Here is a 115,343-nt window from a genome sequence, read left to right as displayed (position 1 = left end):
CAATGCCATCGACACCCCCGCCGATGCTCATCCCACGGAGTTGGTGCTGCGCACCAGGTGAGCGGAACTTCGTAGTGGGGGTCGAGTTTCCGTTCACGACCCGGGGATCGACAGAAGTACTGCCAGTCCTGGCGCCGGGTGTCGCTACACGATCGGGCTGGCATCACGTGGCCGGGGGACCCTCGTCCACCCATTCCGGATGCTCGCGCTCCGCCCACTCCCGCGTGACGACGCCCTCCGTCATTCCGCGCATCGCCTCGGTATCGCGCCACGCGTAGGTGATGTGTCCGACCACCAGAAGCCCGAATCCCACTGCGAACCAGTCGTGTACGAAGGTCGCACCGATCCGCCAGTCGAGCGGGCTCCAGTTCTGGAAGTACATCACCGCACCGGTCAACAGCAGCACGAGAATCGATCCGCCGCTGAGGGCGCCGTTCAACTTCTGACCCGCGTTGAACTTGCCCACACCTACCGCTCCGAGACGACGAGCTTTGGAACGCAACCACTCCAGTCGTCGTCGACGAATCGGTTCAGTCGCGTCATGTCCCGTCGGTAGCCCCTCGATACCGCACCGGCAAGCAGCGGAACCGGAAGCAGGAAGCCCGACCACACGTGCACGAATTCGACGATCGGGCGATGACCGACGAGCACCGCGAGTGACCCGATGTACAAGATCGCGGCGGTGATGATGCAGACGATCACCAAGATCCCGACAGCCCAGTGGACGTACCGTTCCACCCGCCCGAATCGGGGGAGCTCAGGCCGTGGGGTCATCGCGACGCCCGTTCGATTCGCCGACGTACGCGTCGATGTCGTATCCGCGCTTCTCCCAGTAGCCCGGCACCACGTTGTCGGTCAGCTCGATCCCGCCGAGCCACTTGATGCTCTTGTAGCCGTACATCGACGCCACGAACAGTCGAACGGGCCCGCCGTGGTCGTGGGTCACCGGACCGTCCAGCATGGTCAGCGCAACCATGACGTCATCCGAACGTGCCTGCTCGAGCGTCAGACTTTCCGTGTAGGTCCCGTCGAACGAGGTGAAGCGAAGCGAGTTCGCCGACGCGGTGGGTCCGACGGCATCGAGAATATCGGCCAATCGCACTCCACTCCAAGCAACTTCGGGTACCCGCCATCCCGTGACGCACTGAAAGTCACGCACCAACGACGTCTGCGGCATAGAACGGAGGTCCTGCAGAGTGAACGTCCGCGGTGAGTCGACGGAACCGCCCACCGTCAGGGAATAGGAGCTTTCGTCCTTGCGCGGCGCGCCCAGCGTCACCGAATAGAACCGAAAATTGTTTCCGACGGGAATCAGCCCGATCAAGCCCGTCGGATCGTGATTGCCTAGTGGGCCGAGCACGGACGCGAGACCGTTCTGCAGTGCCCCGCCGCCCACGATGCCCGCGGCACCCGCTGCCACCAGGCCGAGCACAACTCGGCGGCCGACGGGCCTACCCGGAATCTCTTGCTCGTCGATCGGCATCCCGCCACTGTCCACGCTCGACGCCGAGCGGGCGCTTCCGCCCTGGGTGTCGGGGACCAACTTCACCGATTTCACCTCGAATTGGATAGTCTTCCAACGAAGGCAATGGTTGCCTAACTTGGATGATGGGAAAGTATGCGGATCTTCGGAAAGTCACCGACTCGAACTCCCGCCTCTCGGCGCACACTGACAACGGCCTTCGCCGTGCTCTCCCTGGTGGGTGTGACGGCATTGAGCGGATGCTCTTCTTCCGACAGCGGACCGGCGGAGTCCGACGAGGCCGGCTCGGAAGCGGGCTTCAGCTACGTGGACGGTCGCGGGGAGACAGTCGAACTCGACGCAGTTCCGTCGCGCATCGTGGCCAGCGAACAGGCCGCTGCGGCGCTGATTCCGTTGGGGATCAAGCCGATCGGAATCTGGGGCGGCAGCTCCTTCGAGTCGTCCATCCCCCTTCGTGGCCTCGATCTCGACGGCATCGAGAGCGTGGGACAGGCATACGGCGACATCGACGTCGAACAGGTGGCGGCCCTCGACCCCGATGTGATCATCACCGGCTGGTACGCCGGTGACGCCTACGGCGGCCTCGGTCTGGACACCTCCGACCTCGCCAAGAACCTCGAACAGGTGGCACCGTTCCTCGCGGTCTCCGCGCAGAAGCCCTCGTCCGAGACGCTGAAGGACTACGAGGCTCTCGCCACCGAACTCGGTGCCGACGTCGATACCGAAGAAACCAGAGCGGACCGGGACGCCTACGACTCCGCGGTCGCCGACCTGAAGGACGCGATCGCAGCGAAGCCGGGTCTGACCGCGATGGCCATTTCCCCGTCGGACCAGTACTACGTCGCGATCAACGACGAGTTCCCCGAACTACGCGACTACCAGAACTGGGGCCTGACGCTTCTCGAGTCCGATGTTCCGCGCGCCGCCGACTCGGGATCCTTCACCCCGGTGAGCTGGGAGAACGTCGGTCAGTACCAGCCGAATCTCATTCTGCTGGACACCCGTTCGTACTCGACCCCGTTGGCAGAGCTCGAGGCCGACCGTCCCACCTGGGCTCTGGTGGAAGCGGCCGAGGCGGGCAACATCGCCGATTGGACCACCGACGCGACGAACAACTACGAGAGCTACACCACGCAGATCGTCGACCTGACGGCGGCAATCGAGAAGACGACCGTCTAGATCCACAGGATCGCAGCGTCGCACCCGGACACCCCACCTCGGCAACCTGGAGGTGGGGGTGTTTCAGCGGATGCGGGCCCCGATGTACTCGGCCACGCGCCACCCGAACACGGACCAGTTGTGCGCCTGACCGAGCTGCGCATGTTCTAGGTCGACGGAATGCGCGTCCAGGGTGCCGGTGATTCTGTTCTGCCACTGACGGTCTCGCCGCTGCTGCATCTCGAGTGGAGTTCCACGAGAAGCTCCGATGAGCAACGCGTCGCCCGCATGGCGGCCGATCGTCGGCGGTATCGACAGCGACAGGTGCCGGCCGAGCGTCCGCACCAATCGGTCCTGCACCTCGGGAGCGAAGCTCGACAGCAAGGGATCGCTCTCCATGTGTCGTCGAAAATTGTTCTGCGCCGCCGCGATTCCGTTCTCCGACAACTCGTCCCGATCGAGTGTGTCCGCGCCGGCGACGTCGGCGTAGGAATCGAGCAGTACCAGCGAGGCCACCACCTCGCCCTGCTCGTGCAGCTGCGCGGCGATCGCATGCGCGAGCTGGCCTCCGAAAGACCATCCGAGCAGGTGATACGGACCGTGCGGCCGAACGGCTCGGATCCGCATGACATGGTCCTCGACCAGTGCTTCGATCGACGTCAACTCGATCGCGTCGTCGCCGCCCTGCAAGGCCGGGTCCTGAATGGCGTACACCGATATCGATGGATCGAGATACCGCAGTGCGCCGATATAGGACCAGCTCAGACCGCCGGCCGGCTGCAGGCAGAACACTGCACGATCGCCGGCCTGGCGCAGCACCACCAACGGGGCGAGCATGCTGTCTCCGCCGACGTCGATCACTGCCCGTGCCAGACCCGCCACTGTCGGGTGCGCGTAGATGTCGCGCACGCCGAGATCGAGGTCCACTGTGCGCAGACGCGACGCCAGGCGTACAGCGGCGAGGGAATGTCCACCCGAGGCGAAGAAGTCGTCGTCCCGGCCGATCTCGCCGACACCCAGAACATCCTCGACCGCGGCTGCGATCAGCGCCTCGACGTCGCCGCGCGGACGGTCGACCGCCTCGGTGTTCTCCGACGGCGCTGGCAACGCCGCGACGTCGAGTTTGCCGTTGACCGTCAGCGGGAGGCTGTCCACCACCTGCACCGACGCCGGGAACATGTAGGTCGGAATCAGTTCTCGCAGGCCGACTTTGACCGAGGACGTGTCGATGCTCGATGACGAGTCGTCGACGAGCACGTACGCAGACAGTTCCGCGGCACCGGCCCGCTCGAACACGGTCACCGCAGCGCGCACGATGCCGGGCAGCCGTAACAAGGCGTCCTGTACCTCCCCGGTTTCGACGCGGTGCCCTCTGATCTTCACCTGGTTGTCGGCGCGGCCGTGGTAGGTGATCAATCCGTCCGAATCGCGCGACACCAGGTCGCCGGTTCGATACATGCGGGAGCCGTCGTCGGCGAACGGGTTCGCGACGAATCGTTCTGCGGTCAGCGCGGCGCGTCCGTCGTATCCGCGGGCCAAACCCGCACCGGACAGATACAACTCGCCGATGACGCCGGGTGCAGATTGCCGCAGTGCGGTGTCGAGTACGTGTGCGGTCGTGTTCGAGATGGGCCGCCCCAGCGTCGGCGTCGACCGGTCCTGTACATCGGCACCGAGTGCGTTGATGGTGTATTCGGTGGGGCCGTAGAGGTTGTAACCCCCGGTGCCGGGTGCCTCTCGAAGGTTCGACCACAACCGGTCGCCCACCGCCTCGCCACCGAGCGACACGAACACCAGGCCCGGCGCGGCGTCGTGCTCCGAAGTTATTGCCCGGCAACGTGGACGGTCCAGCAGACCGGCGTCGACCAGATGCTCACCGTAGGTCGGTGTGACGTCGAAGGCGTCGATCCGCTCGGCGTCGAAGTAGTCGAGGAGAAGCGCCGGATCACGGCGCGTCTGCTCGTCGATGACGTGCACGGTATGCCCTTCCAACAGCCAGAACAGCTGCTCCCACGATGCGTCGAACGAAAAGGACGTGGTGTGCGCGATCGCCAGCTGACGATGCCCGGTCCGGGCGACGACGGGTTCGAAGATCTCCGTGCGGTGGTTGACGAACATGTTCGTCAACCCGCCGTAGGGGACTGCGACGCCTTTGGGGCGACCCGTGGATCCCGACGTGTAGATGATGTAGGCAAGCTGGTCGAGACGCCGCGTGCACGTGCCGGTTGTCGACTCCTTCTCACCGGCCTCGACGAGTCGGTAGCGGACATCGTCGGTATCGAGTTCGATGATGGCAGTGGACTGTTGGGCCGTAACGACCGGGAGAGTTGCCGCCAGCGTGCTCGTCGTGAGAACGACATGTGGTCGCGATTCGCGCACGATGTACTCGATGCGGTCCGGGGGCATCTCCGTGTCGACCGGAACATAGGCAGCTCCGGCGGCGAAGACACCGAACAGCGCCTCGACCATCAGTTCGCTACGGGGAAGGAAGAGCATGACTCGCGATTCTCCGACCACGCCCTGCGATCGCAGCAATGCACCGAGGTTCACTGCGCGCACGTGCAGATCGGCGAAACTCCACCGGGCGTTTCCGGCCACCAACGCCAGATCGCTCGGCCGGTCTGCGGCGCGGGCGGCGAACAGATCCCACACCGTGAGTTCGGGTACGGCCACCTCGCGTGCACCCGAGTGTTGCTTCGTCCACGCGAGCTCGCGCGGGGTGAGCAGAGCGATGCGTGCCGCCGCGTCGTCCGGCCTTGTCGTCAGCGCGGCCAACGCAGCTCGATAGGTGTCGGCAACTGCCGCAGCCCGGTCATCGTCGAGCGCGTCCCGTTGGTGCATCATCCGCACCCGCGCCCCGGATTCCACCGGCGCGACCACTACCGTCATTGCGTAATGCGTTGCGTCACTCAGTCTCTGATCGACAACCCGAAGTGCGCCATCAGGTCCCAGACGTTCGTCGGGCGGGACGACCGGAATGTTCTGGAAGACGAACAACGTGTCGAACAATCCACGGTGCCCAGCGCATTCCTCGAGATCGGACAGCGCGAGATACGGATGAGTCAGCAGGGGCCGACGCTCGTCCTGGATACGGGCCAGGTGGTCACGGGCAGTAAGAGTCGGTGCGATCCGGACCCGCAGTGGCACGGTGTTGAACAGCAGACCCAGCAGCTCGTCGATGCCGGGGATTTCGGCCGGACGCCCGGAGACGACAGTGCCGAACACGACGTCGTCCTGGCCGGTGAACTTCTGCAGCGTCAGCGCCCATGCGAGTTCGTAGACGATGCTCACGGTCACACCGGTCTGGGCGGCGAGTTCTTTCACCTCGCGGGTGAGTGCACGGTCGAGGTAGAAGACACTGTCCGCCGAACCGCCCGGATCGACCGCTGCCGCGGTGTGTCGAAGAGCGAGCCGTGTCGGTCCCGGCGTACCGGCGAGCTGCCGTCGCCACATCTGCAGGCCCGCATCACGATCGCGAGTGCGCAGCCACATCATGTAGTCGTCGTACGACGCTCGGTAGGTCGTCTCGACCTGCCCGGGCCGGGTGTACTCGTCCAGAATGGCCCGTAGGAATCGCCAGATCGACCACCCGTCGAGAACGAGATGCTCGATGGTGAACACCATCGCGCTCTCGCCGCCAGGGAGCAGCACCACACCCAGCCGTACCAGTGGCGGCCGCAGCGGGTCGAAGCCCGCGGCGGCCTCACGCTGCTCGAAGCGTGCCATCTCTGCTCGAGCCGAATCGACGTCCAGATGGCGCAGATCCTCTGTTGTCCAGGGCATCCTGACCGTCCTCGGGACGGCGGCAACCGTGCGCTCACCGAGCTGGACGTATCCCGCACCCACCTGCGGGTGTGCCGCGAGTACAGCGTCTGCGGCATCGCGCAGTAGATCGGTATCGAGCGAACCGGACAACCGCATCACGGTCTGCGACACGTAGACGCTCTCACTCTGTCCACCGAGCTGCTGATGGAAGAGGAGGCCGTCCTGCAGCGACGTCGTCGGATAGATCGCTTGGAGCGGCCCGAGGATCGACTCCACGTGACGACGCTCGCGGGTGTCGAGCCCGGCCATGTCGGTACTGCGATCGACTCCGTCGGCAAAGACGTTGTCGATCAGAGGATTCGGACCGGGGTTCGCCGTTCTCATCCTGGTCGCGATGGCCGTCGCTACACGCGCAGCACACAACTCGGCCTCGGAGTCGGTCTCGGTGAGTCCGGCCACCGAACAGACGCACGACCACGAGCCACTGCGGCCTCGAAGGAACCTGATGTCGATTCCAGGCTCCGAGACGCTCTGCCCCGGCTGATACCCCTCGACGGTCGAGACATGGATACGGACGTGCAGATCGGCATCGGGTAGGTCGTCGAACACCCCCGGCGTGTGTTCACTGAGCTGCGCGGCCACCTGAAAGGACGCAGCGTGCTCGGGGTCGGCGTCCGCGCCGAGCGCAGTGCCGGCGTCGAACACGACGGGTAGCCCCCGGCGAAGGGAACCTAGTGTCCTGCAACCGTGTTCGGTACTTCGATCGCGGTCGGATTCGTCGACCCACACCACCATCGACTCGACTCCGAGAACGTCCGTCATCACCTCGTACACCGCCTCGAGGACGGCCGTTCGGGTGGCGGCGGTGTCGGGAAGTCCGGTCGTGGTCAGTGCCGCGGAACTTTCACCGCCGTACCCCACCGGTCGTGGAGCCGGCCCGGCGGCGCGCCGGTCGACCAGGTCCACAGCCGCGTCCACGATGTCAAGCCACGACTCGGCGTGGTCGACGATCGAAAGGTCCTGTGCCAAGTCGTGATCGAGGAGCGCCCACCGCTCGGCGGGAGCCACCGCAACATCGGCCACGGACCGATCACCGGTCAACGCATCGAGGATGGAGGGCCACGATTCCTCGTCGACCACCGTTCCAGTCGAGTCGACCCGCAGGGCGCTGCCGTCGATCCAGGTTGCGCGGACACCCGCAGCATCGATGAATACCACGTCACTGTCGACGATTCGAGATCTCTCGAGGACCTCCGTCGCCGTGAGAGACGTACCGGCGAGCGCGTCGTGACGCAGGTGGAGGCCGATGAGCGCCGCCTGCGCCCGGCGGGCCTGCGGCTCGGACAGGGTGAGCGTGCGTGACCAGCTGCCGGGACTGGTTCGACCGCGTCTCGGCAGGTGACCCGAGGTCGACGACGCTGGTCGGGTGAGCAGTTCGGAGACACGCAGGGTCGGATCTGCTACTACCTGTGCCGCGATCAGCGTCATGTCGTCCAGGATCGTCCGAACAGTGTTGTGCTCGAACAGCTCACGACGGTAGACGATGTCGAGACCCAGCCGGCCCGATTGTCCTCGCGGGCCGATCGCGGCAATCAGATCGAATTTCGCCGACGCGTCGTCCGGTGGCAGGAGTACTCCGGTGACGGGCCCCAGCGACACCGGCTTCGGTGTCGTGTCCACCTCGGCGATCATCACCTGGAACAGCGGATGCACCCCCGGGGTGCGCCGGGGCCGAAGCCAGTCGACGACGTCGTGGAAGGGGGTGGCGCGATGGTCGAAACTGTCGAGAGTCGCGCTTCTCGTCCGGGAGGTCAGGTCGGCCACGGTGGGGTCGCCGGTGAGGTCGGTGGGCAGCACGACGGTGTTGACGTAGAGCCCCACCGCGTCCGTCACCGCGTCCGGTGGCCGCGTATCGACGGCCGTGCCCATAGGGATTCGGTCTCCGCCGCCGTGGGCACGCAGAGCGAGTGCGACGACGATCTGGAGGAAGATCAGCCGACTGATGCGATTGTCGGAGCAGAATTGCTCGATGTCGTCGGCGAGAAACGCCGGCAGGACGGTCTCGATCATCTGACCCGACGTCGACGGTACTTCGCTACGAGCATGATCGAGCGGAAGATCGACGGGCTCCACATACGGTGCAAGTGTTCTTGTCCAGAACTGCTGGGACGCAACCCTATCGGCATCTTTTTCGGCCGCGCAGTCCGCGTAGTCCACCGCGGGCGCTGCCCACACGGGCGTCTGACCCCGCACCCGCGCGGCGTAGGCGATCTCGAGATCGTCGAGCATGATCGGCACCGAACCGCCGTCCGCGGCGATGTGGTGCACCGTGAGGATCAACCGTGAGCGGTCGTACAGGTCGGCGGCGAACGGGATCTCGGCACCGAGGTCGAACGTGCGGGGTCGGTAGGGCTCACCTCGGCGGTCTGATACCTCGACCGCGGCGTCGGGTCTGAGGTGGCGCACTACTGTGCCGCCGTCGTTGACGTACACGGTGCGGAGTGAGGCGTGGCGTGTCGCCACATCCGCCAGTGCATCGGCGAGCACGCCCAGATCCGGATCCGACGTCAGATCCAGATGGATCGGCATGGTGTACGCGTGGCGGTCCGCTTCCATGTGGTCGAGAAACAGCATCCGCTCCTGTGCACTCGACGCCGAACCGCTGCGGGCCTGGGTGTGCGTCATCGGTGTACTCCTGACGTGAGGGTGCCGACAAAATGCTCCGCCACCGTCGCGGCGGTGAGGGTCTCCGAGAGTGCGAGGTGATGGACGGTGAGCTGTGCGGACCAGCCTGCGGTGCCGTTGCCGTCGACGCGGATGTGCAGCAATGGGCCGGTGTCGATGTCGATCGCCTTCGTGCTGGTGTCCGTATTCCCGTCGGTGATGTGCACGACGGTTCCCAGGTCCACTGTGTCGAGGTCTATCTCGAAAGCTCGCCACAGTCGACGGCGGCTGCGGTCGATGCGGGTGCGCAAGGCGGGGAACGATTCCATCAGCGCTGCCGCTGCCGCACGGACTTCTGCGTCGAGGTCGAATGCGGTCGGATCCGTCCGGGCAGGGAGCTCGGCCTGCACCGTGTCGATGTGGTTGTCGATGTCCGCGCCCGACTTCACTGCAGCTTTGGCCAGCGCAGGCAGTGGTACCGGAATGTCGGCGCGGGAAACCGCCTCCTGCGCCGTCGTTTTCGCGGGTCCGTCTTCGAGAGCAGCCTCGGCGAGTGCTGCGACGGTGCGCAGGTCGAAGATGTGCATCTCGGTGATGAGCCAACCGCGTCGGCGTGCCAGGGTGACCGTGCGGATTGCGCTGATGCTGTCGCCGCCGATTCGGAAGAAGTCGTCGTCGAGTGCGATGGCGTCGGCGTCGATCCCCAGCGCCTCGGCGATGGCGGCACGAATGGCGATCTCGCGCTCGGTTGTGGGTGCTGCACCACTCGACGCGGGGTCGCCACGGAATTCGACAGCGGGAAGGGCGTTGCGGTCCAGCTTCCCACTCGACGTCAGAGGAATTCTCTCCAGGGTCGCGATGTGGGCCGGAACCCACGCAGCGGGAAGAGCACGGGCGATCGTGGCGCGAATGTCGCTCTCGTGCAACGTCTTTCCGGACTCGGCGACGACGTACCCGATCAGTCGCGGCCCGGCGGGCGTCATCTGCTGGGCCGCGGCGCTCGACGCGACGCCGGGATGGGCCAGCAGTGCGGCCTCGACCTCGGCCAGCTCGATGCGTTGCCCGGCGAGCTTGATCTGACCGTCGGTGCGGCCGAGGTACTCGATACTGCCGTCGCACCGTTGCCGGGCGCGGTCGCCCGAGTGATAGAGACGGGCCCCGGGCGTCTCGGCACGGGGATCGGCCACGAATCTGCTCGCGGTCAGCGCGGCGTTGTGGTGGTAACCCCGGGCCAGTTGCACTCCGCCGAGGTACAGGTCACCTTCGCTACCGGGGAGCACCTCGGTGAGGTTGTGATCGAGTATGCGGCAGTGGGTGTTCCACACGGGGGTACCGATAGCGACGACTCGCTCTGCGACCGGATCGCGGTCCGACACGTTCTCGGCGGTGACGTCGACGGCGGCTTCGGTGGGCCCGTACAGGTTCAGCAAGGTCGCTCGCGGGAACGTTGCCGCCACCGACTGCGCGTGCTGCGGCGTCAACGGTTCCCCGCTGCACACGATCAGTCGCATGTCTGCCAGGACTGCGTTTCCGGGCTCCGGCTGTGCGGCGGTGAGGAATTCACTGAGCATCGACGGAACGAAGTGAACGACGCTCACCCCATGCGCGGCAATGAGTTCTGCCAGGTGGCGTGGATCTCGGTGGCCCCCGTCCTCGACCACAACGACCGACGTTCCGGTGACGAACGGAAGAAAGATCTCCCAACTCGAGACGTCGAACGACGCCGGGGTCTTCTGCATGAACACGTCGGAGGCGCTGATCTCGTGATGCTCCGCGGCCCAGAGCAAGCGGTTGACGATGGCCGAATGCGATACCGCGACGCCCTTCGGTCGTCCGGTCGAACCGGACGTGTAGAGGACGTACGCCGGATGGTCACCGCGCAGCGGGCGCCGACGCTCCGCGTCGACGACGGGGTGCGTCGGTAGCGCGGCCAGCCGCGCCGTCACCGACGGGTCGGCGAGGTCGATCTGCGGCACGTCCGAGGCCGGAAGGCGTGCAGCGACATCGGCGGTGGTGACGATCGCGGCGGCGCCGGAGTTGTCGAGGAGGTAGCGAATCCGGGCTTCGGGTAGTGCTGGATCGAGAGGCACATAGGCGGCACCGGAGAAGGTCACCGCGAGGAGCGCGACGATCAGCTGGGGTGAGCGCTCGAGTGCGACCGCCACGACGTCCTCGGGGCCATGGCCGGATTCGATGATCAAGCGTGCCAATGCCGCTGCCTCGCCCAGGACGGAGCCGAGAGGCCGACGACCATCTCCGAAGATCAGCGCCGTGCCGTCCACCGGGGTGCCCGTGATGATTTTGTCCAGCGTCAGGTTCGGGTCGATGTCCCGTCGCGCACCGTCGAGTCGTGACAGCGTGGCGCGGTCCTGGGCGTCGAGCAGGTCCAGCGCTCCGACCGGCAGGTCCAGCGATGTCGGCATTCGCTCGAGCACCGACTCGATGCGCCGCATCAGAGCCTCGGCAGCATCGCTGTCGACGACGTCGGATGCGTACTCGACGGTGAGCCCGAGACCCGAGTCGTGTTCCTGCAGAGTGACACTGACGTCGTACTTGGCCGTGCCGGTGTCGATGGGCAGCCGGTCGGTCTCCAGGTCGCCGAGGGCCAGCGCGCCGTCGCCGTCCCGGTGCGGTTGGTGGATCACCATCACCCGCACCGGTGGCTGCTCCCGCAGCGCCGGCACTGCTGCCACGACGTCCTCGTACGGCACCATCGAATGCGCGAGGGCGTGCAGGGTTTCCTCGCGCGCGCGCCCGAACAGCTCTCGTAGCGTGGGGTTTCCGCGTAGATCCGCCCGAAGCAGCACGGTGTTCAGGAAGAAACCCACTTCGTCGTCGTGGCCCGTCCGAGCGGATCGGATCGACATCGGCGACGCGGTGAGGAACTGTTCACCCGATCCGCAGGCCCGCAGTGCGATCGCACTGGCCACCTGAGTGGCCATGTACATGCTCGCTCCGCAGGTACGCGCCGTGGCCCGGAGCTGCGTCGCCACCTCGTCGTCGACGATGCGCCGAATTGTCCGTCCCGGACGCGCACCGGCGTGGCGGGCAGGCCGCCAGCCCGGGAGTTCGAGTATCGGCGGAACAGGAGTCAGATGTGCTCGCCACGCGGCGATCTCGGCGCCGTGGCCGTCCTCCACTGAGGCCCGGTCGGCCGGCGGGGTACCCAGGTCTGCCGGTGGTCGACCGGCGCTGCGTGCGGCATAGGCACGGGAGAGGGTACGCAGCAGTGCCGGCTCGGACCATTCGTCGGTCGCGATGTGATGAACCGCCAGAGCGACTGTTGCGCCGTCCTTCTCGTCGTCATGAGTGAACACGCAGGCGCGCAGCGGAATGGACTCCGCCGGATCGAATTTTGCCCGTAGGAACCGTTCGATCGAATCCCCGACCTCCGACGACAACACGACGTCATGCCGCAGGCGAGGGGACGACCGTCGGTCACTCGGGTCGAGGATCTGCACTGTCAGCGCCCCGTCGTTTTCGACGTACAACGACCGCAGTGACCTATGCCGCGTGGTGACGTCGGCGAGCGCGAGTTCGAGGGCGGGCAGGTCGAGGGGACCGCTGACCCGGAACGCCAGCGGCACCGTGTAGGTCCCTCGGTGTCCGCTGAGCCTGTCCGCCAACCACATTCGACGCTCACCGGCGTTCATCGGCCTGGAGTGCGCATCTGCGTCGATCGTGCTGTTCTCGTCGAGATTTTCGTCGGCTGCGGTGGCGTCGGCGGCATCGATGTATGCCGACAACGAAGCGATGGTCGGGTGATCGAACACTGCCCGCACCGATATCCGTACGTTCAGATCCCGGTTGACCCGGGTGGTGAGGCGCATCGCGGCCAGCGAATCACCGCCGAGTGCGAAGAAGTCGCTGTCGGGTCCCATCGAGTCCAGCAGCGCTTCGGGTCCGGAGTCCCGGGCGAGCAGGGTCGCGATGTGGCCGGCCAACCGCAGCTGGCCGTCGTTCAGCGGGCCCGACGGCGCACCTGCGACATCTGGGACAGGCAGCGCACGGCGATCGACCTTACCGTTGACGGTGGTGGGGAAGCCGTCGAGCACCATCAGGTGCGCAGGGATCATGTGCTGTGGGAGCAACGTGGCCAGATGCGCGAGAACGCTGCGAGAGAGGTTGTTCGCGTTGATATTCGCGTCACCGTCCGGAACCACGTAGCCGCACAGCACCGGTGTTTGCGCTGCATGGACCAGTACGACGGCGGCGCGAACGTGGGGATGCGTGGCTGCGGCAGCTTCGATTTCTTCCAACTCCACGCGCATACCGCGAATCTTGACCTGGTTGTCGGCTCGGCCGAGGAAGTCGAGCGTTCCGCCGTCCGTCCAGCAAGCGCGGTCACCCGTGCGGTAGGCACGTCCGCCGACCTCCACAGCGAATGGATCTGCGACGAACCTCGCGGCTGTCATGTCGGATGCGCCGACGTAGCCGCGACCGAGCAGGTCACCCGCCGCGTAGAGCTCGCCGCCCATGCCCACGGGCAGCGGCCGCAGGCGGTCGTCGAGCACGTACAACCGGCACCCCGGATTGGGCTGTCCTATCGAGGTCGATATTCGCTCGGATTCGGTCCCGTCGTACACCACGTGAGAAACTCCGATGGTCGCCTCGGCGGGCCCGTACCCGTGATAGAGGGTCCCGCTCATGCGAGATCGGAATCGAGCGAACAGTTCCGGGGTGAGAACCTCACCGCCGCACCACACGTGCCGAACTCCTGCCATCGCATCGGTTCCGTCACTCGTTTCGAGAAGCACGTCGAGCATGGAGGCGACGAGATACACGAACGTCACTCGTTCGCGAGATATCAACTCCAACAGGCGTGCCGGGTCTCGATCCTCGCCCGGCCCCGCCACGACCACGGCTCCGCCCGAGCACAGCGGGAGCAGCAGCTCGTTGATCGAAATATCGAACGCCAATGGCGCTTTGAACAGACTCGCGTCACCCGGCCCCACCTTCAGAATGTGCTCGATCTGCCATCTCATCCGGCTCGCGATGGCCTCGTGCCGGATCATGGCCCCTTTCGGTCGACCCGTCGAACCCGAGGTGAAAATGACGTACGCAAGGCCGGCGTCGTGGCGCAGCACGCCGGACGGCGCGCTGCCGGGCCGATTCTCGTGCTCCCACCGGTCGAGGGCCACCGCGATGGACGGCACCCCGGTGTCCCCGTCGGACGCGGAGCTACCCGGTCCGCGCAGGGCCACCACGATGTTCGCGTCTTGAACCACGGCGTTCCTGCGAGCCTGCGGCCACTGCGGGTCGAACGGAACGAATGCGGCTCCCGCGGCGAGGACGGCCATGACGGAGACGACCATCTCGGCCGACCGAGTCATGTCGATGGCCACCCGCGCTTCGGAGCCGACTCCTGCGGCCACGAGCGCGTGCGCGAGTTGATTCGACCGACGCCTCAACTCCGAGTAGGTCAGTCGTGTCGGGCCCGCAACGACGGCGGTCGCGTCGCCCGTCTGCGCCGCCCACGACTCGAACATCTGCACGACGTCCTGGTCTGCGAGGCAGTGACCGGTCTCGTTGACGTCGTCGACGAGCATCTGCAGGTGCTGCGCCGAGGCCAGAGGCAGGGAATCGATCGGCTTGTGCGGTGCGGTGGTCGCAGCGTCCAGAAACACTGCCAACGCGTGCGCATGAGCTCGGATCTCGCTGTCGGAGCTGGCACCTCGTACTTGCACTGCCAGCCACGAAAGCTGGGGGTGCGTACGGTCGATGGTGCCTTCGACGACCAATTCGAGGTCCGTAACTGGACCGAGCCAACAGTGCCGCAGCCGCGCTGGCTCTCCATCGAAAGTCGTGTCACGGTCGGCCACAAGGACATTGACTCCCGGTGCCACGAGGGTGGTGTTGCCGCGGTGTCGCCGCAGCAACTCTGTGATCACCTGCGGTGCCACCGCGGTGTGGGGTTGCATCGTCGTCAGGGTGGAGCCGACGTCGACCAGCACGTCGTCGAGAGTGTTGCCTCGTTCGTGCTCGAGCACGAACGGCACGACGCTCGACGTCATTCCGATCGTCGTATCCCCTGGTGCATGACCGCCTATGGCCAACCGAATGGATTGCCGCCCTGTTTGTCTGGTCGTTGCGGCGTAGGCGCTGAGCAGACCGACGAGAGCGCGACGCGGAGATGTTTTCGATCGCTCGGCCGACGCGAGTACTCGCTCGACGATGTTCTCCGGTAGGTCGACCGATGCGTGGGATACGGACAGCCCCGTGTGTTCGAGCAGGCCCTGATCGTCGGTTAGGCTCTCGACCACTGCATCCCAGTAGTGTCGGTCCTCGCGCGGCGACGCCGCCGCCGGTCGTGAACGGTTCGATCGGTCGCTCCGAATACCGTTGTACGCGTCGGCGACTCGTTCGGTGAGTGCGGTGACCGACAGGCCGTCGATCACGACGTGATGGTAGGCCTGAATCCACCACAGCCGTCCGTCGTCGGCTGCGGCGACGATGTGGTGATGCATCGGCCCGATGTCCGGCGACCCGATCTGCGATCGAGCGTCGGCAACCAGTGCGTCGATGTCGGTCTCCGACCCCGTTGTCGTGCGGGTCGCGACGCGTCCGGGTACCGCGTCGACGAGGTCGAGATCGCCGTCCGACGACGGTGTGATCGCGCGATCGAGCTGCGGAAGTCCGGCGATGGTGTCTCGGAGCGCACTGCGAAAACGGTCGTGGTCGATCGCCCTGGGAAGCTCGAGACGCCAGGCCAACGCGTAGGTGTTCTCCCCGCCGTCGATCTGAGTGGCGGTCCAGACGGCTCTCTGCGCGGGGGTGATTCGCGGTGCGTCGAGCATGGTCATCGGGGTCTCCTTGTCGTGGGCGTGCCTACTCGACATCTGGTGCGCCTGTCCATGCCGACCACAGGCGTGCGTACCGGCCGTCTGCGGTCACGAGGTCGGAGTGGGTGCCGGACTCCACGACTCGTCCGTGCTCGAGTACCACGATCGTGTCGGCGGATGCGGCCTGCGTCAGCCTGTGCGCCACGATGACCGTGGTCCGGCCTTCGGTCGCTGCTGCTGCGGCTTCTTCGAGCATGCGGGCTCCGCTGCTGCCGGCCTCCGCGGTTGCTTCGTCGAGAATTGCGACGGGTGGATCGGACAACACCAGTCTGGCGAGCGCCAGCTGCTGCCCCTGGGCGGCGCTGAGTGGATGGCCGTTCTCCCCGATGCGGGTCTCGAGCCCGTCCGGGAGACCTCGGACCCAGTCGGCGGCGCGGACACGAGTGAGGGCGTCCCACAGATCTGCGTCGGGGGCATCCGGGTCCGCCAGCCGCAGGTCGTCGGCGAGAGGTCCGGCACTGACGTGCACGTCCTGCGACAGAATCGCTATGTGCCGTCGCAGTCGGTCGGCACCCAGCTCCCGTAACGGTATGCCGCCCAACGTGACCGACCCGCTGTCCGGTTCGAGGGAGCCCGCCGCGAGAAGCGCGGCAGTCGTCTTTCCGGCACCGGTCGAACCGACCACCGCCGTCGTCCGCCCCGGGGGAACGGTGATGGTGACCCCGTGCAGAACCTCGCCGCCGGTGGCGTACGCGAACGTGACGTCGGACAACTCCAACGTTGCATCGCGCGGCTCGGCATCGGTACCGTCCGACCGCGTCGGCTCCATGTTCACCACGCCGACCAATCGGTTGAGGCTGGCACCGGCCGACTGGATGTCGTCGAACAGGAACAGCACCGTGCCGAGCGGATTGAACAGGCGGTGGAACATCAATGTTGCCGCGGTGACCGCACCCAGCGTTACGAGATCGCCTCGCACCAAAACGAATCCGGTGGACAAGATGATGGTCAAGCCCACCAGTTCCGCACGGTTCTCCTTACCGACGAAGCGAGTCAGCAGCGTGAACGTCGCGATCGAGAAGTCCCTGGCTCGTTCGGACTCCCGCTCCACCGTTGCAATCGCGTCGTCTTCGCGGCGGTACGCACGCACCGTGCGTGCGCCTTGGATGTTGCTGATCAGCGCTTGGGAGCGATCACCCATCGCGGCGCGTTCGGCCGCGTAGAGAGGGCCGCTGCGCGGTAGATACCACCGAAGTGCACTGACGTACAACGGCAATGCCAGGCAGCCTGCAATCCCGAGACGCCAGTCGATTCCGTACATGGTGACCACCGATACCGCGATCAGCAGTGCAGCGTTCAGTACCGCGGGCAGCACCCCGGCGACGGCGCGCGTCACCTGAGAAACGTCATCGCTGATGCGCGAGAGGACATCTCCGCGTCCAGCGCGTTCGACCGTGCGGGTGGGAAGGGTGAGAACCCGGCCGACCACCAGTTCGCGGAGATCCGCCACCACGCCTTCGCCCAGTTTTGCCACGAGGTATGCCATCGATCCGGCGAACACCCCGTTGACAACCGCTGCGATCATGACCAGAACGATCACGAGCACGATCCGACCGGCCGGCGCGCCGGCGACGACCTCGTCGACAAGGCGTCCGAGAATCAGGATCGGAGCGAGAGCCGAGACAGCGGACACGATGCCGACCAGGGGAGTGACGGCGACGAGGCCGGGCCGGGCCGAGAGTTGTTCACGCAACCACGACCACGACTGCCTTGCGGTGGCGATCGGTAGACGAATGTCGTCGGTCATCGCAGCACCGCCTCGGCGTAGTCGTCGGCCCGTTCGAGGAGCACGGAATGGGTTGCGTCCGCCACGATTCGGCCGTCACGCAGCACCACGACCCGATCGGCGACGGACAGCAGAGCCGGACTGCTGGTGACGATGATCGTCGTCTTCGAGCTCTGCACGTTCGGCCCGTGACGAAGCGCTGCGATACCCCGAGCAACGGCGTGTTCGGTGACCGAATCGACTGCAGTGGTGGGCTCGTGCAACACCAGTACGGGGGGTTCGGCGAACAGCGCGCGGGCCAGAGCGATCCGTTGCCGTTGACCCCCGGACAGATTCGCCCCACGCTCGGTCAGTCGCTGTTCGAGTCCGTCTGCGTGACTGGAGATTATCTGCTCTGCACCCGAAGCGCGGAGTGCTTCGGCGAGCGTGTGGTCCGTATGCCCACGTCCAGCGGTGATGTTGTTCTTCACGGTATCTGCGAACAGGTCCGAGACATGCGGCTCGACGACGATCGCCGCCCGAACCTCGGCGAGCTCGATGTCCCGGGTGGGGGTACCGGCGAGCAGCACATCGCCGGCGATATCAGCGGGTGATACCTGGCCGGACAGGACGGCCACGATCGACTCCGCGTCCTCGGGCGCGTGCGCCAGAATGCCCACGATCTCCCCTGCGGAAATGTCGAGGTCGATCCCCTGCAGTGATCGGTGTGCGACACCGCGAAAACCGAGATCGAGTCGCTGCCCGGTGATGCGCTGGGTGCCGTGGTTCAGGATGCGCCCCGCCCCGAGTACCAGGGCGACGCGATCGGCCGACGCCCGGGCGCGGGCGATGATTGCGGGGGTCGAGGACAGCACACCCAACGGCTCGATGAGGAACTGCGCCAGACCCACGACGGCGATCAATTCGCCCACGGAGATTCGTCCGGTGAGAGCGAAGTAGCCGGCGAGTCCGGCGACGGTCGCCGCGACCACCGCGCTGACACCGGTGGTGATACCCAATTGTGTCGCCAGCGATCGTGCCGTCTGCAGTGCTGCGTCGAGGGCTGTTTTGCTCGCACGCCGATAACGCGTCGCCGCTTCGGTTTCCGCGCCGATACCTTCGATCGACCGATGCCCACTGACGAGGTCGGTGGCCAGTGCAGTCGCCTCGGCCACCGTCCGCTGTTGCTCGGCCGCTCTCCGGGTCACGCGCGGTGCGACCAGCTGAAGCACGGCAACGAAGATCGGCGTACCGACGAAGATCGCCAACCCCAGCGGCACATCGATGACCATCAGCGCGACGGCGGTGGCAACCACCGCTGTCGTTGCCGCAGCGATGCGCGGGAACAGATCCAGGAACCACGCCGACTGTTCGGCATCGGTACTCGAGATGGTCAGTAATTCACCACTGCGCAGAGTTGTATCCAGGCCCCGCGGATCGAGGATGCGACCGGTGACCTCCATCCGGATGCGGTGCGCCTCGTGTTGCAACGCGACATTCAGAAACCGCATACCGAACTGGTAAGCCGTTGTCAGACAGAGAAACAACGCTGCGAGTGCCAGGATGGACCCGACGAACCACGGGACATCGCCCGACGCGATCGCCGAGTCGATGATCCACCCCAAGGTGATCGGAACAGCCGTCTCGGCGAGCTGATGAATACAGATCAGCACCGTTCCGATGCTCACCTTGCGCTTGTTGCGCGTCAGGGTTCGACGAACGATGCGCCCGCCGGTCATGTTCTGACCCATAGCCGCTCTCACGCCGTGGGCGTGAGATAGCCACCGCCGGTCACGAAATAGTCGAGCGCATCGACATCGTCCCCACCTTCTGTGCGCACTCGGTCGATGACAAGTCCGTGGTTGGTACCGCGGTGGGCGTCGGGGCCACAGACGATCACCATGCCCGTGCCTTCCTTGATGAAGATCCGGCCCGGCGTTCCGCCGTAGATGCCGTCCGAGACGTGGGCCCCGATGATGCGGAGGCGTCGGCCTGCGTGGAAGGTGTATGCGTTGGGGTAAGGGTCGGACATCGCACGAACCAGCCTGTCCAGATCCTCGGCCGACCATGTCCAGTCGATGCAGCTGTCCGATTCGTGCCGTTTGTGAAAGAAGGTCCGTTTCGACAGATCCTGCGGCGTCCATGTGGCCGTGCCGTTTTCGATACTGTCCAGTGCTTCCGACAACACCTCGGGGATCAGCTCGATCGTGGCCTGGACGAGCTCGGTGGCAGTGTCGGTCGACCCGATCGGTACTGCCCGCGACGTGATGATGTCGCCGGTGTCGAGTTCACCGTCCATCCGATGTGCAGTGAGCCCCGTCTCGGCGGCACCGCTGATCAACGCCCAGATCACCGGCGAGAATCCGGTGAATGCGGGCAGCAGCGAATCGTGCAGGTTCAGTGTTCCGTGCGGCGGCAGTGCGAAGATTTCCGGAGGCAACCAGGTGCGCCAGTTGTTCGCGACGATGATGTCCGGTGCCCACTGCCGCAGTTGTTCGATCATCGCCTCGTCGGGACGCTTGGCCAGGTGCACCTCGACGCCGTGATTCCGAGCGAGCTCCTCGACGGAATCGGACCAAATGCTTTCGTACGCTTGATCGCTGACGGGATGTGTCACCACCCCGACGACGTCGTGGTGCGACTTCACCAGGGTCTCCAAGGTCTTGTGACCCCATGTCTGGTAACCGAACAGGACTACCCGCATTGGCTCGTCTCCGTGTCTCTACTTCGGCGAATTGGTATGCGCCTCATCATGTAAGCGGCTGTCGAGGGTGCGTTGCGAACTCTGGCAGTTCCCCCGGGCCGATAGTTAGGCTAGCCTAGCATCATCTACATGTCAGGTCGGTGCGCACAGTGGCTCGCACAGTAGGGCTCGCACAGCAGCGGAATCGACGGAAAACTACACGGTGCACGGGCTGTAGCCCGTGCTCGAACAGGATGACGGAGTTCGATGACACGCCAGCTCGAAGACGAAACCAACACTCGCGAAGGCAGTAGCTGCAACTCGATACTCGACGTCGTGGGGATCGGGTACGGACCGTCCAACCTCGGCCTCGCCATCGCGTTGCACGAACACAACTCGACTCATGCAACGGAAATCATGGCTGCGTTCGTCGAGTCCAAACCTCGATTCGGTTGGCACCCGGGGATGCTCATCCCCGGAACCACCATGCAGATTTCCTTCCTCAAAGACCTTGCCTTGCAGCGCAACGCGACCAGCGAGTTCACTTTCCTGAACTACCTACAGGAGATGGGGCGGCTGCATCACTTCGTCAATCATCAGACGTTCTTCCCGACGAGGATCGAATTCCACGACTACCTGGAGTGGGCCGTGAACAAGGTGGACGCCGACGTCCGATACGGCACCGTGGCCACGCGGATCCACGATCAGGGCGACCATTTCAGGATCGACACCGAACGCGACGGTCACCTCTCCACCCTGAACGCCAGAAACATCGTATTGGCAGGCGGGCTGACCGCAAAGCTACCCCCGGGCGTGCAGCCCAGCTCGCGGCAGTTCCACAATCACAACCTGCTGTTCGACCTGCAGGAACTACCGTCGACCGACCACAATCGATTCGTCGTGGTCGGTGCAGGGCAGAGCGCAGCCGAGGTCGCGTCCTACTTGCACAAGGCGTACCCGCGAGCCGAGGTCCACGCCGTGTTCGGCAAGTACGGATACTCCCCGTCCGACGACAGCCCCTATGCCAACCGCATCTTCGACCCCGGCGCAGTCGACGACTACTACAATTCGCCCGTCGCACTGAGGAAGAAGCTTCTCGATTACCACCGCGGCACCAACTACTCGGCCGTCGACCTACCGTTGATCGAGGAGCTGTACTCGATCGAATACGCCGAGCGTGTGAGCAACTCACGACGGCTCTTCGTGCACGGCGCATCAGGAGTCCTGGCCGCCGACGACAGCGACGACGGCGTTCGGGTAACGATCGAACACAGGCCGACCGGGGCAACACAGGAACTCGACGTCGACGCAGTCGTCTACGCCACCGGATTCACCCCCATGGACCTGCCCTCCATTCTCGGGCCGCTACACCGAAACAATCACGGGGACGACGTAAGAGTAGGCCGAGATTACCGATTGCGCACTGCGACAACGACCGCCGGCAGCATCTACCTACAAGGCGGAACAGAGGACACCCATGGCTTGACGTCCTCTCTGCTGTCCAACATCGCCGTTCGATCGGGAGAGATAGTCGACTCCATCGCGCGACGAACCACTCCGCCGACTACCGGAGAGCCCGGGGTCTTTCCTCGCGCACTCAGTTCCAGCTCTCGGGGCAGGTGACGCGTCGAAGTTTCCGCCACAACTGGTCTGGAACTTCGCCCCGAGAAGTCTTACGGTTGGTGCATGGCACTGTCGAAGACAGAACGCGAAGAGTATCTGGCCGAATCGCACATCGCCGCCATGTCGGTGGCAGCCGGACCGGATCGTGGCCCGCTGACGGTCCCGATCTGGTACGACTACACCCCTGGCGGTGAGGCCTGGGTGCTGACCGGTAAGACATCGAAGAAGGCTCGATTGATCAGAGCCGCAGGGCGATTCACCTTGATGATCGAGCAATCCGATCCGACGATTCGCTACGTCAGTGTCGAGGGACCGGTGGCGCGGGAAGAGCCGGGCAGTCCTGAGCTCTTGCGCGCCATGGCAGCGCGCTACCTCCCGCCCGAGAAGGTCGACGGGTATCTCGAGATGGCGAACAGCGAACACGAGGAGAACGTGGTGTTCTACCTGCAACCGGAACATTGGCTGTCGGCAGATCTGGGAGCCATCTGAGCCGCGTCGAGCTCGAAGTTATGGACGGAAATCGCCGGATTTCCATCCATAACTTCGAGTTCGGCCGGGGCGGGGGCTACTTCAGAACGATGTTCACCATGCGACCGGGGATGACGATGATCTTGGTCGGGGCCTTGCCGTCGAGCAGAGCCACGATCTTCTCGTCCGCCAATGCCGTCTTCTCGACGTCGTCCTTCGTCGCATCGGCCGAGACGGTGATGCGACTGCGCACCTTGCCGTTGACCTGAATGGGGTAGTCGACGGTATCGGCAACCAGCCACTTCTTCTCCGCGCGCGGGAAAGGCCCGTGCGCCAACGACTTCTCGTGGCCCAGCTTGCCCCACAGCTCCTCGGACAAGTGCGGAGCCAGGGGAGCGAGCATCAGAATCAGCGGCTCGACGACCCCGCGCGGGGCACCGTCGGGGTAGGCCTTGGTGATGTGGTTGGTCAGCTCGATGAGCTTGGCACCGGCCGTATTGTCGCGCAGCGCAGCGTAATCCGCATGCACACCGTCGATCACCCGGTTGAGTACCCGCAGCGTGTCCTCGGTGGGCTTGGCGTCGGTGACCCGCACCGCGCCGGTCACCTCGTCGAGCACCAGTCGCCAGACGCGCTGGAGGAATCGCTGTGCACCGACGACGTCCTTCGTCGCCCACGGCCGCGAGGTATCCAGTGGGCCCATCGACATTTCGTAGAAGCGCAGAGTGTCGGCACCGTACTTGGCGAAGATCTCGTCGGGGGAGACCGAGTTCTTCAGAGACTTACCCATTTTGCCGTACTCGCGGTTGACGGGCTGATCCTGATAGAAGTAGCCGCCGTCGCGTTCGACCACGTCGGCCGCGGGCACGTAGACCCCGCGCGCATCGGTGAACGCGTAGGCCTGGATGTAGCCCTGGTTGTACAGCCGGCGGTACGGCTCGCTCGAGCTGACGTGACCCAGATCGAAGAGCACCTTGTGCCAGAAGCGTGAGTACAGCAGGTGCAACACCGCATGCTCGACGCCACCCACGTAGAGATCGACGCCGCCCGGATCGTTGGGCCCGTGGATCTCCGGACGCGGTCCGACCCAGTACTTTTCGTTCTCGGGGTCGGTGAAGGCCTCGGAGTTGGTGGGGTCGACGTAACGCAGCTGATACCACGAGCTACCGGCCCACTGCGGCATCACGTTCGTGTCGCGGGTGTAGGTCTGCAGCCCGTCGCCCAGGTCCAGCTCGACGTTGACCCATTCATCGGCCTTGGCCAACGGCGGCGACGGCTCGGAGCCGGCGTCGTCAGGGTCGAAGGACACGGGAGCGTAGTTCTCGATCTCCGGAAGTTCCACCGGCAGAGCAAAATCCGGCAGACCGTGTGGGTTGCCTTCGGAATCCCAGACAATCGGGAACGGTTCGCCCCAGTATCGCTGACGAGCGAACAGCCAATCGCGCAGCTTGTACTGAATGGTGCCGCGGCCCTTGCCTTCTGCTTCCAGGCGCGCGATGACGGCGGCCTTGGCCTCGTCGACCGGTAGACCGTCGAGGAAATCGGAGTTGACCAGCGAACCCTCACCGGTGTACGCGCCCTCGGTGACGTCGCCACCGGAAATGACCTCGCGGACAGGCAGATCGAACGCCGTCGCGAATTCCCAGTCGCGCGCGTCGTGGCCCGGGACGGCCATGATGGCACCGGTGCCGTAACCGGTCAGCACGTAGTCGGCGACGAACACCGGCACCTGCTCGCCGTTGACGGGGTTCTCGGCGTACGCACCGATGAAGACGCCGGTCTTCTCCTTGTTCTCCTGTCGCTCCAGGTCGGACTTCGCAGCAATCGACGCGCGATACGCCGCAACGGCTTCCGCGGGAGTCGCGGTGCCGCCGGTCCACTTGTCGGACACATCCGCCGGCCACTCGGGAGCGATCATCCCGTCGACCAGTTCGTGTTCGGGCGCGAGCACCACATAGGTCGCGCCGAACAGCGTGTCCGGGCGAGTGGTGAAGACCTCGATGCCGGAGAACGAGACCTGCGCACCGCGCGAGCGTCCGATCCAGTTGCGCTGCATGGTCTTGACCTTCTCGGGCCAATCCAGGTGGTCGAGGTCGTCGACCAGTCGATCGGAATACGCGGTGATGCGCATCATCCACTGGCGCAAGTTCTTTCGAAAGACCGGGAAGTTGCCGCGATCGCTACGTCCGTCGGCGGTGACCTCTTCATTGGCCAGCACCGTCCCCAGCCCGGGGCACCAGTTGACCATCGAGTTGGACTCGTACACCAAACGGAAGCCGTCGATCACCTCTCGGCGTTCACCGGTGGTCAGCGAATCCCACGCTCGGCCGTCGTCGAGCACGCGCTCACCCGAGGCGAACGCCACCTCCAGCTCGGAGATCGGCCGCGCCTTGCCCGAGTCCTCGTCGAACCAGGCGTTGAAGATCTGCAGAAAGATCCACTGTGTCCAGTGGTAGAAGTCGACGTCGGTGGTCGAGAAGGTGCGTCGGCGGTCGTGACCCAGCCCCAGACGACGCAGCTGGCGTCGCATGTTCGCGATGTTGTCCTCGGTGGTGCTGCGCGGGTGGGTACCCGTCTGCACGGCGTACTGCTCGGCGGGCAAGCCGAACGCATCGTAGCCCAGTGCGTGCAACACATTGCGTCCCTGCATGCGGTGATACCGCGCGAAGACATCGGTGGCGATGTAGCCGAGGGGGTGGCCGACGTGCAGCCCGCTGCCCGACGGATAGGGGAACATGTCCTGAACGAACAGCTTGTCTTTCGGAACGTCTCCGGCGAGCTCTCCGACCGGGTTGGGCGCGTCGAAGGTGCCCTGCGCCTCCCACAGGTCCTGCCACTGCTCCTCGATGGCCCCGGCAAGTTCGGCTGTGTAGCGGTACTCGGGGGCGGACTCGGGGGATGCGTCAACGGAATCGGTCACGTCGACCAGCCTAAAGTGTGACGCGGCCCGCCTGGTACCAGGACCTCACTGCGCCGTATCCTGGCGAAGTGGTCATCGTCTCGGTTGTGTTGTTCGTGCTCGCCCTCGTCGTCGGCGCAGTTGCTGCGCTGTCGCTGCTGGGGCGGCTCCCGCGCAACCGCTTCGCGGGTGTGCGCACCGCCGATGCCATGCGCGACGACGAGACGTTCGTTCTCGCCAATCGTGTAGCCGGGCCCACCACCGCCGCGTCGGCTGCGGTGCTGGCGCTGGGCGCGGTGGCCGCGGTTGCTCTGAGCGGGGTGTCGGCCGTCGTCGCCGTCGTCGTGGCCCTCGTTGCCGCCCTGTTCATCGCGGCGGCCGGCGGATCCATCGGGGCACGCGCCGCAGCGGCCGTTCCCAAGCCCGCCGAGGCGGACGGATGCGGACACTCGTGCATCTCGTGCAGCCTCAAGGACGCCTGCCAGCCGAGCTGAGCAGATGAAAACCAGAGCGTCACGCACGTTCGACCCCGCCGGAGTGGTCTTCGGCGTCGCCGTTCCCATCGCGGTCGCCGCACTCGGGTTGGTCCTCGCCTACGTGTGGCAGAGCCGACTGCCGGACGAGGTCGCCACACATTTCAGCGGTACCGAGCCGGACGATTTCTCGAATCCGCTCTCCAGTTCCTGGACACTGGCCATCGTCATCGTGCTCGCAGGCGGCGGCTGCAGTGCGGTCGCATCGTTGGCTCGGGTGCTGCTCATCATGCGTCGCACGATGCTGATCATCGGGCTGACCGTCGTCGGCATGATCGGTGTTCTGCAGATCGCGACACTGACGCGAGAGCTGGACCTGGCGTCCGGGCAGAGCGTCACCATCCCCGGCTGGGCAATTGCCGTGGGCACCGTCGTCGGATTCGCCGCCGGATTGTTCGGTGCGTCCACGCTGCGGGACCACCGCGAACGCGTCGACGCCACGTCGCCGCCGCATGGCGATCTCCCGCGTTGCAGTCCCGAGCTACCCCTGGTGGTCTCGGTCGGTGCCAGTCGTGTCGCCGGCATCACCGTCGTCGCGATCTCTCTGGCCGGAGCCGCCCTGACGTGCTACCTGACCAGCTCGCCATGGCCGGTCTTTCTGTTCGTACCACTGACCATCCTGACTCTGTCGCTGCTGCGATTCACGGTGCACATCGACAGCGACGGCCTGTACGTCTCCAGCCTGGGCATGGCGGCGTTCGACTACGACATCGACGAGATCACCGGTGCCTCGGTGCGGACCGTCGACCCGGGTAAGGACTTCGGCGGGTGGGGGCTGCGGGCCAAGGGGCGCGGGAACTACGCCGTGGCAACCGAGTCCGGTCCCGCGGCCTTCGTCACGTTCGCCAACGGGGACCGGCTCACCATCGGATCCGCCCACGCCGAGACGATCGCGGGAACTCTGAACACGTTGACCGCCCGCACGCGCAGTACAACGGTGGATTGAGTCGGCCGAGTGAAGTTGTTGCGGGATACCCTGCTGGATCCCTTCCTGTTGGGCATCTTCGCCGTGGCGGTGCTGGCGAGCCTGTTCCCGGCAACGGGCACGGCCGAGGACGTACTGAGCTGGGTCACCAAGATCGCCATCGCGCTGCTGTTTCTGATCTACGGTGCTCGCCTGTCGCCGCGGGACGCGTGGACCGGTCTGAAGCATTGGCGTCTGCACTCGGTGATCCTCGCGTCGACCTATCTGCTGTTCCCCGCGCTCGGTCTGGCTCTGCGGATCCTCGAACCCGGTTTGATCAGCGACGACCTCTACACCGGCATGCTGTTCCTCTGCCTGGTTCCCTCCACGGTGCAGTCCTCGATCGCCTTCACCTCCATCGCCCGCGGCAACGTCGCCGGGGCCGTGGTGAGCGCGTCGTTCTCCAACATCCTCGGAGTGTTCGTCACACCGCTACTGGTGATCGCCTTGATGACCACTACCGGTTCGGTCCGCATCGACCCCTCCTCGATCGTCGACATCTGCCTGCAACTGCTGCTTCCCTTCGCCGTCGGACAGTTGATCCGGCCCTGGGTGACGGGGTGGCTCACCCGACACAGCGCACCGACGAAGCTCGTCGACCGAGGCTCGATCCTTCTTGTCGTCTTCGCCGCGTTCAGCGCGTCGATGAACCAGAACGTGTGGTCCTCGGTTGCTCTGTGGCGGATCGCCGTTCTCGTCGGAGTGTGCGTGGTGTTGCTCGCCCTCGTGCTGACGATCACCTGGTACACCGGCAAGCTGCTCGGCTTCGCTCTCGAGGACCGACTGGTGCTGCTGTTCTGTGGATCGAAGAAGAGCCTGGCCAGTGGATTGCCCATGGCCGCAGTGCTGTTCATCGGACAACCCGTCGGCCTGATCGTGCTGCCGCTGTTGCTGTTCCACCAGATTCAGCTGATGGTGTGCACGGTGATCGCTCAGCATTTCGCGCGAAGAACGGAACCGAACCCGGTGGGCAGCGTCGCGGAGTAGACGCAGTGGGTACATCGTCGTCGTGAATGGAAGCTCGACCCCTGCTACGAGGTTCCGTGCACGTGCGGCGGAGCCGCTCTCAGTTGCGGTCGACGTCCATCGGATGAGATGCCAGCAGTGCCAGCGGCATCGGCTGACGACGCAATACGTGTGCCCACAGGTCGATGCGAGGCGGGCCGATCACATCGGATGGCAAGGCGGACAACACCATCCAATCCTCGCGGTCGAGTTCGCCTTCGAGTTGACCGAACGTCCAGCCCGAGTAGCCGGCGAACACCCGCACACCCTCGACCAGTGGGCCGATGTCGGCGGGATCGGAATCGAGATCGACCATCACCACTCGGCCGTCGACGCGGCGCAATCCGGGAACACCGTCGATCGACACCCCCGTCCGCAGCGTGGCCAGGCACAGGGCCGAATCGCGTTTGACCGGACCACCGACGTACAGCGCCTGCGGCTTGGCGGCGAGGTCGGACCAGTCGGGAAGAACGTTCTGCACGGCCGTCTCACTGGGACGGTTGATGACGACGCCGAGACTTCCGGCGTCGTTGTGTTCGATGATGTAGATGACGGTGCGACGAAATGTGGGCTCGGTCAGCTCGATCGACGACACCAACAGACTGCCCGGCCGAACATCGCGCAAGGCCGACGCCGTCTGGTCCTCGGGTTCCTCCGCATGCGCTGCCACCTAGCCATTGTGGCACCGCGCACCGCCGGATGTAGCGCAAGCACGGCCGCCAGTCCTTTCTCTTACTCGAGCCCCGCGATCTTCGTCAACAATCCCAATTGATACTCGAACAGATCGTCTCGGCTGGCGAAGGTCGTGGCCCCGTATTGATCGAACACATCGAAGCTGATCGCTCCGAACAGCGCTGCCCACACCATCACTCCCCGGGCCAGCAACTCGTCGGGCAGCTTCGTTTCCATTTCCCGGCGGATCTCCTCGAAGCTGCCGTGCAGTGACGCCGGGGCGGACAACTCGGTCTCGACGCCGGGCGAGCTGCCCTGCCATGCAGTATCGATGATTCGGACCAACGTGGTGATCACGCGCGTGCCCGGCCCGGTCGTCTGCTCCGCGGGGGCGTGGTAGCCGGGGACCGGGCTGCCGAACAGCAGTGCGTAACGCGACGGTTCTCGCAATCCCCACTGCCGCACGCTTCGTCCGAGTGCCAGAAATTTCTCTCTGGGGCCCTCGGCGGCGTCCACTTCTGCGTCGACGATGTCCCCGAGTTCGGTGTAGGCGTCGACGACGAGCAGCGTCAGCAGCTCGTCCCGGCTCGCGACGTATCGATACACCGCAGAGGACACGACTCCGAGGTCTCTCGCCACCGCACGCAGCGACAGGGCGGCCGCGCCGTCTGCAGCCAGATGGTCCCGGCCGATGCGGGTGATGTCTGCCAGCGTCTGCGCGCGGGCTCGGGTGCGGGGGGTGCTCGCCATGCACGTCACTGTAACTGGCGCTCTGCTTAGAGAGCAGTGCTCTTGCTTTTTGGATGGCGGAGGTGCACACTCGTAACAACAGAGAGCACCGCTCTCGTTCACAGAATCGGAGTAGCCAGTGTCAGAACTTCACGTCGTCACCGGAGCCGGGCCAGTCGGCTGGTCCGTCGCCGAACAGCTTGCAGCACTGGGCCATTCGGTTCGCGTGCTCACCCGATCCGGCAGTGGACCCGAGCACCCGATGATCGAGCGACGGTCGGTGGACATCGAATCCGACGACCTGGGTCCGCACCTGGCCGGCGCCACCGCCGTCTACCACTGCGCTCACGTCGCCTACGACAACACGGTCTGGCGGGACAAGCTCGAAGCAATGGAAAAGCGGGTGCTCGACGCGGCCGCCGGCACGATCGTCGCGTTTCCCGAAAGCCTCTACGCCTACGGCCGAATCGACGGACCCATTCGCGAGGATGCACCTCGCACGGCGACATTCCGGAAACTCGGTGTGCGGACCCAGTTGCTGGCGGCCCGTGATCGCCACGCGACCCCGACCGTCAGCGTCGCCGCATCCGACTTCTACGGTCCACGGGTGTTGACCTCGCACATGGGAGATCGGGTGATCGCCAACATCTTCAGCGGTAAGACGATTCGCCTGATCGGTGCCGCCGATCTGCCGCACTCGTTCACTTATGTGCCCGACTTCGCAGCGGCGATGATCGCAGCAGCCGCGAACCCGTCCACATGGAACACCGTTCTGCACGCGCCTACCGCGCCGGCAGTGTCCCAGCGGAAGATGGTCGAAATGTACGCGGCGGCAGCTCGAATGCCGATGCCGAAGGTCGGCTTCGTACCACCCTGGATCATGCGGGCACTCGGTGTGATTCCCGGGCCGATGAAGGAACTGGGAGACACCCTCTACCAGTTCCGCTACCCCTACATCCTCGACTCGAGCCGCAGCGAGCGTGTCCTCGGCCTCGTACCCACGCCTCTCGCCGACGGGACCGCCGCCACGATCGACTGGTGGAAGGCTGCGGTTCCGGCGGTGGTCGGCGGCCACTAGAGTCCCCTCGGTGAACGACGCCTCCTTCCGCACCCGGCTACGGCAGTCCCCGGGAGTCGGCAAGCTCACCACCGTGCGGTTCGCCGGACAGTTCGGCGACGGGCTCTTCCAGGCGGCTTTGAGCGGTGCGATCCTGTTCAATCCCGAGCGCGCGACGAATCCGGCCGAGATCGCAGCCGGATTCGCTGTGCTGCTCGTGCCGTACTCGCTGGTCGGTCCTTTTGCCGGTGCCCTGCTCGATCGCTGGGACCGACGATCGGTCCTGTTGTGGGCCAACGTCGTTCGCATCGTCCTGATCGTCGCGACGGCAATCCTGTTGACTGCGGGCGTATCCGCAACACCGCTGCTGCTGTTGGCGCTGGCCACCGTCGGGCTCAGCAGATTCGTCCTGGCCGGCGCTTCGGCCTCGCTGCCGCACGTGGTTCGGCAGTCGTGGTTGGTTCCGATGAACTCCGTGCTGGCCACCGTCGGGTCCGGTTTCGCGGCAGCCGGTGCCGGTCTCGCCGTTGCCGTCATCGGGGTCGTCGGGGCCGGCGATCTCGGCTCGGGTGTCGCTGTCGGCGTCGCTGCCACCGGCTCGATCGTCGGCGCGGTCGCGGCGGCCCGGTTCGAGCCACGTTCACTCGGACCGGGCGTCGACAGCGGCACGAACGATCCGATGAAAGATGTTGCGGCCGGGCTCAAATCGGGTGCCCTCGCCGTGTGGCGTTCACCCGGCGTCACGGCCGCGATGATCGGTATCGGCGCGCATCGCGTCGTGTTCGGAGTCAACACGCTGATCATGGTGCTGATACTGCGCGAAGAGGCGAACAGCTCCCTTCCCGGCGGGCTCGCGGGCTTCGGTATCGCCGTCGGCGCGACGGCCGCGGGCATGTTCCTCGCCGCGGTCATCACTCCCTTCGTCGTCCCCCGGTTCGGGCGCACCCCCACGATCGCCACGGCCCTGATCCTCGCCATCGCGGCGCAGCTCGGTGCCGTCTCGGGCCTGACGCAGACCAGCGTGTTGATCGGCGCCTTCCTCCTGGGTATCGCCGGTCAGACCGTTAAACTCAGTGGAGACGCGGCCATGCAGATCGAGATCGACGACGCCCATCGCGGACGCGTCTTCGCGTTGCAGGACACCGTGTTCAACATCGCGTTCGTCGGCGCTCTGACCGCTGCGGCATTCGCCGTCGGCCCCGACACCACCGATCTGAGCCAGGACCCCACCGCCCGCATCCTGGTGTTCGCCGGGGCAGGTATCTACGCTCTCGGCCTGGTCGCAGGGGTGCTGAACGTCAGGCGCGCACCGCGCTGACGTGTGCGCTCATCGTGAGCGGAAACCCGTAGTGGGCTACGAAGTTTCGTGCACGTGCGCGGGACGAGCTAGTGCGTGGGCCACCACTCGAGCAGCGCGGCCTCGGCGTCCTCGCGAGAGAGCGGGCCGCGATCGAGCCGCAGTTCTTTCAGGAACTTCCATGCCTTGCCCACGTCGGGTCCGGCGGGGATGTTCAGCAATTCCATGATCGCGTTGCCGTCGAGGTCGGGGCGTACCCGCGCGAGGTCCTCCTGCTCGGCGATACGGGCGATCCGCTCCTCGAGATCGTCGTAGGTGGCTTGTAGGGCAGCCGCACGACGCTTGTTCCTGGTGGTCGAATCGGCTCGAACCAGCTTGTGCAGCTTGGGAAGTAGCTCGCCGGCGTCGGTGGCGTAGCGGCGGACGGCGGAGTCGGTCCACTGGCCTTTACCGTAGCCGTGGAAACGCAGATGCAGAAACACCAGATGCGAGACGTCCTCGATCATTTTCTTCGAATACTTCAAGGCGCGCATCCGCTTTCGCACCATCTTGGCCCCGACCACCTCGTGATGATGGAAGCTCACCCCGCCGCCCGGCTCGTTGCGCTTGGTGTCGGGCTTGCCGATGTCGTGTAGCAATGCGGCCCAACGCAATACGAGATCAGGATCGCCGTCCTCGAGATCGATCGCCTGCTTCAGCACGGTCAGCGAGTGCCAGTACACGTCCTTGTGCTGGTGGTGCTCGTCGATCTCGAGCTTCATGTCGGGCACCTCGGGAATGATCCGCTGCGCCAAGCCCGTTTCGCACATCACGTCGATGCCGTCGATCGGGTGTGCGCCGAGTATCAGTTTGTCCAGTTCCACCTGGATCCGCTCGGCGGTGATGCGGTCGATCTGGTCCGCCATGTCCTCGATGGCCCGGTGCACCCGAGGCATCAGCGTGAATCCCAACTGGGAGACGAAGCGCGCGGCCCGCAGCATCCGCAGGGGATCGTCACCGAACGAGATCTCCGGTGCCGACGGAGTGTCCAGCACACCCTCGAGCAACGCATCCATGCCACCGAGCGGATCGACGAACTCCTGGGCACCGTCGGCTCCGAGGCGGACGGCCATCGCGTTGACCGTGAAATCGCGTCGAACGAGATCCTCGTCGAGGCTGTTGCCGTACTGCACCTCGGGATTACGGGAGACCTGGTCGTACGAATCGGTGCGGTAGGTGGTGATCTCGATCTGCTGGCCCTCCTTGGCCGCACTGATCGTGCCGAACGCGATGCCGGTATCCCACTGATGATCGGCCCAGCCCGTCAGCATCGCCTGAACGTCCTCGGGCCGGGCGTCGGTGGTGAAATCCAGATCGGTGCCGAGGCGGCCGAGCACCGCGTCACGCACCGATCCGCCGACGAGGTACAGCTCGTGCCCGGCGGCCGCGAACAGAGCGCCGAGCGGAGTCAGAACCGGAGCGAGCTCACGCAGGGTCACCGCTGCTGCGGCCAGCAATCTTTCCCGTCGGGCATCGGTCTGCTCGGCGGAAACGGAAGACAGGGACTGATCGGCCACGGTGAAAGAGCCTACTGGCGCAGCGGGAACACGATTGTCTCGGCCGTCGGGCGCGGTGCGGCACGACGGAAGAGTGCGCATGGGCAACTAGTATGGATCGGGTGTCTGCTGCCGAACGATCGAACAGGAGTCGCCGCAACCCGCGGCGGCGTCAGACACGCGCCGACACCGATGCACCCAAACTGCGGACCGTCCGGGAAACCTCGGCAGGGGGCCTGGTGGTCGACGGCCTCGACGGACCGCCCGCCACCCGCTGCGCCGCCCTGATCGGACGCACCGATCGCCGCGGACGCCTGCTCTGGTCCCTGCCCAAGGGACACATCGAGCAAGGCGAAACCGCCGAACAGACGGCGATGCGCGAGGTGGCCGAGGAAACCGGCATTCGCGGTACCGTCCTGGCGTCGCTGGGCAGCATCGACTACTGGTTCGTCACCGAGGGCCGACGCGTCCACAAGACCGTCCATCACTACCTCCTCCGATTCCTCGGTGGCGAACTCTCGGACGAGGACCTCGAGGTCACCGAAGTCGCCTGGGTGCCGCTGAGCGAATTACCGTCCCGACTCGCCTACGCGGACGAACGCAAACTCGCCGCCATCGCCACCCGCCTCATCGAGGACATGAACCGCGACACGAACACCGGGAACTCGAGCGCACCGACCCCCGGCGAGACGTGACCATGCGGGCTCGGAAGGTCACTGCCGCCGCATTGACCTCGTTTCTCCTTGCGGTAGCTCCTGCCATCGGCACCGCGGCCGCGAACCCCGGGCAACTTGCCGGCGCTTCCGCCCAGCCCGCAGACAGCCAGCCCGACACCCCCGCTGGGGTGACCACCAGCGCCGCCCCGGACACCCCGATGACGCAGACCGGTGATCCCTTTCTGACGTTGAGCGTCGAGACCGTCGCCCCGTCGACCATCACCACCAGCAGCGATCCGTTCGTGACCGTCCGGGCGACGGTGAAGAACACCGGAGACCGCCGCGTCGACGACATCGGAGTCCGCATGCAGGCCGCGGACGCGATCGACACCGCGGCAGGGCTACGAACCTCGCTGACCCTCGACCAGGACCGATTCGACCGCGTCGGCGAGTTCGTCACGGTGGCCGAGTCGTTGGAGAAGGACGAGAGCCGGCAGTTCGACCTGTCGATGCAGCTGCGCAGCACCACCGAGCCCTCGCTCGGAATCGAGACGCCGGGCGTCTATCCGCTGCTGCTCAACGTCAACGGCACGCCCGAGTACGGCGGTACCGCGCGACTCGACGACGCACGCTTCCTCCTCCCCGTCGTCGGCCTACCCGGCAATCCCGCCGAGCAGAATCCCGTGGCGCCCGACGCGACGCCGTTGCCACCGAACACCCGAAACCCGGTCGCGATGACGGTGCTGTGGCCACTGGCCGACATTCCGCGCCTCGCCGCCGGATCACCCGGTTCGGTCGACGAGCGAGTGCGACTGATCGACGACGAGCTCGCCGGAGAACTCGCCACGGGCGGGCGACTCGACACCTTGCTCAAGGCCGTAGAGTTCGCGACGCAACCGGGCCTCGATCCCGACGGCAACCTGGCGTCGACCCTGTGCATCGGCATCGACCCCGACCTGCTCGTCACCGTCTCGAACATGACCCGCGGCTACCTCGTCGTCGACGACCCGGCCGATCCCGCCAGCACGACCCGCGAGGGCACCGGAAGTGCCGCTGCTTCCCAGTGGCTCGCCCGCCTGGAGACGATCGCGTCGAGCACCTGCGTGACGGCGATGCCGTTCGCGCAGACCGACCTGGGCGCGGTGGCCGACATCGGCGATCCCTCGCTGATTCGGGGCGCGATCTCCACGCCCGCCGATGTGGTCGACGGGATTCTCGGCATCACCTCGACCCGCGGCTTCACCTGGAGTCCCACCGGCGGCGTCGACGCCGATACCGGCGACGCCCTGCGCTCGGCGGGCACCGGAACCGTGTTGGTGGCCGACAACAGCATCAGCCCTCCCACATCGGCTCCGATGGCGCAGCTGTTCTCGACCGACGCTGCAGCCACCGATTCAGGAGCAACGCTGGCCGCCGCCCAGTACGACGCGGCCACGGCAGCTGCGCTGGCCGGCGTGGGGACCACCCCGTCGACGCCGGCTCTCACTCCCGCCGAGCAGCGCTACGACCTCACCACCGACTCCCGCACAGCGCGCTTGCAGGATGCGCTAGGTGCTCTCAACTTCCACGCTCTCGTCGGCACCGAACGACCGGGCCGCGGCGTCACCGTCGCGCCGCCGCAGTACTGGACGGCAGGGGGCGACGAGCCGTCGGCCATTTTGTCGACGGTCTCCTCGCTGCTGCGCTCCGGGTTGGCGACGCCGCGGCCGCTGTCGGAGCTACTGGCGCAGCCCACTTCGGGGGTTCCGGTAACCAGCGTCGACGCACCGACCGAGCTCGATACCGGCACCATCGATCTGGTCCGATCCCAGAGCGCTCGGATCGAGACCCTGATGCAGTCTCTGGTCGAAGACCCCCAGTCGGCGCTCACCCCACGGCTGTACACCGCCCCGCTCCGGGAGGACTTGCTCCGCGCTTTGTCGACCGCCGGTCGAGCCAGTTCGGCGGACGAACGGGCCGGCACCATGGCCTTCACCCGACTCGCCGCGACCCGAATCGGCATCGACGCCGTCTACGGATCGGTGACCGTGCTGGCCCCGGGCGGTGTGTACACCCTCGCCTCCGAGCAGAGTCCGTTGCTGCTGGTCGCGCGCAACGACCTGCCGATACCGGTCAACGTGCTGCTCCGAGTCGATGCGCCCCCGGAGATGACCGTCAGCGACGTCGGTGTCACCCAGCTGCCGGCCCGCGGATCCCGAACCATCACCGTGCCGGCCGAGGTGGACGACACCCGCAACCTCTCGGTCGATTTCTCCGTCACCACGCTCGACGGCAGCAGGCTCGGAGAGGTCTCGACGGTGTCCGTACGGTCGAACGCGTACGGCCAGGCGCTGGCGATAATTACCGCCTGCGCCGGCGCTCTCCTACTGTTACTTGCAGGTCGACGACTCTGGCATCGATTCCGAGGCCAACCCGACCCGGCCGACGAAGGGTACGAGAGACCATGACAGGAAACGTCCCGTACGACGGGGACCTGCCGAGGTCGCGTATGCCCGCAGCACAGGTCTTCCGGCGTACGACGCCACCGCGGTCCGCGCCCTGGGAGCGGCAGTCGCGACCGGAGCTCCGTTCCTATCCGGCTCCGCCCCCGCTCGACGGGCAACCGGCCGCCGACGACACCGTCACCCAGCTCATCCCGCGGTTCCGCGAGGAGGACTATCCCCAGCCGCCATCGGGAACGGTTCCTCCGACCGACATTCCGCCCGGCGGGTCCGACTCGGCACCCAAGCCCGAGCCCAGGCCGCAGAAGTCGTTGCTGGCCGCGTCGGGATCGATCGCAGTAGCGACCCTGGTCAGCCGCATCACCGGATTCGCCAAGCAAGTAGCCATGACGGCCACCCTCGGTGCCGGTCTGGCCAGTGCGTTCACCGTCTCGACGGTGCTGCCGAACATGATTTCCGAGCTCGTGCTCGGCGCAGTACTCGGCGCGATCGTCGTGCCGGTGCTGGTGAGGGCCGAGCAGGAAGACGCCGACGGCGGGCGTGACTTCGTCCGACGCCTCTTCACCATCGCGGTGGCGCTACTCGGAACAGTGGCTCTCGCAGCAACGATCGCGGCACCGCTGCTGGCGCGAATGCTGCTGGACAACGATCCGAAGGTCAACGAGAACCTGACGATCGCGTTCACCTATCTGGTGTTACCCGCGCTGATGTTCTACGGGCTCTCCGGCCTGCTCACAGCGGTATTGAACACGCGGCAGAACTTCAAGCCCGGGGCCTGGGCACCGGTGTTCAACAATCTGGTCGTGCTCGGCGTCTTCGCGCTGTACCCCTTCGTTCCGGGCGAGATAACGCTGAACACGATCGAGATGAGCAACCCCAAAATCCTCGTTCTCGGACTCGGTGTCACCGTCGGTGTCATCACCCAGGTCGTTGCACTGATTCCTGCGCTGCGCCGCGAACGCATCGATCTGCGCCCGCTGTGGGGATTCGACGATCGTTTGAAGAAGTTCGGAACGATGGCGGCGGCGATCGTGCTCTACGTCGTCATCAGCCAGATCGGTCTGATCGTCGCCACCAGGATCGCGTCGGGCACCGACGATGCGAGCAACGTGATCTACTCGCAGGCCTGGATCGTCCTGCAGCTGCCCTACGGCATCCTCGGTGTCACGGTCCTGACGGCCATCATGCCCAGACTCAGCCGCAACGCCGCCAACGGTGACACCCCGTCGGTCGTCGACGATCTCTCGGTCGCCACCCGCCTGACGATGGTCGCGCTGGTACCGATCGTCGTGTTCCTGACCTTCGCGGGGCCGTGGGTGGGCGAGGCGCTGTACGGATTCGGTCGATTCGCGCCCGTGGCCAGCCGGCTCGGCGAGGCCGTGAGCTGGTCGGCCTTCTCGCTCATCCCGTATGCCCTCGTCCTGATCCACCTGCGCGTCTTCTACGCCCGCGAGAAGGCCTGGACACCCACCTGGATCATCCTCGGCATCACCGCCGTCAAGATCGGCCTGTCGCTGCTCGCCCCGATCGTCGCGTCGGACCCGGATCAGGTGGTGTTGCTCCTGGGTACCGCAACCGGCCTGGGCTACACGGTCGGCGCAATCATCGGCGGATATCTGCTGCACAAGAGCCTGGGCAACCTGCGGATGGCCAACGTCGGCAAGACTATCTGGCTGGTTCTTCTCGCCTCACTCGCCGGCGGCGCAGCCATGCTCGCGATCGACCGGATCCTGGGCCTCGATGCCCTGACGAATGGCTGGTTCGGCAACTTCCTGCGTGTCGCGATCGACGCCGTCACCATGCTCGGCATCACGTTCTCCATCCTCTGGTTCGGCAAGATTCCGGAGGTTCTGGCGGTCACGGTGGCCCTGAGCCGGCTCGTCCGGAGGTTCCGCGGAGGAACGGCATCGCAGGAGGCCGACCTCGCCACTGCAGAAACCGGCGTAATTCCGGTTATTCGATCCGAGCCCACATGGGACACTGCGCGGGATCGGCTCCCGTACCCTGGTCTTCGGCACCCGGGGGCAAACGCTCACGCGGGTCGACCGTTTGCAGAACAACACGGGGCATATTCGCCTGAAGGAGTGACAGTGACCGACGACGATGTTGCTGGGGGGCCGGCACAGTCTCCAGCAAACGAAGCCGACCGAACGAGCGGCGGAGTCGAAGTCGACACCCAGGACCGCACCGAGCCCGTGAAGGCCGAGCCCACGACGTCGGCTGCTTCCAAAGCCGGCACTGCTGCGTCCGCGGAGGCACCTAGCACTGCGGCGGATTCCGACAAGGGCAGCCAAAAGGACAAAGGCCAGCAGAAGGAAAAAGCCCCGCAGAAGGAAAATGCACAGGAGAAGGCTGCGGAGGCGACTTCGACGGAGTCCGGAAACAAAGAGACCGGTGACAAGCCTGCTCCGAAGCCGGCCGATCGAACAGTGTCCATCTCGAAGTCTGCTCTGGCGTCACGCCCAACCGACAAGACGATTTCGATCTCGAAGGCGCAACTACCCGCGTCGAGCCCCGCCGACGACAAGACGACCGAAAAGACCTCGAAGCCCGAATCCGACGCCACCGCGACGGCCCCGGCCGACAAGAAGGTCGCGGCCGGTGCCGGCAAGCCCGTCACCTCCGAAGAGTCCGGCTCCGAAGACAAGCCCGGCTCCACCGATGACTCGGCCTCCGCGCCCGAGCGGACCCTTCGCGGCCCGACGCTCATTCCCGGTGCCTCCGTCGCCGGTGGTCGGTATCGACTGCTGGCCCCCCACGGCGGCGCACGCGGACTCAAGTTCTGGCAGGCCCACGACGTCAAGCTGGATCGCGAGGTGGCGCTGACGTTCGTCGATGCCGACCAGCAGTCCACCGCCTCACCCAACGACCGCACCGAGGGTCCGCAGGCGATCCTCTCGCGCACGCTGCGTCTGGGTCGGATCAATTCCCCCGGCCTCGCGCGCGTGCTCGACGTGGTGCGTGGCAGCTCCGGCGGCATCGTCGTCGCGGAGTGGACGCCCGGCCGGTCGCTACGCGAAATGGCCGACACCGTGCCCGCACCCACCGGTGCGGCCCGCGCGATCAAGGTGCTGGCAGCAGCGGCCGAGGCAGCTCATCGCAGCGGCGGTGCCCTGTCGATCGATCACCCCGATCGCGTGCGCATCAGCTCCAGCGGCAACGCCGTCCTCGCCTTCCCTGCCACTCTCGCCGACGCCGATCCGAGTTCTGACGTCCGTGGTCTCGGTGCCATGCTCTACGCCCTGATCACGGCCAAGTGGCCGTTGTCCGACGCCACCGGCGTATCCGTCGTGTCCGGCGATGCGGCTCCGGCTCGCAGCGTCGGCGGCATGCGACCGGCCGACCGGGACGACAAGGGCGCGCCGCTCGAGCCGAGGCAGGTCCGACCCGACGTGCCGTTCGAGATCTCCGCCGTCGCTGTGCGGGCGCTCGAACAGAACAGTGGTATCCGCACCGCTGCCACCGTGCAGCACGTGCTCGATCAGGCAGCCGTCGTCAACGACAAGACAGACCTGATGCCGGCTCTGCGATTGGGTCAGCGCGCGCCGGGGGCCAGTGGGCACTCGCTCGCCGATCCCGAGGAGATCGCCGCCGAGAAGGCCAAGTCGATGCGAACCAACATCGCCATCGCCGTCCTCGGTGCCCTGACGGTGGTGGTTCTTGCGTTCGCCGGCTTCTGGCTGTTCACCTCGATAGCCGGTGACAGCACGGATACTCCTCTCGACAGCCAGGAATTCGGCCTCACCACTCCGGCGGAGGCACCGCCCGCCGGCGAATCCGACGCACCCCCGGCTCAGACGGGTGGTCCGGTTGCGCTGAACGGAGTCAGTGTCTTCTCGCCCGAGGGTTCGGCAGACAACCCGGGCACGGCCTCCAACACGATCGACAACGACCCCAGTACGGCGTGGACGACCGATTCGTACTTCCAGCAGTTCCCCGCCCTCAAGGACGGCGTCGGCCTGCTCGTCACGATCCCGTCGACGACGCTGCGGAATGCGTGGATCGAGTCGTCGTCCCCGGGAACCGTCGTCGAGATCAGATCCGCACCGAACGACTCGCCGAGCTTGTCCGACACCACCCTCCTCGGTGAAGCGACACTGCAGAACGGACGCACCGACATCGCGCTCGACGGCACCGAGTCCACCGGGAACGTGCTGGTCTGGATCACGACCCTCGGAGAGCAGGGTGGGCGCATTGCCACATCGATCTCCGGGATCGGTTTCGACTCCTAGACCCGACTCTCGGTAGGCAATAAAGGCTCGTTTCGTACTTCACGGTCTTCATGGCCTAGGCTCCCCCCAATGCGTTAACACGGGGGGAGCCGTTTTCGTATGACCGAACGTATCGATTCGGCGCCAGGGGAGCGCACGGATGCGGAACTTCTGGCTGCTCACGCGGCCGGGGAGCCGAACGCATTCGCAACATTGATCAGTCGACATCGCGAGCATCTGTGGCTGACGGCTCGTCGCACGAGCTACACACCCGAGGACGCCTCCGATGCTCTGCAGGAGGCTCTGCTCTCGGCACATCGGACTGCCGGATCGTTTCGTGCCGACGCAGCCGTGCGCAGTTGGTTGCACAAGATCGTCGTCAACGCCTGTCTGGACCGAATTCGTCGAAACAAAGCACGGCCCTCGGTTCCGTTGAACGAGAACGAGAGTCACGAGCTCGCATCGCCGCGGGACCGCATCTCCGAGACGGAAACCACCATTCTGGTTCGGCAGGCTCTGATGACGCTGCCGGCCGATCAGCGCGCAGCCGTCGTCATCGTGGACATGGAGGGATATTCGGTGGCCGACGCAGCCGCGCTACTCGGCGTTCCCACCGGCACCGTCAAGAGTCGATGCGCGCGGGGTCGACTCAAGTTGTCGACACAGCTTGCCTACTTGAAAGATGCAGGGAACCGAATCTAGTCCTCTCGCGTCTATATCGTGTGAGAGAGAAAGTAGATTCGGCGAAGGGAGGCAAGATCGTGTCGTCGAGCACCGACGCCCTACCCGATGCCCCGTACTCACCGGAGCTGCTGGCCGAACTGCACGCCGACGCCCTTCCCGAGGATGTGAGCAGCCGGCTGTGGCCGTTGGTCCGTCGCGACGAGGAGTCGATGCGCATCCTTGCCGGTCTGGACGCGGTATCGGCTCGACTGCGCGAGGTGGGCGAGGATCCCACCGGGACGTTGACGATTCCGGCCGACGTCGTCGAGCGCATCGATCGTACGATCGATTCCGTCGAGCAGTCCGCTCCGCGGTCCAGCGATCCGGTTGTCGTTCCGTTCCGGTCTCGCAGCCGTCACCTCGTTGTCGGAATTGCCGCTGCCGCAGCATTTCTCGCTGTCGGATCGATCGTGTTCGCGACGGTGTGGCGCACCCCGGACGCGTCCGAGTCCGTAGCCGCCGGGCCGTCGTCGCCGGCCCCCGAAGGTTCGCTGGTCCTCGATTCCAACGACCTCGACTCCGGCTTCGCGTTCGGCATCATCGGCAAACGCGATCCCGGTGCGCTGTCGGATCCAGTCGACCTGGCGTCTTGTCTGGCGGCCAATTCCGTCGACTCGACGACGCCCGTACTCGGATCCAGTCAGGTCAGAGTCGACGGCCGAGACGGCACCCTGCTGGTGCTGGCAGGTGCGCAGCCGGGCCGGTTCATCGCCCTTGCCGTAGGACACGAGTGCGGGGGCAACAACCCCGATATCCTGACGCGACGCGATATCGGCTGACACACCTCTACGGCGGGAACAACTGCCTCTAGGGTGGTGTTGACCAGATGTACGTCGACCGGCGCGTGCAATGTGCACCGGCTGTCGGCGGCCAGTACACCCGCACATGATCGGAAGGTCTGCATTGAGTACCCCCAAGGTTCACGATCTCATCATCGTCGGCTCGGGACCGGCTGGTTACACCGCCGGCGTCTACGCCGCCCGCGCAGAGCTGGAACCGATCCTGTTCGAGGGAACCCAGTTCGGTGGTGCGCTCATGACAACCACCGAGGTCGAGAACTTCCCCGGATTCCGCGAGGGCATCATGGGCCCCGATCTGATGGAACAGATGCGCGAGCAGGCGCAGCGATTCGGTGCCGACATTCGCACCGAGGACGTCGAGGAACTCGATCTGACCGGTCCGATCAAGACCGTCTCCGCGGGCGGCGAGACTTACCGAGCCCGCGCCATCATCCTCGCCATGGGAGCAGCAGCGCGGTACCTGTCGATCCCCGGTGAAGAGAAGCTGCTCGGACGCGGCGTCAGCGCCTGCGCCACCTGCGACGGCTTCTTCTTCCGCGACCAGGACATCGCCGTCATCGGCGGCGGCGACTCGGCCATGGAGGAGGCCACCTTCCTCACCCGATTCGCGCGCAGCGTCACGATCGTGCACCGCCGCAGCGAATTCCGTGCATCGCGCATCATGCTCGAGCGGGCCAAGAACAACGACAAGATCCGGTTCCTCACCGACACCAAGGTCCTCGAAGTTCTGGGCGAGACCAGTGTCACCGGGATCGCGCTCGAGCACGCTGTGACCGGGGAGAAGACCACCCTCGACGTCACCGGCATGTTCGTTGCCATCGGCCACGACCCGCGCAACGAGCTGGTCAAGGGCCAGGTCGAGCTCGACGACGCCGGCTACGTCAAGGTCTCGTCGCCCACGTCGGCCACCTCCGTCGAGGGCGTGTTCGCAGCCGGAGACCTCGTCGACCACGTCTACCAGCAGGCGATCACCGCTGCCGGCACGGGATGTACCGCTTCCATCGACGCCGAGCGCTGGCTGGCCGAGCAGGGCGACACTACCAGCAACACGCTCGAGCACGCCGACCAGCCCGTCGACGCCGTCAACGCCTGACCGGCTTCCACTCACACACAGCTTCACTCATCGAGGAGATACACATGTCCGACGACAAGAGCACAGTCACCATCACCGACGCATCGTTTGCCGACGACGTCCTGACCAGCGAAAAGCCCGTCCTCGTCGACTTCTGGGCCACCTGGTGCGGACCGTGCAAGATGGTAGCCCCGGTTCTCGAGGAGATCGCCGCCGAGCACAAGGACAAGCTGACGATCGCCAAGCTCGACATCGATGCCAACCCGCAGGCCGCTCGTGACTTCAAGGTCATGTCGATTCCGACGCTGATCTTGTTCCAGGGCGGCAAGCCGGTCAAGCAGATCGTCGGTGCCAAGGGCAAGGCCGCCCTGCTCAAGGACCTCGAAGGCGTTATCTGACTCACCTGATCACCGTGTGGATTGCAGCGGAAGGCAGTCTTTCTGCGACAATCGTCTGATGTGCCGATGCGTGCCGTCGGCACATCAGCCACATACGGGTGCAGGTGCCGTCAGAACGATCGAGAGGTTTCGTCCAGGATGCAGGAACTCAGTCACGGCGATTCCGGACCCGCCGTAGCCGAGGTCCGCGGCACCCTGTCGGCTCTCGGCTTTCTCCATGAGGCCGTGGTTCCGCCCGGTCCGATGGACGACGGTCACTGGACCGCTCCTGGCTCCGTTTTCGATGGTGCCCTCGGCGGTGCCGTACGTGCATTCCAGCAGCATCGCGGCCTGTTGGTCGACGGCATCGTCGGCCCGGCCACGTATCGCGCTTTGAAAGAAGCCTCGTACCACCTCGGTGCGCGAACCCTCATCTACCAGTTGTCCGCTCCGCTCTACGGAGATGACGTCGCTTCCTTGCAGACGCGCCTGCAGGACCTCGGTTTCTACAGCGAACGCGTCGACGGCTTCTTCGGTCCCAGGACTCATGAGGGCCTGTCCTCGTTCCAACGCGAGATCGGTCTCTCCCCGGACGGAATCTGCGGCCCGGCAACGTTGCGCTCACTCGACCTGCTCGGAACGCGCGTCACCGGCGGATCGCCCCATGCGATGAGCGAGGAAGAACTCGTCCGCAAGTCCGGCCCTCAGCTGACCGGCAAGCGCATCGTGATCGATCCCGACCTCGGCGGTGCCGACACAGGACTCGTCGTCGACAGTGCCTTGGGTCGAGTGTCCGAATCGGAAATTCTGTGGGACCTGGCCAGCCGGCTCGAAGGCCGCATGGCCGCGACCGGAATGGACACGTTCCTCTCACGCGCCCGGGGCACCAATCCCTCCGTGGCCGATCGCGCCGAGACGGCCAACGCGTGGGGTGCCGATCTGATGATCTCCCTCCGGTGCGCATCGAGCACGAGCCCGCTGGCCAACGGAGTCGCCAGTTTCCACTTCGGTAATTCGCACGGCTCCACATCCATGATCGGCCAGGTACTGACCAGCTACGTGCAGCGTGAAATTGTCGCCCGCACACCGCTTCTCGATTGCCGCAGCCACGGACGCACGTGGGATCTGTTGCGCCTGACCAACATGCCGACAATTCAGATCGACGTCGGATACCTCACCAACGAATCCGACGTCGAGGTGCTGAGCGATCCGCGATTCCGCGACATCATCGCCGAGGCAATTCTGATCGCCGTGAAACGTCTGTACCTTCTGGGTCAGGACGATCAGCCGACCGGAACCTTCACGTTCGCCGAATTGCTCGCCGAGGAACTCGCCGCCGCCGATCGTCCCTGATCTCCCGGTCTCACCTCATTCACCGGTCGAGGGTCACCTGGCACCGACGGTCGACTTCTGTTCGATGTCGACGACCGAGATACTCGCTGCGATGAGCAACTGTTCCAACGCAGACTCGACATCCTGCTTCCAGCCGTGATCGCGATCCAGTTCGAGTCGCAGTCTCGGAAATCTGTGGTGAGGCGCAACCACTTCGAAGCCGACCTTTTCGAGGAAGTCGGCTTCGATCATGCACGTCGATGCCGAACATGTCAGCTGTGCAGTCGCGTTCGGAACAACGGGTGCTGCGTCGTCGGCGTTGTGCCGAATACCGAACGCCTCCAGGGCGCGAACACCACGATTGACGAGATCTCCGACAACCGCCTGAATCAGGGTTGCCGAATGCAAGTCGGCATCCTCGGGAGAGTCGATCCGTAATTGCGTCAGTAGAACCGCGTCGTGACTGACGGGCGATGTCGGAAATGTCGTCGCCCGGGGAACTGCACGGGGTGGGCTGTACAGCGCACATCCGATGGTCTTGCCGTCGACGGACAACAGCTGCCCACACGAACCCCACTCGAGCATGATGGTCGACAACCACACCTCGTTCTCGAACTCGAGGTCGACCGAGGAATCTTCCGATGCAGGATCGAGAACCCAGAAGCTGCAGCGCCGCGAATGCGACGGCAAATGTTCGAACGAACCGAGCGTCACTCCGGTCACCATCGCCGACACCGCTTACCTCAGCCTTCGTGCATTCGTTGTGATGCGGAAATTCTCTCTCGGAGCCGATCTGCTCCTCGACAAGAATATGCGATTCGTCAGCGCCACCGTCCGGGCGTCTCACTTTTCCGAATCACAGTGCATCACAGTACTTTTCGTCTCCGACACAGTTCCTCAGGACGGCCGATCGCCGAGCTAGGTCACAGTGACGTTTCTCCCGCGTATGTCTGGTCCTGAAAAAACGCGGCTACTTTTTCTTCTGCGCTTCCATCATCTCGACGATCCTTTCGAGGTCGTCGACCGACCCGAATTCGACCACAATCTTCCCTTTTCGCTTGCCCAGACTCACTGTGACCCGCGTATCGAACGAGTCGGAGAGCCGATCGGCAACATCCTGGAGCCCCGGCATCTGAATCGGTTTGCGCCGGGGTGCCGGTTCCGGGTTCGTTCCGTCTTCCCGATTCGCAAGTGTCACGGCTTCCTCGGTCGCACGGACGGACAGTCCTTCGGCGACGATTCGGGCGGCCAGCGACTCCTGGGCATCGGACCCAGCATCGAGCGACAGCAATGCACGGGCATGTCCAGCGGACAGAACACCTGCCGCCACACGACGCTGAACCGGAATTGGCAGTTTCAACAGTCGAATCATGTTGGTCACCACCGGCCGAGAGCGACCGATTTTCGCCGCCAGTTCCTCGTGGGTGACGTCGAATTCCTCGAGCAGTTGCTGATACGCCGACGCTTCTTCGAGCGGATTGAGCTGAACTCGGTGGATGTTTTCGAGTAACGCATCGCGCAGCATTGCGTCGTCGGCGGTCTCACGAACGATCGCAGGGATCGTGTCGAGGCCGGCTTCCTGGCTGGCACGCCATCGCCGCTCGCCCATGACGAGCTGATATTTGTCGTCGGCGCCAGCGACAGAACCCGATATCAGCCGTACGACGATGGGTTGCATGAGCCCGAACTCGCGAATCGAATGCACCAATTCAGCCAGCGATTCGTCATCGAAGACGTGTCTCGGCTGCTTGGGATTCGCCTCGATGCGGTCCGGGGCAATCTCGCGATAGACCGCACCAACGGGGGAGAGGTCGTCTCCGTTGAGGACTGGCGGTGTCGGTGTCGGTGCCGTGGCGGTCTCGGTCGCGTCGTCGGACGACGAAGTGCGCTTCGACTTGGTGGACGTATCCGGCTTGTCCTTCGCATTACGATCCGCACCGATAATGACGTCCGCTGCGGCATTACCGAGACGCGGTCCGGCATCGGGGCCTGTGGGGATGAGCGAGGCCAGGCCACGGCCCAGACCGCCTTTACGTGCTTGGCTCATCTGATTACTTCTTTCGTGCTTCGTCGATGCCGGCCGATCGCGCGGCAAGTTCCCGTCCGGCGTCCAGGTAGCTCATCGCACCACGTGAACCGGGGTCGTAATCGAGGACCGTCATTCCGTAACCAGGTGCCTCGGATACCTTCACGCTCCTCGGAATGACGGCCCGCAGAACCGCATCACCGAAGTGCTTGCGCACTTCCTCGGCAACCTGATCCGCCAACTTCGTGCGGCCGTCGTACATCGTCAAGATCACCGTGGACACATGCAACTCCGGATTGAGATGGGACTGCACCAACTCGATGTTGCGCAGAAGCTGGCCCACACCTTCCAGGGCGTAGTACTCGCATTGAATCGGAATGAGTACCTCGGTGGCAGCCACGAGTGCGTTGACGGTCAGCAGACCGAGCGATGGCGGGCAGTCGATCAGAATGAAGTCGGCGTCGATGCCGGCGAGCTCCTCGATCGACAGAGCTGTCTTCAGCCGGCCTTCCCGGGCAACCATCGACACGAGCTCGATCTCGGCTCCGGCAAGATCGATGGTCGCTGGAATGCAGAACAATCGCTCGCTGTGCGGACTCTGCTGGACTGCATCCTTGGCGCTGACTTCGCCGATCAGCACCTCGTAGCTCGATGGCACACCGGAGTGATGCTCGACGCCCAGCGCCGTGCTGGCGTTGCCCTGAGGGTCCAGATCCACCACGAGAACCGTCAGACCCTGCAGAGCCAACGCAGCGGCCAAGTTCACCGCGGTTGTGGTTTTACCGACCCCGCCCTTCTGGTTGGCGATCGTCAGCATGCGCCGCTTCGCCGGCTTCGGGAGCGACACCGACCCCGGATGCAGCACCTGACTGGCTCGGTGGGCTGCAGCACCGATCGGAGTGTCATCGGGTGAAATCGCGTTGGTGTATTCGAAGTCCGAGCTTTTCTTCGACCCGGATTCGGACGCGTTGGACGCGTTCTTCTTGGCTGCTGTTTCACGTGAAACAGCGGGATTGGACCCACCCGACATATGTGCTCCTTAGTGCGGCACTGACTGTGTTGAATACGACCGACTGAAACGAGCGTGAGACTCGAAAGCCTCACCACCGAAGGTCAGTGACGACCTGATCTCCGTGGCTGGCGTATCGCTCTTACAACGATGGTCGGAGTGGGGAGAAGACCCACTCCGCACTCCACTACCTCCAGCTTGCCAGCACCCATCCGCGTGAGGGAAGCCCGGTCCCGTTCGATCTCCTCGCCGGCGCTCGATCCCTTCAAAGCCAGCATTCGCCCGTGTTCGTGAACCAGAGGGAGCGACCACTTGGCGAGCTTCTCCAACGGCGCAACTGCCCTCGACGTCACCACATCGGCGCCGCCTGCTTCTTTCTTGACCCCCGGTTGCTCAGCGCGACCGCGGACCACCAATACGTTCAGGTCCAGTTCTTCGATGAACTCGGCGAGATAGACGGTTCGACGCAGCAGGGGTTCGACGAGAGTCACCCGCAAGTCCGGCCGTGCGATGGCCAACGGGATTCCGGGGAGTCCCGCACCGCTACCGATATCCACGACGGCCTCGCCCTCGTCGATCAGTTCGCCTATCGCCGCGCAGTTGAGGATGTGTCGTTCCCAGAGACGTGGAACTTCTCGAGGTCCGATCAGCCCACGTTCGACACCTGCCGTCGCCAGCGAGTCGTGATACCTCTGGGCAAGCTCCAGTCGATCCCCAAAAATCTGCTCAGCGATCGCCATCAACTGGGTGCTATCCGAGCGTTCTTGTTCCACGTGAAACATCTTCCCGTGCTGAGGCGCGGAACGCCAAACGACAATGTTGTAACTACTCATCAGGTCCGCTTCGCGGGTGGCGGCACGCCCATCCGCGTCCGAGTCCGACTTTCAATCTAGGCTGCAGTTCGGTCTGCTGTCGAAAGCAGAGAAGTTGGTCGGCAATACACTTGCGATGTTTCACATGAAACTGCGACGGATCGGTGTATCCGAAACACTCTTGGTGCCAATCCGGATCTCTACCTTCCGGCGTGCTTTCGAGACCCAGTTCTGCCGACTCTGTTCTCCGCATGCCGATCGGGGCTGAAGGCCCGACGACCTCTTCGTCACCCGCCAACTCCGCCTGCGTTGCCCTACCCGCGCCTCACCCACCGCCCAAGTCGCTGGCGCTTACGGCCGATGTTTCACGTGAAACTGCGGTGTGTGCAGGGATCGCTGTGTACATCTACTGATGAGATAGGCGGGCATCTCGACAAGTGCGAGCCCGACGAGATCACCGACAATCAGATCAGTAGGCGAGGCCGTCCAGGGCCCAGTCAACTCGATGACTGGGGTGCCACCGCTCTCAGTCCGTTGCACTCAACTGCCCTCCAGTCGAGATTGTGCGAGAACCAACGAATAGCTACCCGTACTCGAGGCCAATCCGGCACATGACTCATCACGAACTCCCAGTCCCTTTATTTCGCAACCCCGGCTGCGGATGGCTGGGCCCAAACTTAGCCCGATTCGCCGGATGAGCTGAACGCCCAGACCGCCTACCCCCGGGCCGCGGGAACTTCTGTCCGGGCCATCCTGGTGAAGCTACCGGGTCTCGGCAGAAGCGCGCGCGTTCGGCAGGTGCGCGGGTACTCGCTATCGCCAGGGGGGCTATCTGGCTCGCGTATGACAAGAACACTCGCGCGTGCGAGGAGTGGGCGCGCCAATGGCACGGGGCGGGGGAGATGTGCGGTCGAAATCTTCAGCACCCATCGAGGGCCGAAGACGCCGGCGATAGAACAGGACTGCGATAGAACAGAGCGGCGACCGGGTCAGGGGGTTGCCGCGTCGGTCCTACAGTTCGCGGTGGATGCGACGTCATTCCGAGGCGGGTCTGTGCTGTCCGTCCTCGCGATGATCCCCACCCCTTGGATCCGTCATGAGGCATCGGATTCGACACAGCGGATCATGGGCACACATCGCACACAGATAGGCGGCCGACAACGGCGGTGCCTCCGCCCACCCAGCTCCATCGTGGATCGGCACACGATCCTCGCCGCGGGGCCGGCCGTCGTTCGCATGGGTTCGCGGTTCCACAAGGACTTGCGCGATCTAGGTATTCCTCCCGAAGCAAGCCGAAGCGACGACTGATCGCAACCAGACGCGGCCGTGGGTCTCTGGCGAGCTGACCATTTTCACGGGACCACGCAGTCACATTGACGAGTGCGAGTCAACACGCGGCGATCCGTCGTAGCAACACAACTTGGGGATGAGAACGAAATTCAGCATGCACACGCCGTGGTTCTCAATCATCCGACGAAGTCACTGTTTCACGTGAAACACGATTTTTCGACGTTTCGCGACGACGACGTGATGGCCATATTCACCCGTCACAGTGACGAAAGCAGCGCGCATGGCACGATCCGTTTCGCCAGCCATAAAACCGGATTGAAACGAGCGTGGTCGACCCGATCCGGAGAATTACATCCATGATATTCACGGTCGCTCACAGACCGGTTCGGATACAACGATGGCCCCCACCGAAGTGGGGGCCATCGATTCTCGAGCTGACGAGAGTATGGAGCTGTTACGCCTTGACGACCACAACTCGTCGCGACGGCTCCACACCGGTGCTCTCGCTGGCAACACCGTCGATCTTGGCAACCGCGTCGTGCACGATCTTGCGCTCGAACGGAGTCATCGGAGTCAGCTCTTCACGCTCACCCGATGCCAGGACACGGCGCGCTGCGTCGGCACCGAGCTCGCCCAGTTCGCTACGACGCTTGGCTCGCCAGCCCGCCACGTCGAGCATCAGCTTGCTGCGCTCACCGGTGGACTGCTGGACGGCCAGCCGCGTCAATTCTTGAAGCGCATCGAGGACCTCGCCCTTACGGCCCACGAGCTTGGCGAGGTCGTCACCACCGTCGATGCTGACGATGGCTCGATCGCCTTCTACGTCGAGATCGATGTCACCATCGAAGTCGAGAACGTCGAGGAGCTGTTCGAGATAGTCGCCGGCGATCTCGCCTTCCTCGACCAAGTAGTCCTCGTCGTCGTCATCATCATCGTCCGACGCGACCTCGCCGGATGTCTTCTCGTCGACCTCGGGAGTAGCCGACTTCTCGGTCACCGCCTCGTCGACCACCGCCTCGTCGACCACCGCCTCGTCGACCGCACCGATCTGTTCGGTCTCGACCATCACGTCATTCACTCCATCCCCGGGTACCGCACCGACTGCATTATGGACTTCGTCGTTCTGGGCTTCTACGTCCGCCGCCATGTTCGTCCTTCTCTCGACGTGTCGGTCAGCGCCGCTTGCGCTTGTTCGACTTGTTCCGGTTGGCCTGCGGTCTCGGCTTGGCCTGGGCGCTGGCACCAGTGGTTGTGCTCGAGACGTCACTGCCGTCGGTCGTCGCGTCCTCGCCTACCGGTGCCATTTTCGACAGCTTGGGACGCGCACCGGGCTTGGGCTTGGTGGTCGAGACCGGCTTGACACCAGGCTTCGGCGCGTTCTCCGAGCGCTTCTCGACAGCGGCCGCCACCTTCGCGGCCTCTTCCTTGTCGATCTTGCCGAACACGAGGTGCTGCTGCGCGTAGGTCCACGTGTTGTTGCTGACCCAGTAGAGCAGGATGGCGACCGGCAACAGCGCGCCGAACACCAGAACGCCCAACGGGAAGACGTACAACGCCAGCTTGTTCATGATCGCCGACTGCGGGTTCGCGGCTGCGGCGGCGCTCTGCCGTGCCACCGACGCACGTGAGTTCAGGTGCGTCATGATGGCCGCGATGATCATCAGGGGGATGGATACGGCCGCGATGACCCACGTGGACGGAATGGTCGCGTCGGGACCGACGGCGAACGCGTTGAGCTGATCCTGCGGCATGGTGATCCACGCCGAGATGGGAGCTCCGAACAGGCGAGCGTCGAGGAACGACTGCACGTCGGCCACGTTGAACGCGTAGTTCGACAGCTCGCGGTTCTCCTCGGGGGTCAACCCGAGCTGTCCGAAGCCGGTGCCTGTGCGGTTGAACGAACGCAGCACGTGGAACAGACCGATGAACACCGGTGCCTGTGCCAACACCGGTAGGCAACCCATCAAGGGGTTGAAGCCGTGTTCCTTCTGCAGCTTCTGCATCTCGACGGCCATTTTTTGCTTGTCTTTGCCGTACTTCTTCTGCAGAGCCTTGATCTGCGGCTGCAGCTCCTGCATCTGCCGCGTTGTGCGGACCTGCTTCACGAAGGGCTTGTACAGGATCAGCCGGAGGGTGAAGACGAGGAAGACGACGGACAATGCCCAGGCGAAACCGTTGCCGGGATCTTGGAACACAAAGCCGAACACCTTGTGCCACACCCAGAGAATCCAGGCAACCGGGTAGTAAATGAAGTCGAGCACGGCTCTATGTACTCCTCTGTTCTTCCACTCGCAGGAGATCGTGGTGTTTCTCGGTTTCGGTCAGCTCGGTGACGGTTGCGCGCCACCTACCGGTCTCAGGCACCGGGTTCCAACCTCCAGAGTGCCAGGGAGCACATTTGAGGAGGCGAACGACTGCCAACAACGAGCCCTTCATCAACCCGTGTACCTGAAGTGCCTCGATGGCATATTCACTGCAGGTAGGGGAGAAGCGACAGGTAGGAGGTCTCATCGGGGACACGTACGTCCGGTACAACCCGATGAGGTACATGAGCGTTCGAGCAGGAATGGAACGAAGGTTGCCCATGAATGTCATGACGGCGGACCCTTCGGAGCTTCGAGAAGACCGAGCTTCTTCAATCCTGAACGCAGTTGAACCAGTAGATCTGCCGAGGACGAGGTCGCGGCTCCCGGCAATGCCCGGATCACCACGTCGGTGGTCTCGGGGAGCTCACCGGTGACGTCGGTGCAGATATGCCGAAGCCGGCGCGCAACTCGATGACGAGTTACGGCCGGCCCGACTGCCTTGCTGACGATCAATCCGAAGCGTGGTCCATGCACGGTGGATGCAATGTCCTGATCTTCACGCGCAACTGCGTGTACGACCAGGTCCGATCTACCGGTACGGCGTCCTCGACGCATCACCACGGAGAAATCACGTGCGCGGTGCAGCCGATTCGGCTCAGGAAGCATCCCGAGCTCCAAGCTTCGGACGAACGATTATCAGGCTGTGAGTTCTTTGCGGCCCTTGCCGCGACGTGCGGAAACGATTGCACGACCCGCACGGGTACGCATACGAAGACGGAAGCCATGAACGCGCGCGCGGCGGCGATTGTTCGGCTGGAACGTCCGCTTGCCCTTGGCCACGGTCAACACTCCTCGAGATTCGACGACGCCGATCTGTCGGCGCCTGCTGTAAAGGTTCTCAGCGAGTTCGGATGAAGTCGCTAGCCTCCCGAGCGAGAAATCCGAGTGAAGACAGACTGTGAGCAGCCAGCAAGCATCGGCCACCTCGCTATTGGGTGACTGTTCGAGAGTACTGATCGAGTCACTGGTGGTCAAACCAGCGCCGCAGCGATCGACTGGGCCGTTCATGCACAGGCTGCACAGATTTCCACCGCCGAGTCTGTCATCTGCGTCATCGACGGTCGCCCCAACCGGCGCAGTTCGTTCGATCGCACGACAGACACCGACCATCGACGCAGGTCAGACTTCTACGCGTGCGATAGCACGAACCGGGGCGAGCCCTGGGGTCACATCGGTGTCGTTTATCCACACCTGTGGATAATTGTGTGGAAACACAGTTCAGGTGGCATATTCGTACCTTGCGGGGTCCACCGACGGGCCCTGGTCTCAGCCGCGGTGACGCACGATCGACGACGCTATCGGACGCCGACGCCGCGCGGGCTGGAAATGACGCACGAGTTTCACGCGTCGTACCCGTGAGAGACCGATGCTCGACGGCGCGACCGCCGCCGGGATACCGATGCTCGACAACGGAGGGATCGACGTGAACGACGATCCGGATGCGCTCGCGCGTATCTGGCCCGAGGTGGTCGCGGAACTCACTTCCGACCGACACAGTGGACTTCCACTGACCAAGGGCCAGAAGGCCTGGCTCGCGCTGGTCAAACCGTTGACTCTGACCCAGGGGTTCGCCCTGCTGGCCGTACCGTCGACCTTCGCTCAGGAAGCCATCGAACGAGACCTTCGAGAACCGATCCTGGGAGCGCTCGGTCGGCATCTGGGTCAGGGCGTCGAGGGCCTCGGCGTCCGCATCTCCGCTCCCGAGGACGAGAAGCTCGAGTCGGAGAGGTCGGCCTTCCCCGACGCCGTCAGCTCGCCCACTTACCGGCGCCGAGTGCTGACCAGTCGAGACGACGAGCCCTCGGACTCCGAGACCGCCGACTACGAAGAAGTGGACGACGAACGTGAGGCGCTGGCCAGCGTGCAGAACTCGTGGCCGACGTATTTCACCAAACCACCGGAGTCGACGCCTCCCTCGTCGGGCGCGAACAGTCTGAACTCGAAGTACACCTTCGACACGTTCGTCATCGGTGCCTCCAATCGGTTCGCTCACGCCGCAGCGGTGGCCATCGCCGAAGCACCTGCGCGCGCATACAACCCCTTGTTCGTGTGGGGTGCGTCGGGACTGGGGAAAACTCATCTCCTGCACGCGGCCGGTCACTACGCACAGCGCCTGTTCCCGGGCATGCGGGTCAAATACGTCTCCACCGAAGAGTTCACCAACGACTTCATCAACAGTCTTCGTGACGATCGCAAGGTGGCGTTCAAGCGCCGGTACCGCGAGACGGACGTATTGCTCGTCGACGACATCCAGTTCATCGAAGGCAAGGAAGGTATCCAGGAGGAGTTCTTCCACACCTTCAACACCCTGCACAACGCGAACAAGCAGATCGTGGTCTCCTCCGATCGGCCCCCCAAGCAATTGGCGACCCTCGAGGAACGACTTCGTACCCGATTCGAGTGGGGCCTGATCACCGACGTACAGCCACCCGAGCTCGAGACGCGCATTGCGATTCTGAGCAAGAAGGCTCGTATGGACCGCCTGGACGTCCCACACGATGTTCTCGAGCTGATCGCCAGCCGAATCGAACGCAACATCCGCGAGCTCGAAGGTGCCCTCATTCGCGTGACAGCGTTCGCGTCGCTCAACGGGCAGGCCCTCGACCTCACTCTGGCGGAAGTGGTGCTGCGTGATCTGATTCCCGATTCGTCGAGTCTCGAGATCAATGCGGCGACGATCATGGCCGTCACGGCGGAGTACTTCAACACCTCGATCGAGGACCTGTGCGGTCCGGGTAAGGCCAGGGCGCTGGCGATGGCCAGGCAGATCGCCATGTATCTCTGCCGCGAGCTCACCGACCTGTCCTTGCCCAAGATCGGCCAGACGTTCGGCCGTGATCACACGACGGTCATGTACGCGGACAAGAAGATCCGCAAGGAGATGACAGAGCGTCGCAAGGTTTACGACCAGGTCCAGGAACTCACTGCGCGGATCAAGCAACGCTCGAAACGTTAGAGCTCCCCTGTTCGCATGCACGGCCAGACGGCACCGAATCCCATGACGGGTTCGGTGCCGTCGGTGTTCGCCGACCGAAGGTCCGACGACATGGGCGGTCGGATTTTCGGTCGATCTTCGAGGGCTCGACCATTGATTCACACCTGTGGATAACCATGTGGACAACATCGAAGTTCTGGGGATGGAATGTGGGCGCCTGTGCACCGATGTGATTCGTCCACAGGCTGCCGAGCATCCACCGCACATTGGTCCCGAGTTCATCCCCACGACACCACGCGAAGCCACCAGCGGATAGAGGTGTCCGTGCACAGATTGCACAGGACCTATTAATACTTCTGTTCTCTCCTTGAAAGAACTTCTTTGAAAACAGGTGTTGGGGAACGATCCGTTCACAGGCTTCGCAGGATCGACGAATTACTCGATCGCGGCCGATGCCCGAGCTTTCAACTTCGCTGCGGAGGGCATACGGTGTGCTTGCGCTGGATGTGCCAGACTCGTCGTTGCATCGGTTCGAGCCGCAACGATCGAGGTTGCACCGCTCGGCTGTGAAGACGAACGCCACCGAACGAGAGGAAATGCCGAGCGATGGAGCTTGGAAGTTTGAAGTTTCGCGTTGCTCGTGAAGATTTTTCCGATTCCGTGGCGTGGGTGGCTCGTAGCCTGCCGTCCCGGCCTCCGGTTCCCGTTCTCGGTGGCGTCTTGCTGGCCGCCGACGAGCAGGGTCTGACGGTCTCAGGATTCGACTACGAGGTGTCCGCTCAGGTCAAAGTGTCGGCAGAAGTCGCTACGGCCGGCCGAGTTCTGGTGTCGGGCAAGCTACTTGCCGATATCACCAAGTCTCTGCCGAACAAGCCCGTGGACGTCACCGTCGACGGAACCCGAGTCCTGGTCAATTGCGGAAGCGCCAAGTTCTCACTGCCGACGATGCCGGTGGAGGATTACCCGCAGCTGCCGGAGCTGCCGAGCAACACCGGTTCGCTAGCCGGCGACGTGTTCTCCGAAGCAATTGCCCAGGTCGCGATTGCGGCGGGCAAGGACGACACGCTTCCCATGCTCACCGGTATCCGCGTCGAGATCGATGGCACCCACGTCGTTCTCGCTGCCACCGACCGTTTCCGGTTGGCGGTTCGTGAGGTCGATTGGACTCCTGCAGGCACCGACACCACCACCGCGGTACTCATTCCGGCCAAGACGTTGTCGGAGTCGGCCAAGACTCTCGGCGGCAACTCCGGTTCGCCGGTCGAACTAGCTCTGGGTTCGGGATCGTCCATCGGTAGTGACGGTTTGCTCGGTATCGTCAGCGATGGGCGCCGCACCACCACCCGCTTGCTCGATGCGGAGTTCCCCAAGTTCCGTCAGCTTCTGCCCGCCGAGCACACCGCAGTGGCGACGCTGGAGATCGCATCGTTGATCGAGGCCATCAAGCGTGTGGCACTCGTCGCCGAACGCGGTGCGCAGGTGAGGCTGGAGTTCAACTCCGACGGCGTGCTGCTGTCCGCCGGCGGTGACGACGCAGGTCGCGCCGAGGAGGCTCTGCCCGCGGACTTCCAGGGCGAGGCATTGACCATTGCCTTCAACCCGGGATACCTCATCGACGGGTTGTCTTCACTGCACAGCGACAAAGTGACATTCGGCTTCACGACGCCGAGCCGGCCTGCTGTGCTGCGGCCGACGTCGGATGAGGAACTCGTGGCCGACGACGCCGGCAAGTTCGCGGCGCCGCAGTCCGAATACACGTATCTGTTGATGCCGGTCAGGCTGCCGGGCTGATCCTGCCTGGTTACTGTTGAACCTGCGGGAAATCTCCGCACCTGACACAGACAAGGATGCGTCATCATGCAACTGGGCTTGGTCGGTCTCGGAAAAATGGGCTTCAACATGCGCGCGAGGTTGCGCGAGCACGGTCACGAGGTCATCGGTTACGACCCGCGGCCGGAGGTGACCGATACTCCCTCGCTGGCCGGTTTGGCCGAGACGTTGACGGCGCCGAGGGTGGTGTGGGTGATGGTTCCGTCCGGGCAGATCACCCGCGACACCATCACCGGCCTGGCAGAGGTCCTCGAGCCGGGCGATCTGGTGATCGATGGCGGTAACTCACGATTCACCGATGACAAGCCGAACGCAGAGTTGTTGGATGCCAAGGGAATCGGATACATCGACGCCGGTGTCTCCGGTGGTGTCTGGGGTCTGAAGAACGGCTACGGCCTGATGGTCGGCGGCCAGGAAGACCACGTCGCCCGTGCGATGCCGATCTTCGACGCTCTGCGTCCGGAAGGTGAACGGGCAGACGGATTCGTGCACGCCGGGCCGGTCGGTGCCGGTCACTACTCGAAGATGGTGCACAACGGTATCGAGTACGGGTTGATGCAGGCGTACGCCGAGGGTTACGAAATCCTCGAAGCCGAGGAGCTCGTGCAGGATGTGCAGGGTGTGCTTCGGGCGTGGAGCAAAGGCACCGTCGTGCGATCGTGGTTGCTCGATCTGTTGGTCGAGGCGCTCGGTCAGGATCCCGAGTTCAGTGAGATCTCCGGGTACACCGAAGATTCCGGTGAGGGTCGTTGGACCGTCGAGGAAGCCATTCGCCATGCAGTACCCGCTCCGGTGATCTCTGCTGCGTTGTTTGCGAGATTTGCGTCGCGGCAAGAGGATTCGCCTGCCATGAAGGCGGTCTCAGCTCTACGAAATCAATTCGGTGGGCACGCGGTCAAGAAGGCGGACGCCGACGAGACTCTCCGCGCACCGGCGCCGAAACACAACGAGTAAGTGTTCGTTCGCTCTCTGCAGTTACACGATTTCCGGTCCTGGGACGACGTGACGGTCGACCTGGGACCGGGATCGACGGTGTTCGTGGGACCGAACGGGCACGGCAAGACCAACTTGCTCGAGTCGCTCAACTATCTGTCCACACTGTCCTCGCATCGCGTCTCGACGGACTCGCCGATGATCAGGGCGGGTGCTTCCACGGCGTTGGTAGGAAGCGCCGTGGTCAATCGTGGCCGCGAGCTGATCATCGATGTGGAGCTGATCGAGGGCAAGGCCAACAAGGCACGGATGAACCGCTCGCCGTTGAGACGCCCGCGCGAAATTCTGGGCGTGCTTCAGAGTGTTCTGTTCGCTCCCGAAGATCTGTCGCTGGTGCGTGGGGATCCCGGCGAGCGACGACGATACCTGGACGAACTGCTCACCAGTCGGATTCCTCGAATGGCCTCTGTCCGTGCCGATTACGACAAGGTCCTGCGTCAGCGATCCGCGTTGCTCAAGACGGCCGGCGGATCGTTGCGCCGGGGAACGTCCTCGAACGACGGCGCAAGCGCTCTGGCCACGCTCGATGTCTGGGACGGACACCTGGCCGCACACGGCGCACGACTACTGGCTGCCAGAATAGGTCTGGTCCACGAATTGAAGCCGTTCGTGCAACAGGCCTACAGTTCCATCGCCCCGGAATCTCGCTCGGCCGACCTCGCGTATCGCTGTAGTCTCGCCGACGCGCTGCCACCGGAATTCTCCGACGCCGGGCGGGCCCCGGAACCCGACGACGTCGATGTGTTGGAAGCTGCGTTCCTGCACCAACTCTCGGTGATGAGACAACGAGAGATCGAACGCGGCGTGTGCCTGGTCGGTCCACATCGGGACGATCTCGAGTTGATGCTCGGTGATCGACCGACCAAAGGCTTCGCCAGTCACGGTGAATCATGGTCGTACGCATTGTCGTTGAGGCTGGGTTCGTTCGATCTGTTGCGCGAGGACGGCACCGATCCCGTGCTCATGCTCGACGACGTCTTCGCCGAACTCGACCGAAAGAGGCGCGCTGCGCTGGCCACCGTGGCTGCCGGGGCCGAGCAGGTGCTGATCACGGCCGCCGTACCGGAGGACGTTCCACCCGAGCTCGACGCTCGTCGCTACGGAGTGGAGGCGAAACAGAACTCGGAATCCGGTGCAGCGGGACGGATTTCAACCATCACCGATCTGTCTGCCTTGGGGAACGAGGTCTCATGAGTGACGACGCGAATCCACCCGTGTCCGGCGAGCAGCCGGAATTGAAAGGCGTCGATCTTGCGCGTCGCGCTCTCGAGGACGCGCGAGCCGCGGCGAAGGCCAGTGGCAAGTCGGTGGGGCAAGGACGGTCGTCTCCGACTGGTGGCGTCCGTGCGCTTCGGGGGCGTCGACGACGGGGGTGGTCGGGAGCAGGGCCCGACGATCGGGATCCCCAAGCTTTCGGGGCGCTCGCCAATTCCATCGCCTCGAAGCGTGGTTGGTCGGCAAAAGTGTCCGAGGGTGCTGTGCTGGGTAGGTGGGCCAGTGTCGTGGGTGAGGACATTTCGGCGCATGCCGATCCCACCGGTCTCAAGGACGGGGTGCTCAGTATCTCTGCCGAATCGACGGCATGGGCCACGCAGCTTCGTTTGATGCAGTCGCAGATTCTGGCGAAGATCGCTGCCGCGGTGGGCCACGGTGTGGTGACGTCCCTCCGTATCACCGGTCCGACGACCCAGAGCTGGCGCAAAGGAGAACGTCACATCCGCGGCCGAGGCCCTCGCGACACGTACGGTTAGTGATCGGTCCCAAAGTCTCGTTACCATCGGTGCTGGTCCAGGTGATCCTCAACAGATGTTGCATGCAGTGTTGCTGTGAGACGGCCGCTATGCGTAGCGTGATTCGAGACACGCAACGGTCGGGGGACCGAACACTGTTTCATGCGGCCTTCGGACGAGGAGAAGTTGTGTCTGCACCTACGAAGAAGGCGTCGCCGCCGGCAGTCGACGTCGACGGAACCCCCGAAGATCGAGTGGTTCTCCATGCTCGCAACGTCGAGTTCGACTGGAACACGCTGCCGCTGCACTATATGGACGGCAACCCACTCGCTACGCACTTGATCAATGTGATGCACCTGCTTCTCCCCGAGGGCGAGGAGTGGTTCGTGCGCACGTTCAAGGAGGCGCTGCCGCTGATCCACGACGACCAGTTGCGGGACGACGTCATCGGCTTCATCGGCCAGGAAGCCATGCACGCGCAGGCTCACACCGACGTTCACGATCAGCTTCGTACACACGGCATCGATGTCGATCCGTACGTCGATCAGATGAAATTCCTGTTCGGACGCGCGCTGGGGAACCGTTCGGGCCACGGTCAGAACAGTCTCGTGGAACGCCTGGCGTTGATCGCGGCAGCCGAGCATCTGACCGCTTTTCTCGGGGATTGGGTTCTCAACGCAAAAGAACTCGACGAGGCCGACGTCGATCCGATCATGTTGGACCTGTTGCGCTGGCACGGTGCCGAGGAAGTCGAGCATCGTTCGGTTGCCTACGAAGTGATGCGCTACTTCGATGTTCGACCGGCTCGGCGCATTCGTACCTATATCGTCATCGCACCCACGCTGGTGTGGTTCTGGACGCGCGGCGTTCGTTACCTGATGAGTCAGGATCCGACGCTGGCGCATCTGCCGCCGAAGGAGCGAACACCGTCGTTCCGAGAATTCCGGCGAGTGGCCAAGGCAGGCCTGTTTCCGACGCCGATGTCGATGGTGAAGGCATCGTTGCGGTACTTCAAGAGCACCTATCATCCCTCTCAGGAGGGCTCGACGGCCCAGGCCGTGCAGTACCTCGCTACCTCTCCGGCGGCGCGGTCCGCTGATCGATGACCAAACGCACGTTGCGGAGCAAGCTCGGCGCAATGGCTCAGAAGGTGGACTCGTTTCGAGTCGGTCGTTCCATCCCGCAGAATCTGTACGGACGTGACGAGCCGGACCAGACGGTATCTCTGGTCACCGATGCGCTCGACAAGTGGTTCGCCCTACTCGACAACGACGAGTACGACGCCTCGTTCGCGGCACCTCCCGTCGCGCGAACCCGAGAATTGATTCTGACCTCTCGTGATGTGTTGTGTGTCGACGAACAGGTGGTGCAGCTGACCTTCGCTGCAGCCGACGGGTCCGCTCTACCGGCGTGGGCACCGGGAATGCACCTCGACTTCTACCTGCCCTCCGGCCGTCGTCGTCAGTATTCGCTGTGTGGTCCAACGAGCGACGATACGTATTCGATCGCAGTACGACTGGTGCCGGGAGGTGGCGGTGGATCACCGGAGATGCACGCTCTGAGGGTGGGCACGCCGGTGTCCATCAGAGGACCGCGCAACGGATTCCCGTTCGTCCCGTCCGAACACGCAGTGTTCGTAGCCGGTGGGATAGGCATCACCGCGATCATTTCGATGGTGCGTCGCGCACGCGACCTCGGGATGGACTGGTATCTGGTCTATTGCGGTCGCTCACGTGAGTCGATGCCGTTCCTCGACGAGATCTCGAGCTGGGATCCCGCCCGCGTCACCGTGCGCACCGACGACGTGGACGGCATGCCGTCGAGCATGGATCTGTTGGGATCGACGGCACCCGGAGGATCGGTGTACGTCTGCGGTCCGCCGCCGATGATCGACCTCGTACGCGCGTCGTTCGATGCCCTCCCGGCAACCCATCTTCACTTCGAGCGCTTCTCGCCGCCGCCGGTGAAGAACGGGACGGAATTCGAGGTGCAGCTCGTCGATTCCGGCGAGATTCTATCGGTCGGTGCGGAAGAGACTGCGCTGCATGCCATTCGACGCATCAGGCCGGATGTCGCGTACTCGTGCCAGCAGGGCTTCTGCGGTACGTGCCGCGTGCGAGTGCTCAGCGGAACGCCGCAACACCGAGAGAATCGGCTCACGGCCGAGGAGCAGCGCAACGAGATGCTGATCTGTGTGTCGCGCTCCGACGGAAAGAGGATCGTTCTCGATCTCTGATCCGGTCAGCGTTTCACCCTTCATCTTTGTCGTCCGACACCGAGAAAATGCGCCTGTGAAGCAATCAGGGGCCTTTTAGGGGTGTCATCGTGCCCATGCTGTCGCAACCAACCAGTACTATGGACCGGTACGACATCAAGCCCGGAACAAACGCATGGAACGAGTGCGGTCGAGACGACCGTGCCGACCCTGCGGTAGCACCTGAGGAAGGTGTGAGCGGGGTAGTGGACGCGTAGAAGGAGAACCAGCTAACCGTGGCTGCCCAGAAGTCAGGTAACAGTGAGAACAGCAACGATTACGGCGCTTCCTCCATCACGGTCCTCGAAGGACTGGAAGCAGTTCGTAAGAGGCCCGGTATGTACATCGGTTCCACCGGTGAGCGAGGCCTGCACCACCTGATCTGGGAGGTCGTCGACAACTCCGTCGACGAGGCCATGGCCGGGTACGCCTCCACCGTCGACGTCACCATTCACGTCGACGGCAGCGTCGAGGTCAAGGACGACGGCCGCGGTATCCCCGTCGCCATGCACTCCTCCGGTGTCCCCACCGTCGAGGTCGTCATGACCCAGCTGCACGCCGGTGGCAAGTTCGACTCCGACTCGTACGCCGTATCCGGTGGCCTCCACGGCGTCGGCATCTCGGTGGTCAACGCGTTGTCGACGAAGGTCGAACTGCAGATCGCGCGTGACGGTCACCGCTACGAGCAGACGTACGACTACGCCAAGCCGAGTCCGCTGAAGACGGTCGGCGACACCGACGAGACCGGTACCACCGTCCGCTTCTGGGCGGACGGAAAGATCTTCGAAACCCTCGACTACAGCTTCGAGACCGTGCACCGCCGGCTGCAGGAGATGGCGTTCCTCAACAAGGGACTGACCATCAACTTCACCGACGAGCGAGTAGCTGCGACGGACGCCACCGAGGAAGAGCTGGGCGAGACCGCCGAGGCGCCTAAGACGGCCGAGGAAGAACAGGCCGACGCCGCAGCTGCGAAACCGGCCAAGGTTCGCAAGCGCACGTACCACTACCCCGACGGTCTGGTGGACTTCGTCAAGCACATCAACCGCACCAAGACCGCGATCCACAACTCGGTCGTGGGCTTCACCGGTAAGGGTGAGGGTCACGAGGTCGAGATCGCGATGCAGTGGAACGCCGGGTATTCCGAATCGGTGCACACCTTCGCCAACACCATCAACACGCACGAGGGCGGCACCCACGAAGAGGGTTTCCGTACCGCTCTGACGTCGACGGTGAACAAGTACGCGATCGAGAAGAAGCTGGTCAAGGAGAAGGACGTCAAGCTGACCGGCGACGACATCCGTGAGGGCCTCGCCGCCGTCATCTCGGTCCGAGTCGGTGAGCCGCAATTCGAGGGCCAGACCAAGACCAAGCTCGGTAACACCGAGATCAGATCGTTCGTCCTCAAGGCCTGCAACGAGCATCTCTCGCACTGGTTCGAGTCGAACCCGGCCGATGCCAAGACGATCATCAACAAGGCCGTGTCGTCCGCGCAAGCCCGCATGGCCGCGCGCAAGGCGCGAGAGATGGTGCGCCGCAAGAGCGCAACCGACATCGGCGGACTTCCCGGCAAGCTCGCCGACTGCCGATCGAACGATCCGAGCAAGTCCGAGATCTACATCGTGGAGGGCGATTCCGCCGGCGGCTCGGCCAAATCGGGTCGAGATTCGATGTTCCAGGCGATCCTTCCGCTGCGCGGAAAGATCATCAACGTCGAGAAGGCGCGTATCGACCGAGTCCTGAAGAACAACGAAGTCCAGGCAATCATCACCGCTTTCGGCACCGGTATCCACGACGAGTTCGACATCAGCAAACTGCGCTATCACAAGATCGTGTTGATGGCCGACGCCGACGTGGACGGTCAGCACATCTCGACGCTGCTGATGACGTTGCTCTTCCGGTTCATGCGTCCGCTGATCGAGAACGGCCACGTGTATCTCGCCATGCCGCCGCTGTACAAGCTCAAGTGGAGTCGCGGCGAACCGGACTTCGCCTACTCCGATCGTGAGCGCGACGGACTGCTCGAAGCCGGCCTCGCGAACAAGCGCAAGATCAACGTCGAGGACGGCGTCCAGCGATACAAGGGTCTCGGCGAGATGAACGCCAAGGAACTGTGGGAGACCACGATGGACCCGGCCGTACGAGTGCTGCGTCTGGTCACCCTCGACGACGCTGCCGCAGCAGACGAACTGTTCAGCGTCCTGATGGGCGAGGACGTGTCCGCACGCCGCAGCTTCATCGCCCGTAACGCGAAAGATGTTCGCTTTCTTGACGTTTAGTCGTTTCTCGGACGCACCGCACAAGGTTCCGGTGCGTCCGACGACCGTTTTCGAGGAGATCTCCCATGTCTGATATCACCGAACCGCCGGTCGGACCCCCGCCGGGTTCGACCACCAACGCCGAGGGCGGCGACCGGATCGATCCGGTCGACATCCAGCAGGAAATGCAGCGCAGCTACATCGACTACGCCATGAGCGTCATTGTCGGCCGCGCGCTTCCCGAGGTACGCGACGGCCTCAAGCCGGTGCACCGACGTGTGCTCTACGCGATGTACGACTCGGGCTTCCGCCCAGACCGTAGCTACGTGAAATCCGCACGTCCCGTTGCCGAAACGATGGGTAACTACCATCCCCACGGCGACACCTCGATCTACGACGCACTCGTGCGTCTGGCTCAGCCGTGGTCGATGCGCTACCCACTGGTCGACGGCCAGGGCAACTTCGGCTCGCGCGGCAACGACGGTGCCGCCGCCATGCGTTACACCGAAGCGCGCCTGACCCCGCTCGCCATGGAGATGCTGCGCGACATCGACGAGGAAACCGTCGACTTCATTCCCAATTACGACGGCAAAACCCAAGAGCCGACGGTACTTCCGTCACGAGTGCCGAACCTGTTGATGAACGGCTCCAACGGCATCGCCGTCGGAATGGCCACCAACATCCCGCCGCACAATCTGCGTGAGCTCGGCGATGCGGTGTTCTGGGCCCTCGACAACTTCGAGGCGGACGAGGAAGCCACTCTCGCGGCCTGCATGGAACGCGTGAAGGGTCCCGACTTCCCGACGCACGGCCTCATCGTCGGCGGCCAGGGCATTCAGGATGCGTACTCGACCGGCCGCGGCTCCATCCGCATGCGCGGCGTCGTCGAGATCGAGGAAGACGCCAACGGCCGCACCACGATCGTCATCACCGAGCTGCCGTACCAGGTGAACCCCGACAACCTGATCACCTCGATCGCCGAGCAGGTTCGCGACGGCAAGCTGTCCGGTATCTCCAAGATCGACGACGAGTCCTCCGACCGCGTCGGCATGCGCATCGTCGTGACAATCAAGCGCGACGCCGTCGCGAAGGTCGTGCTCAACAACCTCTACAAGCACTCGCAGCTGCAGACCAGCTTCGGTGCCAACATGCTCTCGATCGTCGACGGCGTCCCGCGCACCCTGCGGCTCGACCAGATGATCCGCTTCTACGTCACTCACCAACTCGACGTGATCGTGCGTCGCACTCGGTACCGCCTGCGCAGAGCCGAGGAGCGCGCGCACATTCTGCGCGGACTGGTCAAGGCACTCGACGCGCTTGACGAGGTCATCGCCCTCATCCGTGCATCGCAGACGGTCGATCTGGCCAAGCAGGGCTTGATCGACCTGCTCGACATCGACGAGATCCAGGCGCAGGCCATCCTCGACATGCAGCTGCGGCGTCTCGCAGCCCTCGAGCGTCAGAAGATCATCGACGAGTTGGCCGAACTCGAACGCACCATCGCCGACCTGCAGGACATCCTGGCCAAGCCGGAGCGTCAGCGTCAGATCGTCCGCGACGAGCTCGCCGAGATCGTCGAGAAGTTCGGCGACGACCGTCGTACCCGGATCATCGCCGCTGACGGTGACGTCAACGACGAGGATCTGATCGCCCGGGAGAACGTGGTCGTCACGATCACCGAGACCGGATATGCCAAGCGCACCAGGACCGACCTCTACCGCTCGCAGAAGCGTGGCGGCAAGGGTGTGATGGGTGCCGGGCTGAAGCAGGACGACATCGTCAGCAAGTTCTTCGTCTGCTCGACGCACGACTGGATCCTGTTCTTCACCACCAAGGGTCGCGTCTACCGGGCCAAGGCATACGAGCTACCCGAGGCCAACCGCACGGCCCGGGGCCAGCACGTCGCCAATCTGCTCGCGTTCCAGCCCGACGAGCGCATCGCGCAGGTCATTCAGATCAAGACCTACGAGGATGCTCCCTACCTGGTGCTGGCCACGAAGGGCGGTCTGGTCAAGAAATCTCGCCTGACCGACTTCGACTCCAACCGCAGCGGCGGCATCGTGGCCGTCAACCTGCGCGGTGACGACGAACTGGTCGGTGCAGTGCTGTGCAGCAACGAAGACGATCTGCTGCTGGTGTCCGCACTCGGCCAGTCCATCCGGTTCTCCGCCACCGACGAGGTGCTCCGGCCCATGGGCCGCGCGACGTCCGGTGTACAGGGCATGCGCTTCAACGGCGAGGACCAGCTCCTGTCCTTGAACGTCGTCGCCGAGGGCAAGTTCTTGCTGGTAGCGACATCGGGCGGCTATGCCAAGCGCACCGCGATGGAGGACTACCCGCAGCAGGGCCGCGGCGGAAAGGGCGTACTGACAATCCAGTACGACCCCAAGCGTGGCACGCTGGTGGGAGCTCTCATCGTCGACGACGAGGACGAGCTGTACGCCATCACGTCCAGTGGTGGCGTAATCCGAACCGCAGCCAAGCAGGTTCGGAAAGCCGGCCGACAGACCAAGGGCGTGCGGTTGATGAATCTCGGTGAAGGCGACACACTGCTCGCGATCGCGCGCAACGCCGACGAGATCGAACCGGATGCCGTGGGCACCGATGACGATGCAGCGAAGGAGTCGTAAGTGAGCACTCCCAACCGGCCTGGTAGCAGGCCCGGCCCCAGTGGCGCACCGGACGGCCGGGAGGCACCGCGGGCCGAGCAGCCCGCGCGCCCAGCCCCGCCGGAAGGTGCTCGTCCGGGTAGCCGACCGCAGCCTGCCAATCGTCCGGCACCCGCTGCCGGCCGTGGCCCGGCTCCGCAGGGAACATCACGCCCGCCGGCCCGCCCGGCACAGGGTGCTCCGAACGGCCCGGCCCGCCCGACGCAGGGCCCGCCCCCGCAGCGCCCACCCGCGCCGCAGGGAGGTCCATCACAGGCCGGCGCGCCTCAGGGACCGCCGCCTCAGGGACCACCGTCATCTCGCCCGGGTCAGGCTCCGCAGTCTCAGCCCAGTGCGGGCCAGCCCGGTTCCGGTCAGGGCGGTTCCGGTCAGGTCGGCTCGAATCAGGCTGGTTCCGGCCAGGCAAACGGCGGACGACCCACGAACGGTCAACCCCCGCAACGACAGGCACCCGCAGGGCCACCGTCTTCTCGCCCGGCTCCGCCGCGAGGCCCGGCACCCACCGAGTCGTCACAGGCACCCGAGGAGCCCGGCGCGTCTCGCGGTTCAGCGCAGGCTGCCCCGGAAACTCGGGCAATGCCTGCTCAGGACGTCGACGGTTCGCAGGGTGGTTCAGGAACGCCGCCGTGGCAGCGTGGGGCCGGTCAGCGTCCGGCATCGGATGACCGTCAGCAACCGCAGAACCAGCCGCAGACCAACCTGTCCGGTCTCGGCTCGGCCCTTCCTGCAAATGCCGAGTTCGATCGATCCGCCCGAACGGCCGCCGAGCCGGTCCAGCGTGAGTCGACCGACGACAAGACCGAACGACGCGAGACTGCCCGATCGAAAGCAGCGGGCATCGACGGACCCACCCGTCACATCGAGCGCAAGGATCTGGCCAAGGACATGCCGGATCTGTCCGCCGTCCGGCATCCCGAGCCGGCCCAGGCCGACCGCGCTGCGCCCTCCGCCATCACGGCCGTGCCCAGTGCGGACGGCAACCCACTGCGCGCGACCATCCAGATTCGCAAGATCGATCCGTGGTCGACACTGAAGATCGCTCTCGTCATCGCGGTCTCGTTGTTCTTCGTATGGATGGTCGCCGTCGGTCTGCTGTACGCCGTGCTCGACGGTATGGGCGTGTGGGAGCGTCTCAACAGTGCGTTCACCGAGATCGTCAACGAGTCCGGTGACGGCGGGCTCGTCAGCGCCGGTCAGGTCTTCGGCTACGCAGCAGTGATCGGTGTGATCAATGTCGTATTGTTCACCGCCCTCACCACCATCGGGGCGTTCATCTACAACCTGTCGTCGGACCTGGTCGGTGGTGTCGAAGTGACACTGGCAGACCGCGACTGACCTGCACGACGAGTGGCCGTATCGGGCCGTTTTGGAAGACAGCGACCCGATACGGTAATCTCATCCCTCGGTTCGAGGAGAGAAAATTCTCGGACCGAAGCAGTGATGAGGGCCTATAGCTCAGGCGGTTAGAGCGCTTCCCTGATAAGGAAGAGGTCGGAGGTTCAAGTCCTCCTAGGCCCACACCGAACGAACGAAAAGAGGCAGGACGTGAAAATCCTTCTTCTGGTCGCGTCGGTAGTGATAGCGGTGCTGACAGTATCGAAGTTGCGGTCCGCCCGCAGCTCGGACGGTGTCTGGCACAGTATCTCCACCGAGTGACAATCGCTCGGAACGGACGTGTAGTGTTCGTGCACGTTCAACCGCAACGCCCGGGGCCTTAGCTCAGTTGGTAGAGCGCTGCCTTTGCAAGGCAGATGTCAGGAGTTCGAATCTCCTAGGCTCCACTTCCAAAAGGACGTCCACTTCGTGGGCGTCCTTTTTCGTGTCCGCACCCAGTGCGGCACCGTGAGTCCACTCGATGTGACATCGACCCCCCAAAAGGCCACCGAACGTCACATCGAGTGCCGAGGATCCCGAATCGGGTCGAGTGCGAGGTTGTGACCGCACCCAAGTGGTGCCAGTCATCGGCGCCCATATGTCCAGACACTCGGCCGATCTGTATCGCATCGGCGGCGTGGTCCCTAGCGTTGTCGGGGTGCAAGACCGCCGGTTTCAGGCCGGCGTGTACGGCCGCGACGGCGCACCGCAGGGGGGTGTGCCGTCGTCGGACCGCGGCGAAGTGCGTTCGCCAGTGTCTCGAATCGAGTGGCGGTTCGGGCACCACGATGTTTGGAGGAGCCCCGCAGATGACGCGTGTTCTCGATCATGAAGAGCTGTTGACCGAACTCGACGGCACCTTGGAAGCCAACCTGAATCGACATTTGTCGATGGCAAAGGAATGGCATCCACATGATTACGTTCCGTGGGATCTGGGCCGAAACTTCGCGGCGATGGGCGGGGATGACTGGTCGCTCGAGCAGTCGTCGTTGTCGGAGTTGGCTCGCACGGCGATGATCACCAATCTCCTCACCGAGGACAATCTGCCGTCGTATCACCGCGGGCTGGCGGACAACTTCTCGTTGGACGGTGCCTGGGGCACATGGGTTGGTCGTTGGACGGCGGAGGAGAACCGCCACGGAATCGTGATGCGTGACTACTTGGTCGTGACACGGGCCGTCGACCCGGTGGAGTTGGAGCGGGCCCGCATGCACCACATGACGGTGGGGGTGGATGCGCCGATGGACGGGGCGAACTTCCTCCACTCGGTCGCATATGTGACTTTCCAGGAGTTGGCCACTCGAGTGTCGCACCGCAATACGGGGTTGGCGTGTGGGGATCCGGTGGCGGACCGAATGTTGGCACGAGTCGCTGCGGACGAGAACCTGCACATGATCTTCTACCGCAACCTCGGTGAGGCGTCGTTGGACCTGGTACCCGACCAGATGGTTCGTGCTATCGCCGATGTCGCGACGGACTTTCAGATGCCCGGCCTGAACATGCCGAATTTTCGCAAGAACGCCATGATTCTGGCCAAGAACGGCATCTACGACCTGCGGCAGCATTTGGACGAGGTGCTGCTGCCGGTGCTGCGTAAGTGGAATGTGTTCGAGCGGAACGACTTCACCGGTGAGGGTGAGCGGGATCGTGATCGCCTGGCTGCGTTCGTCGAAGACTTGGAGTCCAAGGCGACCAAATTCGAGGAGTCGCGGGATCGACTGCTCGCACGAGAGGCTGCGCGCGCCGAGAAGGCGTCCTGACCTGCTGCGTCTTCCCTGCATAGAGTCGTGGTCCCGGCTCGAAGGTGTTAGAGTCCGGGCATCGTTGGGTCATGTGAGGCGATGGCCGTAGTGCGTGGGGAGGGCCGATGTTGCCTGGGGGGTATCAGGTGAGTGATGTGGTCCGGTTCGATGTGCGTTGCCTCGAGCACTGTCAGGTAGCGCTCGACGCGGCCGGCTTCGATTGGTGAGCAGGCCGAGGTTCGACGAATCCGGCCGCATGCTCGCAGTGTTCGCGGCTGTCACCACCGTTCTGTACGCAGCGAGCGCTGTCGCATCGTGGTCGAATCTGTCCGGCGGAAGGCAGGCTCTGGCGGCGCTGGCACTGGTTCTGGGGCCGGCGGCAATCGCTGTTCTGATCAGGGCGGGCGCACCGAGCCCCAAACGAGCGGTCGGCTGCGCGACCGCGCTGTCGGTGGCGGGGCTCGCCTGCGCATTGGGCAGCAGCGACACCATGCCGGCCTTCCTGATCTGTGTGCAGGCCGCGATGTTCCTCGGCATGCATATCGGTGCCTTCTGGTCCGAACGGAACGCCGGTATCTGGGTTGCGGTACTCGCTGTTTCCGCGGTGATCGGGGCCGCGATCGCGCCGTACGGGACACCGTTCATCACGTACATTCTCGTCGCTCTCGGAATTGTCGGTGCGACCGAAGTGTTCGGCGTCTTCGCACGTCGAATGCGGTATTTTTCGACGCACGACGCGTTGACCGGACTCCTCAACCGCTTCGGGTTCGAGTCCAAGGTCGAAAAAATTCTTCCGGCATGCACTGCCCGGGGACTGTCGGTCAGCCTGGCGGTGCTCGATCTGGACAACTTCAAGGAGATCAACGACGAGTACGGCCACATCGCCGGTGACGTTCTGCTGACCCGGGTTTCGAAAGCGTGGAAGGAGCAGCTGACGAAACGTGATGTTCTGGGCCGTCTCGGCGGGGACGAGTTCGTGTTGTTCATGCCCGGAGTTCTGGAGAAAGAGGCCCTGCAGATCATCGACCGACTGCGCCGCGCTCATCAAGCGGAGTGGAGCGTCGGCCTGGCATGCATGCCTGCGGGTCGTCGCTGGGCCGAGATCTACCGGGCGGCCGACGCGGACCTCTACCGGGCGAAGCGAAGCAGGCCACCTCGGACCGGTCGTCCGACTGAGCCAAGAGACGGCGACAGCCGGCCGGTTCGCAGAATCGCGCAGTAGCGTCCGGCCGATCGCTCGATCAATCCCCAGATTTCATCCACAGGCTGGGGATAGATTTCCCGGCGAGCCTTGTCCTTCGCGTTGACTCGTCGAATACGACGACGCTGCGGGGGATTCACCATGGTCACACTCGACGAGTTCAGGTCATGGAGCAGCGATGACCTGGTCGCTGCTTCCGACGGTTTGCTGCGGCAATGGCGCGAATTGACACTGGTGCAGTCGTCGTTGACCGAGGCGTCGTTCACCGACGCAGTATTCGGAGAGCGATGGACGGGTCCTGCCGCTGACGCTGCGCGAGAAACCATGACGGCCGCCCGGTCCGATCTGGGCGATTCCTCCGGTGAACTGCTTCGAATCGGAATTTGCATCGGCAGCGCCTCGATCGACATGGGGAGCCTCGTTGCAGCTCTCCGGGCAGCGGAGCAGGAGGCAGTGGACGCCCGGTTCGTCATTGCACCCGACGGTTCGGTGGTGGATACGGTTGCGTCGTACTCGGTTGCGCTCTCGCAGGTGTGGTCGACGATACGAGATCGGCGTCGTCTCCGAGAGGAGTTGGCTGCGCGTATATACCAATTGGTCCGCACGGCCACGGCTTTCGACGAAGCCCTTGCTCGACGCCTCTCCGGGGGAGCGTCCGAAACGCCCGTCGCGAGTGCAGTGGCGAACTCGGTCGTTCCCGGTGCCGCGCCCGCTGCCAATTCGGCGTTTTGGAGAGGGCTTTCACCTGCTGCACGCACTCGTCTGATGGTCGAGCAGCCTGCGCTCATCGGCAATCTCGACGGCCTGCCGGGGCGGGTGCGAGACAGTGCCAACCGACGTGTTCTGGCCGACGAGCGCGTTCGCCTTCTCATCGTCGAAGCAGAGTTGCGGAAAGAGTTGGACGACAACATCTTCGGCGGAATTTTCAGTGACGCCGATGCTGGGCTGGAGCAAACTCGGAAGCGGCTCGACTCGCTCGACGCCATCGAGTCGATATTGGCTCAGGGGAATCGGCAACTTCTCGTGTTGGACAATTCCTCCTACGAGGAGACCACGGCTGCGGTGGCGGTGGGCGATGTCGACACAGCGACTCATGTGGCTGTCTTCGTACCCGGGCTGGGTTCCACCGTGCATGGTGCAATGGAGGGGTATGACAACGACATCGATGGATTGAGAACGTCTGCACAGCAGCTGCTTTCGAATGGAGCAGGTGACAGCGTGGCGGCCGTGACGTGGATGAACTACCAGGCCCCTCAACTCGGGTGGAGCCTGCTCGATCCGGATCGAACCGTCGTGTCCAGCCAGGCTGCGAGGGAGGGCGCCGATCGGCTCGGTTCGTTCCTGAACGGCCTCGACGCTGCGCGCGCGGGCGATCCGCACCTGTCGGTGCTCGCCCACTCGTACGGTTCGCTCACGGCAGCCTCGGCGCTGCGGGACGGGACCGGGGTGGACGACTTCGTGGCGCTCGGATCCCCGGGGCTCGGTACTCACACCGTCACAGATCTGCGGCTACCCGACGGCCATGTGTTCTCGGCCGAAGCAGACTGGGATGTCGTCGCCGATCTCGGATCTTTCAGCCGTGATCCAGGCACGCTGGACGGCGTCACGCAGCTGTCGACCGAGGAATCCGAGGGGCGCAGCGGATCGATCGGTCACAGCGACTACTTCGCCGAGGGGTCGACCAGTCGACACAACGCCGCTCTGGTGATTGCCGACCGCAGCGCGGACGCCCTGGTCGAATCCAGGCCGGCCCTGTTCGACCTCCTGCAGAAGATCTTGTATCTATGACGAACCGTCGTAGTCGGCCAGACTCGGGGGAGCGTCGGCAGGCGGCGGTACCTCGTTGCGGCGACGGCCGAGGTAGAACAGCGCACCTCCCACGACGGCGGCGGCAGCGCCGAACACGAAAATTCGGCGTGTCCTGCGTGATCCTGATGGAGCCGTGACCAGCGTCCTGGCGCGATTCGACTCGGCGATCCGCTCCGCGGTCATCGCCCGACGCCGCGCGGCCTGCTTGCGCGCCAGACCGTAGCCTCGCTTGGCGAGCAACAGACCCACGCCGGCAGGTCCCTTGCTCGCGGCGGATGCAGCACCGAGCAGCGTCGACGCCGCTTTGCCGGTGGTCGTGTCAACCCGCTCGGTCTTCGTTGTGCTCGTCATACCCTCACTGTTCCACAACCAGGCCTCGATCGATCCTCTCGATACACCGCCTCTGCACTACCCGGCCGCCCGGGATGGCACGATGGTGAGTGTGACTTCACCAAACAAGACCCAAACGGCCACGCTGCACACCAACCGCGGCGACATCGTCATCGAACTGCTCGGCAATCACGCCCCCAAGACCGTGGCGAACTTCGTCGGTCTCGCGGACGGGTCGAAGGAATACACGACGCAGAACGCGTCGGGTGCCAAGACCGGACCGTTCTACGACGGCGCTGTCTTCCACCGCGTCATCGACGGCTTCATGATCCAGGGCGGCGACCCGACCGGAACCGGCACCGGCGGACCGGGCTACAAGTTCGAGGACGAGTTCCACCCGGAACTGTCCTTCGACCGCCCGTATCTGCTGGCCATGGCCAACGCAGGCCCCGGAACCAATGGCTCGCAGTTCTTCATCACGACCGGCAAGACCCCGCACCTCAACCGCAAGCACACCATCTTCGGCGAGGTCACGGACGACGCGTCCAAGAAGGTCGTCGACGCCATTTCGAGCACGCAGGTCGGCCGCGGCGATCGTCCGGTCGACGAGGTCGTCATCAACAGCGTCACGATTGCCTGATCGAGCTCCACAGAAAGATTCCTGATGACGAACCCCGGCTGGGGTGGCGCGTACGGCGACCAACCCGACCCGCCCCAGTCGGTGTGCGTCCGACATCCCGATCGCCCCACAGGTCTGGCCTGCTCACGCTGCGGCCGGCCGGCCTGCCCGCAGTGCCTGCAGGCAGCTGCCGTCGGACAGCACTGCGTCGATTGTGTGCGTGAGGGCAACAAGAACGTCCGCACTGCGCAGACCGTTGCTGGTGCACCCATGGCACGATCCGCGAAGACGCCGCTGACCTACGCCCTGATCGCGATCAATGTGATCGTCTATGCCATCACGGTGGCTCAGTCCGGCGATCCGATGAACAACACCTCCGGATCCGAACTCGCCCGCACTTGGGCCCTCAACAGTCTGCTCGTCTCCGACGGCGACGTGTTTCGGCTGATCGGCAGCGGCTTCGTCCACTACGGACCGATCCACCTTCTGGTCAACATGTTCGCGCTCTACATCATCGGCCGCGACGTCGAATTGGTGCTCGGCCGAACCCGCTACCTGGCCGTCTACTTCCTCTCTCTCCTCGGCGGCAGCGCGTCGGTGATGCTGCTGGAGAACCCGCTCGCTCTCACAGTCGGCGCTTCGGGTGCTGTCTTCGGCCTCCTGGGCGCACAAGCCGTCATTTTGCTGAGGCTCAAGCGCAGCCCGGCACCCATCCTCATCGTCATCGCGGTGAACATCTTCATCAGCGTCTCAATCCCCAGCATCTCGCTGTGGGGACACATGGGCGGACTCGTGGCCGGTGCCGCCGCCACCGCCGGTCTGGTGTTCCTGTCCAACCGAACCCGTGGCACGGGTCAGCAGCGCACCGCTGTCGGCATGCCATTGGCATGGCTGTCGGTCATCGCCGTCGGTCTAGTGTCGCTGGGCATCATCGCTGTGCGTGTCCTCGACCTGCGCGCGCAGATGGGGATCTAACGATCCACTGCCTGGAAGCGACCGCTTGCTGCTCCGATTCCGCTGCCTGCTGCCCAGAGTCCACTGGATGTGACATTGACCCCCGAAAAGGCCACTGAACGTCACATCGAGTGACCCCGGCTCCGGAGTCCGCTGCCTTGCTGCTCAGAGTGCACTGCGTGCTGGCCAGAGTCCACTGAATGTGCCATTGACCCCCGAAAAGGCCACTGAACGTCACATCGAGTACCCCGGGGTGCGCGGTTTTCAGGAGTTGTGGGGCACCAGACCGTGTAGGTCGAGGGCGTCGAACACATCTCGGGGGTCGGTGCCGAGGTCCCATCTGCCGAAGATGATCAGCCGGTCGTCGTCTTCGCCGGGTGGGTGGATGTCGAGTTCGAGCATGGGGACTCGTCGGCCGAGGCGTGGGTAGCGCACGATTTTCACGCGCACGATGTCGGCGCGGGTGTAGGTGCGGATGCCGCCGAGGCGTTTCATCGTCAGCGATCCGTCTCGGGTGATGGCCAGTCGGGGGCGCTGTGCGGCGGCGAGGGCTGCGATCACCCACATTCCGACGGCTGCCAGTCCGACGAGGAATGTTCCGGCGGCGTCGGTGGAGGACAGCACAGCACCGAGTGCGAGGGCGATACCGCCTACCACCAGGGCTGCGATGGCGGCGACGGGCGTCGCCCACCGCGCTTCGTACACACCCTGTGGATTGCTCGAAAAGTTATCCACAGGGTTTATCCACATTGGGGATGAATGACATCGGTGTAACTCGCTCGGCTGTCAGCGCCACCGCATGGTCATGACGAGTCCGACGACCATGAATCCGAAGCCGATCAGGAAGTTGTACGCCCCGAGGTTTCCAATGAACGCGATGTCGTCGGCAGCGAGGTAGTAGACGATGAGCCACAGCAGGCCTACCACCATGAATCCCAGCATGAGGGCCACGTACCAGACCGGTGACGGTCCGGCGTTGACCTTCACCGGCGTGCGGTTCGCCGGGTTGATCGTGTAGTCGTTCTTCTTCCGTACCTTCGACTTCGGCATTGCTTCCTCTTCGCGTTCTTGACGGCTGTCGGCCATGCGGCCGGCCTGTGGACAACTGACGACGGGACCTGTGGATCGGTGGGTGTCGGGCATCCCCAGGCTATTGTCTCCTCGAGGACTCTGTCAGTCACCGACCCGGTTGCTGTACACGCTAACCCAGGTGAGCCAAGCACCGACCCACCGGACAAATTGCGAGCACCCGTGACACGACGATCTAGCCGTACCGACACCCGCTGGTGGATTCTGGTGGTCGCGGTGTGCGCGGTCGTCGGCCTCTTGCTCGGTACCACCAGAAATATCTCCGACGGCACCGAACTGCGCAGCGGGGACACCACCCGACTCGCCGACCTCGTCGACGCTGCTCGGAGCAGCAGCGACGATGCGCGACGCAGCCGCGATTCGCTCGAAGAGCAGGTCGACGCCATTCAGCAGCGGACCGCTTCGCGCGATACCGGCGTCGCCGACGCGTTGGCCCGTATCGACACTCTCGCCGACGCGGCGGGCCGCGAGGCCGCATCGGGTGCCGGCCTGACCGTGACGATGGCGGACGCTCCACGGGGTCCGGACGGTGCATACGCGTCGGACGCGTCGCCCGACGATCTGGTGGTCCACCAGGTCGACGTGCAGAGCGTGCTCAACGCATTGTGGGCCGGCGGAGCGTCGGCGATCGCGATGCAGGATCAGCGAATGGTGGCCTCGTCGGCTCCGCGGTGCATCGGCAACACCTTGCTGCTGGGCGGCCGCACGTACAGTCCGCCGTACGTGATGTCGGCGATCGGCGACCAGGATCGACTGCGAGCTGCGTTGCAGAACGAGCCCGGCGTGCAGTTGTACCAGCAGTACGCGCTGCGCTACGGCCTGCGCTACGACGTGGCGACCTCCGACGACATTTCGGTACCGGCCTACACCGAGTCGGTGCGCATGCGGTATGCGCAGCCACGCTGAGTACTCTGTCGACATGCGCATTCTCGTCGTCGACAACTACGACAGCTTCGTTTTCAACCTCGTCCAGTACCTGGGCCAGCTGAACGTCGATGTCGAGGTATGGCGCAACGACGACGACCGTCTCACCGATCGCGACGCGGTCGCGGAGCGATTCGACGGCATTCTGCTCAGCCCCGGCCCGGGCACACCGCAGCGCGCCGGCGCCACGATGGATCTGGTGTCCGCTGCCGCCCGCGCCAGAACGCCGTTGCTGGGAGTATGTCTCGGACATCAGGCCATCGGAGCCGTGTTCGGTGCCACCGTCGAAAAGGCCCCGGAACTGCTGCACGGGAAAACCAGTCTGGTGCATCATTCGGGCGTCGGAGTTCTCGACGGAATGAGTGACCCCTTCACCGCCACCCGGTACCACTCACTCACTGTCCGGGAAGACACCATCCCGGCAGAACTCGAGATCATCGGCCGTACCGAATCGGGTCTGGTGATGGCAATGAGGCACACGGAACTGCCGATTCACGGGGTTCAGTTCCACCCGGAGTCGATCCTCACCGAGGGTGGGCACCGCATGTTGGCGAACTGGCTCGCGGTGTGCGGCATGCCCACCGACTCCGGCCTCGTCGCAAAGCTCGAAGCCCAGGTCGCCGAGGCCTTCGCCTGACAGTGACCCGAGCCCGACGGCGAGCGGTCGGAGTCAGCGACCGGTCGGGATACCCAACACACCGATGGTGACGGTGATGGTGTCGGTTTTGCTGATTTCCGATCCTGCCGGCTGCGTCTGGTTGACGATTCTGCCGACCGACAGGGGATCGAGAATCGCCTGACTCGACGTCGACAGTTCGGACGCCGTACCGGTCCATCCCGCCGACTCCAACGCCGTCAGTGCCTGGGATTCGGTGAGACCGGACAAGTCCGGCATCGGGATCTTGTCACCGTTGGAGACTCGCAACGTCACCACGGTGTTCTCGGCCACGGTGGCACCGCCTGCGGGATCGGTCGACACGACCTGTCCCACCGGCTGCGAGGAGTCGATGTTCTGGATCTGCACGCGCAGTCCGGCACCCTCGACGTTCGGCTGTGCCACGTCGACGAGCTGGCCGACGACATTGGGCATCCGTACCTGCGCCGGCCCGGATCCCAGCGTGATGCGCACCTGGGAGTCGGCGTTCATACTCACACCCGACGACGGATTCTGCTCGATGACCTTGTCCAGGTCCTCCGGCGACGACGGCGCGCGGGCGATGGTGGGGTCGAGTTCGAGACCCACCTCGTTCAATGCGTCGGACGCCTGCTGTTGGGTTCGACCGGTCAGTCGCGGTACCTGTACCTGCTGGGGTCCGGAGGACACGTCGAGCTGGATCGCTCCGGGTGATTCGGTTTGCGATCCGGCCGCGGGGTTGGTTCCGATCGCAGACCCTTCGGGCACCGCAGGATCCGACTTCTCCTGCACCGTGACGCGGAGTCCGGCGTCTTCGAGCTGGCGTTGAGCTTCGTCCGCGGACAGTCCGGCGACGGTGGGCACGGTGACGGTCGTGGGGTCCGCGCCGGGGCCGAGCGACCACAGGAACGCGCCGACGATCGCGACGACGATCACAGCGGCGAGCGAGGCGAGCGTGATCTTCAGGCCGCGTCGGCTCTTCGGTTCGTAGTCCGGTTCGGCGTGCCGCGACGGGCGAGACGCTGCGGCGGCCACGGCGGGCTTGTCGCGGCCGGAGACGTCGGCCTGGCGGGAGTCGACCGATCCGAGAATGGTGGTGCGGTCCTCGTCGTTCATCACCATCGGCGCGCTCGGTCGTTGACCGCCGAGTACGCGGACCAGATCCGTCCGCATCTCGGCGGCGCTCTGGTAGCGATTGGCCGGGTTCTTCGCCATCGCCTTGAGGATGATGGAGTCCAGTTCGCGCGGCACGGTGTCGTTGACGAGGGATGGTAGCCGAGGGTCCTCGCGCACGTGCTGATATGCGACGGCGACCGGTGAATCGCCCGTGAACGGCGGTTCTCCGGTGAGGATCTCGAAGAGCACACAGCCGAGCGAGTAGACGTCCGAGCGGGCGTCGACCTGTTCGCCTCGGGCTTGTTCGGGTGAGAGGTATTGCGCGGTTCCGATCACGGCCGCGGTCTGGGTCATCGGTGACGAGGAATCTGCGATGGCACGCGCGATGCCGAAGTCCATCACCTTCACCGCGCCTGCATTGTTGATCATGATGTTCGCGGGTTTGACGTCGCGATGCACGATGCCGTTGCGGTGGCTGAAATCGAGCGCTGCACAGACGTCGGCGATGACCTCCATCGCCCGACGCGGCGGCATGGGTCCTTCGGCGCGGACGATGTCGCGCAGGGTGTCGCCGTCGACGTACTCCATGACGATGAACGGGAGCGGACCGGCTTCGGTCTCTGCTTCACCGGTGTCGTAGACGGCGACGATGGCGGGATGATTCAAGGCCGCAGCGTTCTGCGCCTCCCGGCGGAACCTCAGGTAGAACGTGGGATCCCGCGCGAGATCGGCGCGCAGAACCTTGATGGCGACGTCGCGGTCGAGTCGAGTGTCGCGAGCCAGATGGACCTCGGACATACCGCCGAAACCGAGTATCTCGCCCAGCTCGTAGCGAGAGGAGAGCGTACGGGGAGTCGTCATCATTGTCCTCGAGGATTTTGCTGGAATGGAATCTCGATCAGCGGCCGTCTCGTCGTCTCCGTGGGCTCCGCAGAGGTCGTCGTGGTTTCCTCGGTGGTCGTCGGCTCCTGCGTGGTCGTCGTCGTGGTCGTGGTCGTTTCCTCGGTGGTGGTTTCTTCCGTTGTCGTCGTGGGTTCGGTCGTCGTGGTTGTTGGTTCGGTGGTGGTGGTGGTCGGCTGGGTGGTGGTCGTGGTCGGCGGAACGAACGGAGTCGGTGTGTCGTCTCTACCCCCGGTCAACAGCACGTAACCGCCGATGAGGATGGCCAACAGCAACAGCCCCGCGCCGCCCCAGGCCAGGGCCTTCTGCGCCGCCGACATTCCGGTGGGCTCCGGTACGGCTGCGGCAGCCGTCCCGGTGGCCGGTCCGCGGTACTCGCGCTGGGACGTGGGCATCATCTGGGTGCTCGACGGCGGCGGCTGCGGACTGGGCACCACTCCGGGCATCATGACGCGTCCGGTGCCCGTGCCTCGGGAGCTTCCCGGCGCAGGCGGACGGCGACCTGCACGGACCGCGGCAACAGCGTCGGCGAATTCCCCGCCGTTGGCGTAGCGGGTGGCCGGGTCCTTGACCATCGTGATCTCGATGAGTTCGCGAACGGCCGGGGGCAGGTCGACGGGCATCGGTGCGGGCTGTTCGCGGACGTGCTTCATCGCGACGGTGAGAGCACCGTCTCCGACGAACGGCCGCGCGCCTGCGAGCACTTCGTAACCGACGACGCCGAGCGAGTAGACGTCGGATGCCGACGTGGCTTCCTCGCCGAGTGCTTGCTCGGGGGCGATGTACTGCGCGGTGCCCATGACCATTCCGGTCTTGGTCACCGGAGACGCATCGACGGCCTTGGCGATGCCGAAGTCGGTGATCTTCACCTGCCCGGTGGGGGTGATCAAGATGTTGCCGGGCTTGACGTCGCGGTGCACCACGCCTGCGGTGTGGGCGATCTGCAGGGCGCGACCGGTCTGCTCGAGCATGTCCAGCGCGTGCCCGAGCGGCAACCTGGACATGCGTCCCAGCACGGCGTTGAGCGGCTCACCGTTGACCAGTTCCATCACCAGGTAGGCCAGCGATTCGCCTGCGCCGTCACGGGTCTCGCCGTAGTCGTAGACGCCGGCGATCCCGGAGTAGTTCAGCTGCGCGGTGGTGCGGGCCTCGAACCTGAAGCGCTGCAGGAACTCCGGGTCCTCGGAGAACTCGGCCTTGAGTACCTTGACGGCCACCCGGCGATCCAGACGATTGTCCATCGCTTCCCACACCTGCCCCATACCGCCGGTGGCGATGAGGCGCAGCAGTCGGTAGCGCTGAGCGATGACGGCTCCGTTACTCAATGGCATCTCGAGTCACCTCCCCTGCAATGCGGCGCCGATGACGGCACGCCCGATGGGTGCGGCCACGGATCCACCGGTTGCGGCCAACGCGCGGTCTCCGCCGTCCTCGACGATGACTGCGATGGCAACCTTGGGATCGTCCGCGGGCGCGAATCCGATGTACCAGGCGTGTGGTGGGGTGTTTCGTGGATCGGAACCATGTTCCGCGGTACCGGTCTTCGAAGCGATCTGCACACCGGGGATCTTGCCCTCGCCGCTGGTGTTGTTCTCCGAGCCGATCATCAGATCGGTCAGGGTCGCAGCAGTATCGGAGCTGATGGCCTGTCCCAGGGACTGCGGCTGGTAGCTCGACAGGTCGGACAGATCGGGAGATTGCAACTGCTGCACCAGGTTCGGCGCCATCCGCACGCCCCCGTTGGCGACCGTGGCGGCGATGACGGCGTCCTGCAAGGGGGTCAGCGCCACGTCGCGCTGGCCGATGCTGGACTGGCCGAGGGCCGCGTCGTCCTCGATCGCGCCGATGGTGCTCTCGGCCACGGGCAGCGGAATGGCCGTGTCCTCACCGATACCGAAGGCCGCCGCGGTCTCGCGCATCTTTTCTGCACCGGCGTCGATGCCGAGTTCGACGAAGGCGGTGTTGCACGATCGCGCGAATGCTTCGCGCAGAGTTGCCGTCTGCCCGCCGCCGCACGTGGATCCGTTGTAGTTCTCGAGTGTCGTCGAGGTGCCCGGCAACGTGATGTTCGATGCGGCCGTGAGCTGACTGTCGGGCGTCGCGCCCGTCTCGAGCGCGGCGGCCGTGGTGATCACCTTGAACGTGGAGCCGGGTGGGTAGGTCTGCGAGATGGCCCGGTTCACCATCGGCTCGGCCGGGTCGTTGCTCAGGTTCTCCCACGCGGCCGTCGTGGCGCTGCCGTCGTGGCTGGCGAGCAGGTTGGGGTCGTAGCTGGGGGTGCTGGCCATCGCCAACACGTTGCCGGTGGTGGGGTCGAGGGCCACCACCGAGCCGGTGTACCCCTTGGCCGTGAGCTGGTCGTACGCGACCTGCTGGACGACGGGGTCGATGGTGGTGACGACGTTGCCGCCGCGAGGATCTCGACCGGAGATGAGATCGAACAGTCGGCCGCCGAAGAGGCGGTCGTCCGATCCGTTGAGCACGGGATCCTCGACGCGCTCGAGGCCGCTGCTCGAGTACAGCATCGAGTAGTAGCCGGTGATCGGCGCGTTGGCCTCGGGACTGGCCGGCGAGATCGAATTCTGGGGGTAGGTGCGCAAGTATTTGTAGCGGTCGTCGGTGGGGACGGACGACGCCAGCACCTGGCCTCCTGCCGAGATCTGTCCGCGCTGCCGGGAGTACTCGTCGAGCAACACGCGTGAGTTGCGTGGGTCGGTCCGCAGATCGTCCGCCTTGATGACCTGGAGGTAGGTGGCGTTGGCCAGCAACGCGACGACCATGACCATGACGGCGATGGACACCCGGCGCAGAGGAGTGTTCATGGGCGCTTCACCATTTCGGTGGGCGCGTCCGCAATGGGTGCCACCGGAGCGGGCTTCTTCTTGGCAGTTGCCGGCTCACGGGCCGCATCGGAGATCTTGATCAGCAACGCGAGCAGGAGGTAGTTGGCGAGAAGCGAGGATCCTCCGTAGGACAGATACGGCGTGGTGAGGCCGGTCAGGGGAATGAGTTTGGTGACGCCGCCGACGACGACGAACAACTGGATCGCGATGGTGAACGACAAGCCGGCGGCCAGCAGCTTGCCGAAGCTGTCCCGGACGGCCAGCGCAGTGCGCATGCCGCGAATGATGAACAGTAGGTACAGGACCAGCACTGCCGTCAGGCCGATGAGGCCGAGCTCTTCGCCGACGGTCGCGATGATGAAGTCCGTCTTGGCGAACGGAACCTGGGACGGGCGGCCGCTGCCGAGGCCGGTGCCCGCCAATCCGCCCGTGGCGAAGCTGAACATCGACTGGACGATCTGATATCCGGTGTCGTTGTAGTCGTCGAACGGGCGCAGCCAGGTGTCGGTGCGGATCTTGACGTGGCCGAACACCTGGTACGCGAACAGGAAGCCGACGAGCAACAGTCCGAACCCGATGATCAACCAGCCGACGCGTTCGGTGGCGATGTAGATCATCACCAGGACGGTTCCGAAGATCAGCAGCGACGTGCCGAGGTCCTTCTCGAACACCAGCACGCCGACGGAGACGACCCAGACGACCAGGATCGGTCCCAGATCGCGTGCCCGCGGGAAGTCCATGCCGAGGAAGTGCTTGCCGGCGACGGTGAACAGTTCGCGCTTGGCCACCAGCAGCGATGCGAAGAAGATGAGCAGCAGAATCTTCGCGAACTCGCCGGGCTGAATGCTGAACCCTGGCAGACGAATCCAGATCTTCGATCCGTTGACCTCCGAGAACGCGGACGGCAACAGTGCCGGGATGGCGAGAAGAATCAGGCCGGCCAGGCCGACGGTGTAGCCGTAGCGGGCCAGCGTGCGGTAGTCCCGCAGCAACACCAACAGAGCCACGAAGCCGGCGATTGCGAGCGTCGTCCACAGCACCTGCTGGTTGGCGTCGGGTGAGGGAATGGGATTCCCGAGATACTGCGCCTGCTGTTCGTCGGCCAGGTCGAGTCGGTGAATGAGCACCAGACCGAGTCCGTTGAGCAACGCCACGATGGGCAGTAGCAGCGGATCGGCATGAGGGGCGAAGCGTCGGACCGCCAAGTGCGCCACCGTCATCAACGCCAGATACGCGATCGCGTACTTCGCGAGATCCCAGGTGATGGTCTGCTCTTGACTGGCCTCGACCAGCACCAACGAGATGGTGGTGATCAGGACCGCTGCCCCGAGCAGCAGCAACTCGACTCCGCGCCGGTTCGATTGGATCGGTGCAGGAGCGAACCCTCCGGGTGGACTCGGAAAGGGCCCTCCGGCGGAGGTGGAGGAACTCATCGAGTACCGGTCCTGCAGTTCTGGCCGGGTACCTGTGGAACCGTCGGTGTCGGCACTGCAGTGGTGGTGGGCGTGGCCTCCGGGCCGGGCGCCGCAGTCGGTGGCAGCGGCACCCCGGGTGGCGGAATGATCGGCGTCGGGGTCGGCGTCGGCGTCGGGGTGGTCGTGACAGCAGCGTCGGTCTTGCACACCGGAAGGAGGTCGCCGGACGCGAGGCGTTCGACCTGACCACGTGCATTGTCCAGGGATCCCGAGGGCAACCCGGCTGTGACCTGCTCGCGCGCCGCGGGCAGAAGGTCGTCGATCTCGAACGGTATGCAGTCCGCAGGCGCGGCATCAGGAGCGGTCAGCGCGACGGCTCCGTCGCCGTCGAGGCAGCCGACCAGCTCCACGCTCTGCAAGGAGTATCCGAGGACCGAGCCGGGAAGACCGCGCAGCACCGTGACCTTGCTGTTGTCGGCACCGACGTAGTAATTGCCCTTGATGACCGAATTGGCCACGAGCGCACCGATTCCCGCGAGCACCACCAGGGTCAGGGCGATCAGCGTCCAGCGCAGCTTGTGCGACTTCTTCTCCGGCGTCACCACCGGGGTGGCGACTCGCTTGGGGGTCGAGCGAGGCGGGCGCATTGCCGCGGCACGTCCTGCTGCGGTGTTGGGGGGAGGGGAGTCCTCTTCATCCTCGGTGCTGGCCGCACCGCCGAGGATGGGGTGGCTCTGTCCGTAGTCGAGATCGATCACATCGGCGACGACGACAGTCACGTTGTCCGGTCCACCGCTACGCAAGGCGAGTTCGATCAGGCGATCGGCGCAGGGGCCGGTTTCGCCTTCGTTCATGGTGTTCTCGATGGTCTCGTCACTGACGACATCGGACAGTCCATCGGAGCACAGTAGGTAGCGGTCTCCCGCACGCACTTCCCTGACGGTGAGCGTCGGCTCGATCTCGTTGCCGGTGAGAGCACGCATGATCAGAGACCGCTGCGGGTGAGTGTGTGCCTGCTCGGCGGTGATGCGACCCTCGTCGACGAGTGACTGGACGAAGGTGTCGTCGCGGGTGATCTGAGTAAGTGATCCGTCGCGCAGCATGTACGCCCGGGAGTCGCCGATGTGAACGAGCCCGATTCGCTTGCCCGCGAACAGAATCGCGGTCAACGTGGTGCCCATACCGTCGAGTTCGGGCTCGTCCTCGACCTGATCGGCGATGGAGGCGTTGCCCTCGCGGGTGGCCGCCTCCAGCTTGCCGAGCAAATCCTCGCCGGGCTCGTCGTCGTCGAGGTGGGCCAGCGCGGCGATCATCAACTGCGAGGCCACTTCACCGGCAGCGTGACCGCCCATACCGTCGGCCAGGGCCAGCAGCCGGGCTCCGGCGTAGACGGAGTCCTCGTTGTTGGAGCGAACCAGACCGCGATCACTGCGGGCGGCATAGCGAAGGACGAGGGTCACGGGCGCAACTCGATCACGGTCTTGCCGACGCGAACCGGCGTCCCCAGCGGCACGCGCACCGCGGTGGTCACCTTCGCGCGGTCGAGGTAGGTGCCGTTGGTCGACCCGAGATCCTCGACGTACCAGTCACCGCCACGAGGTGAGAGACGGGCATGGCGCGTCGACGAATAGTCGTCTGTCAGAACGAGAGTCGAATCGTCCGCACGCCCGATGAGAACGGGCTGAGTGCCCAGCGAGATGCGCGTTCCGGCGAGACCGCCCTGGGTCACCACGAGGTACTTGGCCACCTTCTGCTTGTTGAACGACGGAAGAACCTTGGAGCCACCGCTGTAGCGCGGGGGTACTCGCATGCCCGCGGCCGCATAGATATCGCTGCGCAGGGTGCGAAGGACGGCCCAGACGAAAAACCACAGCAGAAGCAGGAAGCCCGCCCTGGTCAATTGAAGAATCAATCCCTGCACGACGATTCACCTCCTCCTTCGCGATCCGGCCGGATCCCCCACGCCCGAACGAGGCGGCGCGGCAGACATGGTTGTCTCGCAGCATCATAGGGTGAAGCCGCGCGTGTGGACGACATTCGGGTGGACGAGCGCGAGAGTGCTACACCGCTCGTGTCTTCCATCCCTCGACGTCAGACGATCCGGACCAGAATTTCCGAGTGGCCGGCCCTGATGACGTCGCCATCGGCCAACTGCCAGTCCTGCACCGGAGCACCGTTGACGGTGGTGCCGTTGGTGGAGCCGAGATCGGAAAGCATGGCCACGCGGCCGTCCCAGCGAATCTCGATGTGCCGCCGGGAGACACCGGTGTCGGGAAGCCGGAACTGCGCGTCCTGGCCGCGGCCGATGATGTTCTGACCGTCACGCAGCTGGAAGTAGCGGCCACTGCCGTCTTCGAGCTGCAGCGTGGCTGCGAGCGACTGACCCTGTCCGGCGTAGGCGGCGGGCTGATCGTAGCCGTACCCGTCGCCGCGGTCGCCCTGCTGGTAGCCGCGACCGTAGGCGGCCGGGGCAGGTGGGTAGTCGTATCCGGGCTGCTGGTATCCGGCCTGCTGATATCCCGCGGCCTGGGGCTCGGCGTACTGGCCTGCCGGATCGCTGTAGGCCTGCTCCTGATACGGAGCTTCCGAGTAGGCAGCGCCCTGATCGGCACCGTTGTATTCGTAACCCTGGGAGTCGTAGCCCTGCGCGTTGTAACCCTGCGCGTTGTAACCCTGGGAGTTGTAGCCCTGAGCGTCGTAGCCCTGGTCCTGACCGTGGGGGTTGCCGTAGGCCCGGGGATCGTAATTCTGGTCCTGACCGCCGGCGGCGCTGTAGGCCTGACCCTGATCGACGTACGGCTGCTCGTCGTATCCCTGTCCGTTGTACGGCTGCTGTTCGTAGCGCTGGTCGTAGTCGGCAGGCGCATAGGCCTGGGCGTCGTAGCCGTTCTGCTCACGCGCGGGGTAGCGGGGATCCTGGCCACCGGCGTAACCGTTGCGAGCGCGCGGATCGGGACGATGACCGTCCGCGGGGTCGCGCTGCGGGTCGTAGCCTGGGTTCTGCGTCATGTGGCCGGCTCCTGGTGTCGACATCGGTGGGGCAGACGGTCGCTGCGTGGCTGAAGGGACGGGACTGGGTGCCGGCGGTGCCGATACATTCTGCTCGGCCGACGCGCCGCGCTGCGCGGACGGGTTCCGCGCAGCAGTCGCCGATCGTCCCACATCGGGGTCGACCGAGCCACTGGCCCGGAACTGACCGGTATGCAGAGTGGGCGACGGCTCGAACCGAACCACCACGTCACCGTAGGTCTGCCACCCCTGATCACGGATGTAATCGTCGAGGTGGCGGGAAAAAGCTTTGACCGTGAGTTCTCGATCTCCGGCGAGTTCGTTGTGATCAGAGCTGTTGATGGTGATCACGTAGCTGTTGGGTGCCAGGTAGTGGCCGCCGTCGAGGGGTCGAACCAGGTCCGACGCTTCTTGCTGGAGCGCAGCTTCCACCTCGGCCGGTACGACGCCACCGCCGAACACGCGGGCGAAGACGTCGCCGACAGCGCCCTGGAGTTTGCGCTCGAACCGCTGAACGATGCCCATCGTGACCCCTCCTCTCAGTGTGTTCTTCCACCGTGTGGTGCCTGCAGGTGCGTAGGACGCGAGCGCCGCGTGTCATCACGAGGTCGCGCTCCCAGCATGATATACGGTGCTTCCGACGCAGACCGCGTGCCGCTGCTCGCTCCGGACGGGGTGAGGCCGCGATTTTCGAGCTCGGCGGGGTGCGTGTTAGTGTTCTCGCCGTCACCCGGGCGGGTGGCGGAATGGCAGACGCGCTGGCTTCAGGTGCCAGTGTCCTTCGGGACGTGGGGGTTCAAGTCCCCCTCCGCCCACCACGCTGGCCGCAGCTGATCTCGGATCGCTGCGGCCAGTTTTTTTATCTCCACGATGCGTCTCACACGCATGTAAGTAACAGAGCCACGGGTCGAACGCGGGTCGATATGCCCGATAAAAAGTGGATACGCGCAGGTGAAGGCCCACAATAGGCTTACCTTATTTGCGGGGGTACCCAGGTACTGACTTATCGTTCGTAGTTGGATAGGCCTCACCACGGCCGAATCCGTCGAGACCCTCACTTTTCTATCACGAGCCCACCCGCCCGTGCTGAGGAAAGCGTCGACGATCGACAAGTGCTGCTTCAACGGCGAGGACGCACTTCAAGGCCGTTCGTGCACTCGGTTACTCAAGACCGTCGCCGACGAGTTTCAAGGCTGGACTGATCCTAAGGCTAGGTATGAAGCACACTCCGGGCCCGCAAGGCCTCTACGATCCCGTCAACGAGCACGACTCTTGTGGTGTCGCATTCGTGGTGGACATGCACGGTCGTCGCAGTCGCGACATCGTCGAGAAGGCGATCACCGCACTGGTCAATCTCGAGCACCGCGGTGCTGCCGGCTCCGAACCGAACACCGGTGACGGTGCAGGTATCCTCATTCAGGTTCCGGACGCGTTCTTCCGCGCCGTCGTAGATTTCGAGCTGCCGGCTGCCGGTGCTTACGCAACCGGTGTCGCGTTCCTGCCGCAGGGCCGTAGCGACGCGGCACGCGCCTGCGAGGGTGTCGAGCGCATCGTCCGGAGCGAGGGCCTGGAGGTTCTCGGTTGGCGTGAGGTTCCCACCGACGACTCGTCTCTCGGCGCACTCGCGCGCGACGCGATGCCGACCTTCCGTCAGGTGTTCCTCGCCGCTCCCGACGCGTCGATCACCGATCTCGACCTCGAACGCCGCGCGTTCGTCATTCGCAAGCGTGTCGAGCACGAACTGGGCGAAGAGGGTGCGGGCAAGGACGGCCCCGGCCGCGAGACCGTGTACTTCCCGTCGCTGTCTTCGCAGACCTTCGTCTACAAGGGCATGCTGACGACGCCTCAGCTCAAGGGGTTCTACCTCGACCTGCAGGACGAGCGCGTGGAAAGTGCACTGGGACTTGTGCATTCACGCTTCTCGACCAACACGTTCCCCTCGTGGCCGCTGGCGCATCCGTTCCGCCGCGTTGCCCACAACGGCGAGATCAACACCGCCACCGGTAACGAGAACTGGATGCGCGCTCGCGAGGCACTCATCACATCCGATGTGTTCGGCGGCTCCGAGGCCCTCGAGAAGATCTTCCCCGTGGTCACCCACGGAGCAAGTGACACAGCACGTTTCGACGAGGTGCTCGAGCTGCTGCACCTCGGTGGCCGCAGTCTGCCGCACGCCGTGCTCATGATGATTCCCGAGGCGTGGGAGCGGCACGAATCCATGGACCCCGCACGTCGGGCGTTCTACAAGTACCACTCCTCGCTGATGGAGCCCTGGGACGGACCTGCTTCGGTGTGCTTCACCGACGGCACCGTCATCGGCGCGGTCCTGGACCGCAACGGTCTGCGCCCGAGCCGGTTGTGGGTCACCGACGACGGTCTGGTCGTCATGGCCTCCGAGGTCGGAGTTCTCGACATCGATCCGTCGAAGGTCGTCCGCAAGGTTCGCCTGCAGCCGGGCCGCATGTTCCTGGTGGACACCGCGCAGGGCCGCATCGTCTCCGACGACGAGATCAAGGACGAGCTCGCCGCCGAGCATCCATACCAGCAGTGGCTCGACGAGGGCCTCACCTCGATCGACGACCTACCCGAGCGTCCGCACGTGCACATGCCGCACGACCGCGTGCTGATCCGTCAGCAGATCTTCGGATACACCACCGAGGAACTCAACGTGCTGGTCTCGCCGATGGCGAAATCCGGTGCCGAGGCAATCGGTTCCATGGGTACCGATACTCCGATCGCGATCCTGTCGGCTCGCCCGCGCATGCTGTTCGACTACTTCTCGCAGCTGTTCGCGCAGGTCACCAACCCGCCGCTCGACGCCATCCGTGAGGAGATCGTCACCAGCCTCGGCGGCACCATCGGCCCAGAGGGCGATCTGCTCAACCCGGGTGCCGACGGTTGCAAGCAGATCGTGCTGCCGCAGCCGATCCTGCACAACGACGACCTCGCCAAGCTGGTGCACATAAACGACGAGGGCACTCAGGAAGAACTGCGCTCGGTGGTCGTGCGTGGTCTCTACCCGGTGTCCGAGGGCGGTGAGGGCCTCCGAAAGTCGTTGGAGGCCATCCGCGCTCAGGTGTCCGCTGCCATCTCGGGTGGCGCGCGGATCATCGTGCTCTCCGACCGCGAGTCCAGCGAGAAGCTCGCTCCGATTCCGTCGCTGCTCCTCACCGCCGCGGTGCACCATCACCTGGTCCGTGAGAAGACCCGCACCAAGGTCGGCCTGATCATCGAGGCCGGTGACGCCCGCGAGGTGCACCACATGGCCCTGCTCATCGGATTCGGTGCGGCAGCAGTCAACCCGTACATGGCCTTCGAGTCGATCGAGGACATGATCGAACGCGGCTCCCTCACCGACATCACCTTCGACAAGGCCGTGTCCAACTACATCAAGGCCGCAGGCAAGGGCGTGCTGAAGGTGATGTCCAAGATGGGCATCTCGACCCTCGCGTCGTACACCGGAGCCCAGCTGTTCCAGGTCATCGGCCTCTCGCAGGAACTGGTCGACGAGTACTTCACCGGTCTCAACAGCCACCTCGGCGGCATCGACCTCGACCAGGTGGCCGACGACGTCGCGGCGCGACATGCGGTGGCGTACTTGGACAACCGTCAGGAGCGCGCCCACCGTGAGCTCGAGACGGGCGGCGAATACCAGTGGCGTCGTGAAGGGGAGTACCACCTCTTCAACCCCGACACCGTGTTCAAGCTGCAGCACTCCACCCGCACCGGTCAGTACGACATCTTCAAGGAATACACGAAGATGGTCGACGACCAGTCCGAGCGGCTGGCGTCTTTGCGTGGTCTGTTCCGCTTCAAGACCGAAGAGCGGCAAGCTATTTCGATCGACGAGGTCGAGCCGGCCAGCGAGATCGTCAAGCGTTTCTCGACCGGCGCGATGAGCTACGGCTCCATCTCCGCCGAGGCGCACGAGACCCTCGCGATCGCGATGAACCGTTTGGGCGGTCGCTCGAACTCCGGTGAGGGCGGCGAGGACGTCTCGCGCTTCGAGCCGGACGAGAACGGCGACTGGCGGCGCAGTGCCATCAAGCAGGTCGCGTCGGGACGTTTCGGCGTCACCTCGCACTACCTGACCAACTGCACCGACATCCAGATCAAGATGGCCCAGGGCGCCAAGCCCGGCGAGGGCGGCCAGCTTCCGGCGCACAAGGTGTACCCGTGGGTCGCCGAGGTTCGGCATTCGACGCCCGGCGTCGGCCTGATCTCGCCGCCGCCGCACCACGACATCTACTCGATCGAGGATCTCGCGCAGCTGATCCACGACCTGAAGAACGCGAACCCGTCGGCTCGCATCCACGTCAAGCTCGTCTCCGAGGTCGGCGTCGGCACGGTCGCCGCCGGTGTGTCCAAGGCACACGCGGACGTGGTGCTCATCTCGGGCCACGACGGCGGCACCGGCGCGACGCCGCTGACGTCGGTCAAGCACGCGGGTGGGCCATGGGAGCTCGGATTGGCCGAGACCCAGCAGACGTTGCTGCTCAACGGACTTCGCGATCGCATCGTCGTGCAGGTGGACGGTCAGCTCAAGACCGGCCGCGACGTCATGGTTGCCGCCCTGCTCGGCGGCGAGGAGTTCGGTTTCGCCACCGCTCCGCTGGTCGTGTCGGGCTGCATCATGATGCGCGTCTGCCACCTCGATACCTGCCCCGTGGGTGTCGCGACGCAGAACCCGTTGCTGCGCAAGCGGTTCGCGGGCAAGCCGGAATTCGTCGAGAACTTCTTCATGTTCATCGCCGAAGAGGTTCGCGAGCTCATGGCCGAGCTCGGTTTCCGCACGCTCGACGAGGCCGTCGGCCAGGTCGGTCTGCTGGACACCACCGCGGCCAAGGAGCACTGGAAGGCGTCGAAGCTCGATCTCGCGCCGATCCTCGAAGAGGTCGAATCGGCGTTCATGAACCAGAACCTCTACAACACCGGGGTTCAGGATCACGGTCTCGACAAGGCCTTGGATCAGCAGCTGATCGCGGCCAGTCGCAACGCGTTGGACAAGGGCGAGAAGGTCGTCTTCGAGTCCAAGATCACCAACGTCAACCGCACCGTCGGAACGATGCTCGGGCACGAGGTCACGAAGGCGTACGGCGGAGTCGGACTTCCGGACGACACCATCGACATCACGTTCACCGGCTCGGCGGGCAACAGCTTCGGTGCGTTCGTCCCGTCCGGTATGACGCTGCGCCTGCAGGGAGATGCCAACGACTTCGTCGGTAAGGGACTGTCCGGTGGGCATCTCGTACTGCGTCCGTCGCTGAATGCTCCCGCGGGATTCGTCGCCGAGGACAACATCATCGGCGGCAACGTCTTCCTGTTCGGCGCCACCAGCGGTGAGGCCCTCATCCGCGGAGTCGTCGGCGAGCGATTCGCCGTCCGTAACTCCGGCGCGGAGGCCGTCGTCGAAGGCGTGGGCGATCACGGATGCGAGTACATGACCGGCGGCAAGGTGGTCATCCTCGGCTCGACGGGCCGTAACTTCGGTGCCGGAATGTCCGGCGGTGTTGCGTTCATCTTCGATCCGGACAAGACGTTCGAGGCGAACCTCAACACCGAGCTGGTCGACATCGAGGAGCTCGAGGGTGACGAATTCACCTGGCTCCGCGACATCGTCACCCGTCACCAGGAGCAGACCGGCTCCGAGGTGGCCGAGCGGATTCTGGCGGACTGGTCACAACAGGTGAACCATTTCGTCAAGGTCATGCCTCGCGATTACAAGAAGGTACTGCTGGCCATCTCCGAAGCCGAGAAGAACGGCGCGGACGTGGACGAAGCGATCATGGAGGCAGCTCGTGGGTGACCCACAGGGATTTTTGAAGAACACCGTTCGCGAGGTGCCCAAGCGGCGTCCCGTCGATCTGCGGCTGATGGACTGGAAAGAGGTCTACGAGGACTTCTCGAAGGACACTCTGCGTACCCAGGCGAGCCGGTGCATGGATTGTGGTATCCCGTTCTGCCACAACGGCTGCCCACTCGGAAACCTGATTCCCGAGTGGAACGACCTGGTGTTCAAGGACCGCTGGCGCGACAGCATCGACCGTCTGCACGCCACCAACAACTTTCCGGAGTTCACCGGACGTCTGTGCCCCGCACCGTGCGAGGCGGCGTGTGTCCTCGGTATCAACCAGGATCCGGTCACCATCAAGCAGGTCGAGGTCGAGATCATCGACAAGGCCTTCGAAGAGGGCTGGGTCACTCCGGTCTACCCGACGCATCTGACCGGTAAGACCGTTGCCGTCGTCGGTTCCGGACCTGCGGGACTTGCTGCAGCACAGCAGCTCACGCGCGCCGGCCACACCGTCACGGTGTTCGAGCGCGCCGATCGCATCGGCGGACTGCTGCGCTACGGCATCCCCGAGTTCAAGATGGAGAAGCGCCACATCGACCGTCGGCTGGCGCAGATGGAGGCCGAGGGCACCGTCTTCCGTACCGGTGTCGATGTGGGCGTGGACATCACGGCCGACGAACTGCGCGAACAGTTCGACGCCGTCGTCCTGTCCGGCGGAGCCACCGCCTGGCGCGACCTGCCGATCGAGGGCCGCGAGCTCGACGGCATCTACCAGGCCATGGAGTTCCTGCCGCACGCCAACCGCGTGCAGCAGGGCGACTTCGCTGCGCCGCCCGTCAGCGCCGAGGGCAAGAAGGTCGTCATCATCGGCGGCGGCGACACCGGAGCCGACTGCCTCGGTACCTCGCACCGGCAGGGCGCCGAGAGCGTCCACCAGTTCGAGATCATGGCCCGTCCGCCCGAAGAGCGTGCGGTGTCCACCCCGTGGCCGACGTATCCGCTGATGTACCGCGTGGCGTCGGCACACGAAGAGGGCGGCGAACGCGTCTTCTCGGTCAACACCGAGCGTTTCGTCGGCGAAGACGGAAAGGTCACTGCTCTCGAGGCGTGCGAGGTCGAGTTCAAGGCAGGCAAGTTCGAGAAGGTCGAGGGAAGCGAGTTCACCCTCGAGGCCGACCTGGTGTTGCTGGCCATGGGATTCGTCGGACCGGACAAGGGCGGTCTGCTGACCGACCTGGGCGTCGAGTTCAGCCAGCGCGGCAACGTCGAGCGCACCAACGAGTGGGTCACCAACGTCCCCGGCGTCTTCGTTGCCGGAGACATGGGCCGTGGTCAGTCGCTCATCGTGTGGGCTATCGCCGAGGGTCGCTCCTGTGCGGCCGCCGTCGACACCTTCCTGCAGGGCGCAACCGCACTGCCGTCGCCGATCGTGCCCACCCAGGTGCCTCAGCGGTAAGTCGCTTTTCCCGCCGAGCTCGAAGTTGTGGACGGATATCAGGCCGATTCCGTCCATAACTTCGAGCTCGGTCTCATTTCATAGAGGTGTGACGCACGGTTACGTCCGTTAACCATGTGGGCATCTGATGGTCACAGGGCCCTGGCATTGTCTGGATCGAACAACGACGCGTTCGATCACCCAGTGAGGCCCCCTCCCCATGAGTGTCAAAAAGATCTGCGCCGGTATCGGCGTCGCTGCAGCGGTTGCGTCCGGCCTCGTCGTCGGAGCGGCATCACCTGCCGCCGCCGATCCAGCCGACTGCCCGACGATGTACGTGGTCGCGATTCCGGGTACGTGGGAGACCAGCTCGGGTGCCGCACCGAAGCCGGGGATGCTGACCGACGTCATCGATCGTCTCGGTGGCGATATCCGAACCGACTACGTCTCGTATCCCGCTACCGCGTTCCCGTGGGAGGGCGAGGTGTACGGGCAGTCTCGCGCTGCAGCCGTCACCACTGCGGGCGGCATGCTGAAGGCAATGGCAGACCGTTGTGGCGCAACGAAACTCGGCATCATCGGCTACAGCCAGGGCGCCGATGCCGCGGGTGACCTCGCCGCGGCCATCGGTACCGGAGTCGGCGTCGTGCCTGCCGACAGGGTGGCGGCGGTGGGCCTGATCTCGGACCCGAAGCGCTCCGACACCGACGCTCTGGTGGGACCCGCCGTGGTCGGCACCGGAGTCGGCGGCCCGCGGGTGGGCGGATTCGGCTACGTCAGCCCCGTGGTGCGGACCTTCTGCGCCGTCGGCGATCTGTACTGCTCGACGCCCAAGGACGACTACGTCGCGCGGTTGGTCGGCTTCTTGGCCGTCTCGTCCGATCCTGCGCCCGACGTCGCCGATCAGTACTCGCAGGAAGCGCAGTCGCTGATCTCGGACCTCGCAGCAGCAGGTGGCCTGCCGGTGCTGCAGGGCCAGCTGTCGGACCAGGCGAACGCTCAGCGTCAGCGCGAGATCGAAGCGTTCTACCGGTCCGGCATCCACCAGGAGTACCAGAATTACGACGTCGAGAACGGCCAGTCCGCCACGCGGTGGTTGGCGCGCTACCTCGCCGACGCGGTCTGACGGCGGAGGAGCACGAAGACGGTCACTGCACTGACGGCCATCAGACCAGCGCTCCACCCGGCGGCGAGATTGAATCCGTCGATGAAGGACGAGTTGGCGACGGCGTTCAGCTGCGACCCGAACCGCTCGGGCAGGATGTCGGCGACGGCGATGGCCCCGCCGATGGTTTCCCTGGCGGGATCGGCGATCTCGGCGGGCGTGCCCACCGGGATGGCGTCGTCCATGCGGTTGCGGTAGACGGTACTGCCGATCGTACCGAGAATGGCGATGCCGACGGCTCCGCCCAATTCTGCTCCGGTCTCCGAGAGAGCCGATGCGGCCCCGGCCTTTTCGGGTGCGGCGGCGGTGAGGACGATGTCGGAGTTGAGGGTCGACGCTGCTCCGATGCCGAACGTCAACAGTGCCATTCCGGTGAGCAGTAGCGGCAGCCCCGAGTCTGCGGCGACGAAAACCAATGCGGCGCAACCGAACGCAATGAAAAGGAGACCCCCGGCGATGATGGTGCCGGTGTGGATCACCTTGCTCATCGTCGGCGCGAACACCGCACCTGTCGCTGCTGAGGCGGCAGGAATGAGCAACCACAAGCCTGCCTCGAGGGGCCCCAGGCCGACGACGAGTTGCAGGTATTGCGCGGCGAAGAGGCTGAATCCGGTCATGGCGAAGATGACCAGGAACTGCACCACTACCGCTGCGCTGAAGGCACGTTCGGCAAACAGCGTCACGTCGATCAGTGGGTTGGCAGCTTTACGTTGCCGGATGACGAACGCCGTACCGAGACCGAGTCCGGCCACGGCAGTAAGGATCGTCGCCGAATCGATGCCTTCCTGCGCGCCGTGTTTGATGGCGTACACGAGCGAGAGCATCGAGGAGATGGCGAGCATGACGCTGATGGGATCGAACTTTCCGGGATCGGCATCCTTGAACTCGGGGACCAGTATCGGTGCCGCGACGAACAGGAGCACCATGATCGGAATGTTGATCAGGAACACCGAGCCCCACCAGAAGTGCTCCAGCAGAACGCCTCCGATGACGGGGCCCACTGCGGCTCCGCCGGCGAACCCTGCGGTCCACAGGCCGATGGCCTCCTTGCGCTGACCGGGATCGTGAAACATGTTGCGGATCAACGACAACGTGCTCGGTGCGATGGTCGCGCCGCCTATTCCCAACAGAGCTCGCGCCGCCAGAAGCATCTCGGGGGAGGTGGAGAAAGTCGCGGCCAGAGACGCCACGCCGAACACGACGGCACCGACCATCAACAGGGTGCGTCTGCCGATGCGATCGCCCAGCGACCCCATCGTGATGAGCAGTCCGGCGAGCAGAAAGCCGTAGATGTCGAGTATCCACAACGATTGGTTGCTGGTGGGCTCGAGATCGGCCGTCATGAACGGCAGTGCCAGGTAGAGCACCGACATGTCCATCGACACGACGAGGATCGGTATCACCAGTACCGCGAGGCCAAGCCAGTCCTTCTTCGTGGCGCGCTGGTCGGTACCGGTGTAGCTCACTGTGACATCCCTTTCCGTACGGACACCTCAGCTTAGGGGTGTCGGGAGTACGTTCGGTGAGGAAAGTGGGACTCGCCGAACGAAGGACACATCACCTCATGAGCAACGATCTCAAGGTTGTCGCGACCATTATCGCCAAGCCCGACGCCACCGACGCGGTGCGCGACGGCCTCTCGGCCTTGGTCGCCGAATCTCGTAAGGAAGACGGAAACATCTCCTACGAGCTGTTCGAGTCGGCGGTAGAGCCGGGCACGTTCATCACCATCGAACTGTGGAAGTCGCAGGAGGACCTGGACGGCCACATGCAGACGCCACATCTGCAGCAGGCGTTAAGCGAGTTCGGGGCCCATCTCGCGGCCGCGCCCGCCATCCATCCGCTCCGACCCGTCGGCTGAGCCACCCCGCGCGCTGACGTACACGAGTGCCGAGACGGCCAGCAGCGCCACCGTGGCTCCGATCGCGAGCCAGCCGGTCCCGCTCATCTCGCCCGATGCGATGATGCGGGCACCGGCGGCGGTGTAGCTCATCGGCATGAATGCGGCGAGGTCACCCCAGATCGGTGCGGTGGACGCGTAGGCAAAACCGCAGACGACGACCTGCACCGCAAGGGCGACCACGTTGACGATCTGACCCACGACGGCACCCAGCACCCGCTGAACCGCGCCCGCTGCGGCGAGATACGCGGCGGCGGAGACGACGAGGAACGCACCCGCCCCGATGACCGGTCCGATGGCGGCCTCCGTTGCGAAGGCGAATGCGATTGCCGCGCTGACGCCCACGGCTGCAACGGCTGCGGCGACGGCGAGCCAACGCGGTTTCGTGTCCCTACCGAGAACGCGTACGAGGCTGACGCAGCCGAGCGCCCCGAGTGCCACCAGGGCGGCGATCAGGTACGGCGTGGCACCGGTACCGGTTGTCGTCGACGTAGCTGCGACGTTCTGATCAGTGTTCTGTTCAGAGGTCGCGTCGTTGGTGGCGGCTGCTGTTCCCGGCGGAAGCGCGGCGGAGGCGTCGCGCACGTTGGTGGCGATGCCGTTGACGATTCCCTCGACCGGCTTGACCGACGTCACGAGCTGATCGGTTCCGGCCTTGAGCTGCTGGCCGCCGTCGTCGAGCTGGCCCAGCCCGTCCCGCAACTGCACCGTCGCGTCGCCGAGTTGCCCGGTCGCACCGAGGAACTGGCTGTTCGGGTCGTTGAGTTCGCTGGAGAGCTGCTGTGCACCATCCTTGAGGGTCTGGAGCTGCGCGAGGGTGTCGGGGCCGAAGGCCTGCGTGTTCAGGGTGTCGATGACTCCGCGAATCTCACCGGAGATGGCGTCGGATCCGGGGTGCGGGAAGCGATCGACCTGGTCTGCGGTGGCGGCGAGTTTCGCCGTGAAGTCGGCCTGAAGAGCGCCGAAACCAGCGAGCTGGTCGACGACCTGGTCGACGCCGCCGCTGATCTGCGACGCACCGTCCCCGAGCTGGCCGATGCCGTCGCGGTACTGCCCGAATCCGTCGGCCAATTGGATCGTTCCGTCGTGCGCCTGGGTGATGCCGTCGGCGAGCTGCCCCACGCCGTCGTTGAGCTGCGTTCCGCCGTCGGTCAGTTGGCCGATACCGCTGGAGAGGAACGTGATGGGGAGCGACGCGCTGTTGAGACTGTTTCTGGTCTTCGACAGGGGATCGGCGGTTTGCTGGTCCGCCGGAGTGGCCTGTTCGCTCTCGGCGACGACGGTGGTGGTTGCGGTCGATTCGCCGCCGAGGTCGTAACCGGTGCCGAGTGCGAATGCACCCACCGCGACCAGCGGAAACGCGAGAGCAGTGAGAGCAACAACAGGACGTCGGAAGATACGCAATTCACCCATGATGCTTCGAGGCTAACTGCCGCCGGCCGGTCGTCCGACCGTCGAGGGCCCGTCGTCACGGCATATACTGCCGCTGACCTGGGACTTTAAGAGATTTCTGTGGATTGTCGGTTGCGTGGAAGCAGGTCCCACACATGCTGGGTTTCGTTGACCGAGGAGACCGACCTCGCGCCGCTTCGTGAGAACAGCACGCGCGTCACCGAGCAGTAGTCGATCGGGAATCCGAGGACCTTCGGTGTCTGCAGTACGTCCTGCAGCAGGATGTTGATGACGCCGCCGTGGGCGAAGAGCACAACGGTGTCGGTGTGAGCACTGTTCGTGACGATATCGGCCACTCCCGCGAGCACTCGTCCGCGGAAGGCCTGCTCGTCGACCTGTTCCGGAAGATGCCCGGCCTTGATGCGGTCGAACGCCGCACGGAACTCGGTCTTGGCCGACTCGATCGGGATGTAGCCGCCGAAATCGCGATCGTATTCGGCCAGCCGCTCGTCCGATTCGACCGACAGACCCAACCGATCGGCCAGCGGCTGCGCGGTTTGGACGGCGCGAAGCTGCGAGCTCGCGACCACTCGGGAAATCGGGAACCGGGCCACGGCGTCGGGCACCCGCACGGCTTGTTCGACGCCGAGTTCCGCCAGAGCCGGGTCGGCCGAGGTGTCCGAACGCTGCGGCAGCGCGTGCCGTACCAGAACCAGTTGCATCGACTCACCTAATCACGAGTGTGCGGCCGCTGCGTTGCACCATCGACCGAAAGGCCCCGACCTGCCGCGGCATGTCGGCGCGCGGACCCCACACCATGCCGATGCGCCTACGCGCCGTCGGTTGAGTAAGTGCGATATCGACCGTTCCGCTCTCGCCGCCGTGCGAGCGAATTTTCGGAAGGATGGCGATCCCGAGCCCGGCACCGACGAGTCCGCGCACCGTGTGGGTGTCCTGGCCCTCGAATGCGATGCGCGGGCTGAACCCGGCGTCGGCCCAGAGCTCGTCGCAGATCGATCGCATACCGAAGCCGTGGCCCATGGCGATGTAGTTCTCGTCGGCGGTGTCGGCGAGGTCGACGGTCTTTCTCGACGCGAGTCGATGATCGTGGGACACCACCAGTACCAGCCGCTCGTCGTAGAGCTGGAACGAATTGTCGTCGGTGTGCTCGGTACTGAGGGAGACGAAGGCCAAATCCGAGACGCCATCGGCGAGCCGCTGGAGGCAACGTGCACGCGCGCCCTGGTCGAGATCGAAGGTGACGGCCGGATGGTCGACGCGGAAGTGACGGATCAAGGCGGGTACAACGTCCTCGCCCAGGGTGTTCTGGAACGCCACTGCGATACGCCCGCGAGCCCGAGCGTCGTGCTCGGTCATGGCGTCGATTCCGGCGTCGATATCGCTCAGCGCCCGCTGCAGGTACGGAATCAGAACGCGACCCGTGCTGGTGAGCACGATGCCGCGGCCGCGTCGTTCGACGATGTCGACGCCGAGGATCGCCGATGCGCGGGCGACCTGACGGCTGACGGTGGGTTGAGGAACGCCCAGAACGTGGGCGGCGTCGGTGATGTGCTCGGTATCGGCCACTGCAACGAGGGTCGGGAGCAGCGGCAGGAGCTCGAGTGTTTCGCGGCGCATGGATGAACCATATCGCTGGCGTATTGATTGAGGTGCTCTCATGCATTGGACGAATGTAGTGAGCACTTCTAACGTGATGGGCATGACTACGACGCGGCCCGACGCCCTCGAGTGGGAGGGACACCCCAGGGGATCGCGCGAATACCGTCGATTGGTGCTGGCGCTGCTGTTCGCCGGGGTCGCAACGTTCGCCCAGCTGTATTCGGTGCAGGGAATCCTACCTCTCATCGCTGCAAATCTCGACATCACTCCGTCGCAGTCCTCGCTGGCGGTCGGACTCGCGACGGTCGGCGTTGCGGTGTCGGTCATTCCCTGGTCGGTGGCGGCAGACCGCGTCGGCCGAGTCCGGGCGATGACGGCCTCCATCCTCGTGGCCACGACACTGGGCCTGCTCGTACCGCTCTCACCCTCGCTCGAGGTGCTACTGATAGTTCGATTCTTCGAAGGTGTTGCGCTGGGAGGACTTCCGGCCATCGCAATTGCGTACCTCAGCGAAGAAGTGCATCGCAGTCACACCGCTCTGGCCGCCGCGACCTATGTATCGGGAACCACGCTGGGCGGGCTGCTCGGTCGTATCGTCGCCGGACCCGTTGCGGAATACACCAACTGGCGCATCGGGACCCTGACCGTCTCGCTGATCGCGGCTCTCGCCGCCGGGCTGTTCGTGTGGCTCGCACCTCGACCGCGAACGACGTTGATACACAGCCCGATTCGTGACCTGCCGGGACGGCTGTGGGTGAACCTACGTGAACCGGGGATGGCGGCACTCTACGGCCAGGGATTCCTGCTGATGGGCGGCTTCGTCGCGATCTACAACTTCCTCGGCTTCCGCTTGGAGGCTGTACCTTTCGGGCTTCCGCAGTCGCTGATCAGCCTGATCTTCGTGGCGTACCTCAGCGGTACCGTCTCTTCACGGGTGGCCGGCAAGCTGGCAACCCAGCATGGACGCTCGGCAGTTCTCGCTGGGGCCACCGCGACGATGATCGCCGGAGTGGCAATGACGATGGCGTCGAGTCTCGTCGTCATTCTGACCGGCCTGGTGATCCTGACTATGGGGTTCTTCGCCGCCCACGCCATTGCGTCGGGGTGGACGGGCCAGCGCGCCGTGCACGGACGCGCTCAGGCGACCTCGCTGTACAACCTCTTCTACTACGGCGGATCGTCCATCGTCGGCTGGCTCGGCGGCGTCGTCTTCCAGTCACTGGGTTGGAATGCGTTGGCGTTGTTCGTCATTGCATTGGCGGTGGTCGCCGGAACCTGGGCCGCATGCCTGAAGGGGCGTCTGACGCAACCCGTATCAGTAGCTTGACGTGTTCGCCGCAGCGACGGCGAAAAGAATGATCCCCGCCACGACGATGACGAACAGTGCAATCGACACGTAGCCGACGATCAGGCCTGCCGTAGCGAATCCCGAACCGCCCTCACCGGTGCGCTTGATCTGACCACGCGAAATATGGCCACACACCACAGCGCAGATCGAGGCAATCAACGGCAGAAACGTCAGACCCAGAACGGCCAACACGAGCGAGACAATCGCCAGGGTGTTCGTGGGTGCGGGGGTCCCGTAGCCAGCACCGTACTGAAGGTTGGGGTACTGCGGGTTGGGGTACTGAGGGTTCTGATATTGGGGGTTTTGGTATTGGGGGTTTTGGTACTGCGGGTTTTGGTACTGGGGATACTGCTGCTGGTCAGGGTTCGGCCGATCCTTGTCGGAAGCGTCGAACGGATCGCTGCCCCGTGGAGTCACCATTGCGGGAGTGTGACACCTCGAGAACCCCGCCGCAATAGGTTCGATCCACCCATCCTCAGCCGAGCTTGCCCCAGCCGACATACGCGTCGATGGTGACGTATCCGGTCACCCGAGGCTGATCCCGAACCGGATACGGATCGCCCGTGTAATGCGTCGAGATGCGATCGATATCCACCAGATCCGGATCGTCCTGCAACTCGATCGAACCGTGGACCGTCAGATGGGTGTACCAACTGGCCTCGTCCAACACCGAGATCGACACCTTCGGATTCGCACGAATGTGCTCGAGCCGCTTCCGAGACGCATCGAAATTGAGCACTATCTTCCCGTCCTCCCACAAATACCACGTGGGTGCGGTGATCGGCGTCCCATCGACACGAACCACGGCCATCACCGCGGGATTCGGCTTCCTCAACAACTCCACTGCAGCATCGGGCAACGGGGGCTTGGGCATACGACAACCATACGACTCGATGGCATCTTCGGTCCTGATTCCGCCCACACCCGCTCCCCAAGTCCACTCGATGTGACATCGACCGTCGAAAAGGCCACTGAACGTCACATTGAGTGCACCGGGGAACCGGGCGCGGGTGAAATGGAGACTGGCAACTACAGGGTGGGGAGCTTGACTACCTGTCCGGCGTAGGAAAGTCCGGCACCGAAGGCGAGGAGGAGTGCCGTATCTCCTGCTTTTGCTTTGCCGGTGCGCAGCAGTTCCTCCATGGCCAGTGGGATCGAGGCCGCGGAGGTGTTGCCTGTTTCGGCGATGTCGTTGGCGACCGGGGTGCCTTCGTCGAGGTTCAGGCTCTTGGCGAGTAGTTCGGTGATGCGACTGTTGGCCTGGTGGGGGATGAAGGCGTGCAGTTCGTCGGCTTTGATTCCGGCGACGTCGAGTACCTTCTGCGCAGCTTTGCCCATCTCGAATGCAGCCCAGCGGAAGACGGAGATGCCGTTCATTCGGATCCAGGGTCGTTCCTGTTCGGCCTTGGTGATGTAGTCGTACCAGTCGATGGTCTGGACGATGGCGTCGGACTGTGAGCCGTCGGAGCCCCAGACGGCGGGTCCGATTTCGGTTTCGTCGCTCTGCCCTACGACCACGGCTCCTGCGCCGTCGGCGAAGATGAAGCGCGTGGTGCGATCGTAGGGGTCGGTGGTGACGCTGAGCTGTTCGGCGCCGATGACCAGTACGTACTTGGACGTTCCGGCCTTGACCAGGTCGGATGCGACGGCCAGCGAGTAGCAGAAGCCCGCGCAGCCGGCGCAGATGTCGAACGCGGCCGGGCCTTTGGTGCCGAGACCGTGTGCCACTTTGGCGGCTGCCTGGGGTGTCAGTTCGAGGTGCGTCGAGGTGGCGACGATGACGGTGTCGACCTGATCGGCGGTGATTCCACTGGCTTCGAGGGCTTTGCGGCCTGCCGAGATGGACATCTGTACGACGTTTTCCTCGGGGTCGGCGAAGCGCCGGTTCTTGATCCCTGAACGTGTCTGGATCCACTCGTCACTGGAGTCGATGAACTCGCAGATCTCGTCGTTGGTCACTATTCGTTCCGGGCGATGAACGCCCAAACCGAGCATCTTCGACTGTCTACCTTGCGTCGTGCTGATCGCACCCATCTTCAATTTCCTCTCGTGCTACCGCGCCATCGCCGAGCTTCGGCTCGGGTCTTGGGCTGCGGGCTCGGTGAGACACGTTACGTGCGTCGCCTCGAGGGGTTCACACCAGTTCGGTGATGAGTGCCGCTACCTCGGCGGGTTTGTCGATCATGGCGTGGTGGTGGGCAGGCATGACGACGGTGAAGTCGGCGCGCAGATACTCGGCGAGCTTGCGTTGAGTTCTGATCCACTTCTTGCCCCACGGGGAGGGTCGTCCGGTGTGGGCTGCCGCCACGATGACCGGAACGACCAGCGACGAGCGCTTGCGCAGTTTGTTCAGTTCGACGGCCAGGTCGGGGTACACGACGTCTTCGACGAGTGCAGCGGCGAGGTAGGTGGGCCTGCGGTAGATGTCGTCGACCCAATCGAATGTCTCCTGCGGTGTGCCGTCGGGCGGTGTCGCCTGGTTCAGGACGCGGCGCACGTGTGGTCCGAACAGCTTCTGCACGCCGGTCTTGCTGAGGGCGGTTGCGACCACGCGCGCCGCCTCGACGCGCACGACACCGGGGATGAAGCGCCGGGGGTTGGATTCTGCGCTGGAATCGAGCAACAGAATCCCGCGGATGCGCGACGGGTACAGCCGTGCGACGGCTTCGGCGTAAAAGCCTGCGATCGAATGGCCGGCGACCACCACTGGTTCGGTGACGCCGAGTGCGTCGAGAACTCCGATGATGCGGTCTGCTTCCCCGCGGACGGTGGGCGTGGCACCGGCGGGTAGGGGATCGCTGAGTCCGAAGCCGGGGCGGTCGAGAACGACGACGTGATGGTGCGCGCTCAGGATGTCGACGATGTCGTCCCAGTCGAACCAATTGCTGCCGAGGCCGCCGCAGAGGACTACCGTGGGGCCGGTTCCGCGCACGAACAGATGCAGACGTTGCCCGTCCACCTCGACATATTGGCCGGGGGGATGTTTCACGGGAAACAACGCACTGCGCTCGGTTCGATTTCCGTGATCCATGTCTTCCCCACCATTGCCGACCTGCCGTCTGTTTCACACTCCAGTTTCCATCATTTTCCCCGTTTTGCACATTCGCTCGACGAATCGGCCGCCGACAACGGTCACTGACGTGGCTTGGCCAGCGGAAATGCAAGAGTTTCGCGAATGCTTCCGCCGGTGATGAGCATGACGACCCGGTCGACGCCCATACCGAGACCGCCGGTCGGCGGCATTCCACGTTCGAGCGCCTGCAGGAAGTCCTCGTCCAAGCTCATGGCCTCCTCGTCTCCGCCCGCCGCCAGCAGCGACTGTTCGGTGAGGCGCTGCCGCTGATCGACGGGGTCGGTCAATTCGCTGTACGCGGTACCGAGCTCGACGCCCCATGCGACGAGATCCCACTTCTCCGCGACTCCTGGGATGCTTCGATGCGGCCTCGTCAACGGTGACATCGACGTCGGGAAGTCCTTGTAGAACGTAGGAAACTCGGTGTAGTCCTCGACGAGGTGTTCGTACATTCCCTGTGCGACGGCTCCCGCATCCCAGGTCTTCTCGTACGGAATCTCGTTCTCGTCGCACAGCCGCTGCAGCTCGTCCAGCGGAGTCGACGGTTCGACGGGAACACCCAACTTCTCGGCGACGGCACCGTGCAGTGTCTTGACGGGCCATTCGCCGGAGATGTCGATCTCGATCATCTCCCCGTTCGGGCCATCGGGACGCAGAATGATTTCGCGACCGTGTACTGCGACGGCCGCTCGCTGAATCAACTCTCGGCACAACACCATGGCGCGTTCGTAGTCACTGTGTGCCTCGTAAGCTTCGAGGATTGTGAACTCGGGATTGTGCTTGAAGTCCGCGCCCTCGTTGCGGAACACTCGGCCGATCTCGAAGACCTTCTCGATACCGCCGACGCACAGCCGCTTGAGGTAGAGCTCCGGTGCGATCCGAAGATACAGATCCAGGTTGTAGGCATTGATGTGCGTGACGAACGGTGCCGCGTTCGCACCGCCGTGTACCTGCTGCAGGATCGGGGTCTCGACTTCCATGTATCCGCGCTCATCGAGCGAATCACGCAGGGATTTCACCACATTCGAGCGTGCGATCAGCAGAGCGCGAGCGTCCCGATTGATCGCCAGGTCCACATATCGCTGCCGCACCCGAGCTTCCGGATCGGTGAGACCGCGATACTTGTCCGGCAACGGATGCAGGCACTTGGCATTCATTCGCCAGTCGGACGCGAGCAGCGACAGCTCCCCGCGCTTGCTGCGGCCGATGACACCACTGACCTCGATGAGGTCACCGAGGTCGAAATCGGCAGCAAAGTTTTCGATCGAATCTCCGACGCGATCGCGGTCGAAGAGGACCTGGATATCGGCCGACCAGTCGCGTACCACCGCGAACACGACACCGCCGTAGTCGCGAATTCGAAGAATGCGTCCGGCGATACGCACCGTGGTGCCTTGCGGCGACGCTGCCGCAGCCTCGACCGTGTGTGTCGGGGGATAGGCGACGGGATAGCCTTCGGCGCCCTCGCTTTCGAGGCGATCGAGTTTGGCCATACGAACGCGCACTTGGTCGGGGCGCTTGCGGCCGAGTGCTGGTTCGTCCACGGGAGTGTCCGGTCCGCTCCCGTCGGAGTGGATGTCCTCGGCGTCGACCAATGCTGCGGGCACTGCAACATGGGAGCCGGTGTGCTGGGAACCGCGCCGAAAGGTCGGGAGGGTCAGGAATCCCTCGGCGATGGCCGAGGCGACGCCGACCTTGGGCAGCACACGACTGTCCGCGAAGCAGAGGTAGCGCGGCTCCCATTCGGGCAGGTACTTGACGTTCGAGCGATACAGCGCCTCGAGCTGCCACCAGCGCGAGAAGAACACCAACACGCTGCGCCAGATCCGGAGCACCGGTCCGGCCCCGATCCGGCTGCCCTCCTCGAACGCCGCGCGGAACACTGCGAAGTTCAGCGAAATTTTGCTGACGCCGAAATGGTCTGCACCGGTGGCGAGTTCGGTCACCATCAGCTCGATCACACCATTCGGCGACGCGGGATCCCGACGCATCAGATCCAGTGACGCACCGGTGCGACCCCACGGCACCAAGGACAGAACACCGATGATCTTCTCGCCCTGAACCGCCTGCACCAGAAGACAATCGCCGTCGAGGGGATCACCCAGGCGGCCCAAGGCCATCGAGAAGCCGCGCTCGGTCTCGGTATCGCGCCACGCATCCGCACAGGCGATGATCTCGTTCATCTCCTCCGTCGCGATATCGCGATGACGACGCACGGTGACCACGACACCCGCCTTGCGAGCCCGGTTGACCGCCTGACGCACGGGGCGCATCTCGCGTCCATTGAGGTTGAAATCTTTGGTTTTCAGGATTGCTTCGTCGCCGAGTTCGAGGACGCTCAAACCGGCCCGCCTGTAGGCGGTCGCACCGATCTCGCTGGCCCCCATGACAGCCGGCGTCCAACCGTACTTCTCGGCCAGGTCCAACCATTCCGAGATCGCATGCGGCCAGGCCTCCGGGTTGCCGATCGGATCCCCACTGGCCAAGCACACCCCGACCTCGACGCGATACGTCACCGCCGCCTTGCCGCTGGTGGCGAAGACGACGGCCTTGTCGCGGCGGGTTGCGAAGTAGCCGAGGGAATCGTCGGCGCCCCACTTGTCGAGCAGGCCGCGCAGAGCCGACTCGTCGCGACCGGTGAGCGCATTGCCGGACCGCTGCGATCGGAACAGCGTGACCACGGCAGCCAACAGCGCCATTGCGCCGAACAGTCCCAATGCCGTGTTGACGAATCCGTTGGGCCTGCCGTCGAACTGTTCGTTGTCCACCGTCGCCAACGCTGTGACGCGGTTGAACGACCACAGAAATGTCTGACTCTCCGGCAACGACCCGGGGAACAACGCAACCAGCGCCCACCCGATTATCGTCCCGATCGCCGCTCCGGCAACGAGGACGCCGAGCGCCTTCCACACCGCGCCACGACGGACGCGGGTGTAGAACTCCTTCCGGGCCGCAATCAGCAACCCTGCCGCTACGACATGGACCCCCAGCGCGATCCACGAACTGACGTCTTGTTCTTCGACTCCCTCGACGATATTGGTGATCGCCGACAACACCAGATAGATGGTCAGCAACCACCACGCAATCCGCTTACGACTCGCCAACGCCGCCGCCAACAGCCCGACAACGAGCGCCCACGACAAGCTCGTATCCGGAGCATCGAAGTAGTACCTGTCGACATACTCGCGAGGGACGTGAACGAAGTAACGAAGAGTCGGCGACAGACTCCACAGAAACACCGCCGCCGCGAACACCCCTAGCACCAGCCCCGCGATATGCGGAACCTCCCGCAAACGACCGCGCTCGGGTGGCGAAAACGACCGTGGAACCGAAGAGCCGGACCGCTCCGAGGAAGCTGCTGTCGCCGTCATATCTCACTCCCGAAGTCAGAATGCACCCGTGCACGGTAAACGGTATCCCCGTCGATCTCGAGTCGGACAATCAATTGCCGCCCCGCCCACTCAATGTGACCGACGGTGGCCTTTTCGACGGTCAATGGCACATCGAGTGGACCTCGGGTGCCCATCTCGGGGCCGGGTGACCCCGAGCGTCGTGTTGTTCACATCGGATTGCCCGGCGTTTGTCCACAGGGTCCGAGTTATCCACAGCCCAAGGTGTTTCCCATCGTCATAGGCAAGTCGTCTCGTCCGGCAAGCGCATCATCATGGCTATGAAGCGGGGCGGCGCCAAAATCGATGCGAAGGTGATCGCGGCTGCGTCGGATCGTGGATTGGTACGGACGGCGCGGCTGCTCGAGCTCGGGGTGGCGTCGAAAACAATTGTTCGACGCACCCTGCCCGACGGCATCTGGTCTCGGGCGCTACCCGGACTGGTGTTCCTGAAGAACCGGTCGTTGACGCCTGTGGAACGGGCGACTGCTGTGTCGATCTACTGTGGCCGCGATGCTGTGATCAGTGGTCGGGCCGGATTGGCCTTGCATGGATTGGGTACCTCCGGCTCGTTCGAGGAGACGTTCGCGCTCATTCCCGAGTCGCAACATCGCAAATCTGTGGGCTTCGCATCGGTGGAACGTACATGGCGGATGCCCATGGCAGAGATCAAATCGGGGCTACGCGTCGCGCCGATTGTCCGCTGTTTGTGCGATGCGGTTCGCCGGATGAGGAACACCGAGCAGTGCATGGCTTTGATCGCGAGCGTCGTGCAGCGGGGTGCGGCCACTGTGGAGGCGATCCTGAAGGAACTCGACGCCGGCAGTACACGAGGAACTGCGATGCCTCGTCGAGTGTTGCGGGAGTTGGCTGCGGGCGCACATTCCGTGGCCGAAGCTCAGGCCCAGAAGCTGTACGCCCGCAGCGGACTTCCGGAAATGCAACACAATGTGGCGATCTTCGACGCGCAAGGAAAGTTCCTACTCATCGCCGATAATTGGCTCGACGACGTTGCACTGGACTGGGAAATCGACTCGCTCGAGTACCACCTGTCGCCAGCTGCACACCGAGCGACCGTGGAGCGACGTGAGCGCGCGCAGAACGCCGGTCTCATCGTGGTGACGCACCTTCCGAGCGACGTACGCGACGATCCGGAACGGGTGCTGTCGGATCTGCGGGCACGTTACGAACAGGCCAAGGCACGCGAGCGTCCCAACGTCAGAGCGCGTCCGACAACGGACCGGATCTATCGACGATCCGGCTGATACACCCACACCATGTGTCGGCCGGTCTCGGACGCGGCAGCGATCGACCGATGCTCGACGCGATCCAGAGCAAAACCTAGCCTTTCGGGTACGGCTATACTCCTCGAATTAGCTGCGTCACAATGTATTTCGACACGTTTGATGTCATCCAACTCGAGTGCTTCTTCGACGAGCCTCGCCGTCGCCTCGGTCATCACCCCACGTCCTTCGGCGTCGGCGTCGAGCCAGTACCCCAATTCGATTCCGCTCGGACCGATTCGGCGATGCATTCCGATCTTGCCCATGAACGACCCGTCGGCGCGATCGAATATTCCGAAATCGAACATCTCGCCGGCCTCCCATTGCTCGCGCGCAACTGCGATACGAGCCATCTGTACGGTGACCTGGGCAGCTTCGTCCGTCACCCATCCCATCCACGGCAGTAGTCGACTTCTATTGCGGGCGATCGCTTCGGCAACGGCGACGGCATCGTGCGCCGACTCGCGACGAATGACCAGGCGATCGGTCTCGATCCATTCGGGAGGTGCAGGGACCATGATGACCAGTCTGGCGGCCCTGCGGCATATCGGCGAGCGGTTTTCCGCGCTCACTCGCCTCCCGTAGGTCCACTCGATGTGACATCGACGGGTGGAAAGGCCATCGAAAGTCACATCGAGTGGGACGGGGGTGCGATGCGGGTCAGGAAGCCGACCAGGATCGCCAGGACAGTTTTTCGATGATGATGACTGGACCATTGGGTCTGTTGTTTTCGTATTGACTGTATTTCGCGACCAGGGTGTCGGTGGCGAGAGTGCCTTCGGTGCTGGAGGAGTCGGCGATGTGGGCGTTACCGTCCGCGCGGATCCACCAGAGTTGGGACCAGTCGTCGGTGTAGTGGTCGACGATGAGGCTGACGGCGGGGTCGGCGCGGATGTTGTCGAGTCGCTGGAGTTTCTGGGTTGTCTTGGGTTTCCAGTCGATGGCGGTGAAGATGCGATCGCCGGTGGGCGCGACGGCGAAGACGATGGGAACCAGGTGTGGTGTGCCGTCGGGGTTGATGGTGGAGAGCTGAGCTCGGGGTACGTCGGTGAAGCGTTGAATTTCGTTGTCTATCTTCACGTTCGGTTCCTCGGGTTAAGCGGATTCGCTGTGGGTGCTGTGTCGGGCGATGAGTTGTTCGAGTGCCGCGCTGGACATGGGCCGCCCGAGTAGGTGTCCTTGGCCGAAGGTTACGCCCATGTCGGTGCAGATCTGCAGTTGTTCTGCGGTCTCGATTCCTTCGATGACGGTGTCTTTGCCGAGTGTGGCGGTGACGTCGACGAGGGCTGTACACAGCGTGATCATGGCGCGGCGTCGATGCAGGTTGTCGCTGTCGAGGTGTTGGGTGAGGGATTTGTCGATCTTGAGGATGTCGACGGGTAGGGTGGCGAGCCGCTCGAGGGAGGAGAAGCCGGAGCCGAAGTCGTCGATGGCGATGAGAACGCCGTGGCGTTGGACGTCGCGGAGTTGATAGTGCACGGCGTCGAGATCGTGCAGGGTCTGTGATTCGGCGAGTTCGATTGCAAGCCGTCCGCGTTCGATGCGGTAGGCGTCGACGATGGCGATGACGTCGGTGGCGAGGTTTCCCGTTGCGAAGTGCGCGGGGCTGACGTTCACTCCGATCTGGAGGTGGATGTCGCGGGCCTGCCAGTCGGCGATCGTGCGCGCCACCTCGGTGATGATCCAAATGCTCAGTGGGACAATGAGGTCCGCGTCCTCGGCGAGAGGGATGAAGGTGTCCGGCATCAGCAGCCCGAGTTCGGGGTGGTCCCATCGGATGAGGGCTTCTGCACCGACGACGTTCCCTGTCGCCAGTTCGACGATGGGCTGGTAGACCATTGTCAGTTCGCGCTCGACCATGGCGACGCCGCGGAGCCGTTCGATGAGTTCGAGGCGCGTGCGGTTGGTGTGATGCAGCTCGTCGGTGAAGACGTGATGCTTGTTCCGTCCGACGGCTTTCGCGGCGTGCATCGCTGCCGTGGCATTGTGAAGCAATTGCGTTGCGCTGATGTCGATGTCGGTAGTGGAGGCGACCCCGACGCTGGCGGTGAGGGTCAGTTGTCGACTGCCCAGCTCGAAGGCGGGCTCGAAGATGCTGGCGAATCCGGAGGCCATCGCGCGGGCGGCGATGGAGTGGCATCGACGTGCGATGACGACGAACTCGTCGCCGGCCAGTCGGCCGATGGTGTCACCGGGGCGCAGAGACGCGACGAGTCGGTCGGCGATCATGCACAGCAGTTCGTCGCCCAGGGCCGGCCCGAGTGCGTCGTTGAACTCCCGAAATCCGTCTATGTCGACCAGTAGGACGCTGAAGTGGTTGTCCGAGCTGTCGTCGTCGAACTCGGTTGTGATGAGTGCCAGGATTTCTTCACGACTGGCAAGCCCGGTCAGCGCATCGTGCCGGGTGACGGCGACATGACGGGGCGGCGCGTCGTGCTCTCGGCTCACAGTTCCCCCTCATGGCCGGACAGCCACAACGGATACTAGCTCAGAGTTTGCTATCACGCTATAAACCGGGCTCATCCCCTTTTTACGACCTATTAGATCACGTTCTACTTGGTTTGCGGCCCATTTTCGGGTCCTGTCGAGCGTCGCTCTTGTACCTTCCAGGCGGCGGCGTCCACGTGCTCGCTCAGTCCGAGCACCCACCGAGCCGCCGAACGCCCTTGGTCGAACAGGGACTGCGCCACCGTGGTCAGCCCCGCGGCCGCTGCGGCGTCGGAGTCGTCCCATCCGGTAACGGCAAGAGTCGAGGGAATGTCGATTCCGGACGCCGCCGCCGCATCGAGCGTTCCGAGGGCGAGCTCGTCGCTCATCACGAGCAATGTGTCGATTGCATTGTCCTGTAGTAGCTTACGCGCCGCACGATCACCCTCTGAGCGCCCGTTGTGAGTCGTGAACAGGGTCGGCACCGTCGACCAGTCGATGCCGAGACGCACGCACGCGTCGCGGTAACCGTCGAGTCGGGCGCGCGTGACCGGCATCGAGATGCTCGACGGGTCCGCGCCGTGTGTCACCGACGACGTGCGTCGCGAATCGGGTCGTAAGGCCACGATCGCCGGGTGTTTGCGGTGCTCCAACGCAACGGTGGCCACGGCGTCCGCCGCGGCGCGGTCGTCTATGGCAATCCACTCCAGGCCCGGATGGTCGGGCCCACCTTGGATGCAGGTGGGGCGGCCGGTGTCGACGAGCACGTCGAGGAGTGGGTCGTCGCGCTCGGTGGTCCACACCACGTATCCGTCGACCTGGGCGTCACGGATTCGGGCATTGTCGTTGTCCCGGTGCAGGTTCGGCAGCATCATCAGTGCGGTGTCGGCGTCGAGGCACGCGTCGGCGATTCCGGACAGGAAACGTCGAGCCTGCGGATCCTCGAATGCGTAGGTGAGCTTTTCTCCCAGTACGACTCCGATGCTGTTGTGCTTGCCACTGCGCAACGATCGGGCCGCGCGGTTGGGTCCGGTATAGCCGAGGTGGGCCGCTGCCGCGTGGACGCGGTCCTTGGTGGCGTCGGAAACGCGGCTCGGTCGGTTGTAGGTGTAGGACACACTCATCGTGGAAACGCCCGCGGCCGCGGCGACGTCGGCCATGGTCACCCGAGTGTTCACCGGCCTACTGTAGCGCGGCAACACACGGTGTGTAACGATACACATCATGTCGTCACCCACTCCGAAGCTGCTCGTGCTCGCTGCAGCCGCCTTCATCTACGTCACGGCAGAAACCCTGCCGGTGGGCTTGCTCCCGGAGATATCCGGCGACCTCGGTGTCACCGAATCGGCCGTCGGCCTCCTGCTGACCTTCTACGCCTACGGCGTCGCCGTGATGACGATGCCGTTGATCAGGTTCGTGCGCGAGTGGCCACGTCGACGCGTGGTCGTCATCACCGTTGCCGCTCTGGCACTGTCGCAAGTTCTCTCGGCCTTATCGATCGGCTACCCGATGCTGGTGATCTCGCGCATGCTCTGCGCCGCAACGCATGGCATCTTCTGGGCCGTCGTTGCGCCCGTCGCGGCGTCGCTTGCGCTGCCGGGAAAGCAAGGCAAGGCCATCGCCACGGTGTATGCGGGCACATCGTTGGCATTGGTTGCAGGCAACCCACTCACCGCCGCACTGGGGCAATGGCTCGGATGGCGCACCGCAGCAACGATTCTCGGTCTGGTGGCGACCGCCATCGCGGTAGCCTTGTATTTCGTACTCCCCTCCCTACCGGCCGGTCGCACTTTTTCGAACACCGAAAAGACACCACGGGTGCTCGACGGCACCCTGACGATTCTGTGTGGTGTGACGTTTCTGGCCGTCCTCGGTCATTTCGCCGCGTATACCTATTTCGCTCTGATCGTCGATCGCGCAATCGGTTCGGCAGGAACCACTCTGACGCTGATGTTGATGCTGTACGGCCTGTTCGGAGTCGTGGGCATTTGGGTGATCGGCAGAACGTACGACCGTTGGCCCCGTCACTCCACCATTGCAGCCCTCGGTGCCGTTGCCGTCGCGGTGGCAGTTCTGTGGTGCACGCTCAGTGGAGCGCCGGGCAGCTTCGCCGTGTTCGCTGTCGTGGCCATTGCGTTGTGGGGGATGGCATTCACCACACTCCCGGTGTGCATCCAGTCGGCGGTGGTGCGGGCTGCTCCGGCCGATGCGGACAAGGCTTCGGCAATCTATGTCGTCGCCTTCCAGCTGGCCATCGCCACCGGCGCTCTGGTGGGCGGAGTGGTCGTCGATGTCAGCGGCATCGCAGCCGTCACTGCCGCTGCCACCGTGCTCGTCGCGGCAGCGCTGATCGTCGTCGTATCGGCGCGCAGGACCTTTCCGCGCAACCATGCCCAGGAGCCGGTGACGGCACGCTGACCGTCGAGGTACCCCGCAGGATATGGTCGGCACGCGACGAACGAGGGAATCCGGTGCAATTCCGGAGCTGGCGCGCAACGGTGACGGGTGAGAGCTCGAAGTCCGAATGCTCGGTCGTCGTGATTCACCCCCACCCGCGGCTCCGCGACACGAGCCCCAAGCAGGAAGCTCTTCGATGCGCACCACTCTCGCCGTCTTCGGCGCTGTCTCGATCCTTGTCCTTGCCGCCTGCTCGAGCGCAGCGACCCCGCAGGCGTCCACCGACACGTCCGGCAATTATCCGCTGACCATCGACAATTGCGGACGCGAGGTCGTCGTCGACGCGCCGCCCCAACGCGCCGTGTCGTTGAATCAGGGCTCGACGGAAATCCTCCTTTCTCTCGGACTCGCGGACCGGATGGTCGGTACCGCCACGTGGACCGACCCGGTGCGCGCCGATCTCGAAACCGACAACGCGAAGGTTCCGAGGCTGGCGGACAACAAGCCGTCACTGGAGGTGGTGCTCGATGCCGAGCCGGATTTCGTTTCGGCGTCGTTCGGCGGCACCCTCGGGGCGGGAGGTGTGGCCGACCGTGACCAGTTCGAGCAACTCGGTGTGCCGAACTACCTCTCGCCCACCGACTGCACCGGCAAGACCGACGAGAGCGTCAACTCCGACGGAGCCCGCACCCAACCGCTGGAAATAGAAACCGTCTACGACGAGATTCGGGATCTCGCGGCTATTTTCGACGTGCGTGACCGAGGCGAACGGCTCGTCGGCGATCTGCAGGACCGCTTCGCGACAGCGTCCGATGCCGTCGACGCCGCGGGAGTGACGTTGGCATACTGGTTCGCCGATACCGACACCCCGTACATGGCCGGGTGCTGCGGCTCGTCGGGCATCATCACTGATTCTGTCGGTGCCGAGAACATCTATGCCGACACCACCGATGAATGGCCACAGGTGAATTGGGAAAGCGTTCTCGACCGAAATCCCACTGCGCTTGTGCTGACAGACCTGAGTCGACGCAGTATCGCCGGTGATGCTTTCGACAGCAAGATCGGATGTCTCGAATCCAATTCCGTCACGAGTCGACTGAGCGCCGTCGAGAACAAGCGCTACATCGTCGTCAACGGAGCCGACCTCAATCCCTCGATCCGCACCGTCGACGGCGTCGAGAAAGTGGCTGCCGCCCTGCAGAACTGGGGCCTGGCCACCCGATGACCCGAACCGATCGCGGGTTGCTGATCCCGCTTCTGCTCGGGGGGTGTGCGGTGCTGGTGCTCTCGATCGG

The 115,343-nt window shown here is 64.4% G+C and carries 87 protein-coding genes, 3 tRNA genes and 1 riboswitch (2 of these 91 only partly in view); of the genes, 46 read left to right on the top strand and 44 right to left on the bottom strand.

Translation table 11 applies throughout. The annotated features are described in order from the left end of the window. A protein-coding gene (locus ACIGGF_RS06680; protein WP_397520601.1) for an SDR family oxidoreductase crosses the window boundary here: on the top strand, window positions 1-61 show its 3' end. It extends 611 nt beyond the left edge of the window; only the last 61 of its 672 coding nucleotides appear in the window; its start codon lies off the left edge, out of view; the stop codon is at window positions 59-61. Window positions 62-163: 102 nt separating this feature from the next. Here ACIGGF_RS06680 and ACIGGF_RS06675 read toward each other — a convergent pair whose 3' ends face one another. Genes ACIGGF_RS06675 through ACIGGF_RS06665 form a run of 3 tightly spaced genes read right to left on the bottom strand, consistent with a single transcriptional unit; the run spans window position 164 to window position 1,549 of the window. After that, window positions 164-466 carry a cytochrome b/b6 domain-containing protein gene (locus ACIGGF_RS06675; RefSeq protein ID WP_397520600.1) on the bottom strand — a complete coding sequence of 101 codons (303 nt, stop codon included), beginning with the start codon at window positions 464-466 and terminating at the stop codon, window positions 164-166. A 2-nt stretch (window positions 467-468) separates the two neighbouring features. Next, complete coding sequence (locus tag ACIGGF_RS06670) at window positions 469-774, bottom strand: hypothetical protein (RefSeq protein WP_397520599.1); 306 nt, start codon at window positions 772-774, stop codon at window positions 469-471. After that, window positions 758-1,549, bottom strand: a complete 792-nt coding sequence (locus ACIGGF_RS06665) for a molybdopterin-dependent oxidoreductase (protein ID WP_397520598.1) — start codon at window positions 1,547-1,549, stop codon at window positions 758-760. Before ACIGGF_RS06665 ends, ACIGGF_RS06670 begins: the two co-directional genes overlap by 17 nt. 69 nt (window positions 1,550-1,618) lie before the next feature. Here ACIGGF_RS06665 and ACIGGF_RS06660 point away from each other — a divergent pair, with 69 nt between their 5' ends. Further along, on the top strand, window positions 1,619-2,662 hold the full coding sequence (locus tag ACIGGF_RS06660; protein WP_397520597.1) for an ABC transporter substrate-binding protein: 1,044 nt from the start codon (window positions 1,619-1,621) through the stop codon (window positions 2,660-2,662). 63 nt (window positions 2,663-2,725) lie between these two features. Here ACIGGF_RS06660 and ACIGGF_RS06655 read toward each other — a convergent pair whose 3' ends face one another. Genes ACIGGF_RS06655 through ACIGGF_RS06635 form a run of 5 tightly spaced genes read right to left on the bottom strand, consistent with a single transcriptional unit; the run spans window position 2,726 to window position 20,321 of the window. Further along, entirely contained in the window at window positions 2,726-9,091 is a 6,366-nt protein-coding gene (locus ACIGGF_RS06655; RefSeq protein ID WP_397520596.1) for an amino acid adenylation domain-containing protein, read from the bottom strand. Then, window positions 9,088-15,873: an amino acid adenylation domain-containing protein gene (locus tag ACIGGF_RS06650; RefSeq protein WP_397520595.1), complete on the bottom strand. Its 6,786-nt coding sequence runs from the start codon at window positions 15,871-15,873 to the stop codon at window positions 9,088-9,090. Before ACIGGF_RS06650 ends, ACIGGF_RS06655 begins: the two co-directional genes overlap by 4 nt. Before the next feature lie 25 nt (window positions 15,874-15,898). Beyond that, window positions 15,899-17,659, bottom strand: a complete 1,761-nt coding sequence (locus tag ACIGGF_RS06645; RefSeq protein WP_397520594.1) for an ABC transporter ATP-binding protein — start codon at window positions 17,657-17,659, stop codon at window positions 15,899-15,901. After that, complete coding sequence (locus tag ACIGGF_RS06640) at window positions 17,656-19,368, bottom strand: ABC transporter ATP-binding protein (protein WP_397520593.1); 1,713 nt, start codon at window positions 19,366-19,368, stop codon at window positions 17,656-17,658. The genes ACIGGF_RS06645 and ACIGGF_RS06640 overlap by 4 nt, the downstream gene beginning before the upstream one ends. Window positions 19,369-19,376: 8 nt before the next feature. Beyond that, window positions 19,377-20,321 (bottom strand): methionyl-tRNA formyltransferase, encoded by a 945-nt coding sequence (locus ACIGGF_RS06635; RefSeq protein WP_397520592.1) that lies wholly within the window; start codon window positions 20,319-20,321, stop codon window positions 19,377-19,379. A 246-nt stretch (window positions 20,322-20,567) separates the two neighbouring features. Between ACIGGF_RS06635 and ACIGGF_RS06630 the strand changes: the two genes are divergently transcribed. Next, window positions 20,568-21,923 carry a lysine N(6)-hydroxylase/L-ornithine N(5)-oxygenase family protein gene (locus tag ACIGGF_RS06630; RefSeq protein WP_397520591.1) on the top strand — a complete coding sequence of 452 codons (1,356 nt, stop codon included), beginning with the start codon at window positions 20,568-20,570 and terminating at the stop codon, window positions 21,921-21,923. A 63-nt stretch (window positions 21,924-21,986) separates the two neighbouring features. Beyond that, window positions 21,987-22,412, top strand: a complete 426-nt coding sequence (locus tag ACIGGF_RS06625) for a pyridoxamine 5'-phosphate oxidase family protein (protein WP_397520590.1) — start codon at window positions 21,987-21,989, stop codon at window positions 22,410-22,412. 76 nt (window positions 22,413-22,488) lie between these two features. On the opposite strand, the gene leuS is transcribed toward ACIGGF_RS06625, so the two are convergent. Further along, on the bottom strand, window positions 22,489-25,311 hold the full coding sequence (leuS, locus tag ACIGGF_RS06620; protein WP_397520589.1) for a leucine--tRNA ligase: 2,823 nt from the start codon (window positions 25,309-25,311) through the stop codon (window positions 22,489-22,491). Window positions 25,312-25,379: 68 nt separating this feature from the next. Between leuS and ACIGGF_RS06615 the strand changes: the two genes are divergently transcribed. From ACIGGF_RS06615 to ACIGGF_RS06605, 3 genes are read left to right on the top strand one after another with little or no spacing between them, the layout of a single operon-like run. Further along, window positions 25,380-25,784, top strand: a complete 405-nt coding sequence (locus tag ACIGGF_RS06615; RefSeq protein ID WP_397520588.1) for an SdpI family protein — start codon at window positions 25,380-25,382, stop codon at window positions 25,782-25,784. 4 nt (window positions 25,785-25,788) lie between these two features. Next, a complete protein-coding gene (locus ACIGGF_RS06610) occupies window positions 25,789-26,769 on the top strand; it encodes a DUF1648 domain-containing protein (protein WP_397520587.1) in 981 nt (326 codons plus the stop codon). 9 nt (window positions 26,770-26,778) lie between these two features. Beyond that, a complete protein-coding gene (locus ACIGGF_RS06605; RefSeq protein ID WP_397520586.1) occupies window positions 26,779-27,774 on the top strand; it encodes a bile acid:sodium symporter family protein in 996 nt (331 codons plus the stop codon). Between the two features lie 79 nt (window positions 27,775-27,853). Here ACIGGF_RS06605 and ACIGGF_RS06600 read toward each other — a convergent pair whose 3' ends face one another. Together ACIGGF_RS06600 and ACIGGF_RS06595 are read right to left on the bottom strand one after the other, a co-directional pair. Further along, entirely contained in the window at window positions 27,854-28,462 is a 609-nt protein-coding gene (locus tag ACIGGF_RS06600; RefSeq protein ID WP_397520585.1) for a YqgE/AlgH family protein, read from the bottom strand. Between the two features lie 62 nt (window positions 28,463-28,524). Continuing rightward, window positions 28,525-29,214 (bottom strand): TetR/AcrR family transcriptional regulator, encoded by a 690-nt coding sequence (locus tag ACIGGF_RS06595; RefSeq protein ID WP_397520584.1) that lies wholly within the window; start codon window positions 29,212-29,214, stop codon window positions 28,525-28,527. A gap of 118 nt (window positions 29,215-29,332) precedes the next feature. Between ACIGGF_RS06595 and ACIGGF_RS06590 the strand changes: the two genes are divergently transcribed. Together ACIGGF_RS06590 and ACIGGF_RS06585 are read left to right on the top strand one after the other, a co-directional pair. Next, window positions 29,333-30,271, top strand: a complete 939-nt coding sequence (locus ACIGGF_RS06590; protein WP_397520583.1) for an NAD-dependent epimerase/dehydratase family protein — start codon at window positions 29,333-29,335, stop codon at window positions 30,269-30,271. Window positions 30,272-30,281: 10 nt separating this feature from the next. Further along, entirely contained in the window at window positions 30,282-31,568 is a 1,287-nt protein-coding gene (locus tag ACIGGF_RS06585; protein ID WP_397520582.1) for an MFS transporter, read from the top strand. 68 nt (window positions 31,569-31,636) lie between these two features. On the opposite strand, the gene ACIGGF_RS06580 is transcribed toward ACIGGF_RS06585, so the two are convergent. Then, window positions 31,637-33,103, bottom strand: coding sequence for a CCA tRNA nucleotidyltransferase (locus ACIGGF_RS06580; protein WP_397520581.1), 1,467 nt, complete (start codon window positions 33,101-33,103; stop codon window positions 31,637-31,639). A 92-nt stretch (window positions 33,104-33,195) separates the two neighbouring features. On the opposite strand from ACIGGF_RS06580, the gene ACIGGF_RS06575 reads away from it, so the two are divergent. The 8 genes from ACIGGF_RS06575 to ACIGGF_RS06540 all read left to right on the top strand — a co-directional run bounded on the left by ACIGGF_RS06575 (window position 33,196) and on the right by ACIGGF_RS06540 (window position 44,715). Beyond that, window positions 33,196-33,777, top strand: a complete 582-nt coding sequence (locus tag ACIGGF_RS06575) for an NUDIX hydrolase (protein ID WP_397520580.1) — start codon at window positions 33,196-33,198, stop codon at window positions 33,775-33,777. Window positions 33,778-33,779: 2 nt separating this feature from the next. Next, window positions 33,780-36,185, top strand: coding sequence for a glycoprotein (locus ACIGGF_RS06570; protein ID WP_397520579.1), 2,406 nt, complete (start codon window positions 33,780-33,782; stop codon window positions 36,183-36,185). Beyond that, window positions 36,182-40,411: a lipid II flippase MurJ gene (locus ACIGGF_RS06565; protein ID WP_397520578.1), complete on the top strand. Its 4,230-nt coding sequence runs from the start codon at window positions 36,182-36,184 to the stop codon at window positions 40,409-40,411. The genes ACIGGF_RS06570 and ACIGGF_RS06565 overlap by 4 nt, the downstream gene beginning before the upstream one ends. 99 nt (window positions 40,412-40,510) lie before the next feature. Beyond that, window positions 40,511-41,092 (top strand): RNA polymerase sigma factor SigM, encoded by a 582-nt coding sequence (sigM, locus tag ACIGGF_RS06560; RefSeq protein ID WP_397520577.1) that lies wholly within the window; start codon window positions 40,511-40,513, stop codon window positions 41,090-41,092. 59 nt (window positions 41,093-41,151) lie between these two features. Continuing rightward, window positions 41,152-41,892: a hypothetical protein gene (locus ACIGGF_RS06555; protein WP_397520576.1), complete on the top strand. Its 741-nt coding sequence runs from the start codon at window positions 41,152-41,154 to the stop codon at window positions 41,890-41,892. Window positions 41,893-42,016: 124 nt separating this feature from the next. Then, a complete protein-coding gene (trxB, locus tag ACIGGF_RS06550) occupies window positions 42,017-43,006 on the top strand; it encodes a thioredoxin-disulfide reductase (RefSeq protein WP_397520575.1) in 990 nt (329 codons plus the stop codon). 44 nt (window positions 43,007-43,050) lie between these two features. Next, window positions 43,051-43,383, top strand: a complete 333-nt coding sequence (trxA, locus tag ACIGGF_RS06545; protein WP_037152116.1) for a thioredoxin — start codon at window positions 43,051-43,053, stop codon at window positions 43,381-43,383. A gap of 138 nt (window positions 43,384-43,521) precedes the next feature. Next, window positions 43,522-44,715 carry an N-acetylmuramoyl-L-alanine amidase gene (locus ACIGGF_RS06540; RefSeq protein WP_397520574.1) on the top strand — a complete coding sequence of 398 codons (1,194 nt, stop codon included), beginning with the start codon at window positions 43,522-43,524 and terminating at the stop codon, window positions 44,713-44,715. Between the two features lie 33 nt (window positions 44,716-44,748). Here the strand turns inward: ACIGGF_RS06540 and ACIGGF_RS06535 are convergent, their stop codons facing one another. From ACIGGF_RS06535 to rpmH, 9 genes are all read right to left on the bottom strand, one after another. Continuing rightward, the gene (locus ACIGGF_RS06535) at window positions 44,749-45,429 is read right to left on the bottom strand and encodes a GNAT family N-acetyltransferase (RefSeq protein WP_397520573.1); all 681 of its coding nucleotides are present in this window, start codon (window positions 45,427-45,429) and stop codon (window positions 44,749-44,751) included. Between the two features lie 235 nt (window positions 45,430-45,664). Then, window positions 45,665-46,741, bottom strand: a complete 1,077-nt coding sequence (locus ACIGGF_RS06530; RefSeq protein ID WP_397520572.1) for a ParB/RepB/Spo0J family partition protein — start codon at window positions 46,739-46,741, stop codon at window positions 45,665-45,667. A gap of 4 nt (window positions 46,742-46,745) precedes the next feature. Beyond that, a complete protein-coding gene (locus ACIGGF_RS06525) occupies window positions 46,746-47,750 on the bottom strand; it encodes a ParA family protein (protein WP_397520571.1) in 1,005 nt (334 codons plus the stop codon). Between the two features lie 83 nt (window positions 47,751-47,833). After that, the gene (rsmG, locus tag ACIGGF_RS06520) at window positions 47,834-48,511 is read right to left on the bottom strand and encodes a 16S rRNA (guanine(527)-N(7))-methyltransferase RsmG (RefSeq protein ID WP_397520570.1); all 678 of its coding nucleotides are present in this window, start codon (window positions 48,509-48,511) and stop codon (window positions 47,834-47,836) included. Between the two features lie 1,774 nt (window positions 48,512-50,285). After that, window positions 50,286-50,897, bottom strand: a complete 612-nt coding sequence (locus ACIGGF_RS06515; RefSeq protein ID WP_397520708.1) for a protein jag — start codon at window positions 50,895-50,897, stop codon at window positions 50,286-50,288. Window positions 50,898-51,003: 106 nt separating this feature from the next. Next, the gene (gene yidC / locus ACIGGF_RS06510; RefSeq protein ID WP_397520569.1) at window positions 51,004-52,092 is read right to left on the bottom strand and encodes a membrane protein insertase YidC; all 1,089 of its coding nucleotides are present in this window, start codon (window positions 52,090-52,092) and stop codon (window positions 51,004-51,006) included. Between the two features lie 4 nt (window positions 52,093-52,096). After that, window positions 52,097-52,426: a membrane protein insertion efficiency factor YidD gene (gene yidD, locus ACIGGF_RS06505; protein WP_397520568.1), complete on the bottom strand. Its 330-nt coding sequence runs from the start codon at window positions 52,424-52,426 to the stop codon at window positions 52,097-52,099. Then, a complete protein-coding gene (rnpA, locus tag ACIGGF_RS06500; RefSeq protein WP_397520567.1) occupies window positions 52,423-52,803 on the bottom strand; it encodes a ribonuclease P protein component in 381 nt (126 codons plus the stop codon). The genes yidD and rnpA overlap by 4 nt, the downstream gene beginning before the upstream one ends. 30 nt (window positions 52,804-52,833) lie before the next feature. Continuing rightward, window positions 52,834-52,977 carry a 50S ribosomal protein L34 gene (gene rpmH / locus ACIGGF_RS06495; protein ID WP_026347786.1) on the bottom strand — a complete coding sequence of 48 codons (144 nt, stop codon included), beginning with the start codon at window positions 52,975-52,977 and terminating at the stop codon, window positions 52,834-52,836. A gap of 643 nt (window positions 52,978-53,620) precedes the next feature. Here rpmH and dnaA point away from each other — a divergent pair. The 15 genes from dnaA to ACIGGF_RS06420 all read left to right on the top strand — a co-directional run bounded on the left by dnaA (window position 53,621) and on the right by ACIGGF_RS06420 (window position 72,971). Next, on the top strand, window positions 53,621-55,153 hold the full coding sequence (dnaA, locus tag ACIGGF_RS06490) for a chromosomal replication initiator protein DnaA (protein WP_397520707.1): 1,533 nt from the start codon (window positions 53,621-53,623) through the stop codon (window positions 55,151-55,153). A 585-nt stretch (window positions 55,154-55,738) separates the two neighbouring features. Further along, window positions 55,739-56,923: a DNA polymerase III subunit beta gene (gene dnaN / locus ACIGGF_RS06485; RefSeq protein ID WP_397520566.1), complete on the top strand. Its 1,185-nt coding sequence runs from the start codon at window positions 55,739-55,741 to the stop codon at window positions 56,921-56,923. Window positions 56,924-56,989: 66 nt separating this feature from the next. Further along, entirely contained in the window at window positions 56,990-57,916 is a 927-nt protein-coding gene (gnd, locus tag ACIGGF_RS06480; protein ID WP_397520565.1) for a phosphogluconate dehydrogenase (NAD(+)-dependent, decarboxylating), read from the top strand. Beyond that, window positions 57,917-59,149 carry a DNA replication/repair protein RecF gene (gene recF / locus ACIGGF_RS06475; protein WP_397520564.1) on the top strand — a complete coding sequence of 411 codons (1,233 nt, stop codon included), beginning with the start codon at window positions 57,917-57,919 and terminating at the stop codon, window positions 59,147-59,149. Then, window positions 59,146-59,706, top strand: a complete 561-nt coding sequence (locus ACIGGF_RS06470; RefSeq protein ID WP_397520563.1) for a DUF721 family protein — start codon at window positions 59,146-59,148, stop codon at window positions 59,704-59,706. Before recF ends, ACIGGF_RS06470 begins: the two co-directional genes overlap by 4 nt. A gap of 167 nt (window positions 59,707-59,873) precedes the next feature. Further along, the gene (locus ACIGGF_RS06465; protein WP_397520562.1) at window positions 59,874-60,791 is read left to right on the top strand and encodes a metal-dependent hydrolase; all 918 of its coding nucleotides are present in this window, start codon (window positions 59,874-59,876) and stop codon (window positions 60,789-60,791) included. Between the two features lie 32 nt (window positions 60,792-60,823). Beyond that, window positions 60,824-61,921 carry a PDR/VanB family oxidoreductase gene (locus ACIGGF_RS06460; protein WP_397520706.1) on the top strand — a complete coding sequence of 366 codons (1,098 nt, stop codon included), beginning with the start codon at window positions 60,824-60,826 and terminating at the stop codon, window positions 61,919-61,921. Window positions 61,922-62,175: 254 nt separating this feature from the next. After that, entirely contained in the window at window positions 62,176-64,218 is a 2,043-nt protein-coding gene (gyrB, locus tag ACIGGF_RS06455) for a DNA topoisomerase (ATP-hydrolyzing) subunit B (RefSeq protein WP_397520561.1), read from the top strand. Window positions 64,219-64,283: 65 nt separating this feature from the next. Then, window positions 64,284-66,827 (top strand): DNA gyrase subunit A, encoded by a 2,544-nt coding sequence (gene gyrA / locus ACIGGF_RS06450; RefSeq protein ID WP_397520560.1) that lies wholly within the window; start codon window positions 64,284-64,286, stop codon window positions 66,825-66,827. Window positions 66,828-67,442: 615 nt separating this feature from the next. Further along, window positions 67,443-68,201: a DUF3566 domain-containing protein gene (locus tag ACIGGF_RS06445; RefSeq protein WP_397520559.1), complete on the top strand. Its 759-nt coding sequence runs from the start codon at window positions 67,443-67,445 to the stop codon at window positions 68,199-68,201. Between the two features lie 109 nt (window positions 68,202-68,310). After that, window positions 68,311-68,384, top strand: a tRNA-Ile gene (locus ACIGGF_RS06440). Window positions 68,385-68,574: 190 nt separating this feature from the next. Further along, window positions 68,575-68,647: transfer RNA gene (locus ACIGGF_RS06435), tRNA-Ala, on the top strand. 402 nt (window positions 68,648-69,049) lie between these two features. Beyond that, window positions 69,050-70,000: an acyl-ACP desaturase gene (locus ACIGGF_RS06430; protein WP_397520558.1), complete on the top strand. Its 951-nt coding sequence runs from the start codon at window positions 69,050-69,052 to the stop codon at window positions 69,998-70,000. Between the two features lie 205 nt (window positions 70,001-70,205). After that, entirely contained in the window at window positions 70,206-71,204 is a 999-nt protein-coding gene (locus tag ACIGGF_RS06425; RefSeq protein ID WP_397520557.1) for a diguanylate cyclase, read from the top strand. Between the two features lie 120 nt (window positions 71,205-71,324). Next, window positions 71,325-72,971, top strand: a complete 1,647-nt coding sequence (locus tag ACIGGF_RS06420) for an alpha/beta hydrolase (protein ID WP_397520556.1) — start codon at window positions 71,325-71,327, stop codon at window positions 72,969-72,971. Here the strand turns inward: ACIGGF_RS06420 and ACIGGF_RS06415 are convergent. Beyond that, a complete protein-coding gene (locus ACIGGF_RS06415; protein WP_397520555.1) occupies window positions 72,966-73,343 on the bottom strand; it encodes a hypothetical protein in 378 nt (125 codons plus the stop codon). The two genes, ACIGGF_RS06420 and ACIGGF_RS06415, sit on opposite strands and share 6 nt — an antisense overlap. A gap of 82 nt (window positions 73,344-73,425) precedes the next feature. Between ACIGGF_RS06415 and ACIGGF_RS06410 the strand changes: the two genes are divergently transcribed. Continuing rightward, the gene (locus ACIGGF_RS06410; RefSeq protein WP_397520554.1) at window positions 73,426-73,962 is read left to right on the top strand and encodes a peptidylprolyl isomerase; all 537 of its coding nucleotides are present in this window, start codon (window positions 73,426-73,428) and stop codon (window positions 73,960-73,962) included. A 24-nt stretch (window positions 73,963-73,986) separates the two neighbouring features. Then, window positions 73,987-74,916, top strand: a complete 930-nt coding sequence (locus tag ACIGGF_RS06405) for a rhomboid family intramembrane serine protease (protein ID WP_397520553.1) — start codon at window positions 73,987-73,989, stop codon at window positions 74,914-74,916. 243 nt (window positions 74,917-75,159) lie between these two features. Here ACIGGF_RS06405 and ACIGGF_RS06400 read toward each other — a convergent pair whose 3' ends face one another. Next, the gene (locus ACIGGF_RS06400) at window positions 75,160-75,645 is read right to left on the bottom strand and encodes a PH domain-containing protein (RefSeq protein ID WP_397520552.1); all 486 of its coding nucleotides are present in this window, start codon (window positions 75,643-75,645) and stop codon (window positions 75,160-75,162) included. Window positions 75,646-75,681: 36 nt separating this feature from the next. Beyond that, window positions 75,682-75,945, bottom strand: coding sequence for a cell division protein CrgA (gene crgA / locus ACIGGF_RS06395; RefSeq protein WP_397520551.1), 264 nt, complete (start codon window positions 75,943-75,945; stop codon window positions 75,682-75,684). Between the two features lie 201 nt (window positions 75,946-76,146). On the opposite strand from crgA, the gene ACIGGF_RS06390 reads away from it, so the two are divergent. Both ACIGGF_RS06390 and ACIGGF_RS06385 read left to right on the top strand, forming a co-directional pair. Continuing rightward, complete coding sequence (locus tag ACIGGF_RS06390) at window positions 76,147-76,890, top strand: DUF881 domain-containing protein (protein ID WP_397520550.1); 744 nt, start codon at window positions 76,147-76,149, stop codon at window positions 76,888-76,890. Between the two features lie 13 nt (window positions 76,891-76,903). Further along, window positions 76,904-77,545, top strand: a complete 642-nt coding sequence (locus ACIGGF_RS06385) for an aminodeoxychorismate/anthranilate synthase component II (protein WP_397520549.1) — start codon at window positions 76,904-76,906, stop codon at window positions 77,543-77,545. 33 nt (window positions 77,546-77,578) lie between these two features. Here the strand turns inward: ACIGGF_RS06385 and pknB are convergent, their stop codons facing one another. The 7 genes from pknB to ACIGGF_RS06350 form a co-directional block, all read right to left on the bottom strand. After that, window positions 77,579-79,519, bottom strand: coding sequence for a Stk1 family PASTA domain-containing Ser/Thr kinase (gene pknB, locus ACIGGF_RS06380; protein ID WP_397520548.1), 1,941 nt, complete (start codon window positions 79,517-79,519; stop codon window positions 77,579-77,581). Beyond that, on the bottom strand, window positions 79,519-80,889 hold the full coding sequence (locus ACIGGF_RS06375) for a serine/threonine-protein kinase (protein WP_397520547.1): 1,371 nt from the start codon (window positions 80,887-80,889) through the stop codon (window positions 79,519-79,521). The genes pknB and ACIGGF_RS06375 overlap by 1 nt, the downstream gene beginning before the upstream one ends. 6 nt (window positions 80,890-80,895) lie before the next feature. Further along, complete coding sequence (locus ACIGGF_RS06370) at window positions 80,896-82,380, bottom strand: peptidoglycan D,D-transpeptidase FtsI family protein (RefSeq protein ID WP_397520546.1); 1,485 nt, start codon at window positions 82,378-82,380, stop codon at window positions 80,896-80,898. Next, the gene (locus tag ACIGGF_RS06365; RefSeq protein ID WP_397520545.1) at window positions 82,377-83,834 is read right to left on the bottom strand and encodes an FtsW/RodA/SpoVE family cell cycle protein; all 1,458 of its coding nucleotides are present in this window, start codon (window positions 83,832-83,834) and stop codon (window positions 82,377-82,379) included. Before ACIGGF_RS06365 ends, ACIGGF_RS06370 begins: the two co-directional genes overlap by 4 nt. Further along, window positions 83,831-85,276: a PP2C family protein-serine/threonine phosphatase gene (locus ACIGGF_RS06360; RefSeq protein ID WP_397520544.1), complete on the bottom strand. Its 1,446-nt coding sequence runs from the start codon at window positions 85,274-85,276 to the stop codon at window positions 83,831-83,833. Before ACIGGF_RS06360 ends, ACIGGF_RS06365 begins: the two co-directional genes overlap by 4 nt. Beyond that, on the bottom strand, window positions 85,273-85,737 hold the full coding sequence (locus ACIGGF_RS06355) for an FHA domain-containing protein (protein ID WP_397520543.1): 465 nt from the start codon (window positions 85,735-85,737) through the stop codon (window positions 85,273-85,275). Before ACIGGF_RS06355 ends, ACIGGF_RS06360 begins: the two co-directional genes overlap by 4 nt. Window positions 85,738-85,907: 170 nt before the next feature. Continuing rightward, window positions 85,908-87,350, bottom strand: a complete 1,443-nt coding sequence (locus ACIGGF_RS06350; protein ID WP_397520542.1) for an FhaA domain-containing protein — start codon at window positions 87,348-87,350, stop codon at window positions 85,908-85,910. A gap of 207 nt (window positions 87,351-87,557) precedes the next feature. Between ACIGGF_RS06350 and ACIGGF_RS06345 the strand changes: the two genes are divergently transcribed. From ACIGGF_RS06345 to ACIGGF_RS06330, 4 genes are all read left to right on the top strand, one after another. Then, window positions 87,558-87,643 (top strand) — tRNA-Leu (locus tag ACIGGF_RS06345). A gap of 398 nt (window positions 87,644-88,041) precedes the next feature. Next, complete coding sequence (gene gltB, locus ACIGGF_RS06340; protein WP_397520541.1) at window positions 88,042-92,631, top strand: glutamate synthase large subunit; 4,590 nt, start codon at window positions 88,042-88,044, stop codon at window positions 92,629-92,631. Continuing rightward, window positions 92,624-94,075 carry a glutamate synthase subunit beta gene (locus ACIGGF_RS06335; protein ID WP_397520540.1) on the top strand — a complete coding sequence of 484 codons (1,452 nt, stop codon included), beginning with the start codon at window positions 92,624-92,626 and terminating at the stop codon, window positions 94,073-94,075. Before gltB ends, ACIGGF_RS06335 begins: the two co-directional genes overlap by 8 nt. 199 nt (window positions 94,076-94,274) lie before the next feature. Next, window positions 94,275-95,180, top strand: a complete 906-nt coding sequence (locus ACIGGF_RS06330; protein ID WP_397520539.1) for a cutinase family protein — start codon at window positions 94,275-94,277, stop codon at window positions 95,178-95,180. Here the strand turns inward: ACIGGF_RS06330 and ACIGGF_RS06325 are convergent. Then, complete coding sequence (locus ACIGGF_RS06325; protein ID WP_397520538.1) at window positions 95,159-96,685, bottom strand: MFS transporter; 1,527 nt, start codon at window positions 96,683-96,685, stop codon at window positions 95,159-95,161. The genes ACIGGF_RS06330 and ACIGGF_RS06325 overlap by 22 nt on opposite strands. A 98-nt stretch (window positions 96,686-96,783) precedes the next feature. On the opposite strand from ACIGGF_RS06325, the gene ACIGGF_RS06320 reads away from it, so the two are divergent. Next, window positions 96,784-97,080, top strand: coding sequence for a putative quinol monooxygenase (locus tag ACIGGF_RS06320; protein ID WP_397520537.1), 297 nt, complete (start codon window positions 96,784-96,786; stop codon window positions 97,078-97,080). Here ACIGGF_RS06320 and ACIGGF_RS06315 read toward each other — a convergent pair. The 3 genes from ACIGGF_RS06315 to ACIGGF_RS06305 all read right to left on the bottom strand — a co-directional run bounded on the left by ACIGGF_RS06315 (window position 97,015) and on the right by ACIGGF_RS06305 (window position 100,149). Further along, window positions 97,015-98,532 (bottom strand): phage infection protein, encoded by a 1,518-nt coding sequence (locus ACIGGF_RS06315; protein ID WP_397520536.1) that lies wholly within the window; start codon window positions 98,530-98,532, stop codon window positions 97,015-97,017. The two genes, ACIGGF_RS06320 and ACIGGF_RS06315, sit on opposite strands and share 66 nt — an antisense overlap. Window positions 98,533-98,618: 86 nt before the next feature. Beyond that, window positions 98,619-99,233, bottom strand: coding sequence for a histidine phosphatase family protein (locus ACIGGF_RS06310; RefSeq protein WP_397520535.1), 615 nt, complete (start codon window positions 99,231-99,233; stop codon window positions 98,619-98,621). Window positions 99,234-99,237: 4 nt separating this feature from the next. Beyond that, window positions 99,238-100,149, bottom strand: coding sequence for a LysR family transcriptional regulator (locus ACIGGF_RS06305; protein WP_397520534.1), 912 nt, complete (start codon window positions 100,147-100,149; stop codon window positions 99,238-99,240). Between the two features lie 82 nt (window positions 100,150-100,231). Between ACIGGF_RS06305 and ACIGGF_RS06300 the strand changes: the two genes are divergently transcribed. After that, window positions 100,232-101,458, top strand: coding sequence for an MFS transporter (locus ACIGGF_RS06300; RefSeq protein ID WP_397520533.1), 1,227 nt, complete (start codon window positions 100,232-100,234; stop codon window positions 101,456-101,458). Here the strand turns inward: ACIGGF_RS06300 and ACIGGF_RS06295 are convergent. The 5 genes from ACIGGF_RS06295 to lysX form a co-directional block, all read right to left on the bottom strand. Continuing rightward, window positions 101,447-101,899, bottom strand: coding sequence for a DUF4190 domain-containing protein (locus tag ACIGGF_RS06295; RefSeq protein WP_397520532.1), 453 nt, complete (start codon window positions 101,897-101,899; stop codon window positions 101,447-101,449). The genes ACIGGF_RS06300 and ACIGGF_RS06295 overlap by 12 nt on opposite strands. A 55-nt stretch (window positions 101,900-101,954) precedes the next feature. Next, the gene (locus ACIGGF_RS06290) at window positions 101,955-102,353 is read right to left on the bottom strand and encodes a PPOX class F420-dependent oxidoreductase (RefSeq protein WP_397520531.1); all 399 of its coding nucleotides are present in this window, start codon (window positions 102,351-102,353) and stop codon (window positions 101,955-101,957) included. 155 nt (window positions 102,354-102,508) lie between these two features. Beyond that, on the bottom strand, window positions 102,509-103,513 hold the full coding sequence (locus tag ACIGGF_RS06285; RefSeq protein ID WP_397520530.1) for a beta-ketoacyl-ACP synthase III: 1,005 nt from the start codon (window positions 103,511-103,513) through the stop codon (window positions 102,509-102,511). A gap of 100 nt (window positions 103,514-103,613) precedes the next feature. After that, a complete protein-coding gene (locus ACIGGF_RS06280) occupies window positions 103,614-104,510 on the bottom strand; it encodes an alpha/beta fold hydrolase (protein WP_397520529.1) in 897 nt (298 codons plus the stop codon). A gap of 101 nt (window positions 104,511-104,611) precedes the next feature. Further along, a complete protein-coding gene (gene lysX, locus ACIGGF_RS06275) occupies window positions 104,612-107,923 on the bottom strand; it encodes a bifunctional lysylphosphatidylglycerol synthetase/lysine--tRNA ligase LysX (RefSeq protein WP_397520528.1) in 3,312 nt (1,103 codons plus the stop codon). A 299-nt stretch (window positions 107,924-108,222) separates the two neighbouring features. Here lysX and ACIGGF_RS06270 point away from each other — a divergent pair, with 299 nt between their 5' ends. Beyond that, the gene (locus ACIGGF_RS06270; protein WP_397520527.1) at window positions 108,223-109,206 is read left to right on the top strand and encodes a hypothetical protein; all 984 of its coding nucleotides are present in this window, start codon (window positions 108,223-108,225) and stop codon (window positions 109,204-109,206) included. Here the strand turns inward: ACIGGF_RS06270 and ACIGGF_RS06265 are convergent. From ACIGGF_RS06265 to ACIGGF_RS06250, 4 genes are all read right to left on the bottom strand, one after another. Further along, complete coding sequence (locus tag ACIGGF_RS06265; RefSeq protein WP_397520526.1) at window positions 109,188-109,742, bottom strand: GNAT family N-acetyltransferase; 555 nt, start codon at window positions 109,740-109,742, stop codon at window positions 109,188-109,190. The two genes, ACIGGF_RS06270 and ACIGGF_RS06265, sit on opposite strands and share 19 nt — an antisense overlap. A gap of 142 nt (window positions 109,743-109,884) precedes the next feature. After that, entirely contained in the window at window positions 109,885-110,304 is a 420-nt protein-coding gene (locus ACIGGF_RS06260) for a TIGR03668 family PPOX class F420-dependent oxidoreductase (protein WP_397520525.1), read from the bottom strand. Between the two features lie 15 nt (window positions 110,305-110,319). Beyond that, window positions 110,320-111,672, bottom strand: a complete 1,353-nt coding sequence (locus tag ACIGGF_RS06255) for a putative bifunctional diguanylate cyclase/phosphodiesterase (RefSeq protein WP_397520524.1) — start codon at window positions 111,670-111,672, stop codon at window positions 110,320-110,322. 104 nt (window positions 111,673-111,776) lie between these two features. Then, complete coding sequence (locus ACIGGF_RS06250) at window positions 111,777-112,829, bottom strand: LacI family DNA-binding transcriptional regulator (RefSeq protein WP_397520523.1); 1,053 nt, start codon at window positions 112,827-112,829, stop codon at window positions 111,777-111,779. A 46-nt stretch (window positions 112,830-112,875) separates the two neighbouring features. On the opposite strand from ACIGGF_RS06250, the gene ACIGGF_RS06245 reads away from it, so the two are divergent. The 3 genes from ACIGGF_RS06245 to ACIGGF_RS06235 all read left to right on the top strand — a co-directional run. After that, complete coding sequence (locus ACIGGF_RS06245; protein ID WP_397520522.1) at window positions 112,876-114,069, top strand: MFS transporter; 1,194 nt, start codon at window positions 112,876-112,878, stop codon at window positions 114,067-114,069. Window positions 114,070-114,076: 7 nt separating this feature from the next. Then, a riboswitch (cobalamin riboswitch) is annotated at window positions 114,077-114,202 on the top strand. 42 nt (window positions 114,203-114,244) lie between these two features. Further along, complete coding sequence (locus ACIGGF_RS06240; RefSeq protein ID WP_397520521.1) at window positions 114,245-115,273, top strand: ABC transporter substrate-binding protein; 1,029 nt, start codon at window positions 114,245-114,247, stop codon at window positions 115,271-115,273. Then, on the top strand, window positions 115,270-115,343 hold the start of the coding sequence (locus tag ACIGGF_RS06235; protein WP_397520520.1) for a FecCD family ABC transporter permease. Its footprint extends 952 nt past the window's final position; 74 of the gene's 1,026 nt are visible here — the first part of the coding sequence; it begins with the start codon at window positions 115,270-115,272; the stop codon falls past the right edge of the window. Before ACIGGF_RS06240 ends, ACIGGF_RS06235 begins: the two co-directional genes overlap by 4 nt.

Origin of the sequence: Rhodococcus sp. NPDC078407, from assembly GCF_044542515.1 — a bacterium.
Classification (GTDB): Bacteria; Actinomycetota; Actinomycetes; order Mycobacteriales; family Mycobacteriaceae; genus Rhodococcoides.
Note: the sequence above shows the minus strand (reverse complement) of the source record. Positions and strands in the feature narration are given on the sequence as shown.

What these genes read in the sequence shown, in the direction of transcription:
- lysX (WP_397520528.1), bottom strand. Translation starts at nt 107,923, where the DNA reads ATGACGGCGACAGCAGCTTCCTCGGAGCGGTCCGGCTCTTCGGTTCCA.
- rsmG (WP_397520570.1), bottom strand. Translation starts at nt 48,511, where the DNA reads ATGTTTCACGTGGAACAAGAACGCTCGGATAGCACCCAGTTGATGGCG.
- sigM (WP_397520577.1), top strand. Translation starts at nt 40,511, where the DNA reads ATGACCGAACGTATCGATTCGGCGCCAGGGGAGCGCACGGATGCGGAA.
- ACIGGF_RS06655 (WP_397520596.1), bottom strand. Translation starts at nt 9,091, where the DNA reads ATGACGCACACCCAGGCCCGCAGCGGTTCGGCGTCGAGTGCACAGGAG.
- ACIGGF_RS06625 (WP_397520590.1), top strand. Translation starts at nt 21,987, where the DNA reads ATGGCACTGTCGAAGACAGAACGCGAAGAGTATCTGGCCGAATCGCAC.
- ACIGGF_RS06575 (WP_397520580.1), top strand. Translation starts at nt 33,196, where the DNA reads ATGGATCGGGTGTCTGCTGCCGAACGATCGAACAGGAGTCGCCGCAAC.
- ACIGGF_RS06410 (WP_397520554.1), top strand. Translation starts at nt 73,426, where the DNA reads ATGGTGAGTGTGACTTCACCAAACAAGACCCAAACGGCCACGCTGCAC.
- ACIGGF_RS06430 (WP_397520558.1), top strand. Translation starts at nt 69,050, where the DNA reads ATGACGCGTGTTCTCGATCATGAAGAGCTGTTGACCGAACTCGACGGC.
- ACIGGF_RS06460 (WP_397520706.1), top strand. Translation starts at nt 60,824, where the DNA reads ATGGCTCAGAAGGTGGACTCGTTTCGAGTCGGTCGTTCCATCCCGCAG.
- ACIGGF_RS06240 (WP_397520521.1), top strand. Translation starts at nt 114,245, where the DNA reads ATGCGCACCACTCTCGCCGTCTTCGGCGCTGTCTCGATCCTTGTCCTT.
- yidD (WP_397520568.1), bottom strand. Translation starts at nt 52,426, where the DNA reads ATGACATTCATGGGCAACCTTCGTTCCATTCCTGCTCGAACGCTCATG.
- gltB (WP_397520541.1), top strand. Translation starts at nt 88,042, where the DNA reads ATGAAGCACACTCCGGGCCCGCAAGGCCTCTACGATCCCGTCAACGAG.
- ACIGGF_RS06525 (WP_397520571.1), bottom strand. Translation starts at nt 47,750, where the DNA reads ATGTCGGGTGGGTCCAATCCCGCTGTTTCACGTGAAACAGCAGCCAAG.
- ACIGGF_RS06650 (WP_397520595.1), bottom strand. Translation starts at nt 15,873, where the DNA reads ATGACCATGCTCGACGCACCGCGAATCACCCCCGCGCAGAGAGCCGTC.
- ACIGGF_RS06565 (WP_397520578.1), top strand. Translation starts at nt 36,182, where the DNA reads ATGACAGGAAACGTCCCGTACGACGGGGACCTGCCGAGGTCGCGTATG.
- ACIGGF_RS06270 (WP_397520527.1), top strand. Translation starts at nt 108,223, where the DNA reads ATGAAGCGGGGCGGCGCCAAAATCGATGCGAAGGTGATCGCGGCTGCG.
- ACIGGF_RS06630 (WP_397520591.1), top strand. Translation starts at nt 20,568, where the DNA reads ATGACACGCCAGCTCGAAGACGAAACCAACACTCGCGAAGGCAGTAGC.
- ACIGGF_RS06365 (WP_397520545.1), bottom strand. Translation starts at nt 83,834, where the DNA reads ATGAGTTCCTCCACCTCCGCCGGAGGGCCCTTTCCGAGTCCACCCGGA.
- ACIGGF_RS06310 (WP_397520535.1), bottom strand. Translation starts at nt 99,233, where the DNA reads ATGCAACTGGTTCTGGTACGGCACGCGCTGCCGCAGCGTTCGGACACC.
- ACIGGF_RS06280 (WP_397520529.1), bottom strand. Translation starts at nt 104,510, where the DNA reads ATGGATCACGGAAATCGAACCGAGCGCAGTGCGTTGTTTCCCGTGAAA.
- ACIGGF_RS06610 (WP_397520587.1), top strand. Translation starts at nt 25,789, where the DNA reads ATGAAAACCAGAGCGTCACGCACGTTCGACCCCGCCGGAGTGGTCTTC.
- ACIGGF_RS06645 (WP_397520594.1), bottom strand. Translation starts at nt 17,659, where the DNA reads ATGACCGACGACATTCGTCTACCGATCGCCACCGCAAGGCAGTCGTGG.
- ACIGGF_RS06405 (WP_397520553.1), top strand. Translation starts at nt 73,987, where the DNA reads ATGACGAACCCCGGCTGGGGTGGCGCGTACGGCGACCAACCCGACCCG.
- gnd (WP_397520565.1), top strand. Translation starts at nt 56,990, where the DNA reads ATGCAACTGGGCTTGGTCGGTCTCGGAAAAATGGGCTTCAACATGCGC.
- ACIGGF_RS06470 (WP_397520563.1), top strand. Translation starts at nt 59,146, where the DNA reads ATGAGTGACGACGCGAATCCACCCGTGTCCGGCGAGCAGCCGGAATTG.
- ACIGGF_RS06415 (WP_397520555.1), bottom strand. Translation starts at nt 73,343, where the DNA reads ATGACGAGCACAACGAAGACCGAGCGGGTTGACACGACCACCGGCAAA.
- ACIGGF_RS06400 (WP_397520552.1), bottom strand. Translation starts at nt 75,645, where the DNA reads ATGTGGATAAACCCTGTGGATAACTTTTCGAGCAATCCACAGGGTGTG.
- ACIGGF_RS06370 (WP_397520546.1), bottom strand. Translation starts at nt 82,380, where the DNA reads ATGAACACTCCTCTGCGCCGGGTGTCCATCGCCGTCATGGTCATGGTC.
- ACIGGF_RS06385 (WP_397520549.1), top strand. Translation starts at nt 76,904, where the DNA reads ATGCGCATTCTCGTCGTCGACAACTACGACAGCTTCGTTTTCAACCTC.
- ACIGGF_RS06285 (WP_397520530.1), bottom strand. Translation starts at nt 103,513, where the DNA reads ATGGGTGCGATCAGCACGACGCAAGGTAGACAGTCGAAGATGCTCGGT.
- pknB (WP_397520548.1), bottom strand. Translation starts at nt 79,519, where the DNA reads ATGACGACTCCCCGTACGCTCTCCTCTCGCTACGAGCTGGGCGAGATA.
- ACIGGF_RS06635 (WP_397520592.1), bottom strand. Translation starts at nt 20,321, where the DNA reads ATGCGGGTAGTCCTGTTCGGTTACCAGACATGGGGTCACAAGACCTTG.
- ACIGGF_RS06595 (WP_397520584.1), bottom strand. Translation starts at nt 29,214, where the DNA reads ATGGCGAGCACCCCCCGCACCCGAGCCCGCGCGCAGACGCTGGCAGAC.
- ACIGGF_RS06375 (WP_397520547.1), bottom strand. Translation starts at nt 80,889, where the DNA reads ATGCCATTGAGTAACGGAGCCGTCATCGCTCAGCGCTACCGACTGCTG.
- ACIGGF_RS06320 (WP_397520537.1), top strand. Translation starts at nt 96,784, where the DNA reads ATGAGCAACGATCTCAAGGTTGTCGCGACCATTATCGCCAAGCCCGAC.
- ACIGGF_RS06570 (WP_397520579.1), top strand. Translation starts at nt 33,780, where the DNA reads ATGCGGGCTCGGAAGGTCACTGCCGCCGCATTGACCTCGTTTCTCCTT.
- ACIGGF_RS06445 (WP_397520559.1), top strand. Translation starts at nt 67,443, where the DNA reads ATGCCTGCTCAGGACGTCGACGGTTCGCAGGGTGGTTCAGGAACGCCG.
- ACIGGF_RS06640 (WP_397520593.1), bottom strand. Translation starts at nt 19,368, where the DNA reads ATGGGTCAGAACATGACCGGCGGGCGCATCGTTCGTCGAACCCTGACG.
- ACIGGF_RS06350 (WP_397520542.1), bottom strand. Translation starts at nt 87,350, where the DNA reads ATGGGCATCGTTCAGCGGTTCGAGCGCAAACTCCAGGGCGCTGTCGGC.
- ACIGGF_RS06515 (WP_397520708.1), bottom strand. Translation starts at nt 50,897, where the DNA reads ATGGTCGAGACCGAACAGATCGGTGCGGTCGACGAGGCGGTGGTCGAC.
- ACIGGF_RS06295 (WP_397520532.1), bottom strand. Translation starts at nt 101,899, where the DNA reads ATGGTGACTCCACGGGGCAGCGATCCGTTCGACGCTTCCGACAAGGAT.
- dnaN (WP_397520566.1), top strand. Translation starts at nt 55,739, where the DNA reads ATGGAGCTTGGAAGTTTGAAGTTTCGCGTTGCTCGTGAAGATTTTTCC.
- ACIGGF_RS06315 (WP_397520536.1), bottom strand. Translation starts at nt 98,532, where the DNA reads ATGGGTGAATTGCGTATCTTCCGACGTCCTGTTGTTGCTCTCACTGCT.
- crgA (WP_397520551.1), bottom strand. Translation starts at nt 75,945, where the DNA reads ATGCCGAAGTCGAAGGTACGGAAGAAGAACGACTACACGATCAACCCG.
- rnpA (WP_397520567.1), bottom strand. Translation starts at nt 52,803, where the DNA reads ATGCTTCCTGAGCCGAATCGGCTGCACCGCGCACGTGATTTCTCCGTG.
- ACIGGF_RS06660 (WP_397520597.1), top strand. Translation starts at nt 1,619, where the DNA reads ATGCGGATCTTCGGAAAGTCACCGACTCGAACTCCCGCCTCTCGGCGC.
- trxA (WP_037152116.1), top strand. Translation starts at nt 43,051, where the DNA reads ATGTCCGACGACAAGAGCACAGTCACCATCACCGACGCATCGTTTGCC.
- gyrA (WP_397520560.1), top strand. Translation starts at nt 64,284, where the DNA reads ATGTCTGATATCACCGAACCGCCGGTCGGACCCCCGCCGGGTTCGACC.
- ACIGGF_RS06265 (WP_397520526.1), bottom strand. Translation starts at nt 109,742, where the DNA reads ATGGTCCCTGCACCTCCCGAATGGATCGAGACCGATCGCCTGGTCATT.
- ACIGGF_RS06305 (WP_397520534.1), bottom strand. Translation starts at nt 100,149, where the DNA reads ATGCGCCGCGAAACACTCGAGCTCCTGCCGCTGCTCCCGACCCTCGTT.
- ACIGGF_RS06420 (WP_397520556.1), top strand. Translation starts at nt 71,325, where the DNA reads ATGGTCACACTCGACGAGTTCAGGTCATGGAGCAGCGATGACCTGGTC.
- ACIGGF_RS06540 (WP_397520574.1), top strand. Translation starts at nt 43,522, where the DNA reads ATGCAGGAACTCAGTCACGGCGATTCCGGACCCGCCGTAGCCGAGGTC.
- ACIGGF_RS06670 (WP_397520599.1), bottom strand. Translation starts at nt 774, where the DNA reads ATGACCCCACGGCCTGAGCTCCCCCGATTCGGGCGGGTGGAACGGTAC.
- ACIGGF_RS06300 (WP_397520533.1), top strand. Translation starts at nt 100,232, where the DNA reads ATGACTACGACGCGGCCCGACGCCCTCGAGTGGGAGGGACACCCCAGG.
- ACIGGF_RS06530 (WP_397520572.1), bottom strand. Translation starts at nt 46,741, where the DNA reads ATGAGCCAAGCACGTAAAGGCGGTCTGGGCCGTGGCCTGGCCTCGCTC.
- ACIGGF_RS06290 (WP_397520531.1), bottom strand. Translation starts at nt 102,353, where the DNA reads ATGCCCAAGCCCCCGTTGCCCGATGCTGCAGTGGAGTTGTTGAGGAAG.
- ACIGGF_RS06330 (WP_397520539.1), top strand. Translation starts at nt 94,275, where the DNA reads ATGAGTGTCAAAAAGATCTGCGCCGGTATCGGCGTCGCTGCAGCGGTT.
- ACIGGF_RS06245 (WP_397520522.1), top strand. Translation starts at nt 112,876, where the DNA reads ATGTCGTCACCCACTCCGAAGCTGCTCGTGCTCGCTGCAGCCGCCTTC.